At 63.2% G+C, this 112938-nt stretch carries 110 protein-coding genes and 2 pseudogenes (2 of these 112 cut by a window edge); 37 read left to right on the plus strand and 75 right to left on the minus strand.

What is annotated here, in order from left to right:
• The 5 genes from C7G61_RS16680 to secG all read right to left on the minus strand — a co-directional run.
• Window positions 1-243, minus strand: partial view of an MFS transporter gene (locus C7G61_RS16680; RefSeq protein ID WP_108516330.1) — the start only. The gene continues 933 nt to the left of window position 1, outside the view; the window shows 243 of its 1176 coding nt (coding positions 1-243); it begins with the start codon at window positions 241-243; the stop codon falls past the left edge of the window.
• A 14-nt stretch (window positions 244-257) separates the two neighbouring features.
• A complete protein-coding gene (gene kdsA, locus C7G61_RS16685; protein WP_108516062.1) occupies window positions 258-1109 on the minus strand; it encodes a 3-deoxy-8-phosphooctulonate synthase in 852 nt (283 codons plus the stop codon).
• Between the two features lie 93 nt (window positions 1110-1202).
• Window positions 1203-1529 carry an NIPSNAP family protein gene (locus tag C7G61_RS16690; RefSeq protein ID WP_057834587.1) on the minus strand — a complete coding sequence of 109 codons (327 nt, stop codon included), beginning with the start codon at window positions 1527-1529 and terminating at the stop codon, window positions 1203-1205.
• A 182-nt stretch (window positions 1530-1711) separates the two neighbouring features.
• Window positions 1712-3343 (minus strand): CTP synthase, encoded by a 1632-nt coding sequence (locus C7G61_RS16695; protein ID WP_108516064.1) that lies wholly within the window; start codon window positions 3341-3343, stop codon window positions 1712-1714.
• A gap of 166 nt (window positions 3344-3509) precedes the next feature.
• Window positions 3510-3887, minus strand: coding sequence for a preprotein translocase subunit SecG (secG, locus tag C7G61_RS16700; RefSeq protein WP_108516066.1), 378 nt, complete (start codon window positions 3885-3887; stop codon window positions 3510-3512).
• Between the two features lie 227 nt (window positions 3888-4114).
• Here secG and C7G61_RS16705 point away from each other — a divergent pair, with 227 nt between their 5' ends.
• The 3 genes from C7G61_RS16705 to C7G61_RS16715 are packed head-to-tail and all read left to right on the plus strand — an operon-like array spanning window position 4115 to window position 5596.
• Window positions 4115-4681 (plus strand): helix-turn-helix domain-containing protein, encoded by a 567-nt coding sequence (locus C7G61_RS16705; protein ID WP_108516069.1) that lies wholly within the window; start codon window positions 4115-4117, stop codon window positions 4679-4681.
• 6 nt (window positions 4682-4687) lie between these two features.
• Window positions 4688-5041 (plus strand): hypothetical protein, encoded by a 354-nt coding sequence (locus tag C7G61_RS16710; protein ID WP_108516071.1) that lies wholly within the window; start codon window positions 4688-4690, stop codon window positions 5039-5041.
• Window positions 5042-5062: 21 nt separating this feature from the next.
• Window positions 5063-5596 carry a GNAT family N-acetyltransferase gene (locus tag C7G61_RS16715; RefSeq protein ID WP_108516074.1) on the plus strand — a complete coding sequence of 178 codons (534 nt, stop codon included), beginning with the start codon at window positions 5063-5065 and terminating at the stop codon, window positions 5594-5596.
• Between the two features lies 1 nt (window position 5597).
• Here C7G61_RS16715 and tpiA read toward each other — a convergent pair whose 3' ends face one another.
• Window positions 5598-6350, minus strand: coding sequence for a triose-phosphate isomerase (tpiA, locus tag C7G61_RS16720; protein WP_108516077.1), 753 nt, complete (start codon window positions 6348-6350; stop codon window positions 5598-5600).
• 258 nt (window positions 6351-6608) lie between these two features.
• Here tpiA and C7G61_RS16725 point away from each other — a divergent pair, with 258 nt between their 5' ends.
• From C7G61_RS16725 to C7G61_RS16750, 6 genes are all read left to right on the plus strand, one after another.
• The gene (locus tag C7G61_RS16725) at window positions 6609-8510 is read left to right on the plus strand and encodes a peptidylprolyl isomerase (protein ID WP_190241847.1); all 1902 of its coding nucleotides are present in this window, start codon (window positions 6609-6611) and stop codon (window positions 8508-8510) included.
• Window positions 8511-8585: 75 nt separating this feature from the next.
• Window positions 8586-9599, plus strand: coding sequence for an anthranilate phosphoribosyltransferase (gene trpD / locus C7G61_RS16730; protein ID WP_108516080.1), 1014 nt, complete (start codon window positions 8586-8588; stop codon window positions 9597-9599).
• Window positions 9600-9616: 17 nt separating this feature from the next.
• Window positions 9617-10438, plus strand: coding sequence for an indole-3-glycerol phosphate synthase TrpC (gene trpC / locus C7G61_RS16735; protein ID WP_108516083.1), 822 nt, complete (start codon window positions 9617-9619; stop codon window positions 10436-10438).
• Between the two features lie 4 nt (window positions 10439-10442).
• Window positions 10443-10946: a cyclic pyranopterin monophosphate synthase MoaC gene (gene moaC / locus C7G61_RS16740; RefSeq protein WP_108516086.1), complete on the plus strand. Its 504-nt coding sequence runs from the start codon at window positions 10443-10445 to the stop codon at window positions 10944-10946.
• Window positions 10947-11054: 108 nt separating this feature from the next.
• On the plus strand, window positions 11055-11333 hold the full coding sequence (locus C7G61_RS16745) for a hypothetical protein (protein WP_108516088.1): 279 nt from the start codon (window positions 11055-11057) through the stop codon (window positions 11331-11333).
• A gap of 264 nt (window positions 11334-11597) precedes the next feature.
• Window positions 11598-14330: a bifunctional diguanylate cyclase/phosphodiesterase gene (locus C7G61_RS16750; protein WP_108516090.1), complete on the plus strand. Its 2733-nt coding sequence runs from the start codon at window positions 11598-11600 to the stop codon at window positions 14328-14330.
• Between the two features lie 1765 nt (window positions 14331-16095).
• Here the strand turns inward: C7G61_RS16750 and C7G61_RS46040 are convergent.
• Both C7G61_RS46040 and C7G61_RS16770 read right to left on the minus strand, forming a co-directional pair.
• The gene (locus C7G61_RS46040; protein WP_244608323.1) at window positions 16096-17289 is read right to left on the minus strand and encodes a hypothetical protein; all 1194 of its coding nucleotides are present in this window, start codon (window positions 17287-17289) and stop codon (window positions 16096-16098) included.
• Window positions 17290-17556: 267 nt separating this feature from the next.
• The gene (locus C7G61_RS16770; protein ID WP_108516096.1) at window positions 17557-18891 is read right to left on the minus strand and encodes a S41 family peptidase; all 1335 of its coding nucleotides are present in this window, start codon (window positions 18889-18891) and stop codon (window positions 17557-17559) included.
• A gap of 273 nt (window positions 18892-19164) precedes the next feature.
• Between C7G61_RS16770 and C7G61_RS16775 the strand changes: the two genes are divergently transcribed.
• Window positions 19165-19650 carry a GNAT family N-acetyltransferase gene (locus tag C7G61_RS16775; protein WP_108516098.1) on the plus strand — a complete coding sequence of 162 codons (486 nt, stop codon included), beginning with the start codon at window positions 19165-19167 and terminating at the stop codon, window positions 19648-19650.
• A 155-nt stretch (window positions 19651-19805) separates the two neighbouring features.
• On the opposite strand, the gene C7G61_RS16780 is transcribed toward C7G61_RS16775, so the two are convergent.
• A complete protein-coding gene (locus C7G61_RS16780) occupies window positions 19806-20969 on the minus strand; it encodes an NADH:flavin oxidoreductase/NADH oxidase (protein ID WP_108516100.1) in 1164 nt (387 codons plus the stop codon).
• 73 nt (window positions 20970-21042) lie between these two features.
• Window positions 21043-21360 carry a hypothetical protein gene (locus C7G61_RS16785; protein ID WP_190241848.1) on the minus strand — a complete coding sequence of 106 codons (318 nt, stop codon included), beginning with the start codon at window positions 21358-21360 and terminating at the stop codon, window positions 21043-21045.
• Window positions 21361-21479: 119 nt separating this feature from the next.
• On the opposite strand from C7G61_RS16785, the gene C7G61_RS16790 reads away from it, so the two are divergent.
• Window positions 21480-22106: an HAD family hydrolase gene (locus C7G61_RS16790; RefSeq protein WP_108516339.1), complete on the plus strand. Its 627-nt coding sequence runs from the start codon at window positions 21480-21482 to the stop codon at window positions 22104-22106.
• Between the two features lie 7 nt (window positions 22107-22113).
• Here C7G61_RS16790 and C7G61_RS16795 read toward each other — a convergent pair whose 3' ends face one another.
• From C7G61_RS16795 to C7G61_RS16805, 3 genes are read right to left on the minus strand one after another with little or no spacing between them, the layout of a single operon-like run.
• The gene (locus C7G61_RS16795; protein WP_108516103.1) at window positions 22114-22893 is read right to left on the minus strand and encodes a hypothetical protein; all 780 of its coding nucleotides are present in this window, start codon (window positions 22891-22893) and stop codon (window positions 22114-22116) included.
• A gap of 30 nt (window positions 22894-22923) precedes the next feature.
• Window positions 22924-23481, minus strand: coding sequence for a hypothetical protein (locus C7G61_RS16800; protein WP_244608324.1), 558 nt, complete (start codon window positions 23479-23481; stop codon window positions 22924-22926).
• Between the two features lie 32 nt (window positions 23482-23513).
• Window positions 23514-25382: a YadA family autotransporter adhesin gene (locus C7G61_RS16805; protein WP_145963633.1), complete on the minus strand. Its 1869-nt coding sequence runs from the start codon at window positions 25380-25382 to the stop codon at window positions 23514-23516.
• A 372-nt stretch (window positions 25383-25754) separates the two neighbouring features.
• Here C7G61_RS16805 and C7G61_RS16810 point away from each other — a divergent pair, with 372 nt between their 5' ends.
• The 4 genes from C7G61_RS16810 (at window position 25755) to C7G61_RS16825 (ending at window position 28854) form a co-directional block, all read left to right on the plus strand.
• The gene (locus C7G61_RS16810; RefSeq protein WP_108516110.1) at window positions 25755-26966 is read left to right on the plus strand and encodes a molybdopterin molybdotransferase MoeA; all 1212 of its coding nucleotides are present in this window, start codon (window positions 25755-25757) and stop codon (window positions 26964-26966) included.
• A gap of 212 nt (window positions 26967-27178) precedes the next feature.
• Window positions 27179-27880 carry a transcriptional repressor LexA gene (gene lexA, locus C7G61_RS16815; protein ID WP_108516341.1) on the plus strand — a complete coding sequence of 234 codons (702 nt, stop codon included), beginning with the start codon at window positions 27179-27181 and terminating at the stop codon, window positions 27878-27880.
• A 224-nt stretch (window positions 27881-28104) separates the two neighbouring features.
• Window positions 28105-28533: a hypothetical protein gene (locus C7G61_RS16820; protein ID WP_108516112.1), complete on the plus strand. Its 429-nt coding sequence runs from the start codon at window positions 28105-28107 to the stop codon at window positions 28531-28533.
• 141 nt (window positions 28534-28674) lie between these two features.
• Entirely contained in the window at window positions 28675-28854 is a 180-nt protein-coding gene (locus C7G61_RS16825; protein WP_244608325.1) for a hypothetical protein, read from the plus strand.
• 111 nt (window positions 28855-28965) lie between these two features.
• Here C7G61_RS16825 and C7G61_RS16830 read toward each other — a convergent pair whose 3' ends face one another.
• Entirely contained in the window at window positions 28966-31260 is a 2295-nt protein-coding gene (locus tag C7G61_RS16830) for a ComEC/Rec2 family competence protein (protein WP_108516115.1), read from the minus strand.
• Between the two features lie 408 nt (window positions 31261-31668).
• Here C7G61_RS16830 and C7G61_RS16835 point away from each other — a divergent pair, with 408 nt between their 5' ends.
• The 3 genes from C7G61_RS16835 to glnA all read left to right on the plus strand — a co-directional run bounded on the left by C7G61_RS16835 (window position 31669) and on the right by glnA (window position 33868).
• Entirely contained in the window at window positions 31669-31977 is a 309-nt protein-coding gene (locus tag C7G61_RS16835; protein WP_190241849.1) for a hypothetical protein, read from the plus strand.
• Between the two features lie 168 nt (window positions 31978-32145).
• Window positions 32146-32328 (plus strand): hypothetical protein, encoded by a 183-nt coding sequence (locus C7G61_RS16840; protein WP_190241850.1) that lies wholly within the window; start codon window positions 32146-32148, stop codon window positions 32326-32328.
• Window positions 32329-32437: 109 nt separating this feature from the next.
• Window positions 32438-33868, plus strand: a complete 1431-nt coding sequence (gene glnA / locus C7G61_RS16845; RefSeq protein WP_108516123.1) for a type I glutamate--ammonia ligase — start codon at window positions 32438-32440, stop codon at window positions 33866-33868.
• 94 nt (window positions 33869-33962) lie between these two features.
• Here glnA and C7G61_RS16850 read toward each other — a convergent pair whose 3' ends face one another.
• The 3 genes from C7G61_RS16850 to C7G61_RS16860 form a co-directional block, all read right to left on the minus strand.
• Window positions 33963-34376: a hypothetical protein gene (locus C7G61_RS16850; RefSeq protein WP_145963635.1), complete on the minus strand. Its 414-nt coding sequence runs from the start codon at window positions 34374-34376 to the stop codon at window positions 33963-33965.
• Window positions 34377-34454: 78 nt separating this feature from the next.
• Complete coding sequence (locus C7G61_RS16855) at window positions 34455-34811, minus strand: YybH family protein (RefSeq protein WP_244608329.1); 357 nt, start codon at window positions 34809-34811, stop codon at window positions 34455-34457.
• Window positions 34812-34864: 53 nt separating this feature from the next.
• Window positions 34865-36547: a glutamine--tRNA ligase/YqeY domain fusion protein gene (locus C7G61_RS16860; protein WP_108516132.1), complete on the minus strand. Its 1683-nt coding sequence runs from the start codon at window positions 36545-36547 to the stop codon at window positions 34865-34867.
• Between the two features lie 141 nt (window positions 36548-36688).
• On the opposite strand from C7G61_RS16860, the gene gltX reads away from it, so the two are divergent.
• Both gltX and gltA read left to right on the plus strand, forming a co-directional pair.
• Window positions 36689-38113, plus strand: coding sequence for a glutamate--tRNA ligase (gene gltX / locus C7G61_RS16865; RefSeq protein WP_108516134.1), 1425 nt, complete (start codon window positions 36689-36691; stop codon window positions 38111-38113).
• Window positions 38114-38351: 238 nt separating this feature from the next.
• Complete coding sequence (gene gltA / locus C7G61_RS16870) at window positions 38352-39656, plus strand: citrate synthase (protein WP_108516137.1); 1305 nt, start codon at window positions 38352-38354, stop codon at window positions 39654-39656.
• Between the two features lie 147 nt (window positions 39657-39803).
• Here gltA and lpxB read toward each other — a convergent pair whose 3' ends face one another.
• The 16 genes from lpxB to C7G61_RS16950 all read right to left on the minus strand — a co-directional run bounded on the left by lpxB (window position 39804) and on the right by C7G61_RS16950 (window position 56040).
• Window positions 39804-40967 (minus strand): lipid-A-disaccharide synthase, encoded by a 1164-nt coding sequence (lpxB, locus tag C7G61_RS16875; RefSeq protein WP_108516139.1) that lies wholly within the window; start codon window positions 40965-40967, stop codon window positions 39804-39806.
• 23 nt (window positions 40968-40990) lie between these two features.
• Window positions 40991-41848 (minus strand): LpxI family protein, encoded by an 858-nt coding sequence (locus tag C7G61_RS16880; RefSeq protein ID WP_190241851.1) that lies wholly within the window; start codon window positions 41846-41848, stop codon window positions 40991-40993.
• 19 nt (window positions 41849-41867) lie between these two features.
• Complete coding sequence (gene lpxA / locus C7G61_RS16885; RefSeq protein ID WP_108516142.1) at window positions 41868-42671, minus strand: acyl-ACP--UDP-N-acetylglucosamine O-acyltransferase; 804 nt, start codon at window positions 42669-42671, stop codon at window positions 41868-41870.
• Window positions 42672-42797: 126 nt separating this feature from the next.
• Window positions 42798-43121, minus strand: coding sequence for a hypothetical protein (locus C7G61_RS16890; RefSeq protein ID WP_244608330.1), 324 nt, complete (start codon window positions 43119-43121; stop codon window positions 42798-42800).
• 180 nt (window positions 43122-43301) lie between these two features.
• Complete coding sequence (locus tag C7G61_RS16895; RefSeq protein WP_338026087.1) at window positions 43302-43937, minus strand: histidine phosphatase family protein; 636 nt, start codon at window positions 43935-43937, stop codon at window positions 43302-43304.
• 138 nt (window positions 43938-44075) lie between these two features.
• The gene (fabZ, locus tag C7G61_RS16900; protein ID WP_190241852.1) at window positions 44076-44534 is read right to left on the minus strand and encodes a 3-hydroxyacyl-ACP dehydratase FabZ; all 459 of its coding nucleotides are present in this window, start codon (window positions 44532-44534) and stop codon (window positions 44076-44078) included.
• Entirely contained in the window at window positions 44534-45601 is a 1068-nt protein-coding gene (lpxD, locus tag C7G61_RS16905; protein ID WP_108516150.1) for a UDP-3-O-(3-hydroxymyristoyl)glucosamine N-acyltransferase, read from the minus strand. Before lpxD ends, fabZ begins: the two co-directional genes overlap by 1 nt.
• Window positions 45602-45727: 126 nt before the next feature.
• Window positions 45728-48295, minus strand: coding sequence for an outer membrane protein assembly factor BamA (bamA, locus tag C7G61_RS16910; protein WP_108516349.1), 2568 nt, complete (start codon window positions 48293-48295; stop codon window positions 45728-45730).
• Between the two features lie 173 nt (window positions 48296-48468).
• On the minus strand, window positions 48469-49644 hold the full coding sequence (gene rseP, locus C7G61_RS16915) for an RIP metalloprotease RseP (RefSeq protein ID WP_108516153.1): 1176 nt from the start codon (window positions 49642-49644) through the stop codon (window positions 48469-48471).
• A gap of 43 nt (window positions 49645-49687) precedes the next feature.
• Window positions 49688-50911 (minus strand): 1-deoxy-D-xylulose-5-phosphate reductoisomerase, encoded by a 1224-nt coding sequence (gene dxr / locus C7G61_RS16920; protein WP_108516155.1) that lies wholly within the window; start codon window positions 50909-50911, stop codon window positions 49688-49690.
• Window positions 50912-50915: 4 nt separating this feature from the next.
• Window positions 50916-51761 carry a phosphatidate cytidylyltransferase gene (locus C7G61_RS16925; RefSeq protein ID WP_108516158.1) on the minus strand — a complete coding sequence of 282 codons (846 nt, stop codon included), beginning with the start codon at window positions 51759-51761 and terminating at the stop codon, window positions 50916-50918.
• A complete protein-coding gene (locus C7G61_RS16930) occupies window positions 51758-52513 on the minus strand; it encodes an isoprenyl transferase (protein ID WP_108516161.1) in 756 nt (251 codons plus the stop codon). Before C7G61_RS16930 ends, C7G61_RS16925 begins: the two co-directional genes overlap by 4 nt.
• A 44-nt stretch (window positions 52514-52557) precedes the next feature.
• Entirely contained in the window at window positions 52558-53121 is a 564-nt protein-coding gene (gene frr / locus C7G61_RS16935; protein WP_108516164.1) for a ribosome recycling factor, read from the minus strand.
• A 71-nt stretch (window positions 53122-53192) separates the two neighbouring features.
• Window positions 53193-53909 carry a UMP kinase gene (gene pyrH / locus C7G61_RS16940; protein WP_108516167.1) on the minus strand — a complete coding sequence of 239 codons (717 nt, stop codon included), beginning with the start codon at window positions 53907-53909 and terminating at the stop codon, window positions 53193-53195.
• Window positions 53910-53980: 71 nt separating this feature from the next.
• Window positions 53981-54907, minus strand: coding sequence for a translation elongation factor Ts (gene tsf, locus C7G61_RS16945; protein WP_108516170.1), 927 nt, complete (start codon window positions 54905-54907; stop codon window positions 53981-53983).
• A gap of 134 nt (window positions 54908-55041) precedes the next feature.
• The gene (locus C7G61_RS16950) at window positions 55042-56040 is read right to left on the minus strand and encodes a 30S ribosomal protein S2 (RefSeq protein ID WP_108516172.1); all 999 of its coding nucleotides are present in this window, start codon (window positions 56038-56040) and stop codon (window positions 55042-55044) included.
• Window positions 56041-56351: 311 nt separating this feature from the next.
• Here C7G61_RS16950 and C7G61_RS16955 point away from each other — a divergent pair, with 311 nt between their 5' ends.
• Together C7G61_RS16955 and C7G61_RS16960 are read left to right on the plus strand one after the other, a co-directional pair.
• The gene (locus C7G61_RS16955) at window positions 56352-57251 is read left to right on the plus strand and encodes a LysR family transcriptional regulator (RefSeq protein ID WP_190241853.1); all 900 of its coding nucleotides are present in this window, start codon (window positions 56352-56354) and stop codon (window positions 57249-57251) included.
• 112 nt (window positions 57252-57363) lie between these two features.
• On the plus strand, window positions 57364-57699 hold the full coding sequence (locus C7G61_RS16960; RefSeq protein ID WP_108516178.1) for an antibiotic biosynthesis monooxygenase family protein: 336 nt from the start codon (window positions 57364-57366) through the stop codon (window positions 57697-57699).
• Between the two features lie 240 nt (window positions 57700-57939).
• Here C7G61_RS16960 and C7G61_RS16965 read toward each other — a convergent pair whose 3' ends face one another.
• Window positions 57940-60342, minus strand: a complete 2403-nt coding sequence (locus C7G61_RS16965; RefSeq protein WP_108516351.1) for a caspase family protein — start codon at window positions 60340-60342, stop codon at window positions 57940-57942.
• A 264-nt stretch (window positions 60343-60606) separates the two neighbouring features.
• Between C7G61_RS16965 and C7G61_RS16970 the strand changes: the two genes are divergently transcribed.
• Window positions 60607-61074: an aminoacyl-tRNA deacylase gene (locus tag C7G61_RS16970; protein ID WP_108516180.1), complete on the plus strand. Its 468-nt coding sequence runs from the start codon at window positions 60607-60609 to the stop codon at window positions 61072-61074.
• A 123-nt stretch (window positions 61075-61197) separates the two neighbouring features.
• Here C7G61_RS16970 and C7G61_RS16975 read toward each other — a convergent pair whose 3' ends face one another.
• The 5 genes from C7G61_RS16975 to C7G61_RS16995 all read right to left on the minus strand — a co-directional run bounded on the left by C7G61_RS16975 (window position 61198) and on the right by C7G61_RS16995 (window position 68032).
• Complete coding sequence (locus C7G61_RS16975) at window positions 61198-61617, minus strand: CBS domain-containing protein (RefSeq protein ID WP_108516183.1); 420 nt, start codon at window positions 61615-61617, stop codon at window positions 61198-61200.
• A 368-nt stretch (window positions 61618-61985) separates the two neighbouring features.
• On the minus strand, window positions 61986-62459 hold the full coding sequence (locus C7G61_RS16980; protein WP_244608326.1) for a DUF2846 domain-containing protein: 474 nt from the start codon (window positions 62457-62459) through the stop codon (window positions 61986-61988).
• Window positions 62460-62629: 170 nt separating this feature from the next.
• Entirely contained in the window at window positions 62630-66139 is a 3510-nt protein-coding gene (gene dnaE / locus C7G61_RS16985; protein WP_108516187.1) for a DNA polymerase III subunit alpha, read from the minus strand.
• Window positions 66140-66839: 700 nt separating this feature from the next.
• Complete coding sequence (locus C7G61_RS16990; RefSeq protein WP_108516190.1) at window positions 66840-67094, minus strand: hypothetical protein; 255 nt, start codon at window positions 67092-67094, stop codon at window positions 66840-66842.
• Window positions 67095-67285: 191 nt separating this feature from the next.
• On the minus strand, window positions 67286-68032 hold the full coding sequence (locus C7G61_RS16995; protein ID WP_108516193.1) for an outer membrane protein: 747 nt from the start codon (window positions 68030-68032) through the stop codon (window positions 67286-67288).
• A 302-nt stretch (window positions 68033-68334) separates the two neighbouring features.
• Here C7G61_RS16995 and C7G61_RS17000 point away from each other — a divergent pair, with 302 nt between their 5' ends.
• The 5 genes from C7G61_RS17000 (at window position 68335) to C7G61_RS17020 (ending at window position 69734) form a co-directional block, all read left to right on the plus strand.
• A complete protein-coding gene (locus C7G61_RS17000; RefSeq protein ID WP_108516195.1) occupies window positions 68335-68631 on the plus strand; it encodes a DUF3551 domain-containing protein in 297 nt (98 codons plus the stop codon).
• A gap of 143 nt (window positions 68632-68774) precedes the next feature.
• Window positions 68775-69035 carry a DUF3551 domain-containing protein gene (locus C7G61_RS17005; protein ID WP_108516197.1) on the plus strand — a complete coding sequence of 87 codons (261 nt, stop codon included), beginning with the start codon at window positions 68775-68777 and terminating at the stop codon, window positions 69033-69035.
• Entirely contained in the window at window positions 69035-69301 is a 267-nt protein-coding gene (locus C7G61_RS17010) for a DUF3551 domain-containing protein (protein ID WP_108516200.1), read from the plus strand. The genes C7G61_RS17005 and C7G61_RS17010 overlap by 1 nt, the downstream gene beginning before the upstream one ends.
• Before the next feature lie 53 nt (window positions 69302-69354).
• Window positions 69355-69480 carry a DUF3551 domain-containing protein gene (locus C7G61_RS47430; protein ID WP_190241854.1) on the plus strand — a complete coding sequence of 42 codons (126 nt, stop codon included), beginning with the start codon at window positions 69355-69357 and terminating at the stop codon, window positions 69478-69480.
• Window positions 69480-69734 carry a DUF3551 domain-containing protein gene (locus C7G61_RS17020; RefSeq protein ID WP_108516204.1) on the plus strand — a complete coding sequence of 85 codons (255 nt, stop codon included), beginning with the start codon at window positions 69480-69482 and terminating at the stop codon, window positions 69732-69734. The genes C7G61_RS47430 and C7G61_RS17020 overlap by 1 nt, the downstream gene beginning before the upstream one ends.
• An 82-nt stretch (window positions 69735-69816) precedes the next feature.
• Here C7G61_RS17020 and C7G61_RS17025 read toward each other — a convergent pair whose 3' ends face one another.
• The 10 genes from C7G61_RS17025 to C7G61_RS17070 form a co-directional block, all read right to left on the minus strand.
• Complete coding sequence (locus C7G61_RS17025) at window positions 69817-70515, minus strand: ABC transporter ATP-binding protein (protein ID WP_108516206.1); 699 nt, start codon at window positions 70513-70515, stop codon at window positions 69817-69819.
• Between the two features lie 7 nt (window positions 70516-70522).
• Window positions 70523-71803, minus strand: a complete 1281-nt coding sequence (locus tag C7G61_RS17030; RefSeq protein WP_108516209.1) for a lipoprotein-releasing ABC transporter permease subunit — start codon at window positions 71801-71803, stop codon at window positions 70523-70525.
• Between the two features lie 69 nt (window positions 71804-71872).
• Window positions 71873-73192: a proline--tRNA ligase gene (gene proS / locus C7G61_RS17035; protein ID WP_108516211.1), complete on the minus strand. Its 1320-nt coding sequence runs from the start codon at window positions 73190-73192 to the stop codon at window positions 71873-71875.
• A gap of 174 nt (window positions 73193-73366) precedes the next feature.
• On the minus strand, window positions 73367-74932 hold the full coding sequence (locus C7G61_RS17040; protein WP_108516213.1) for a copper resistance CopC/CopD family protein: 1566 nt from the start codon (window positions 74930-74932) through the stop codon (window positions 73367-73369).
• A 10-nt stretch (window positions 74933-74942) separates the two neighbouring features.
• Window positions 74943-75467 carry a YcnI family copper-binding membrane protein gene (locus tag C7G61_RS17045; RefSeq protein ID WP_108516215.1) on the minus strand — a complete coding sequence of 175 codons (525 nt, stop codon included), beginning with the start codon at window positions 75465-75467 and terminating at the stop codon, window positions 74943-74945.
• 10 nt (window positions 75468-75477) lie between these two features.
• The gene (locus tag C7G61_RS17050) at window positions 75478-75984 is read right to left on the minus strand and encodes a copper chaperone PCu(A)C (protein WP_108516218.1); all 507 of its coding nucleotides are present in this window, start codon (window positions 75982-75984) and stop codon (window positions 75478-75480) included.
• A gap of 109 nt (window positions 75985-76093) precedes the next feature.
• Window positions 76094-76594, minus strand: coding sequence for a TlpA family protein disulfide reductase (locus C7G61_RS17055; RefSeq protein WP_108516220.1), 501 nt, complete (start codon window positions 76592-76594; stop codon window positions 76094-76096).
• Entirely contained in the window at window positions 76591-77805 is a 1215-nt protein-coding gene (locus C7G61_RS17060) for a sialidase family protein (protein WP_108516222.1), read from the minus strand. Before C7G61_RS17060 ends, C7G61_RS17055 begins: the two co-directional genes overlap by 4 nt.
• A 29-nt stretch (window positions 77806-77834) precedes the next feature.
• Complete coding sequence (locus C7G61_RS17065) at window positions 77835-80219, minus strand: TonB-dependent receptor family protein (RefSeq protein ID WP_108516224.1); 2385 nt, start codon at window positions 80217-80219, stop codon at window positions 77835-77837.
• 93 nt (window positions 80220-80312) lie between these two features.
• On the minus strand, window positions 80313-80684 hold the full coding sequence (locus tag C7G61_RS17070; protein WP_108516226.1) for a DUF2946 domain-containing protein: 372 nt from the start codon (window positions 80682-80684) through the stop codon (window positions 80313-80315).
• Window positions 80685-81162: 478 nt separating this feature from the next.
• Between C7G61_RS17070 and C7G61_RS17075 the strand changes: the two genes are divergently transcribed.
• From C7G61_RS17075 to C7G61_RS17100, 5 genes are all read left to right on the plus strand, one after another.
• The gene (locus tag C7G61_RS17075; RefSeq protein ID WP_108516228.1) at window positions 81163-81564 is read left to right on the plus strand and encodes a globin; all 402 of its coding nucleotides are present in this window, start codon (window positions 81163-81165) and stop codon (window positions 81562-81564) included.
• A 153-nt stretch (window positions 81565-81717) separates the two neighbouring features.
• Window positions 81718-82737, plus strand: a complete 1020-nt coding sequence (locus tag C7G61_RS17080) for a sugar ABC transporter substrate-binding protein (protein ID WP_108516230.1) — start codon at window positions 81718-81720, stop codon at window positions 82735-82737.
• Window positions 82738-82743: 6 nt separating this feature from the next.
• On the plus strand, window positions 82744-84246 hold the full coding sequence (locus C7G61_RS17085) for a sugar ABC transporter ATP-binding protein (protein WP_108516232.1): 1503 nt from the start codon (window positions 82744-82746) through the stop codon (window positions 84244-84246).
• A 10-nt stretch (window positions 84247-84256) separates the two neighbouring features.
• Window positions 84257-85291, plus strand: coding sequence for an ABC transporter permease (locus C7G61_RS17090; RefSeq protein ID WP_108516234.1), 1035 nt, complete (start codon window positions 84257-84259; stop codon window positions 85289-85291).
• Between the two features lie 263 nt (window positions 85292-85554).
• A complete protein-coding gene (locus C7G61_RS17100) occupies window positions 85555-85869 on the plus strand; it encodes a barstar family protein (RefSeq protein ID WP_108516238.1) in 315 nt (104 codons plus the stop codon).
• Between the two features lie 270 nt (window positions 85870-86139).
• On the opposite strand, the gene mtnK is transcribed toward C7G61_RS17100, so the two are convergent.
• The 3 genes from mtnK to C7G61_RS17120 form a co-directional block, all read right to left on the minus strand.
• On the minus strand, window positions 86140-87462 hold the full coding sequence (gene mtnK / locus C7G61_RS17110) for an S-methyl-5-thioribose kinase (protein WP_108516242.1): 1323 nt from the start codon (window positions 87460-87462) through the stop codon (window positions 86140-86142).
• A gap of 140 nt (window positions 87463-87602) precedes the next feature.
• Window positions 87603-88211: a class I SAM-dependent methyltransferase gene (locus tag C7G61_RS17115; protein ID WP_108516244.1), complete on the minus strand. Its 609-nt coding sequence runs from the start codon at window positions 88209-88211 to the stop codon at window positions 87603-87605.
• A 32-nt stretch (window positions 88212-88243) separates the two neighbouring features.
• Window positions 88244-88591, minus strand: a complete 348-nt coding sequence (locus C7G61_RS17120; RefSeq protein ID WP_108516246.1) for a hypothetical protein — start codon at window positions 88589-88591, stop codon at window positions 88244-88246.
• A 524-nt stretch (window positions 88592-89115) separates the two neighbouring features.
• Here C7G61_RS17120 and C7G61_RS46045 point away from each other — a divergent pair.
• On the plus strand, window positions 89116-89355 hold the full coding sequence (locus tag C7G61_RS46045; protein WP_244608331.1) for a PilZ domain-containing protein: 240 nt from the start codon (window positions 89116-89118) through the stop codon (window positions 89353-89355).
• A gap of 249 nt (window positions 89356-89604) precedes the next feature.
• On the opposite strand, the gene C7G61_RS17130 is transcribed toward C7G61_RS46045, so the two are convergent.
• From C7G61_RS17130 to C7G61_RS17235, 22 genes are all read right to left on the minus strand, one after another.
• Window positions 89605-89892 (minus strand): DUF1467 family protein, encoded by a 288-nt coding sequence (locus tag C7G61_RS17130; protein ID WP_108516248.1) that lies wholly within the window; start codon window positions 89890-89892, stop codon window positions 89605-89607.
• A 4-nt stretch (window positions 89893-89896) separates the two neighbouring features.
• The gene (mce, locus tag C7G61_RS17135; RefSeq protein ID WP_108516251.1) at window positions 89897-90301 is read right to left on the minus strand and encodes a methylmalonyl-CoA epimerase; all 405 of its coding nucleotides are present in this window, start codon (window positions 90299-90301) and stop codon (window positions 89897-89899) included.
• Window positions 90302-90372: 71 nt separating this feature from the next.
• Window positions 90373-92043, minus strand: coding sequence for a ribonuclease J (locus tag C7G61_RS17140; protein WP_108516254.1), 1671 nt, complete (start codon window positions 92041-92043; stop codon window positions 90373-90375).
• A complete protein-coding gene (locus tag C7G61_RS17145) occupies window positions 92043-92855 on the minus strand; it encodes a biotin--[acetyl-CoA-carboxylase] ligase (RefSeq protein WP_108516260.1) in 813 nt (270 codons plus the stop codon). The genes C7G61_RS17140 and C7G61_RS17145 overlap by 1 nt, the downstream gene beginning before the upstream one ends.
• The gene (nuoN, locus tag C7G61_RS17150; protein ID WP_108516262.1) at window positions 92852-94294 is read right to left on the minus strand and encodes an NADH-quinone oxidoreductase subunit NuoN; all 1443 of its coding nucleotides are present in this window, start codon (window positions 94292-94294) and stop codon (window positions 92852-92854) included. Before nuoN ends, C7G61_RS17145 begins: the two co-directional genes overlap by 4 nt.
• 10 nt (window positions 94295-94304) lie before the next feature.
• The gene (locus C7G61_RS17155) at window positions 94305-95813 is read right to left on the minus strand and encodes an NADH-quinone oxidoreductase subunit M (protein WP_108516264.1); all 1509 of its coding nucleotides are present in this window, start codon (window positions 95811-95813) and stop codon (window positions 94305-94307) included.
• Window positions 95813-97885 (minus strand): NADH-quinone oxidoreductase subunit L, encoded by a 2073-nt coding sequence (gene nuoL, locus C7G61_RS17160; protein WP_108516267.1) that lies wholly within the window; start codon window positions 97883-97885, stop codon window positions 95813-95815. The genes C7G61_RS17155 and nuoL overlap by 1 nt, the downstream gene beginning before the upstream one ends.
• An 8-nt stretch (window positions 97886-97893) precedes the next feature.
• Window positions 97894-98202, minus strand: a complete 309-nt coding sequence (gene nuoK, locus C7G61_RS17165) for an NADH-quinone oxidoreductase subunit NuoK (RefSeq protein ID WP_108516269.1) — start codon at window positions 98200-98202, stop codon at window positions 97894-97896.
• Window positions 98199-98837 (minus strand): NADH-quinone oxidoreductase subunit J, encoded by a 639-nt coding sequence (locus C7G61_RS17170; protein ID WP_108516271.1) that lies wholly within the window; start codon window positions 98835-98837, stop codon window positions 98199-98201. The genes nuoK and C7G61_RS17170 overlap by 4 nt, the downstream gene beginning before the upstream one ends.
• Window positions 98838-98953: 116 nt before the next feature.
• The gene (gene nuoI / locus C7G61_RS17175) at window positions 98954-99448 is read right to left on the minus strand and encodes an NADH-quinone oxidoreductase subunit NuoI (protein WP_108516273.1); all 495 of its coding nucleotides are present in this window, start codon (window positions 99446-99448) and stop codon (window positions 98954-98956) included.
• A 7-nt stretch (window positions 99449-99455) separates the two neighbouring features.
• Complete coding sequence (gene nuoH, locus C7G61_RS17180; protein WP_108516275.1) at window positions 99456-100526, minus strand: NADH-quinone oxidoreductase subunit NuoH; 1071 nt, start codon at window positions 100524-100526, stop codon at window positions 99456-99458.
• Window positions 100527-100536: 10 nt separating this feature from the next.
• On the minus strand, window positions 100537-102615 hold the full coding sequence (nuoG, locus tag C7G61_RS17185; RefSeq protein ID WP_108516277.1) for an NADH-quinone oxidoreductase subunit NuoG: 2079 nt from the start codon (window positions 102613-102615) through the stop codon (window positions 100537-100539).
• Window positions 102616-102620: 5 nt separating this feature from the next.
• A complete protein-coding gene (locus C7G61_RS17190) occupies window positions 102621-103115 on the minus strand; it encodes a hypothetical protein (protein WP_108516279.1) in 495 nt (164 codons plus the stop codon).
• A 2-nt stretch (window positions 103116-103117) separates the two neighbouring features.
• A complete protein-coding gene (gene nuoF, locus C7G61_RS17195) occupies window positions 103118-104443 on the minus strand; it encodes an NADH-quinone oxidoreductase subunit NuoF (protein ID WP_108516281.1) in 1326 nt (441 codons plus the stop codon).
• A 19-nt stretch (window positions 104444-104462) separates the two neighbouring features.
• A complete protein-coding gene (locus C7G61_RS17200) occupies window positions 104463-104678 on the minus strand; it encodes a hypothetical protein (protein WP_108516283.1) in 216 nt (71 codons plus the stop codon).
• Window positions 104675-105286 (minus strand): NADH-quinone oxidoreductase subunit NuoE, encoded by a 612-nt coding sequence (gene nuoE, locus C7G61_RS17205; protein WP_108516285.1) that lies wholly within the window; start codon window positions 105284-105286, stop codon window positions 104675-104677. Before nuoE ends, C7G61_RS17200 begins: the two co-directional genes overlap by 4 nt.
• 11 nt (window positions 105287-105297) lie before the next feature.
• Window positions 105298-106257, minus strand: coding sequence for an FkbM family methyltransferase (locus C7G61_RS17210; RefSeq protein WP_190241855.1), 960 nt, complete (start codon window positions 106255-106257; stop codon window positions 105298-105300).
• Window positions 106257-107447, minus strand: a complete 1191-nt coding sequence (locus C7G61_RS17215; protein ID WP_108516289.1) for an NADH-quinone oxidoreductase subunit D — start codon at window positions 107445-107447, stop codon at window positions 106257-106259. The genes C7G61_RS17210 and C7G61_RS17215 overlap by 1 nt, the downstream gene beginning before the upstream one ends.
• 5 nt (window positions 107448-107452) lie before the next feature.
• A complete protein-coding gene (locus tag C7G61_RS17220) occupies window positions 107453-108064 on the minus strand; it encodes an NADH-quinone oxidoreductase subunit C (RefSeq protein ID WP_108516292.1) in 612 nt (203 codons plus the stop codon).
• Window positions 108065-108075: 11 nt separating this feature from the next.
• The gene (locus tag C7G61_RS17225) at window positions 108076-108666 is read right to left on the minus strand and encodes a NuoB/complex I 20 kDa subunit family protein (protein ID WP_420836765.1); all 591 of its coding nucleotides are present in this window, start codon (window positions 108664-108666) and stop codon (window positions 108076-108078) included.
• On the minus strand, window positions 108657-109022 hold the full coding sequence (locus C7G61_RS17230) for an NADH-quinone oxidoreductase subunit A (RefSeq protein WP_057856661.1): 366 nt from the start codon (window positions 109020-109022) through the stop codon (window positions 108657-108659). The genes C7G61_RS17225 and C7G61_RS17230 overlap by 10 nt, the downstream gene beginning before the upstream one ends.
• Before the next feature lie 197 nt (window positions 109023-109219).
• On the minus strand, window positions 109220-109729 hold the full coding sequence (locus tag C7G61_RS17235) for a MarR family winged helix-turn-helix transcriptional regulator (RefSeq protein ID WP_108516296.1): 510 nt from the start codon (window positions 109727-109729) through the stop codon (window positions 109220-109222).
• A 168-nt stretch (window positions 109730-109897) separates the two neighbouring features.
• On the opposite strand from C7G61_RS17235, the pseudogene C7G61_RS17245 reads away from it, so the two are divergent.
• The 3 genes and pseudogenes from C7G61_RS17245 to C7G61_RS17255 all read left to right on the plus strand — a co-directional run.
• Window positions 109898-110679 (plus strand): annotated as a pseudogene (locus C7G61_RS17245) (Rieske 2Fe-2S domain-containing protein); the annotation flags it as partial.
• A gap of 1 nt (window position 110680) precedes the next feature.
• A pseudogene (locus C7G61_RS47435) lies at window positions 110681-111284 on the plus strand (MFS transporter); the annotation flags it as partial.
• 219 nt (window positions 111285-111503) lie between these two features.
• The gene (locus C7G61_RS17255; RefSeq protein ID WP_108516300.1) at window positions 111504-111698 is read left to right on the plus strand and encodes a hypothetical protein; all 195 of its coding nucleotides are present in this window, start codon (window positions 111504-111506) and stop codon (window positions 111696-111698) included.
• Window positions 111699-111870: 172 nt separating this feature from the next.
• On the opposite strand, the gene C7G61_RS17260 is transcribed toward C7G61_RS17255, so the two are convergent.
• Window positions 111871-112938: the end of an acetoacetate--CoA ligase gene (locus C7G61_RS17260; RefSeq protein WP_202975779.1), read on the minus strand. Its footprint extends 2064 nt past the window's final position; the window shows 1068 of its 3132 coding nt (coding positions 2065-3132); the start codon falls outside the window, past its right edge; it ends in the stop codon at window positions 111871-111873.

Raw genomic sequence — 112938 nt, forward strand, 5'->3', positions numbered from 1 at the left:
GGCAAGCCCGAGCAGCACCAGGCAGACGATCATCAGCCGGGCCTTGCCGAACATGTCGGCCATGGCGCCGAGCACGGGCTGGATGATGGCAAAGGTGAAGGCGAAGGCGGCGGCGAAACTGGCGGCGGTAGCGATGCTGACGGAAAAATCTGCGGCCACGTGCGGCAATACCGGATCCAGCGCGCGGGCGGACAAGGCTGCGGAAAAGGTCGCGAGTGCAATGATATTGAGCGCCGGCGGCATGCCGCTGGTGGCGGTCACGGCGCAGCGTTCTTGGCCAGCGCGTCGAACGCCATCAGCCGCTTCACCAGCGCTTCGAACTCGCGCAGCGGCACCATGTTGGGCCCGTCCGACGGCGCGCGATCGGGATCGGGATGGGTCTCGATGAATACACCGGCGACGCCGACGGCCACCGCCGCGCGCGCCAGCACGGGCACGAATTCGCGCTGGCCGCCGGATGAGGTGCCCTTCCCGCCCGGCTGCTGCACCGAATGCGTGGCGTCGAAAATAACCGGCGCGCCGGTGGTTTGCGCCATGATCGGCAACGCGCGCATGTCGGAGACCAACGTATTGTAACCGAACGAGGCGCCGCGCTCGGTCACCAGCACGTTCGGGTTACCGCCGTCGGTGACCTTGCTGACGACGTTCGCCATCTCCCACGGCGCGAGGAACTGACCCTTCTTGACGTTGACGACCTTGCCGGTCGCAGCAGCCGCCAGCAGCAGATCCGTCTGCCGGCACAGGAAGGCCGGAATCTGCAACACGTCGACCGCCTGGGCGGCTTCCGCGCATTGCGCGGCTTCATGCACGTCGGTCAGCACGGGCAGCCCAAGCGAAGAGCGTATCTCGGCGAAGATCGGCAAGGCCTGTGCGAGCCCAACACCGCGCGCGGCCGAGCCAGAGGTGCGGTTGGCCTTGTCGAAGGAGGTCTTGTAGACGAGGCCTATTCCGAGGCGACCCGCGATCTCCTTCAGTGCACTCGCCACCTCCAGCGCATGCGCGCGGCTCTCGAGCTGGCATGGCCCGGCAATGATCGAAATCGGCAAGGTATTGCCGAATTTGACCGGGCCGACCGAGACGACCGGGGCTGCATCTACTTTCGCGTTCAAGGGATTTTCCTTCGTATCTGCCGCGGACCATGCCGGTCCGCGCCACCAGGATCAACCCTATTTAGCCCCCGAATGACAGGGTTGCGCCGCAGGTTACTTTACCGCGGAGAACGCCGTCGGGACCAGCAACTGGCTGACGATGTTGTCGATGATCTGGCCGTCCTCCTCGCTCTTGGCGCGGCCGGCGATCCAGTCGGGATCGGACTGGAATGCGGTCCATTTCTTCTCGCGATCGGCGAGCGAATCCCACGCGACGAAATAGGTCAGTTCCTGGTTGGAGGTGCCGATCAGCGTGGTGTAGAAGCCGGCCTGCTTGATGCCGTGCTTGTCCCACAGTTTCAGCGTCAGCGTATCGAAGCGCTTCATCAGCGCCGGCAGGCGGCCGGGCAGACAACGATAGACGCGCATTTCCATGATCATCGGTGGCACTCCCTTTATTGTTTTTGCAGTTCCGGGAGCACGTTGTCGCAACAATTGGCGCGTTCGTCAAAGATGTAGGGTGGGCAAAGGCGCACTTCGCGCCGTGCCCACCATCTAGCCGAGCTGTTGGTCTTGAATGGTGGGCACGCTTCGCTTTGCCTACCCTACGATTCCGTTGCGGCCTACACTAGCCGGCTCTGCGCCATCGCCGCCTGAATGAACGAGGCAAATAAAGGATGCGGCTCGAACGGCCGTGACTTCAGCTCGGGATGAAACTGCACGCCGATGAACCAGGGATGGTCCTCGTATTCGACGATCTCCGGCAGCACGCCATCGGGCGACAGACCAGAGAAGCGCAGGCCGTGCTGTTCAAGGCGGTCCTTGTAGGCGGTGTTGACCTCGTAGCGGTGGCGGTGGCGCTCCGAAATCTCGGTCGCGCCGCCATAGACTTGCGACACGCGGCTGCCGCGCTTCAGCGCCGCAGGATATGCGCCCAGCCGCATGGTGCCGCCGAGATCGCCGGATTTCGAGCGCTTCTCCAGCTCGTTGCCGCGCAGCCACTCTGTCATCAGGCCGACGAGCGGCTCCCTGGTCGGGCCGAACTCGGTGGAGTTGGCCTCCTCGATGCCGACGAGATTGCGGGCAGCTTCGATGACCGCCATCTGCATGCCGAAGCAGATGCCGAAATACGGCACATCGCGCTCACGCGCGAACCGTGCCGCGCGGATCTTGCCTTCGGCGCCGCGCTGGCCGAAGCCGCCCGGCACCAGGATGCCGTTGACGTGTTCGAGGAACGGCGTCGGGTCCTCGTTCTCGAACACCTCGCTCTCGATCCAGTCGAGATTGACCTTCACCTTGTTGGCGATGCCGCCATGGGAGAGCGCCTCGATCAGCGATTTATAGGCGTCCTTCATGCCGGTGTACTTGCCGACGATGGCAATGGTCACCGCACCTTCGGGGTTGCGCACGCGCTCGTTGATGACGTTCCAGCTCTGCAGCGCCGGCGGAATCTTTGGCGTGATACCGAACGCGGCCAGCACTTCGTCGTCGAGGCCAGCGGCGTGATAGGCCTCGGGGACCGCGTAGATGTTGTCGACGTCCCTCGCCTCGATCACGGCGCTTTCGCGCACGTTGCAGAATAGCCCGAGCTTGCGCCGCTCTTCCTTCGGAATTTCACGGTCGGTGCGGCACAGCAAAATATCCGGCTGGATGCCGATCGAGCGCAGTTCCTTCACCGAGTGCTGGGTCGGCTTTGTCTTCAGTTCGCCGGCGCTCGGGATGAACGGCAGCAGCGTGAGGTGAATATACACCGCGTGATCCCGCGGCAGTTCGTTCTTGAGCTGACGAATCGCTTCGAAGAACGGCAGGCCTTCGATGTCGCCGACGGTGCCGCCGATCTCGACCAGCACGAAATCATATTCGTCATTGCCCGAGAGCACGAATTCCTTGATCGCGTTGGTGACGTGCGGAACGACCTGAATGGTCGCGCCGAGATAATCGCCGCGGCGTTCCTTTGTGATGATGTCCTGATAGATGCGCCCGGTCGTGATATTGTCGGCCTTGGTAGCCGGACGCCCGGTGAAACGCTCGTAGTGGCCGAGATCGAGATCGGTCTCGGCGCCGTCGTCGGTCACGAACACTTCGCCGTGCTGATACGGCGACATCGTTCCGGGATCGAGGTTGAGATAGGGATCGAGTTTGCGGAGACGGACCTTGTACCCGCGAGCCTGCAGCAGGGCACCGAGTGCCGCCGAAGCCAGACCCTTTCCGAGCGAAGAAACCACGCCGCCGGTGATGAAAATGTACCGCGCCATGGGACTCAACCTTTAAGGCCACTGACCCGATTCGCCAAAACGAATCGCATGCACAGGCGAACATTCTGCCGGGCTGTGGGTGACGTGAATTTTAAAGCGATATCAGAGCACTAATGGGAAGTTCTGATGCAGGACAGTAGCGACCGTCCTGCATAGCCACCCTGCTTTATTGCGAACGCGGGGCCTGCGGGCCCGACTGGCCCTGCTGATCATCCACCTTCTTGAGCGTATCGAGCACGCCGCCGGAGGTCGGCGGGGCGACCGGCGTCGCGCCACCCGGCTGCGACTGCGTCGCCGGCGCGCCGAGGATCGATGCCGGCTTGCGGTCGACACCGGCGAGCCAGGCCAGCGCCATGCTGGTCACGAAGAAAATCCCCGCCAGGATCGCCGTCGTCCGCGTCAGGAGATTAGCAGTGCCGCGGCTCGACATGAAGCCGGCGCCGCCGCCCATGCCCAGGCCGCCGCCTTCGGATTTCTGCAGCAGCACGGCGCCGATCAGCACCGAAACGATCATGAGGTGAACAACGATAATGACGGTCTGCATCTTAAAAACCTTCCGTCACAAGCTGACAGCGCCGGGCTTCGGCTGCACCAAGAGCTTGCGGGTTTTCCTGAAGTTGCGCGGTGTTACACGATCGGACGGGGCATTGTCACCCCCAACCGCAACCCCGGAGATAATTGCCGCAGGGGCGATGGCAAGGCTGTCCCCAGCTCTCGGCCGACCTCGAATCCGGACTTGAGGTCGCACCCAATTTCTCTTATAGTAGACGAATGGATACTATAGTAGACGATCTCAGCGCCCGACTCGCCCATCGCCTGCGGCTCGAGCGCGACAGCCGCGGCTGGTCGCTGGCCGACCTCGCGGAGCGCTCCGGGGTGTCCAAAGCCACCATCAGCAAGATTGAGCGCGCCGAGGTCAGTCCGACCGCAGTCGTGCTGGTGCGGCTCGCCAGCGCCTTCGACCTCACCCTCGCCGGCCTGATGCTGCGCGCCGAAGGCCAGGGGGAACGTCTTTCAAGGGCCGTCGACCAGCCGGTGTGGCGCGATCCCGAAACCGGCTATCTGCGCACGCAGGTATTCAACCGGCCCGATCATCCCGTCGAGATCATCAAGGTCGAGATGCCGGCGAAGCAGCGCGTGACGCTGCCCGCATCGTCCTACGCACGCATCCGCCAGGTCCTCTGGGTGTTGTCGGGCGCGCTCGTCCTCATCGACGGTGGCGAACGCCACGAACTCCGGGCCGGCGACTGTCTCGGGTTCGGCCCCCCGGCGGAAGTGACGTTTGCCAACGAGAGCGCCGCGCCCTGCACCTATGTCGTTGCCCTTGCCCGGAGTTAGCTGGCGATGGCGGAGCTCAAGATCGAAGGTTTGACGATCGAACCGGCCAGCCCGGCAAGCTCTTCTCCCGCCCGCCACAATGGCGGTCCGCCGCTCGATCAGGAGCACATTCCGGAATGGGGCGACGGGGGAATCGGAAATTACTTCTACTGGAAGGCGGCGCATCGCGCGGCTTGGAAAAATCCCTCGCCCGGCATCGTCGCGTTTCGCATCCGGAAAGCCGAGCGATTGGGCCTCACCTACGAAGAGTACACATTGGAAATCCTCGAACGCGGCCGTCACCTGCAGGTCGAGGATGTCGAACGGATTGCAGAGATCAAGCGGGCGCGCGCTGCGCGCGGCCGCAATCATCGAAGCTGAACCTCGCGGAAATTCATCCTGATGTCGGATATTGAGATCAAAACTTTGAATCCTACGCCCGAAACTCGGGCGATGCTCAGTGAAATCCTGATCGAAACCGTGGCGAACGGCGGCTCGGTCAGCTTCATGCATCCGCTGTCGCAGGCAGCGGCCGAGGCGTTCTGGTCAAACTCGCTGAGCGCGGCGGGCCGCGGCGAGCGGATCATCCTCGGCGCTTTTGACGGCGACAGGCTGATCGGCACGGTCACGCTGTTGCTCGATCTTCCGCCGAACCAGCCGCACCGCGCCGAGATCGCAAAGATGATGACGCGCATAAGTCACCGCCACCGCGGCATCGCCACCGCGCTTTTGCGCGAGGCCGAGCGCATCGCGATCGCGCGCGGGCGCTGGCTATTGGTACTCGATACCGCCGAAGACGAGGGCGCCGCGGGACTATATGAGCGGATGGGATTCAAGCTGACCGGCGTGATTCCGGACTACGCGTTCAAACCCCATGGCGGACTTACGGGCACGCTGATCTACTGGAAGCGACTAGAGCAAGGCGTGCCCGCCTGAGTTAGCAGGCCTCAGCAATTGCCAGAAAATCCGTCGCCTTCAGGCTGGCGCCGCCGACGAGAGCGCCGTTGACATCGGCAACGGCCATCAGTTCGGCCGCGTTTGAGGGCTTGACCGATCCACCGTAGAGAATTCGGATCTTGCCGCCCTCGGCCTTAAATCGCTCGGTGAGAACACCCCGGATAAACCGATGAACTTGCTCGACATCCGCAGGCGTCGGCGTCAGCCCGGTACCGATCGCCCAGACCGGCTCATAGGCCACCACCAGATTGGCCGCCGCAGCGCCATCCGGCAACGAACCCGCGAGCTGCCCGCCGCAGACATCCAGCGTCTGGCCGGCATCCCGCTGCTTCTGGGTCTCGCCGATGCAGACGATGGCCACGAGGCCCGCCCGCCAGGCCGCTTCCGCCTTCTGCCGGACCAGCGCGTCGGTCTCGCCCTGGTCGGCGCGCCGCTCCGAATGCCCGACGATGATGGCGCCAGCGCCGGCATCCGCCAGCATTTCCGCCGAGAGATCGCCTGTATGGGCGCCCGAAGACTTCGCGTGGCAATCCTGGGCCCCGACGGCGAGCTTTGAACCGCGCGCCCTGTCGGCAAAGCCTGCGATCAGGGTGGCCGGAGGGCAAACCAGCAGGTCGACCTTGCCGGCCAGCGCGCCTGCTCCGGCAATCATTGCTTCGAATTCACCCAGGGCGGATTTCAGGCCGTTCATTTTCCAGTTGCCCGCGATCAGGGGCCGGATGGCGTCGGTCATGTCAATTATCCCGCAAATGTCAGCGTTAAAGATGCGCTAGCAGAGGCACGCCGCCAGTTCCAGATACCGGTTGGGCGATCCCCCAGGCCGTTAACCGCTTCAAATGGCCCCCACAGGCGAGGTTGCGAGGGGGGCGCGGCCACTTTATGATGCGTTTTCAACTCGGTGACGCCCTGTTGCGGAAGTCGATCCTGAACGGAATCGAATTTTCGCCGGGCACGACCCGGTTCCCCTCTCCTGCAAAAACAAGTTGGACCCATGCTTCGAGGAATTCGGAAAGCCTCATCAAACTGGCTCGGCAAGATTGTCATGGCCACCGTGATGGGCGTTTTGATTGTCAGTTTCGCAGTTTGGGGCATCGCCGACATCTTCAAGGGGTTCGGCCAGTCGTCGCTCGCCAAGGTTGGCAAGACCGAGATTTCGACCGAGCAGTTCCGCCAGATCTACACGGAAAAGCTGCAGCAGCTCGGCCGTCGTTTCGGCCGTCCGCTGACCTCGGAACAGGCCCGCGCCTTCGGGCTCGACCGGCAGGTGCTGCAACAGACCATCGCCGAAGCCGCGCTGGACGAGGAAGCCCGGCGCATGGGGCTTGCCCAGTCCCAGGATGAGACCATGCGGCTCATCTACAACGACCCCAATTTCCAAGGATTGGGCGGCAAGTTCGACGCGCAGCGCTTCCAGGCCACGATCCGGCAGTTCGGCTACACCGAGCAGCGCTATCTCGCCGAACAGCGGCGCGTCGGGCTGCGGCGCCAGATCGCCGGCACCGTCTCGGCCGGGGTGGAGCCGCCGAAGGTCCTGATCGACGCCATGACCCGTTTCCAGAACGAACAGCGCTCGATCGAGTACGTCAAACTCGACGCCGCGCAGGCCGGCACGATCGATCCCCCCTCGCCCGAGGCGCTGGCCGCCTATTTCGAGGAGCGCAAGACCCAGTTCCGCGCGCCCGAGTATCGCAAACTGTCCTTTGTCGTGATCAGCCCCGAAGAGATCGGCAAGTGGACCGAGGTTTCCGACGAGGACGCGAAGAAGGTCTTCGAACAAAATCGCGACCGGCTCGGCACGCCCGAGAAGCGCGAAGTGTCGCAGATGTTTTTCCCGAACGAAGGCGAGGCACTAGCCGCGCGCAGCCGCATCACGTCGGGAACGTCGTTCGACGACCTCGCCAAGGAGCGCAATATCAATCTGGCCGACGTCGACCTCGGCATGATTACAAAGGGCGCGATCATCGATCCGGCGATTGCGGATGCGGCGTTCTCGCTTGCCTCGGGTGAAGTCAGCCAGCCGGTGCAGGGGCGCTTTGGCGTGGCGCTGGTCAAAATCGGCAAGATCGAGCCGGGCACGATGCCGACGTTTGAAAGCGTCGCAGCTCAGATAAAGAAGGAACTCGCGACCGAACGCGCGCGCGCCAAGGTCAGCGAAATCCAGAACAAGATGGAAGACGAGCGCTCTGGCGGCGCCAATGTGGTGGAGGCTTCGCAGAAGCTCGGCCTGACCCCCGTCACGATCGAAGCCGTCGATCGCTCCGGCCGCACGCCCGACGGCCAGCCGGTGGCCAACATTCCGCGCGGCCTCGACGTGGTCTCGCAGGCCTTCAACAGCGATGTCGGCGTCGATAATGAACCGATCCAGTTTGCTGGCGGCTATGTCTGGTACGACGTGCTCGGCATCACGCCCTCGCGCGAGCGCTCGCTCGACGAGGTTCGCAGCCAGGTCGAGGCGAAATGGCGCGAAGACCAGATTTCGAACAGGCTGCGCGCGAAGGCAACCGAGATGGTCCAGAAGCTCGAGCAAGGCGGCACGCTTGCCGAGGTCGCGGCTTCGGTCGGAGCAAAGGTCGAGACTGCGACCGGTTTCCGCCGCGACGTCTCGCTTCCAGGCGTACCTTCCGCCGCCATCACGGCCGCGTTCCGCACGCCCAAGGACGGCGTCGGGCAGACGCCGGGCGCCGGTGGCAGCGAGTGGATCGTGTACCGCGTCACCGACGTGACCGTGCCGCCGGTCGACGCCGCCTCTGACGAACTGAAGAAACTGAAGGACACGCTGCAGCGCGCTCTGACCGACGAACAGGTCGCGGAATACGTGACGAAGATCGAATCCGAGATCGGCACCACCATCAACCAGGCCGCCTTCGCGCAGGTGACGGGCGCTAACAACTGAGCATGATCGGCCAAGACTAGTCCAAGGTTTGCGCCGGTCTTGCCAAGACGACCCCCAATCCTGAAAGCCCAAGCGATGGACGACCTCAAATCTATCATCGGAAAAGTCGCCACCGGCGCGACGCTGTCGCGTGAGGAGGCTGCCTCCGCCTTCGACAGCATGATGTCCGGCGAGGCCACGCCCTCGCAGATGGGAGGGCTGTTGATGGCGCTGCGGGTCCGCGGCGAAACCGTCGACGAGATCACCGGCGCGGTGGCGGCGATGCGCGGCAAGATGCTACGGGTCCAGGCGCCCGCGGACGCCGTCGATGTGGTCGGCACCGGCGGTGACGGTTCCGGCTCGGTCAACGTCTCGACCTGCGCTTCCTTCATTGTTGCGGGCGCCGGCGTACCCGTCGCCAAGCACGGCAACCGCGCGCTGTCCTCGCGCTCGGGCGCGGCCGACGTACTGGCTTCGCTCGGCGTCAAGATCGACCTGACACCCGATCAGGTCGGCCGCTGCGTGGCCGAGGCCGGCATCGGCTTCATGTTCGCACCTGCGCATCATCCGGCCATGAAGAACGTCGGCCCGACCCGGGTCGAGCTCGCCACCCGCACGATCTTCAACCTGCTCGGACCGCTCTCCAATCCGGCCGGCGTGAAGCGGCAGATGGTCGGCGTGTTCTCCAGGCACTGGGTGCAGCCGCTGGCCCAGGTGCTGAAAAATCTCGGCTCCGAATCCGTCTGGGTCGTGCACGGCTCCGACGGGCTCGATGAAATCACCCTCACCGGGCCAAGTTTCGTCGCCAGCCTCGACAACGGCAAGATCACCACGTTCGAGGTGACGCCGGAGGACGCGGGCCTCACCTGTTGCAATGTCGACGCGCTGAAGGGCGGCGACGCCGACGCCAATGCGCTAGCGCTCTCGAGCGTGCTCAACGGCAAGCCCAGCGCCTATCGCGACGTCGCGCTGCTGAACGCCGCGGCGGCGCTGATCGTGGCTGGCCGCGCCGGGAATCTGAAGGAAGGCGTCGCGATCGGCACCCAATCGCTCGACAGCGGTGCGGCAGCGGCGCGGCTGAAACACCTGATCGCGGTCTCACGCGGCTGATCCGAGGGGCGCCAGAGATGTCCGATATCCTGACCAAGATCGAGGCTTACAAGCGCGAGGAAATCGCCGCGGCCAAGCGGGCGCATCCGTTGTCCGAGGTCGACGCCCGCGCCAGGACAGCATCGCCGCCGCGCGGTTTTCTGCGCGCGATCCGAGACAAGCTGGCACGCGGCGACTATGCGCTGATCGCGGAAGTGAAGAAGGCCTCGCCCTCGAAGGGACTGATCCGCGCCGATTTCGATCCTCCGGCGCTGGCAAAGGCCTACGAGGCCGGCGGCGCAGCGTGCCTGTCGGTGCTGACGGATGCGCCCTCCTTCCAGGGCCATCTCGACTTCATGGTGGCCGCGCGCGCGGCGACCGGCCTGCCGGTACTGCGCAAGGACTTTTTGTTCGACACCTATCAGGTGGTGGAAGCCCGCGCCCATGGCGCAGACTGCATCCTGGTCATCATGGCCTCGCTCGACGATGCTACCGCCAGGGATCTGGAGGACGCGGCGATCGCGCTTGGCATGGACGTGCTGATCGAAATCCACGACCCCGCCGAACTCGATCGCGCGCTAAAGCTTCGCTCGCCGATGATCGGCGTCAACAACCGCAACTTACGGACCTTCGAGACCACGCTGGCGACCAGCGAGGCGCTGGCGCCGCTGATCCCGCGCGATCGCCTGATGGTCGGCGAAAGCGGCATCTTTGCGCCTGCGGATCTGGCGCGGCTCGAGCGCGTCGGCATGTCGGCCTTCCTGGTCGGCGAAAGCCTGATGCGGCAGGCTGACGTGACGGCGGCAACGCGCGCGCTGCTGACGCGGGTCAATACGCCGCGTGCGACCGGGACCGGCTAGCCCGATGGCGCGGAAGGCTTCCAAAGGCGGCTCCGCCCTCACCCATATCGATGCGTCGGGCGAAGCGCGGATGGTCGACGTCTCGGCCAAGGCAGCGACCGAGCGCACGGCTGTGGCCGAGGGCCGCGTCGTCATGACCAAGGCGACGCTCGATCTGATTATCTCCGGCAACGCCAAGAAGGGCGACGTGCTGGGCGCGGCCCGCATCGCCGGCATCATGGCGGCCAAGCGCACATCGGAACTGATCCCGCTGTGCCATCCGCTGGCGCTGTCGAAGGTGACGCTCGACATCACGCCCGACAAGAAACTGCCCGGCTGCATCGTCCGCGCCACCGTTAAGGTCACCGGCCCGACCGGCGTCGAGATGGAAGCGCTGACCGCGGTGTCGGTCGCCTGCCTCACGATCTACGATATGATCAAGGCGGTCGAACGCGGCGTTCGCATCGAAGGCATCCATCTCGTCGAGAAGATCGGCGGCAAGTCCGGCCATTATCGCGCGGAGCGGTGAGCCCGGCGACAGCGGCGCTGATGTCACGCTTGTGTGACCGGCGCGGCGAGGAATGCGTTCGCTGCTTGCGGGGTTGTTTCTATTGGGACCTTCACCAGGAGGAATCCGATGTCGATCTACAGGCTTGTTGGCGCGGCGGCTGCGTTCGCCCTCATCACTGCATCTTCCATAACGCTGGCCAGGGCGCAGCAGGTAATCTCCGAACCCGGCTATTGCGCGTTTTTCTATCCGAACGCCAACTGCCAGAACAAGGGTCCGGGCAACCCCTACACCGATCCGCGGCGGTTCAACCAAGGTTACCCCCAAGACTACGCCCTGCCGGACAGCGGCCAGACGGTCGGCATCGCGAGGAAACGCACGCACAGATCCACGACACGCATGCAGTGACGGCTCCGGATCTAACAAGGCCGCGACGCCCGCATACTTCCGATCGGCGGACCGCGAGCAGGCGGTTCGCCGATTTTTTCCTGGTTGCACCTTGCCGGTTCCATGCTCCCCTGTGGTTGCCGACGGAACCCGCCGCCACCGGCTAACGCTTCATTAACCAGACTTCCTAACGTCAATTCCATATCGGCGCGATATCGAAGTCATGGGCCGGGGGTGGGAGAACTCCGCTTCCGGAAGTTCATTTCTCGGCAGCGATCACGCTCAATGGTTTCGACCGGTACAACATCCTTCAGAATTGCGTCCGCCTTCCGCGGCGGCCCGATCCGCTGGTTGATCCTGGGCGGCACACTCCTGATCGCCGCCATCGCGATCGGCGCGACCGTCATGGCCGGCAATTTCCGCGAGCGCGCGCTGCGCAGCAGCGAACGCGAACTGGAAAACACCGTGCTGCTGCTGGCTGGCCATTTCGACCAGCAGCTCGAAGACTTCCAGGTCGTGCAGAAGGACCTGATCGCGTTCATGCGTTCCAGCGGGATCGCGACGCCCGAGAACTACAAGCGCCGGATGTCCGGCCATGACATCCATCTGATGCTGAAATCCAAGATCGATGCATTGTCCTATGTCGGCGGCGTCAACGTCTTCGACGCCGAAGGCAATTTGATCAACGCATCGGCAGCCTGGCCGGTGCCGCCGGTCAACTCGGCGGACCGTGCTTTCTTCAGGACCTTCAAGTCGAGCGCGCAATCGCCGGAGATGCTGGTCGAGCCGGTTTACAGCCGCGTCACCGGCGCCTGGACCACGGTGATCGCGCGCAAGGTCACCGGGCCGAAGGGCGAATTCCTCGGCCTCATCGGCCGGGGCATCGAACCCGTCAACTTCGAGAAGTTCTTCGCGACCGTCGCGCTCGGGCCCGACGCCTCCATCGCCATGTTCCACAGCGACGGCACGCTGCTCGCCCGTTATCCGCACGTGGCTGACATGATCGGCAAGAACTTCAAGACCGGCCCGGCCGCTCAGCGGCAGGTGTTCGAGCTGGCCCACAGCACTTCGCGCCTCGCCAGCCCGGTGGACGGCGAGGACCGGCTGATCTCGTCGCGCACGCTGACGAATTTCCCGATCGTGATCGTCGCTTCAACCGCGACCTCGGCCGCACTGGCCGACTGGCGCGAGCAGATCGCAATCCTGATCACGGTCACCGGACTTTCGGTGCTCGCGATCGCCGCACTACTGCTTCTCGTGGTCCGCAAGCTGTCGCATCAGCACCGCACGTCGAAGCAGCGGCTGTCGCTGGAGAAGCAGCGCCTCGACACCGCCGTCAACAACATGACGCAAGGCCTGCTGCTGTTCGATGCGAAGCAGCACCTCATCATCTGCAACAAGCGGTATCTCGAGATGTACGGCCTCTCGGCCGACGTGGTGAAACCGGGTTGCAGCTTCCGCGAGGTGATCGCCCACCGCAAGGAAACCGGCTCGTTCGTCGGCGACATCGATCAATATATCGAGGTGGTGCTGCGCGACATCTCGCACCGCAACGCCATGATCATATCGACGCCCGACGGGCGCTCGATCCAGGTCGTCAACGAGCCGGTGGCGGACGGCGGATGGCTGGCGACCCATGAAGACATCACCGAGCGCCGCCGCGCCGAGGAGCGCATCACCCACCTCGCCCATTACGACGCGCTGACCGACCTGCCGAACCGCACGCTGTTCCACGAACGGCTCAAGCGCGAACTGTCCCACGTCGCGCCGGACCGGCAACTGGCGGTGCTTTATATCGACATCGACGAATTCAAGAGCGTCAACGACTCGCTCGGCCACATGATCGGCGACGAGCTTTTGAAATCGGTCGCGTCGAGCCTCGCGGGCTGCGCGCGCAAGACCGACTTCGTGGCCCGGCTCGGCGGCGACGAGTTCGCCATCGTCCAGACCGGGATCGAGGATACCGACGACGTGATGAAGCTCGTCAGCCGCATCTTCGAGGCGATCCGCTCGCCCTATCAATGCCTCGGCCATCAGGTGACCACCGACGCCAGTATCGGCATCGCGCTGGCGCCACGCGACGGTTCCGATATCGACCGGATCCTGAAGAACGCGGACCTGGCGATGTACGCGGCCAAGGCCGCCGGCCGCCGCACCTATCGCTTCTTCGAAACGGACATGGAGGCCGAGGTCCGCGCCCGCCGCAGCCTGGAAATAGACCTGCGCCAGGCACTCGTCGACGGCGGCTTCGAGGTCTATTACCAGCCCTGCCTCGACCTGCAGACCAACGCGATCACCGGCTGCGAGGCACTGGTGCGTTGGCGCCATCCGCAGCGCGGCATGATTTCGCCCGCCGAGTTCATCCCGCTTGCCGAGGACACCGGCCTGATCAACCGGCTCGGCGAGTGGGTGCTGACCACCGCATGCAAGGAAGCCGTGAGCTGGCCCGGCAATATCAGGCTCGCGGTCAACGTCTCACCGGTGCAATTCAGGAGCGGCACGCTGGCGCTGAAGGCGATGGCGGCGCTGGCCGAATCGGGCCTTGCCGCGAGCCGGCTGGAGCTCGAGATCACCGAAGCAGTCTTGATCCGCGACGACGAGGCGGCGCTTGCCGTTCTGCACGACCTCCGCGCCATCGGGGTCCGCATTGCGCTGGACGATTTCGGCACCGGCTATTCCTCGCTGAGCTACCTGCAGCGTTTTCCGTTCGACAAGATCAAGATCGACCGCTGCTTCATCACCGGCATCGCCGAGCCGGAAGGCTCGTCCAGCATCGTGCAGGCCGTGGTGACCATCGCCGCCGACCGCCACATGACGACGACGGCCGAAGGCGTCGAGACCGAGGCGCAACGCGAATTGCTGCGCGAACTCGGCTGTTCGGAAATGCAGGGCTACCTGTTCAGCCCGCCGAAGCCGGCGGCCGACATCAGGCCGCTGCTGTTTGCGGATCGGCAGGGGCCCGAGGCAGCGCGGGTGACCCGGGCGCGCAGGCGCAAGCCGGTCGTGCGGACGGCGTAAGATTTTCCAAGCGGCGCTCCTTGGAGCCGTCAATTGCGAGCGAAGCAACACCGTCGCGGCAAAACAGATCGTCATACCGGCCAAGGCGCGTATCCAGTACGCTGCGGCCGACCGATTCCATCACTGGCGTCTCTGGAATACTGGATCGTCCGCTCCAGTGCGGCGGATTGCAACGAAATTCATTTTCCGTGCGGCCGAAATGGATAAGGTCCGTTAGCGGCGGGAATCTCTTGCGGCCTGTGCTCTCTTGTTCGCCTGTGACACCCGCCCAATTGTTGACCGCGGAAGTTTGATACTTCGCCGGCGACTCGGAATCGCCTTCATGCCTTCATGGGAAGTCGGCTCATTTGTCGGACGGGAGAACTGCTGTGCCCTACGAAGAGAAAGCGCTCGCCGAGCCGCTTCTCCCAGTTCCTTCCTCGCCTCAAATTTTTTCAGACGCGCGAGCTCCTTGTTGACCCGCTTCAGGGCAGCCACGAAGACCTGCTTGCGATGGAGAGAATGCTCGGCTGTCCCCGAAACGCTTTGGCCGCGCGGCTCGGCGGTGCCTTTGCTGATCCGACGCCGGTGGAAGGCAAGCGTGCGCTCCCTGTCCCGGAGTTTTCTGAGCGATGATCTCAGGTTTTCAAGTGTCGCGCGATCCGCGTCACCAACTTCGGGGTGATGAGAGGTCTGCATTAGCGCTTTCTCATCGTGACTTAGGATACTTAGCTCGAACTTGCAGGGTGCAGGCATTTGACACCTCATACATGCAATTCGTTGCCTTGCCGTCGCTGCGCTAACCAACTTTACCAACCATATCCACGGGTGCGTTTCCGCGGGGCTCACGATAACTTGATAAATTGCGGTAACAAGCCCACTCAATTTGCGGTGTCGCGCCTTTGTAACATCTGCGAATTAAGCGCACTGCCTCCGCAATTCCAGACCACGCATTGGCATCGAAACGTAAGTTAAATGCGCTGTCGCCGTAACGAAACTTCGGCAGCTCATTCATGATCCCAATTGTGAAATGGCACACAGACAAGAGCCGTTCGGTCTGGTTGTGTTAAGTTGGTGGTGGCCCCTCGGTGGGCTTGGCCAGAAGCGCGCCACGCGGTCTCGAAAGCGGTTGCGCCGTTAAGCACGCAACTCCGGGCCGTCCGTTTTCGCTTTGGGAGAATCGTCATGCGCGGTTTCAATCGCACGGCCACTATGGTGTGCACCTCACTCATTCTTGAGTCCACCTTGAGCGGGTGAACCAAAGGTTTCGCGTGCGCTGAATACCGCGTACAGGGATTTTTCTGGGCCCCGCCGGCGACGGACGGGGCTTTTCTATTTCTTTTTTCTGCCCACTGTTGCCCGGCGGTGCCCCTGTGAAGAAGGACGCAGGGGTCATGTGGTACTTTTGGCCCGAATTAGCATTTGATCTTGTCAAGGGGCTGGTAGCCGGAGGTGCTTCTCTGGCGCTTCAAGCGGTCGCCCCTGTGACGCTGCGCGCCTTGAAGCGGTTTCGCGCGCGTTGGTCTGCCCGGAAAGCCGCAAGAAAAGCAGACCCCAACACGTCAGTGAAAGATGAAGGTTAGGAGGACAATCGCATTAAACTTGCCCGCAGGCGCGCTGGTCGGCGGGCTTTTCTCTTCAGAACTAACCCTTATGCGCGCTGTGGCTGCCAAGGCAGTGATGCTCGTGAGGCGGTCAACGCACTGATTGTCGCCAACCACTTTCTCGAAACCGAACGAAATCGTGGTGACAGCAAGTAGCCCGCAAGAGCGAATTGCTGCGCCTGCTACAGCTTCGCCTTCGTCGAGAGCGGGACCCGAAACGTCTTGAAACCGGCGATGTCGGGAAACCACTCTGCTGCCTCGCGCGAAGCCAGCGTGAGGACCGCGGCCGGGACTTCGCCCTTGATCAGCCGTTCGATCGCTCCGGCTTTTACTTCGCTGAACTGGACTTCCGCGGCGCCGGCCGCCATGAGCGCGGCGCTGACGCGTCCGCTTGATGCGGATTGCTTCTCCTCGATCGCGATGTTCTTGTTGTTCAGGTCGGATAGCGAATTGATCTCCGGACGCGCCAAGACGAGCGCCACCAGATTGTCCGGGTTGTCTGGCGATGCGGACGCCGTCTTGCCGGCAACGCTGACTTCACCGGGTTCCGTTGCAGCATTATCCGATTTGTTGGCCGCTTCCCGTCCCGTGCCGATTGCGGTGACGAGATCGGCCATTCCCGTCGCTTCCACGACCTGCTGCTGAATGGTGCGGGCCGCCACAGCAGGAGCAGCGGCAGCCGCGCCCGGCAACGCGGCGCTCTCGGACGTGGCGGGCGCCGCGGCGATCTCGAGCGTGGCTGGCGGCGGCAGGGTGACCTCGGACTTCGCTTCAGACATCACTTCAGACTTCACCTCGGGCTTCACTTCCGACTTGATCTCGGACTTGACTTCGGACTTGGGGGCCTCTGCGGGCTGTGCCGCGGCGATGGCGGATGTCTGACCCGATTCTGATCTGTCGGAGCTTTGCAATTTGCGCTCCGGCTCCTGGCTTCCTGCGACGGTCTTTTCTACAGTCTTTTCTGGAGTCGCTGCCGCCGTGGCCGCCGGAACATTCTTCCTGGCTGATTGGTATGCGGGATTGGGAGCGGCGGCCTTTCTGGTATTCGCCGTCTTGGTGTTCAAGGCCTTGGTGTTCAAGGGCTTGGCGTTCGACGCCGCGATGCCGGCGCGCGGCGCCAGGCGGGACACCGGCGCGGCATGCCTTGCCACGCGTGGGCGGGCCGCGGGTTTTAATCGTTCTATTTCCGGTTCAACCGGCACCACGACGACGTTCGTCTCGCGCTCCTCGCGGTGTCGCGCAGACAATGCCTGATCAGACCAGGCCATATAGGACTGGCACGCCCTGTTGCACGGCAGCCCATCGATATAGACGACGCCGGGTGAATCGAGCGGATTTGCTTGCAGGGCTCCGCTGGAACAGAGGAACAGGATCAAGGCGGGCAAAGTCCATTTTCTCGACATAACTTGCTCCGTTCGAAAGCGCATGGAGTGGAACCGGCTTCGTGAAAGATCACGGCGCCCCAGCTACGATCGGATGGAAACGGAGTTTCAAAAAAGCGGTCTTGTTTTCCGGATCGCCACGCTGGCGCAGCGCAATCCGGGACCAGTTCGGCGGGTTGCGCGACCGCCCCGGATTTCGCTTCGCTCCATCCGGGCTGCAGGCTCGCTAGCGGAAGCCGCGTTCGCGGCGGGCACGAGGGCTCAGTTCGGCACCGCCCGCTTCGCCGCCGTCGGCGCATTCGCGTTCACCGTCACGCCGCGCAGCAGGTTGAAAGCGGCGTTCAGCGCCTTGTCGTCCTTGTCGTTCGGCGGAACCCAGGCTTGCGAGCCGGCCTGCTCGGCGCCGTCGGCCGCAAGATGGCCGCGCATCGAGGCTTCGCCCTTTAGCTCAGAGCGGTTCTTGAGCTCATCCGGCACCTCCTGCAGCACTTCGATGTCGGGCGCGATGCCCTGGGCCTGGATCGAGCGGCCCGAGGGGGTGAAGTAGCGCGCGGTGGTCAGCGCCAGCGCGCCGTTGCCGGCGCCGAGCGGGATGATGGTCTGCACCGAGCCCTTGCCGAAAGTGCGCGTCCCGATCAGGGTGGCGCGCTTGTGGTCGCGCAAGGCGCCGGCCACGATTTCGGAGGCGGACGCCGAGCCGCCATTGATCAGCACGACCAGCGGCTTGCCCTTGGTGATGTCGCCGCCGCGCGCGGTGAAGCGCTGGGTTTCCTCCGAGGTTCTGCCGCGCGTCGAAACCACCTCGCCCCTTGTCATGAAGGCGCTCGACACGGACACCGCCTGGTCGAGCAATCCGCCGGGATTGTTGCGGAGGTCTATGACGTAGCCCGCGAGCTTGTCGGCCGGGATCTCCTTGGCGATGCTGGCGATGGCCTTTTTCAGGCCGTCGGTGGTCTGCTCGTTGAAGCGGGTGATCCTGATGTAGCCGATATCGCCGCTGTCGGTCTTGTAGCGGACCGGCCGCACCCGGATGATCTCGCGCACGATGGCAATATCGATCGGCGCGGCGGAACCCTTGCGCGCGACCTTCAGCCGGATCTTGCTGTTGGCGGGGCCCTTCATCCGGCTCACCGCCTGTTCCAGCGTCATGCCCTGAATTTGCTCGTCATCGATCTGGGTGATCACGTCGCCCGACAGGATGCCGGCCTTCGCCGCGGGAGTCTCGTCGATCGGCGTCACCACCTTGACGAGGCCGTCTTCCATCGTGACCTCGATGCCGAGCCCGCCGAACTCGCCGTGGGTGGTCTCCTGCATGTCGCTCCAGCCCTTCTCATTCATGTAGCGCGAATGAGGATCGAGCGCGGAGATCATGCCGTTGATGGCTCCTTCCATCAGCTTGGAATCGTCGGGCTTCTCGACGTAGCTGGTCTTGATCCGCTCGAACACGTTGCCGAACAAATTGAGCTGGGTGTAGGCATCGGAACGGGCCGCGGCCTTTGCCGCCGCCACCAGACTAGCCCCCTGCGGTCCCGTCACGAGGAGAGTCAGACACGCGCCCGTCACCGTGCCGAGAAGAAAGGCAAAATTCCTGCGCATTATAGGGCGTCCCTTATTCTTTTGTGCGGACGCCCACGATTCCCGTGAATCAGCGCCCCTGTCCCGGCACCGCCAACTCACAATGGCTTTTTGGTCGGATCAAGGCACGCCCACCCGGGGCGATACGGCCTTCGAGGCCCTATCGGCTCCGAAATGATCTGAAACCCTTAAAAAAGGAACATTTTCTTATGGGAGTGGACGACAATTTGCTGAGTTTCCTGTCGAATGTAGGATGGGCCGAGCCGGGTTCCGCAGGGTTCGAAGGGGGCAACCATGGGCGACAAAGATGAAGTGCAGATCGAACCTGCGCTGACCGCGACCGACGAGGTGCGCTCACTTGTCGGTGAGTTGGAGGCCGTGCTCTCTGCGGAGTATTCGCCTGAGCAGCGGCATGGATTGACGATCGATGCGATCTTTCAACCGCACGTCCGATTCTTCCTCGCAAGATTACACGGAACGGCGGTGGGCTGCGGCGGCGTCTCCCTCTTTCCCGATTTCGCGGAGGTCAAGCGCATGTACGTGCGGCACACCGCACGGGGACAGGGAGTTGCAGACGCTATCCTGGCCCGCATCGAAGCGGAGGTCCGTCGTGCCGGGATCTCCATGTTGCGTCTGGAGACGGGAGACCGGCAGATCGCGGCGATGCGGCTCTATGTGCGAATGGGGTTCCGGGAGTGTCCGGCGTTCGGCACCTACGCAATGATGGCACCGCAATCCATTGCGAGCAGTGTGTTCTTCGAGAAGCGGATCGGCGCGTAGCCAAGTTTAATCTACCGACATCCGGGATTCTCTCACTTCCTCCAATACCCGCATATCGCGAATCCTGTCATCACACTGCGCGAGCGCAATTGCGCTCGTCGTCGGGCGCGCATTCGCGCGACCCCGTGGCCCCTGCGGGCTACGGATTCGGTCGCTTAATCTGCTTCCTGCAGCCCGTTTTGCCAGGTGGAGGGCCGGGTTCCAAAACCGCGCTTGGCGCGGGTGCCCAGCCAGTAGCCGAATTGCGGCGGAACGTTGCGGAATGGGCCCTCGACGCCGAGCTTGAGCGCGGCGTCCATCGGCCAATTGGGATTGTTGAGGATTTCCCGCCCCACCGCGATCAGATCGGCCTGGCGCTCGCGCAGGATCTGCTCGGCCTGGTCGCCATGGATGATGAGGCCGACCGCCATTGTCATGATGTCGGCATGGCGCTTCACATATTCAGACAGCGGCACTTGATAGCTGTATTTGATTTCCTTGCCCAGGATCGGCGCCATCTCGGTGATGCCGCCGGACGAGCAGTCGATGACGTCGACGCCTGTGGCTTTGAGGATCTTTGCCAGCCGCGCGCTCTGCTCCGGCCCCCATCCGGCATTGTCCTCGACCGAGAGGCGGACGAACAGCGGCTTGTGGTCCGGCCAATGCGCGCGCACCGCTTCGGTGATTTCGGTGATGAAACGCATGCGATTGGCTTCGGAGCCGCCATATTCGTCGCTGCGCTGGTTGGAACGTTCGGAGAGAAATTCGTGCACGAGGTAGCCGTGCGCGCCGTGCAGCTCGAGCACCTCAAAGCCGGCCTCATGGGCGCGCCGCGCCGCCTGTCCCCAGGCCTCAATCAGATCCTTCACCTCGCGCGTCTCCAGCGCCCTCGGTATTGGCCATTTCTCGCTATGGGCGATGGCGCTCGGCGCCACCGGCTGCCAGGCGTCCCAATCCTCGATCTCAGGCGTCCGCTGCAGCGGGCGATCGCCCTCCCAGGGCCTTGTCGCACGCGCCTTGCGGCCGGAATGGCCGAGCTGAATGCCGGCGACCGAATTCTGCTGCCTGATGAATTTGACGAGGCGGCCGAGCGGTTCGACAAAGCCGTCGTCCCAGATGCCGAGATCGCCGACCGTGCCGCAGCCGCGCCGCTCGACCTTGGTCGATTCCACGACCACGAGGCCGGCGCCGCCGGCGGCGAATTTGCCGGCGTTCATCAGGTGCCAGTCGGTCGGAAAGCCCTTCTGGGCCGAATATTGATGCATCGGCGGCACCACGATGCGGTTCTTCAGGGTAACGCCGCGGATCGTCATCGGGGAAAACAGCAGCGTTTCCGTCATCCGTCGTTTCCTCGCAGCCGGACATCATTGTCCCGGCGTCGCACCTGGAAGTGCTGGCGCCGGGAAGTGTCTTCTACTTTGCGGCGCCGTCGGCGGATTTGGCCTTCGGCTTGGCCGGCGGCGCCTTGGCAGTATCTTTGGCCGCCGCTTTCGGCGGCGCGCTGTCGCTCCGCATGGTTCCCCAGGGATCAGTGCTCTTCTGCTCCGGGATATTGCCGAGCGAGCGCTTGTAGGCCCTTTCGGCATCCCTTTCGGCCGCTTTTTCGGTTGCCGACATTTCCTTGTCGGTCTCACCGTATCTGGGAATAGGATTCTGAGCCCAGACGGGCCCGGTCAGCGCGGCGATCACACATGTAGCGCCCAAAATTCTGCCCAGGATTTTCATTGCCACCAGCACTCCCTTTTTCGCGCCAAGGCTTAGCACAGCTCCGGCGCGGGCTTAAGCGCCGGATCGGGCGGAAATCGGTCCAGCCCGTTGCCGATACCTGACCAGTTTTGTAAACGATGGCCATGAATTTGCCGCCAGCGCCCTCCTCCGTCGATGTCTTGCTGTTCGACCTCGGCCGTGTCGTGCTCGACATCAGCTTCGATCAGGTGATGGCGAAATGGGCAGGGCATGCGAGCTGCGAGCCCGCCGACCTCGCCAGGCGCTTTGTCGTCAACGACAGTTTCAAGCACCACGAGATCGGCCGGATCGACGACGCGGCGTTCTTTGCGAGCCTGCGCCAGTCGCTCGGCATCGGCCTCACCGACGCGCAGTTCCTGGAAGGCTGGAACTCGATCTTCACCGGCGAGATGCCGGGAATTGCGCCGCTGCTGGCCGGCGCAGCACAACGCCTGCCGCTGTATGCTTTTTCCAACACCAATCCGGCCCATGTCGCGCATTTCTCGCAGGCCTATGCCGACGTGCTCAGCCATTTCCGCGAGATATTCCTGTCATCGAGCATCGGTTTGCGCAAACCCGACGCGGAAGCCTATGATCATGTGGTAAAAGCGATCGGTGTGCCGGCGTCGCGGATCCTGTTCTTCGACGACTCGGCCGCCAATATCGAGGGTGCGCGGGCGCGCGGCCTTTGTGCGATCCACGTGACATCGACGGATGACGTGGCAAGGGCGCTCGCAGTGCTCGGGATCTAGCGGCCGTCTACCACCGGCCCTGAAGACGCAAGCTCTCGGCGAGGTCGCCACGAAAATGGTGCTGCCCGAGGTGCATCAGCTTGCATTGCAGATCGACCCAAATCTTGCCGCCGATGTCGCGCCAGCGGCGGCAGAACGCATAATCCTCGGACAAATAGCGGCCGGAATCCGGATCGACCATGCAGTCGAAGAACAGCCAGTGCAGATGGGCCTGCGGGTTCGGCGGGCCGTCTGGAACGTAGTTCAAACCGGGGTATTTCTCCATCATCTGCAAGAAGACATCTCGCTTGATGCACATGAAGCCGGTCGGCGCCTCCGCGACCTCGACGAAGCCGTCGGCGTCGGCATAGGTGCTGACCCGCTCGGCGCCGTGGCCGATCGGGTTGAACGGATATTCGGTATAGCGATCCTCGAATTGCTGGCGCGTCGTGCCTGCCGGCAGGCCCTGTTCAGGCCAATTGAAGTTCTTCATCGGATAGACGCCGGCGGTGACGTCGCGGTCGATCAGCAAGAGGCGGCAGACCGATTGCGGCGTGAAGGTGATGTCGGAATCGATCCAGAACAGATGGGTCAGCGTCTCGTCGGACAGGAACTTGCGCACCATGTTGTTGCGCGCGCGGGTGATCAGGCTTTCCGAATGCATGTGCAGGACGCATTGCAGCCCGAACCGGTTGCAATGATGGGTGAGGTCGAACACGCTGGTGACGTAGTGCATGCTGACGGCCGAGATGTAGCACGGCGTCGCGAACATCACCTTCATCGATTTCAGGGCTTCGTCGGGTAACATTTTCCGTCGTTTGTTGGCTTGCGGGTCGGTCTATTTCGGCGGCTGGTTGTCGGCCGGCGCGAGCTTGATCGCGGGCGCGGACTTTGCAGCCGCTGGCTTGGCTGCGTTTGCAGGCGGCTGTTTTTGCGCAACCGGCGGCGCGGGCGGTTCGGGCGCGGCCGGCCCGCTCGGTCCGATCGACACCGAGATGCCGAACAGTCGCCATTGCCCGCTCACCGGCGCGAACGCCAGTTCGAAATTGACCTGGCTCGGTACCGAGGGAAAAAAGCCCGCCATGCGCATCAACCCGTTGGCTTCGATCTGCGGCAGCAGATTGAGCTGCGGATCGATCACCGCGACACCAGACAGATCGAGATTGTCGTTGCGCTGCTTGGCGAATATCTCGGCCAGCCGCGCCGCCGTATTGGTTTGGAAGCCGGGCGCGCCGAGGTCGCGCAGCACGGTGTAATTGCCGGTCTTGTTGGCCTGGTCGAGCGCCAGCAGCGACGACCGGATCAGGATCATCACGCCGTTGCGATCGATCTGCGCGGGTTTCGGCGCTTGCTCGGGCGCCTGCTGCGCATGCCCGCCGGACGTGCTTGCCGCCATCACAGCCGCAAATATCAGAACCCGCCAGCGAACTACCACTGGAGTCCGATCGCGCTGCGCACGCCGACCACATTTCGCTCCATGCCAATGCCCGCACCGGCGTTGATGACAACCGCATAGTTCTTGTTGTCATACAGCAGCGCCGTCGCTCCCACGCCGAAGGCGTTGCTGCCCTGGAAGTTGCCGTAGCTTGCCGAAATGCCAAACCGGCGCCCGGCCTGCAGGGCCGGCGAGGCACCGACGGCGAGCGCCAGCGCGGTGCCGGTACGCGCCTCGAGCCGGTTGTCGGTGACCTGAGATTGCAGTGAGGTTACCTGCGACTGCAGCGAGGTGAGGCTTTGCGGGTTGAAGGTGGTGGTCGCCAGATTGCCGTTGGCGTCGCTGGTGACGAACGCGGTCGGACCGGATTGTGCGGCAAGGCTCGCCGCCGAGGTGATGCCGGACATTTTATAGGTGCTCGTCGCCATGCCGATTGCGACCTGGTTCGCCGCTGTTGCAGTTGCGCCGCTGCCGATCGCGGTCGAATTGGCTAACGTCGCCGCGGCGCCGGTGCCAAGGGCGGCCGAATTCGTTCCGGTCGCCACCGTGCCGTCGCCGAACGCGGCGCCGCCATTGGAAGCCAACGCCCCGGCACCGACAGCGATCGAACCGGTGGCGATCGCGCCGTTGCCGATCGCAATCGAATTAACGCCGGTGGCGGCGGCCGTGTTGCCGACGGCGACCGCGCCGGTCGCGGTCGCCCGCGCACTGGCGCCCACCGCCGTGGCACCGGTGGCGCTGGCGACGCTGGCCTGGCCGATCGCGGTGGTGGCCACGCCGGTGGCGTTGCTGCCTTCGCCGAAGGCGCTGGCGGTGGTGCCGTTGGCGATGCTGCCCCGGCCGGTCGCGGTCGCGCTGACGCCATTCGCTTTGCTGACTTGGCCGATCGCCGTCGCGTTGGTGCCGTTGGCGAAGGCACTCGTACCGGTCGCCGTCGCGTTCGCGCCAATTGCCGAGCTAAAGGCCCCCGTCGTGGTGGCGAAGGCCCCGGTCGCGGTGCTGGAGCCGCCGGTCGCGGTGGCGAAATCGCCGGTCGCGGTAGTGCCCGCGCCCGTTGCCGTCGCGAAGTTACCGCCGGCGGTGCTCAACACCCCCGTCGCGGTGGCTTGAGCGCCGTTGGCGGTGCTGGCGTAGCCGGTCGCAGTCGTTTGAGAGCCGTTGGCATAGCTGCTCACGCCAGTCGCGGAAGCTTGATCGCCGTTGGCAAAGCTGCCCATGCCGGTCGCGGTCGCGGTGACACCGTTCGCAACACTGCCAGTGCCGGTCGCGGTGGCGAGGGCGCCGTTGGCGCTGCTTTGCGTGCCTGTAGCGGTCGCGTTGGTGCCATTCGCAAGGCTGAAGTAACCGGTTGCCGTGGCGCTGCTCCCGTTGGCGATGCTATTTGTGCCTGTCGCGGTCGCATCGACGCCGTTCGCGATGCTGAGCGTGCCCGTGGCGGTCGCCTGCGCACCGTTCGCGAAGCTGACCGCGCCTGTCGCGGTCGCATCGGCGCCGTTCGCGATGCTGAGCGCGCCCGTCGCGGTCGCATCGGCGCCGTTCGCTGTGGCCACAGAGCCATACGCCGTTGCGAAGACGCCCGTCGCATTCGCTCCCGACCCCACTGCGGTGGAAAAGGCACCTGTCGCCGCGGTGACGGTACAGCCCGCGCCGGTAATGTTGCCGCCGGTACCGGAAAAGCATTGCGCGAACGCCGGCGAGACGCCGAGGGCGGTCATCATCCCGGCCGCCGCCGCGAGGCTGCGCAAGGTCCCGCCGCAGAGCATGCTGCTCGCCAGCAGGCTCGCCCGGCGATCGTATGGAAGAATTACACCGGAAGCGTGCGGGGACGCAGAACCCGTTGCCGTCGCTATCGCCCCCGTCATCGTCCGCTCCGCATTCACGCGAAACCGGCTCGTGTGAGCCAGCCTGTGGCTGGCCAAAACTTTGGGCGCCCACACTCTACCTCAGGGAACCCTACCCCAATCACAGATGCGAACAAATCGCTGGCGCGGATCGAAACGATTCCTGCCTGACCTCTGGTGAGATTGCAGAATAATGTTGCTGTTCAGCAACATATCGCGGCGAGGTCCGGATAAAGTTCAGACAGCGCACAAATTCCGAAACTGCGGTATCGGGCGCAAACCTGACGCGCGGCATTTTTGCCTCCGCTCGCGCTCTCCGGTATGAAGGCGGCGCGATCTCGTCACCAAGCCGAACAGCTAAACGGACGTGATTGCTCCCGAGGAGAAGTGCCCGTGGCCTTGATGCCTGTCGCCGATGCACTTGCTGCAATCCTTGCCGGTGCCGAACCGCTGCCCGAGGAGATGGTGGCGCTCGATGCCGCTCATCATCGTATTCTGGCGCGCGACGTCGCCGCGCGGCGGACGCAGCCGCCGCAGGCGATGTCGGCGATGGATGGCTATGCGGTGCGCGCTGAAGATGCCGGCGATCTCTCGGTGCGGCTGAAGGTGATCGGCGAGGTCGCAGCCGGCCGCCCGTTCGAGCGGAAAGTAGGTAGAGGCGAAGCGGTGCGGATCTTTACCGGCGGCGTGATCCCCGACGGCGCCGACGCCGTCATCATCCAGGAGGACACGGCCATCGACGACGATCACATCGCCATCACCGAAGCCGCCGTGAAGGGGCGGCATATTCGCGCCGCCGGCGTCGATTTTCGCGAGGGTGACGTCTTGCTCACGCGCGGGCGCCGCCTTTCCGACCGCGACCTGTCGCTCGCCGCCGGCATGAACTATCCGCAGCTTTCCGTCTGCCGCCGCCCGAAGGTCGCGGTGCTCGGCACCGGCGACGAACTGGTGATGCCGGGGTCGACCCCCGGCCCGGGCCAGATCGTCTATTCCAACGGCTACGGAATCCGGGCGCTGGCGCGAGCCGAGGGCGCCGAGGTCGTCGATCTCGGGATCGCCGCCGATACGGTCGATGCCACCGCGCAAGGCATCCGCCGTGCGCGCGAGGCAAACGCGGACATCCTGATCACCCTGGGCGGCGCCTCGGTCGGCGACCACGACCTCGTCAAGCGATCGCTGGAGGCCGAGGGGACGGCCATGACGTTCTGGCGGATCGCGATGCGGCCGGGCAAGCCGATGATGCACGGCAGGCTGGGTGCGATGCGGGTGATCGGCCTGCCCGGCAATCCCGTCTCCTCCTATGTCTGCGGCTTCCTGTTTCTGGTGCCTTTGATTCGTGCATTGTCGGGCCGCGACACCGTCCATCATCCGCGCGAAAGCGCCCTGCTGGGCCGCGATCTCGCTGCCAACGACCAGCGCGAGGACTATCTTCGGGCCCGCCTCGAAGCGCGCGAAGACGGCACGCTGATCGCGGTGCCGGTGAACCACCAGGACTCATCGCTATTAGGGAATCTCGCTGCGGCACGGGCACTTGTGATACGTCCGCCGTTCGCGCCGGCTGCAGCGAAGGGTTCGCGTTGCGAGCTGCTCCGGCTGCCGGAATAACGCCTGAACGGAGGCTTTAGGGGTGTCTTCAGCCGAAGCCGCAATGCGTTCACCTGAAATTAAGTGGTTGCGGAACACATATCGAACATATAGTGTCCGTTCATGATTTGTTTCGACTGCTAGTGTCTATGGTTGGGAGGTTTGGGGACTCCCGCGATGGACCCTGGAGATTCGGGACCGAAAGACTGCACCAAACCGGGGGAATGCTCGCGATGCTTACGCGCAAACAGTATGAACTTCTGCGTTTCATCAATGAACGGCTGAAGGAAGCCGGCGTACCGCCCTCCTTCGACGAGATGAAGGATGCGCTCGACCTGCGCTCGAAATCCGGAATTCACCGCCTCATTACGGCGCTGGAGGAGCGCGGCTTCATCCGCCGGCTGCCCAACCGCGCCCGCGCCATCGAGGTCATCAAGCTGCCGGAGCTGGCTGCCGCCGGCAACGGCCGCCGCGGCTTCACGCCGAGCGTCATCGAAGGCACGCTCGGCAAACGCTCCGTAAGCGCGCCGGCCAGCGAGGACGACGGCAACCGCCCGGTCGCCGTGCCCGTGATGGGCCGGATCGCCGCCGGTACGCCGATCGAGGCGCTGCAGACCCGCAGCCACACCATCAGCGTGCCGCCCGACATGCTCGGCTCCGGCGAGCATTACGCGCTCGAAGTGCGCGGCGATTCCATGGTGGACGCCGGCATTCTCGACGGCGACATGGCGCTGATCCAGCGCAACGAAACCGCCGACACCGGCGACATCGTGGTGGCGCTGATCGACGAGGAGGAAGCCACGCTAAAACGCTTCCGCCGCCGTGGCGCCTCGATCGCGCTGGAGCCCGCCAACGCCGCCTATGAAGTGCGCATCCTGCCGCCGAACCGGGTCCGGATTCAGGGCAAGCTGATCGGTCTGTACCGGAAGTATTGAATGGTCGGGTTGCCGACACGACTGCGACGGCCCCGGCCTTCGGCCGGGGTTTTTTGTGGGGCGTGGGGAACTAACCTGCGTTATCGCGTTTGTGATTTAAGCGCAGCGCGTCCGTCGCAGAAATGCCCAGAAACAAGAAAAGGCTCTGCGCCAAGTCTACTCTGATAGAGGCCTGTGCCTCCTTCAAGACACGGGTCAGCTATCTCAAATGAGGGAGCCATCCGATGTGTGACTATAGCCTGCATGCTGTGGCAACGCGACCGGCCCAGGTCGGCGAGACGCTGATCACCACTACATTCCGCGGTACATCGACCCGCGGCTTTGCGTCGGAACGCGAGCCCGCAGTGGCGGTCTGCATGCTTCCCGGCACCGAACTGGCGTTCACCGAGGACGTCAGATACGACAACCGATGGATCTGGACACGAACCACCGACTGGCGCGTCGGCAAGTTCAACCAGATCGAACCCGAAGTGTCCGATCGCCATCATGACGCGATCGAATTTCCTGACGGAAGCCATGTGCTGGTGACGCAGCTTTGCGAAGGCCAGCGCGCGACCGTGCTGCAATTGCCGGTGACCGAGGGCGAACGGTCGGCGAAGGCAAAGGAAGCGGTGACGGAGGCGCCTCGGGCCGGGTCCATCGTGACCGGATAAACGACGCATATGCGATCCGCCGGTTCAGGCCGGCGGATCGTGGTGATATGGTTTTGTGAGAAACTAGGCGCCGAGGGGCAGTCGGTGGTCAACAAGGTTACATGGCAAAAAGCCGGTCGCGTCACGGAGCCCGGACGGTACATGTTCCGGTACGGCTGGCTCACCATCACGGCCGAAGATCTCGCGATCTGGCGGCAATTCCCCGAGGCGTCGTTCACGCTGGTCAACCTGCCGTCGACCCCCGACGCACCGGAGGAATTCCACCTCGGCGCATTCGAAATACCGGCCACTCCCTCAAGTCCCCCGCTCGACGAGCACTGAAATTCTTCTGGAGCCCTGGGGCTCCAGATTTTTGATTTGACGCGTTTTCTTGACGCGAACCGGTCTCCCACCCCGGATCAAGTCCGGGGCAGGCTTTCGCTGGAAGACGCTCTACTCCTCCGCCTGAAGGTCGGCCTCGGCCGGCGTGGCGTCGACGGCGCGCGGCACGACGCGTGGCGCAAGCACGGTGGCGTCTGCCTCGCTCTCGTCGGCGATGGCCGGCGACCACGGGCGATCGATCCCCCTGGGTTTTGCCGCCTCGACGACAAATCCCTCACGGCCTCGCCGCAATGCCATCGCGCCCTGCCGCCGCAGCCGGTCGGCATCGATGACCGAAGCCGCGCATGAAGCGGGCGCCTGCCGCAGCGTCACAATGAGCGCCGCGCGCTCGCAATCGTCCGAAAGCGCCTCGGGCTTGTGCGCCTGCGCGACCAGGCCGCCGGCGGCGGATTGCATCACGCAGCCAAGGTCGTCGCATGAAACACCTGCGGTGAGCGTTGCATCGGCCGCTGTGCGCGCGTCCGCATCCGCCGCCAGCCACTCCTTCAGCAGGAAGGCATCCCGGGAGCCCTTCACCGCATGCATCAGATGCAGCCTTCCATCCTGGCCGCGGACGCCGACATGGCGGCCGTCGGCGGAGATCAGAATATCCGGCTGCGGCACGCTCGCCGCCCACAGCGCGCCCATCAGCACCAGCGCCGCGCCCGACCAGCGCAACGGCGTGCGCAACAGGCCGAGCAGGATGAGGCCGAGGCTCGCCGCAATCAGCGGGCCGATACCGAACGCCGGCACCCGGCCGACCGCGCCGGGCAACGCCGCGACCCATTGCGTCACCGCGATCATCCAGTCGATGCCGACGCCCATGATCGCCCAGAACAGGCGATCGAAGCCGAACGGCATCGCGACGAGGCCGAGCAGGCCCGCCGGCATCACGACCGCCGAGACGACCGGCATCGCCGCGAGGTTGGCCAGCACGCCATAGGGCGTGACCCGGTGGAAGTGAAAGGCCGCGTAGGGCATGGTCGCGAGCCCCGCCACCAATGAGGCCAGCAACAGCATCGTGAGCTCGCGGCCGCCCCACAGCGCCGCACGCGCGGTTGCGGTGTTGTCGGGCGCCGCGAACAGGCGCGGCATGCCGATCTGCACCAACGCCACCAGGCCCAGCGTGGCGGCAAAAGACATTTGAAAACTCGGATGCACCAGCGCTTCCGGTGCCACCGTCAGCACGATCAGGGCCGCGACCGCGAGCGTGCGAAACGTGATCGCCCGGCGATCGACCATGACCGCGATCAGCACCACGGCCGTCATGAAGAAGGAGCGCTGCGTCGCTACTTCCGCCCCCGACAGCAGCAGATAGAACGCGGCGGCTGCAAGCGCCGCCACCGCCGACCATTTCTTGATGGCGTAGCCGACCGTGAGCGCGGGAAACAGCGCCAGCAGCGACCGCACCGCGAAGAACACGACGCCGGCGACGACGGCCATGTGATAGCCGGAGATCGAAAGCACGTGGCCTAGCCCTGAGATGAACATCGCGTCGTTCACCGGTGGCGAGATCGCGTCGCGCCGCCCGGTCAACAGCGCGGTGGCGATCGCGCGCTTGTCGCCCTCCAGCGTCGTCCCGATCCGCGCGTCGATCGTGTCGCGCAGGCCCTGCATCAACGCCGAGTAGCGCAGGCGCAGCCCACCGCCGGTGGCGGGCGCCTCCGCGGTCTTGATCGCGCCCATCACGAAGCCGGAGGCACCGATGCCGGCGAAGAACATGTCGCGGCTGAAATCGTAGCTGCCCGGCCGCACCGGCGTGAGCGGCGGTAACAGCCGCGCCTTCAGCTCGACAAAACTGCCGACCGCGGGCGCCGTGCCCTTCTTCACCGACAGCCGCACGCGTTCGAGCCTGGTCGTCCCGCGCGCGCTTTCCATGGTGACGACGCGCAGGACAAAACGGTCGGTGCGCTCGCGAATGTCGCGGGTTTCGACAAAGCCCGTCAGCGACACCGAAAACATCGGCCGCGCCAGCACGCCATGCGCGACCCGCGCCGTCTTCCACGTCGCAATCGCAAAGCCCGCCGCGACCGCTGCGATCATGACAGCTATGGGAAAGAATTTTTGCCGCCGCAACAGAACCGCGACCGCACATAGCGCGATGGCCACGACGGCGGCGACTGAGAGCACCGGCTCATGGTCGGCGGCGAAGTAAAAGGCGATGCCGGTCCCGAACGCGACGGGCACCCAGGGCAGCAGGCGGCCGGCGCCAGCCTCGGCGCGAGCCCATACGCGCAGGATTTCGATAAGCGGCGGCCAGAAAGCGGGACGCGACGGCAGGAGGCCGCCAATAGGCGCCGCCGCGCGCGGCGGCCAGGTCCCGGCATAGCCCCGCTTCCGGCCCGAAATGTCGCCCTGCTCCGCCACCCCGGTCTACACCTTACGATCCCGTGGAGATCACAAGACTACCGGACGGTGTATTGCGGCCGCTAGCGGAACGGATGCAGAAACCTTAAGGAAATGCGCCGCGACACCCACGGGACCTCTCCCGACTGATTTCCGCCAAAAGATAGTTCAATCGCGTGGAAAACCACCGTTAGGTCAGCCCAACTGCATTTTCCGACTCGGCAAAGCGTGCTCGTTCTTTGAAATTCAGGCCGGTTGCGGAGCACGACGTGAGCCAGTTTTCTTGCATGCTTTTGCTCGTGATGGCTCTCACGCTCACGGCATGCTTCGGAATAGCAGCCTGGCGCGTCTCCGGTGATGCATCTGATGTCACCGGGAGCACTCCGCCGCCGTTGATTGACCTGCGTTAGAGGATTCCATGCGCTTTGCGTGTTCGGGCAGAAACCTGAAGAAATGCGCTGCGGCTCGCACTATAATCGCTGCATGAAGCTTGCCGCCTGCCTTTCATCCGCCCTCATGATTATCGCCTCGGCGACCGCCGCTGCCGCGGCTGAACAATGCCGTTTTGTCGAGGCGAGGTCCGAGCGCGAGGCATGCTATCAGCGCCAGGATGCTGAACGGACCGCCCGGCAGAAAACCGACGAGGCCAAGCAGGCGCAGCAAAAGCCGTATGAGCCGGTGTCGCAGGAGGATGCCCTGCTCGCCAAATCCCTGCGCAGCATTTGCCGGGGCTGCTAGGCGCCGGCGCCACCATCCAATCCCGGCAGCCCACCGCCCTGGAAAGCGCTCTTGCAATTGCGCCGCAGCAGGATGCACACTGGGTGCGCTTGACTAGGTGTCAACGTCTACGGCTCTCGGCCCGACTGGAATTCACGGTTGCGCGCGGAACGAGCGGAGGATGACGCCATGCGAGAAATCGAAATCCACGACTATGCGCGGCAATTGCTGGAAGCACATGGCGCCAAAGCCATTGCCGAAGCTGCCCAGAACGCCATCGAACTCGAAGCAAAAGGCGAACTCGAACTGGCCAGAACCTGGCGGCATATCGAAGACGCCATGAAGCTCATGCGCGGACCGCACCAGAGCTGAAGCTGCCGGCAACGCAGAACGTGAGCCAGGACCCGTCACAAGCCGCTTCGCTGCGGCTGAATGGCAGCACGACCTCCAAGATGCGGCTCTCCATAACAGGAGTGAAGCCATGTTTCCGAAGTGTGCAACAGCCGAAGATCTCGTGAAGGCGATCAGGGAAGAGGAGGTGCAGATGATCGATCTGCGCTTCACCGACTTGCCTGGGGTGTGGCAGCATTTTTCCGTCCCGCCGGGTGCAGCAAGTATCGATGCTCTCAGCGAAGGCATTGGATTCGACGGCTCATCCATCCGCGGCTTCCAGGAAATTCAGGAAAGCGACATGCTGGTCGTGCCCGACCCGACCACAGCCTTCCTCGACCCGTATTCCCCTGCATCGACCCTGGTCCTGATCTGCAACATCAGGGACCCCGTGACCGGTCAACCCTATAGCCGCGACGCCCGTTACATCGCCCAGAAGGCCGAAACTTACCTGAAGGGCAGCGGCCTCGCCGATACGAGCTACTTCGGCCCTGAGGCGGAGTTCTTCGTGTTCGACGACGTGCGCTACGGGCAGGGCATCAATTTCGCCTTCCACGAAATCGATTCCAGCGAAGGCAGTTGGAATACCGGCAAAGAGGAAGAGCCGAATCTGGGCCACAAGCCGCGCCCGAAGGAGGGATACTTTCCGGTTCCCCCGACCGACAGCATGCAGGCTCTCCGCACCGAAATGGTGCTGACGATGGAACAGCTGGGCATACAGATCGAAGCCCATCACCATGAAGTCGCGACCGGCGGCCAGAACGAGATCGACATGCGCTTCACCACGCTCACCCGTATGGCGGACAATCTGATGATCTACAAATACGTGGTGAAGAACACCGCCCGCGAGCACGGCATGACCGCAACGTTCATGCCGAAGCCGCTGTTCGAGGACAATGCCTCGGGGATGCACGTTCACCAGTCCCTGTGGAAGGGCGAGACCAATCTGTTCTACGACAAGGGCGACTATGCCGAGTTGAGCCAGCTCGGCCGCTACTACATCGGCGGCCTGTTGACCCACGCCTGGGCGTTGTGCGGGCTTTGCGCCCCCACCACGAACTCCTATCGGCGCCTGGTGCCGGGCTATGAGGCTCCAATCAATCTGGTCTATTCCCAGCGCAACCGCTCAGCCTGCTGCCGGATTCCGATGTATTCGCCGAACCCGCGGGCAAAGCGGGTTGAGTTTCGCTCACCGGATCCCTCCTGCAATCCCTATCTGGCCTTTGCCGCGATGCTGATGGCCGGCCTTGACGGCATCAACAGCCGGATCGATCCGGGCAGCCCGATCGACAAGAACCTTTATGACCTGCCGCCCGCCGAGGCGAAGGACGTGAAGTCGACACCGGGATCGCTGGATCAGGCGCTTGACGCGCTCGAGCGCGATCGCGCCTTCCTGCTCCGCGGCGATGTGTTCACCGGCGACGTGATCGAGACCTGGCTCGACTACAAGCGCAAGAAAGAGATCGATCCGATCCGGCTGCGTCCTCATCCTTACGAGTTTCATTTGTATTACGACATCTAGAGCGCGTACTCGGTGCGTTTTGATCGATGCCCGCTCTGCCCCGATAGCGATCAAATCCGCATCGCAGCGAAATGTCGCGATGGGCCAAATCCAGTCATTGTGCTCGCTGCATCAATCTAGCGTATGCGGCGGCTGGAAACGGTGCCCCATACTCCCGCTCAAAGATCGCGTCGCTTACCCTTAATCGCAAGCTCCTGAGAGCCGCGACGAATGGCGACACAATTTCCTGTCGCTTGCTTTCAAACCTGAAGACAGAGCGCTCAGGAGACAACACGCTGCGCTTGTGGTCCGGCCAGAAACTTAGGTTGAGGACGGCCTGCGACGATCCCGCAGCGGCTCGCAGGCATAGATCACACTCCGGAGCGCCGATTAACAGGCGGATTTTTTCATCGATGTAACCGTCGTGCAAAACGCGAACCGCATCACAAAGCTGTTCTAGAAACGGATAAACACTCGTCGTTATGTCCTCCTCGAATTGCTGCGAGCCGGAGGAGAATCGCAGCTTCATCCCCCTACTCTTGGGAGGCGATATCTCGATTTTAAGATCATCTCTCATGGGAAGGCCCTTTGGGACTCGCAACCGGGCCTAAGGCTCAATCACCGGGGTCCTGGAGGAGACGTGATGGCTGACGATTTTCCAGTCGTCATCTTCCCGAACGATGACCCAGCTTATCTTGACCGAGAGCGGCGGTTCGCCCTTGCTCAGGAAGAATGATGCGATGGCGGCCATGTTGATCACATCGGGGCCGACCACCGCGGTCCTTACTTCGGCAAATTGAACGGTCGGCGAGCGCCACCGTGGCAGGCCGTTGAAATAGGCCGCAACCCCTTCCCGGCCGTGATAGAGCGTCGGGTTCGAGCCGAAGAAAAACGCGTTCTTCGAGTAAAGCGATGCAAGCGCCTTCGCATCCAGCTTGCCGAACGCGGCCGCCCATCTTCCCATGATGCCGGAGACAACGTCGTCGGTCGCGCTGCGCTCGGACACCCCCATAGCCTTCACCCCTTCCCGCCGACTTCCTTCGCAAAGGTGTCGCGCAGGCCGATGGTGCGGTTGAACACCGGCTTGCCCGGCGCCGAATCCTTGTCGCGCACGAAATAGCCCTGCCGTTCGAACTGCATCACCTCGCCCGAATTATCAGCGGCCACCGAAGGTTCGATGCGCGCGTCGGGCAATACTTCCAGTGACTCCGGATTGAGGTCAGCGGCGAAATTCGCAGCATTCGGGCTCGGGTTCGCGAACAGCTGATTGTAGACGCGGATTTCAGCCGGCACCGACTGCGCGGCCGACAGCCAGTGCATGGTGGCCTTGACCTTGCGGCCGTCAGGCGCGTTGCCGCCCTTGGTGGCGGGATCGTAGGTGCAGCGGAGTTCGACGACGTCGCCTGCGTCGTTCTTGATGACGCCGGTGCATTTGACGAAATAGGCGTAGCGCAGCCGCACTTCATTTCCCGGCGACAGGCGGAAGAACTTCTTCGGCGGGTTCTCCATAAAATCGTCGCGCTCGATATAGAGCTCGCGGCCGAACGAAATCTTTCGCGTGCCGGCTGCGGGATCGTCGGGATGGTTGACGGCCTCCAGCTCCTCGACCTGGCCTTCCGGATAATTCTCGATCACGACCTTCAAGGGCCGCAGCACCGCCATCCGCCGCTGCGCAGTCTTGTTCAGGTGCTCGCGAATGCAGAATTCCAGCATGCCGACATCGACCACGCTGTTGGCTTTCGCCACCCCGATGCGCTTGACGAATTCGCGCACCGCCGCCGGCGGCACGCCGCGCCGCTTCAACCCGGCAATGGTCGGCATGCGCGGATCGTCCCATCCCAAAACGTGACCGTCCCGCACGAGCTGCGTCAGTACGCGCTTCGACAGCAGCGTATAGGTCAGGCTGAGCCGGGCGAATTCGTACTGCCGCGGTTTTGAGGGCACCGGCAGCTTGTCGAGCAGCCATTCATAGAGCGGCCGGTGGTCCTCGAATTCCAGCGTGCAGATCGAGTGCGTGATGCCTTCAATCGCGTCCGACTGGCCGTGGGCATAGTCGTAGCTCGGATAGATCGACCATTTGGTGCCGGTGCGCGGGTGCTCGGCATGCAGGATGCGATAGAGCACGGGGTCGCGCAGGTTGATGTTGCCGGCGGTCATGTCGATCCTGGCGCGCAGCACGCGAGTGCCGTTCGGGAATTCACCCGCCTTCATGCGCCTGAAGAGGTCGAGGTTTTCTTCCACCGTGCGGTCGCGGAACGGCGAGTTCTTGCCGGGTTCCGTCAGCGTGCCGCGGTTGACGCGGATTTCCTCCTGCGACTGGTCGTCGACATAGGCATGGCCGGCCTTGATCAGGCCTTCCGCCCAGTCGTACAGGCGCTCGAAATAATCGGAGGCGTAATAGAGATCGGTTCCCCAGTCATAGCCGAGCCAGTGCACGTCGGCCTGGATGGAATCGATATATTCCTGCTCTTCCTTGGTCGGGTTGGTGTCGTCGAAGCGCAGATGGCACTTTCCGGCAAACTCCTGCGCGATGCCGAAATTAAGGGCAATCGACTTGGCATGGCCAATGTGCAGGTAGCCGTTCGGCTCCGGCGGGAATCGGGTCACGATCCGGCTATGTTTTTTGGAAGAGAGATCGGCCTGCACGATGTCGCGGATGAAATCGCGCCCCGCCTCTGCCGCTACCGGTTCTGTGGTCATCCTGGGTTCCTGCTAGGGATTGGCGAACCTTCTGCCAAATTCGCCCTTGTGAGCCAAGCCTACTTTGCCAATGGCTAAGGCTTTAGTTATGCACCGTTCCTGATATACACCACCGCCAATTCACCTCAGCCCGCCCGGTAAATGACTGATCCTATCGTCACACGCTTTGCCCCCTCGCCCACCGGCTTCCTCCACATCGGGGGCGCCCGCACCGCGCTGTTCAACTGGCTCTACGCCAAGAAGACCGGCGGCAAGATGCTGCTGCGGATCGAGGATACCGACCGCGAACGATCGACCGAGCCTGCGATTGCAGCCATTCTCGACGGCTTGAAGTGGCTCGAGCTCGATTGGGACGGCGAGGTCATCTACCAGTTCAGCCGCGCCGCCCGCCATCGCGAGGTCGCCGAGCAATTGCTGGCCAGCGGCAAGGCTTACCGCTGCTACGCCACCGCGGAGGAACTGACGGCGATGCGCGAGAAGGCGCGCGCCGAGGGCCGCACCCGTCTCTATGACGGGCTGTGGCGGGACCGCGACCCCTCCGAGGCGCCTGAAGGCATGAAGCCGACCATCCGCCTCAAGGCCCCGCAGACCGGCGAGACCGTGATCGAGGACCAGGTTCAGGGCCGCGTGGTCTGGCAGAATGAGAACCTCGACGATCTCGTGCTGCTGCGTGGCGACGGCAACCCGACCTACATGCTGGCTGTCGTGGTCGACGACCACGACATGGGCGTCACCCATGTCATCCGCGGCGACGACCATCTGATCAACGCCGCGCGGCAGAAGCAGATCTACGACGCGCTCGGCTGGGACATTCCGAACATGTCCCACATCCCGCTGATCCACGGGCCGGACGGCGCGAAGCTGTCGAAACGCCATGGTGCGCTCGGCGTCGAGGCCTACCGCGCCATGGGATATCTACCGGCGGCGCTGCGCAATTACCTGGTGCGGCTCGGCTGGAGCCATGGCGACCAGGAAATCTTCTCGACGCAGGAAATGATCGACGCTTTCGACCTGCCGGCGATCGGGCGCTCCGCGGCGCGGTTCGATTTCGCGAAACTTGAGAACCTCAACGGCCACTACATCCGTCAGGCCGACGACCGCGAACTGGTGTCCCAGTTCGAGAGCGTACTGGATTACGTCCCCGAAGGCGCCGAGCTGAAGGCAAAACTCAACGACACCACCCGCGCGCAATTGTTGCGGGCGATGCCGAGCCTGAAGGAGCGCGCCAAGACGCTGATCGAGCTGATCTCGGGCGCCTACTTCATCTTCGCCGACCGTCCGCTTGAGATCGAGCCGAAGGCCGCCGCCATGCTGACGCCGGAGACCCGCATCCTGATCGGCCAGCTCCGGACCGCGCTCGAGACCGTCACCGACTGGCGCGCGGAGACCACGGAAGCCGCCATGCGGAATTTCGCAGAGCAGAACAACCTCAAGCTCGGTGCCGTCGCTCAGCCACTCCGGGTGGCGTTGACCGGACGCACGACTTCACCGGGAATTTTCGATGTTTTGGCGGTGCTGGGGCGGGAGGAATGCCTCGCCCGCCTCGCCGATCAGGCGGCCAGCTAGAGCCCCGGGCTCTAGCATTATGTTTTGACGCGTTTTCTCTACGCGAACCGGGATCCACTTCGCTCGAAAACGCTATAGAGCCCCTACCATATGGGGGTCCGCGGCCATCTTGCAGTGCACAGGGCAATAAGCTACGCCTTTGGCGCCGCTTCTAGACAATCCGGCTTCCCTTGCTGCTGCCGCGAAATGGCACAAGGGTCGGCGCGGTTTTTCGTAACGATTTCATCGGGGATTCACGATGGACGCAAAATCCAGCAACAAGACTGCAACGCTCACGGTAGGCAACAAGACCTACGATTTCCCGATCCTCAGCGGCACGGTGGGGCCTGATGTCATCGACATCGCCAAGCTCTACGCCCAGGCCGGGATGTTCACCTACGACCCCGGGTTTACCTCCACCGGAAGCTGCCAGTCGAAGATCACCTATATCGACGGCGACGCCGGTATTCTCGAATACCGCGGCTACCCGATCGAGCAGCTCGCCGAGAAGGGCGACTTCCTCGAGACCTGCTACTTGCTGCTTTACGGGGAGCTTCCGACGCCGGCCCAGAAGCAGGATTTCGACAGCCGCGTGATCCATCACACCATGGTTCACGAGCAGATGGCCCGCTTCTTCCAGGGGTTCCGCCGCGACGCCCATCCGATGGCGATCATGGTCGCCGCCGTCGGCGCGCTGGCCGCGTTCTATCACGACTCGACCGACATCAACGATCCGAAGCAGCGCATGATCGCTTCGATGCGGATGATCGCGAAGGTGCCGACGCTGGCCGCGATGGCCTTCAAATACACCATCGGCCAGCCCTTCATGTACCCGAAGAACTCGCTCTCCTTTGCCGAGAACTTCCTGCACATGTGCTTCGCGGTGCCGTGCGAGGAGTACAAGATCAATCCGGTGCTGGCTGACGCGCTCGACAAGATCTTCATTCTGCACGCCGACCACGAGCAGAATGCCTCGACCTCGACGGTGCGTATCGCAGGCTCCTCCGGCGCCAACCCGTTCGCCTGCATCGCCGCCGGCATCGCCTGCCTGTGGGGTCCGGCGCATGGCGGCGCCAATGAAGCCGCGCTCGCGATGCTCGCCGAGATCGGTTCGGTCGACAACATCCCCGAGTTCATCGCCAAGGTGAAGGACAAGAACAGCGAAGTCCGCCTGATGGGCTTCGGCCACCGCGTCTACAAGAACTACGATCCGCGCGCCAAGATCATGCAGAAGATGTGTCACGCCGTGCTGGCCGAGACCGGCCATGGCGACGATCCGATGCTGAAGGTCGCGCTGGAATTGGAAAAGATCGCGCTCTCCGACCAGTACTTCATCGACCGCAAGCTCTATCCGAACGTCGACTTCTATTCGGGCATCACGCTGAAGGCGATGGGCTTCCCGACCTCGATGTTCACCGTGCTGTTCGCGGTCGCCCGCACCGTCGGCTGGATCAGCCAGTGGAGCGAGATGATCGAGGACCCGCAGCAGAAGATCGGCCGTCCGCGCCAGCTCTACACCGGCGTCGCCCGCCGCGATTACGTCGATATGGCGAAGCGGAAGTAAGCGACGTCGTTACAAGACAATTCGGAAAGCCGGATGCGATCGTCGCGTCCGGCTTTTGTTTTGTAGGATGGGTAGAGCGCAGCGAAACCCATCGCCGTCGCAGGGTGGATCGATGGGTTTCGCTTCGCTCTACCCATCCTACGAAACCTACCCCCGCCGCGCCTGCCACATCGTCGCCAGCACGATATCGGCGGCGCGGGTGCTGGGTGGCTGGTTGCCGGTCGACATGATTCCGTCGATCTTGGCGAAGGCCTCGAGTTGCTTTCGTCGTGACTCAGAATCGCTCAACACCTCGCGCAGCGCGGCTGCGAGTTTTTCCGGGGTGCAGTCTTCCTGCAGAAATTCGGGAATGACGTTCTCGCCGATCACGAGATTGGCCAGGATCACCGAGTTCACCTTGATGGCGCGGCGCAGGATCCAGGCCTCCATTGCGCCGGTCCGGTAGGCCGTCACCATCGGCACCCCGGCCAGTGCCAGCTCCAGCGTCACCGTGCCGGATTTGGCCAGCGCCGCATGCGCGATCCGGAACTTGGCCCGCTTCTCCTGCTCCCCGATCACGACCTGGGGCTGCACCGGCCAGCCCTTCACCGCGTCCACGACCGCTTCCTGCAGATGCGGCATGGTCGGCAGCACCAGTTCGAACGTCACGCCCTGCTCCTGCAGCCGGGCGACCGCCTGACCGAACACTGCCATGTGGTGGCGGATTTCGCTGCGCCGGCTTCCCGGCAGCACCAGCAGAACCGGCGGCGATTCCGTCCGCCGCGCGGCTTCATCCACGTTCGGGCGCAGCTGAGTCAGCTGCTCGGTCAGGGGATGGCCGACATAGCTGCAGGGCGGCCCGTGCAGCCTGCGATAGGCCTCGGGTTCGAACGGCAGCAGCGCCAGCACGTGATCGACGTATTTCACCATCGCGCGCGCCCGGCCGGGCCGCCACGCCCAGACCGAGGGCGACACATAATCGACGATCGGAATCCCGGGGTCCTTGGCGCGAACGCGTTTGGCGACGCGATGGGTGAAGTCCGGACTGTCGATGATGACGAGAATATCCGGCGCCGCCTCCGTCACCGCGATGGCCGTTTCCTTGATCAGGCCCAGGATCTTCGGCAGGTCTTTGACGACGGCGGCAAGCCCGATGATCGACAGCTCTTCGATCGGAAACAGCGACTCCAGGCCTTCGCGCGCCATCGCACGGCCGCCGACGCCTTCGAACTGCACCCCGTCGCCAAGGCGCTGGCGCAGCACTTTCATCAAATTGGCGCCGAGGCGATCGCCGGACTCTTCCGTCGCGATCAGAAATATCCTCCGCTCCATCCCGGCGGTGGTGCGAGACGGCGTCACGCTGATAGGCCCTGGATGAACAGGCCGGCGCTGTCTGCGGCTTCGATCATGGCTTGCGAGTCCGCGGCAATCGTATGGCCGGCGATCACGGCGATGCCGGCGAGCCCAGCCTTGGCTGCGCCCTCGATGGTCTTGGCGCCCACGGCCGGTAGGTCGAAGCGCAAATCCTGGCCGCTCTTGGGCGCCTTCACCAGCACGCCGCGGCCGGATTTGGCGCGAATGCGCCCGGCCTCGCGCAGCCGCGCCACGCGCACCAACAGCCCGTCAGTGCCCTCGATGTCCTCGACCGCCACCACATGTCCGTCGATTACGACCACGGCCTGGCCGATGTCGAAGGGCCCGAGCGCGCCGAGCACCTCCCGCCCCTTGGCGATATCAGCGGCGGCAACGGCATCGGGCGCGGCGCGGGCGATGTTTCCCTCCGGCATCAGAATATCGGGGGCGACATCCCGGATGCCGACCATCCGAAAACCGTCCTGTTCGAGGATGCGGCCGATCCCCGACAGCAGATGGTCGTCGCCGCCACGAAACGCCGCCCAGACGCGGCCGAGCACGCGGATCGTTCCCCAGTCCAGCCTGATTTCCGACAGTGCCGGGCGCAACAGCGTGCCGATGAAGATCAGGTCGCGGCAGCCCTCGCTGCGGAACAGTTTTGTGGCGCGGCCGAGTTGCCCGACCGAGATCCAGTGATGGCGGAAGCGCTCGACGCGCGCCGGATCGCAGGCGCCGCGCAGCGCGAACAGCACGGGCGCGATCCCGCGCTGGCTAAGCGAATCAGCCACCGCGAACGGCATGGCGCCACCTCCTGCGATGACGCCGACGGGGGAAGAAATGTCAGAAGCCGCTGAAATCATGGCTGCGGCGATCCCGTCATCAATGCTTGTTGCCGTTATCGGCCGGAAGACAGAGCGCGCGATGCTTGCCTTGCGCGATGAAGGCGAGGATTTCGGCAATCGCCGGATCCTCTGCAGCCAGCGGCTGCACTGAATTCAGCCGCTCGGCAAAGATGCCGGGGCCGTGAAACAGGCTTTGATAGAACGCGCGCACTTTCGCCAGCCGCTCCTTGGTGAACTTGCGGCGCTTCATGCCGATGATGTTCAGCCCTTCGAGAGCAGCATACTGACCGTTGGCGAGACCGAATGGAATGATATCTCCGCGCACGCCGCAGACGCCGCCGACCATCACCTGCGATCCAATCCGGGTGAACTGGTGCACGGCCGACAGCCCGCCAATGAAGACGAAATCGCCGATCTCGCAGTGACCGCCGAGCGTGGCGGAGGTTGCAAAAATCACATCATTGCCGACCTGGCAGTCGTGCCCGACATGGCTGCAATTCATGAAGTAGCCGCGCTCGCCGACCCGCGTCACGCCGCCACCGGCAACCGTGCCGGCGTTCATGGTGACGGATTCGCGGATGGTGCAGCCCGCACCGATCTCGAGCCGGGTCAGTTCGCCCTTGTAGCTCAACGATTGCGGCGGGGTGCCGAGCGAGACGAACGGATAGATCGTGCAGCCGGCTCCGATCGTGGTCTGCGCGGTAACGTGAACATGCGCGATCAGATTGCAGTTGGCGCCGATAACGACGTTGCGACCGATAATGCAATAGGGGCCGATTGTCGTCCCCTCGCCGATCACAGCGCCATCCTCAACCCGCGCGGTTGGATCGATCGTACTCATTAACCTGCCCAGCCCATCGATTGGACGCGAATATCGCGCGTTTTCGGGTGGTTAGCGCGACGTACCAACGCTGTCCAGTGACGTATCGTTACGTCATGTTGCGGCACGCTGGTATCAAGAATGTCATCAGGTCATGCTGCCGGGCAGGAAGCAGCGGATCGAAATCCCGTAGGCTCCCTTGATCGGCCAGACCATGGTCCGGCCGGCGCGGTTTGGCTCGGTGATGACGGCATCGTCGGGGACGTCGATCCATTGGCCCTCGAGCCGCACGCGGTAGTGACCGTCCCTGGATTCCCAATCCACGTCGGCGACGGCAGAGCCATCAGCATCGGAGCAACATGGCCCCTTTCCGCTTCTGAGGCTGTCGAACCAGGACTTGAGCGGGGAGTTGGCATAGCGGCCATCATCACGGGCCGCTGCAACCCCGACGAGAACAGCGGTTGAGGCCATCAGCGCTACAGCAGTTCTGAGAGATTTCATGCGGCCCGTCTCGGCAACCACAATTACCCACCGACATACAAACCTGTCGGAAGGGCTGAAGTTCCCTCGCGTTCAGCAGATATTATGTGCATCGATCGGAGATCACACGGCCGCCTCCCGCGCAGGCACCTGTGCAGGCGAGACCGAAATCTAGCTACCGGCCTGCGCAATCCATTCGCCAGGCTGCACCCGCGTAACCAGGACAGCCGGCCCCGAGTTGCTGATCTTGTAGACGAGCGCCTCGCCTTCACGGATATCGGCAAATTCCTTGCCGAAGGCGTCGGCGACGTTGGTCTTGTGTGTCACCGCCAGATTATTGGCGCCGGCTTTCGGAGGCGCGTTGACGAGATCGCGCACGGCGCGTCCAGCCTTGGCGTTCTTGCCGTCGGGATTGGCCATCCCAGACGCGCTGCCGGCGCTGCTGTCCGTCAATGCTTCCACCGGAGAGACGTCCTTGCCGCCGAGCAGCTTGCCGGTTTCGACGGCTCGATTGAGCTGGCTTGTGTAGACTTCGCCGATCGGCACACCCAATTTCTTCAGCGCTGCCCCAAGCTCGCGCGCCAGCTCGCGGCCCTTTTCGCTCAGTTGCCGCTGCGCGGTCATGTCGTCGAATTTGAAGGGGTAGATGTCCTTCTGGCTATCGTCGGTGGCGCCGTGTCGAAACACGATGACGTAGCCACCACCCTTGAGGGACGATACGAGACCGCCCAGATCTGCCGCGTAACTTTGCGGCGACATCAGCAGAAAAATGACCAAACACGAAATAATAGACGCAAGCTTGCTCAAAGACGCCTCCGTTAAAAAAGAAGCGTGGGCCCAAACCAGAATTATTCGGAAAATTTCGTCAAACGACCTCGGCGGGGGTCCCACTACCAACGATTGAATAAAGATAGCAGCAAGACGTCGGTTGTGTGGCGGATGAATTCAATCCGTCAGCATTGCGCCGACGTCGGCCTCCGCGACCACGCTGCCATTGACCTTGGCGTCGCCGTGAAACCACCACATCGCCTTGCGGCGGCCGATCGAGCGCATGTGGTATTCGATGGTGTCGCCGGGCATCACCGGTTTGCGGAATTTGCATTTGTCGATGGTGAGGAAATAAACCGCGCGCGGCTTCTCGGTGCCCTCGACCGACTTGATGCCGATGACGCCGGCGGTCTGCGCCATGGCCTCGATCATCATCACGCCGGGATAGACCGGACGATCGGGAAAATGGCCGAGAAACGGTGGCTCGTTAAAGGTGACGTTCTTGATGCCGATGCCGCTGTAATCGGTCCGGATCTTGATCACCCGGTCGATCAGCAGCATCGGATAACGATGCGGAAGCGTCTTGAGGATCTCGTTGATATCCACGAGTTCAAACCTGACCGGTGCCTCCTCCATCACTCCCGTCCCTCGCCCTTCGGAGCGGCCCTGCCACCCTGCGCCAGTCGCTCCACTGCAACGATCTCCTTGAACCACTGCTTGGTCGGCTTGGCAAAGAAACCGCCCCAGCGGCCGTTGGGCGGGATGTCGTCCTTGACCCCGCTCATCGCCGTAACCTGGGCACCGTCGCCGATCTTGAGGTGATTGTTGATGCCCACCTTGGCCCCGAGCGCGACGTTGTCACCGATCGTCAGACTGCCCGCGAGCCCGATCTGGGCCGCGAGCAGGCAGTGCCTGCCGATGGTTACATTGTGGCCGATCTGGACCTGATTGTCGATTTTGGTGCCCTCGCCGATCACGGTATCCCGCAGGCTGCCGCGGTCGATGGTGGTGCCGGCGCCGACCTCGACATCGTTCTGGATCAGGACCCGGCCGGTCTGCGGCACCTTGAGGTGACCCTCGGGGCCGAAGAAGATGAAGCCATAGCCGTCCTGACCGATGCTGCAGGCGGGATGGATCAGCACGTTGTTGCCGATCAGGGCGAACTGGATCGCGGTGCGAGCGCCGACATTGCAGTCGCGGCCGATCTTGACGTCGGCGCCGATCACCGCGCCCGCGCCGATCACGGTGCCGGCGCCGATCTCTACCCTGGGGCCGATCACCGCGAGCGGATCGACGATGACGCCATCCTCCAGATGGGCGGACGGATCGATAATAGCCGATGGCGCGATGCCGTCATTGTCGAACCAGGATTGCGGGCGAAGGGCGTCCGCGTGCCATTCGCGCGCCAGCTTCACGAAGGCGCGGAACGGCTGGCCGGCCCGCAGCACCGCCACATGGGCGGGCACCTGGGCCTCGAAACGTGGGCTGACCAGGCAGGCGCCGGCCTTGGTCGCCTTGAGCTGATCGGCGTATCTGAGGTTGTCAAAGAATGCCAAGTGCATGGGGCCGGCTTCGTCGAGCGAAGCGAGGCCCCTGATCACATGACCGCCCCGTGTGGGGTCGACCAATACCGCTCCCGTCAACGCGGCCAACTCGGTCAGCGTCGAGGAAGGGGGTTGCTTGAAAAATATCGGCTGCGCCATTCCACCCGTCGCAGTCCGGCCGGCCTTCACACCAGAGTGCCGGCTCCAAAGAAACGGAGCCGGACCCTGCTCTTGTTCCCTGGCGTTCTCGTCACGCGGACTGACGTCCGTCCGTTTCAAGACACCTTAGAACGATGTGCCGCCGCCAAACTTGAATTCTTGCACGCGGTCGAACTGACCCTTGGTAAGCGGAACCGCATAGTCGAAGCGCAGCGGACCGAACGGCGAGGCCCAGATCAAGCCGACACCGACCGAGGTGCGGACCACATTGCCGTTGTCGTACTGCAATCCCAAACACGTTCCGGGATTGGCATTGGTCGTCGCCGTCGCCTGCGTCGGCGGCACGCAACCAGGCACATTGACTTCGCCCGTCGCCGCCCACGATGTCGGGCCCTTGTAGTCGAACAGGCCGCCGGCGTCGGCATAGACCGAGCCCTTGAGCCCGACTTCCTTCGGCAGGAACCAGAACGGCATCTGCAGTTCGAACGAAGCGCCCCAGTATTTGGTTCCGCCGAGCGCGTCACGCGTGCCGTAGGGGTTCAGATCGCGCGGGCCGATGCCGTTCGGCGCAAAACCGCGAACGAGGTTCGGCCCCATCTGGAAATGATCAAGCATGCGCAGCTCGCTGCCGCCAAACTGGTTCAGCATGCCACCCTGGAGATGGATCAGGCCGACGATATCAGCAACCAGCGGGGTGTAGTACTTCGCGTCGACCGCCGACTTGATGTACTTCACGTCGCCGCCGACACCGGCGAAGTCCTGCTTCCAGTCGATCAGCAAGCCGTCGGTCGGGTTCTTGTTATTGTCCAACGTGTTGTAGTTCAGCGAATAGCCGACCGACGAGGTCAGCGCCTTGCCGCTCTGCAGTTCCCTGCGAACCGGCAGCGAGGCTTCGCCGTCGCTGAAGCACCACAGGCCGATACCGGAGGTGTCAGTAGCGGACTGGCCTCCTGACGTTGCTGTGCCTCCTGCAGGAATTCCGTTCAGCTGCGCGAATGCCGGCGTCGGATTGAACGCGAGCAATCCGTTGTTCGAATTGTTGTTACAGTTCGCGAGCGCGTTCGGCAGCGAGATTTCCTGCTGATAGATCGAGTAACGCAACTGCAGCGCAAGATCTTCCCGCAGGGTGAAGCCGAGCCGAGGGCTGAAGCCCGCCGTCTTGGTGCCGTAGGAGATGTAGCTGTTGGCCAATTGCTCGCGATAAAACAAATCGAGGCCGAGGGCGACGCGGTAGTCCAGCAGGTAGGGTTCGACGAACGACAGCGAACCGCCGCGCGCATACTGACCGTAGGTCACGGCCGCCTTCGCATACAGGCCACGGCCGAGGAAGTTGCGCTCGGAGATGCTGACTTCGGCCAATGCACCGTCGGTGGTCGAATAGCCGCCCGACACCGAGAAGTCGCCGGTCGACTTCTCTTCGAGATCGACGATCAGGATCACGCGATCGGTCGAGGAGCCCGGCTCGGTCAGGATCTTCACGCTCTTGAAGAAGTCGAGGTTTTTCAGCCGGCGCTCGGCACGATCGACCAGCGCGCGGTTGTAGGCATCGCCTTCGGACAGGTCGAACTCGCGGCGAATCACGTAGTCGCGGGTGCGGGTGTTGCCGCGGACGTTGATGCGCTCGATATAGGTTCGCGGGCCCTCATCGACAGCAAACACGATCGAAACGGTGTGCGCTTCGAAATTGCGATCGCCGCGCGGGCGCACCACAGCGAAGGCATAACCGCGCCGCGAGGCCTCGATCTGCATTTCCTCGACGGATTTCTCAAGCGCCTCGGCATTGTAGACCGAGCCGACGCTGACGCGCGAGAAGCTGCGCATCGAGGCGGCATCGAGGGTCGCGATGGAGGTCTGGAAGTCGACGGAAGCAACCCGATATTGCTGCCCCTCATCGATCTTGAAGGTAACGAGGAAGCCCTTCTTGTCGGGGTCATATTCAGTCAGCGCGGCGACCACCTGGACGTCGGCGTAACCGTTCTTGAGATAGAAGCGGCGAATCAGATCGCGGTCGGCCTCGACCCGGTCGGGATCGTAGACGTCGGCGCCGCCGAGGAAGCTCAAGAGGTTGGATTCGCGCGTCTTGATGACGTCCTTCAGGCGATAGGCCGAATAGGCGACGTTGCCGACGAACTCGATCGACTTGACGCCTGTCTTGGTGCCTTCGGTGACCGTGAAGATCAGATCGACGCGGTTGTTCGGCTGCTCGATGATTTCAGGAGTGACGCGCACGTCATAGCGGCCGGAGCGCCGGTAGATTTCGGTGATGCGCTGGGCGTCCGACTGGACCATCGGGCGCGAGAACGTGCCACGCGGCTTGGACTGGATTTCAGCCGAAAGCTGCTCGTCCTTGACCTTCTTGTTCCCTTCGAAGGCGATGCGCCCGATCACGGCGTTTTCGACCACGGTCACGACCAGCCGGCCGCCCACCTGGTTGATTCGCACATCCTGGAACAGGCCGGTCTCGATCAGGGCCTTGAGGCCGTCGTCGATCTGGGCCTGCCCGAGCCGGCCGCCGGGGCCTGGCTTGAAATAGGAACGGATGGTCTCGACCTCGACACGCCGGTTCCCCTCAACGGAGATCGACGCCACCGTCTGCGCCGCAGCCGGCATAGACACCAGCGCGCCCCCCATCGGCACGGCAACCATGATCAGAGCGCCCAGCAGAGCCCCCCGCACTCGCATTCCCAACATCATGCGCAACGCGCCCTCGTCATTCATATGCCGGCCCGTACCCCTACGAACCGGCAGATTCCCTAAGTTGCATTGCTTGTAGCCAATTTCGACAGGGCGGCAAACCAGACATCGCGATGCGATTCCATTTTCATTCCAAGACGTTGCCAATGGGCAACGTCACAAAAAAGCCGCTTCTACGATCTCCCGAACAGCCCCTTCAGCCACGGCACCTGATGGAAGTCGTTATAGAAGGCAAACACCATCAACATCAGCACTAAAACCAGCCCGACTCGGAACCCGTATTCCTGGGATTTTTCCGACAAGGGCCGCCCCCGCAGCACCTCGGCCGTATAGAACATAAGGTGACCGCCATCGAGCAGGGGCACCGGGAACAGATTCAGCAGTCCGATCGAAATGGACAGCACCGCTGCCAGATGAAGCAAGGGAATCAGTCCCAGCGTGGCCACCTGACCCGAAATCTGCGCGATCCGAATCGGCCCGCCGATCTGGTCCGCGCTCGCCCGCCCGGTGAAGATGTTCCCGATATAGGAGAGCGTCTGGTCGATGACGAACCAGGTTTCCTTGATTCCCAGCCAAAGCGCGCTGGCCGGATCGACCTTCTCGGTGGTCACTTCTCCCGGCGACGTTGCGCGGGTGATGCCGAGAATCCCGAGGCGCTGCGTGTTCCCGAAGGGATCCTTCACTTCGCGCAGTTCCGGCGTGCCCTTTAATTGCAGCGTGGAATCACCGCGCTTGACGGTGAAGGTCAGGGTGTCGCCGGCGCGAACGCTGACGGAGCGCTGCATGTCGGAGAAGCTGCCGATCTTCTTGCCGTCGATCGCGGTGACGACGTCGCCGACCTGAAAGCCCGCCCGCTCGGCGGCGCTGCTGGCTTCGATCTTGTCGACGCGCGCCGTCGTGCTCGGCTTGCCGAAGAAAGTGAAGAGACAGGTGAAGATGACGATCGCCAGAATGAAATTCGCAATCGGACCGGCGGCAACGATGGCCGCGCGCGCGCCGACTTTCTTGTGATGGAAACTGCCCGCCCGCTCCTCCTCGGTCATGCCGGCGAGCGATTCGGCCGAGGCCGGCGTCGAAGCTTCCGATTCGTCGCCGAAGAACTTCACATAGCCGCCGAGCGGGATCGCGGAGATCTTCCAGCGCGTGCCATGGCGATCGTTGAAGCCGACGAGTTCCGGCCCGAAGCCGAGCGAGAACGTCAGCACCTTCACGCCCGCCCATCGGGCGACCAGGAAGTGGCCGAGTTCATGGAAGAACACGACGATGGTCAGGACGAACAGGAAGGGAATAATGTAGCCGACGAGACCATGGCCCAACGTATTGAAACTACTTAGAAAAAACTCTGACATCAGGTTCCCCTCGACAAGAGCCAAAGGCTCCGTCCCCAACCCTCTAGGATGCCTTTAAGGCAATTTGAGGCAATAGGGAGGCGGCTCTACTTCGCGCGTTATGGTCAATGGCAATCGCGTCGTCGGCCGAGCTCAAAGGCGCAAGGTTCCCGGCGCGAATCCAGTCGTTCATGGTGGCTTCGACAAGACGCGCAATCGACCCGAACTTGATCTTTCCGGCAATGAACGCCGCCACCGCCACCTCATTGGCAGCGTTGAATACCGTGGTCGCACCACGTCCAGTACGTAACGCCTCGTAGGCCAGACGCAAGCCCGGGAACCGCTCGAAATCCGGCGCTTCAAAGGTCAGCTGTCCGATTTTTGCGAGATCGAGCCTCGCCGACGGGCCGACGATTCGTTCGGGCCATCCGAGGCAGTGCGCAATCGGAATGCGCATGTCGGGCGCGCCGAGCTGTGCAACCACGGAGCGATCGGAGAATTCGACCATGCCGTGGATGATCGACTGCGGATGGACGAGAACGTCGATTTCGTCGGCGCTCAGCGCGAAGAGATAGGAGGCCTCGATGACTTCGAGGCCCTTGTTCATCATCGACGCCGAATCGATGGTGATCTTCTGGCCCATGCTCCAGTTCGGATGCTTCAGAGCCTGCTCCAGCGTCGCCTGCTCGATATCGGCCGGCGCCCAGGTGCGGAACGGCCCGCCCGAGGCGGTGATGATCACGCGCACCAGTTCCTCGCGATTGCCGGAAGAGAGAGCCTGAAACAGCGCGTTATGCTCGGAATCCGCCGGCAGGATGCAGGCGCCGGCTTTCGCCGCGCGCTGCATGAAGAAATCGCCGGCACAAACCAGGCATTCCTTGTTGGCGAGCGCCACGGCCGCGCCACGGTCGACCGCGGCCAATGCCGGCTTCAATCCGGCCGCACCGCTCACCGCCGCCATCACCCAGTCGGCGGGACGCGCCGCGGCCTCGATGATGGCGCTTTCGCCGGCGCCGCATTCGATGCCCGTGCCGGCCAACGCATCCTTCAGTTCACCAAGGCGCGCGGGGTCGGCGATCGCTGCGAATCGCGCGCCGAATTCCTTGGCGAGTTTGGCCAGCGCTTCGACATTGGAATTCGCGGTCAGGGCCTCGACGGAATAGCGGTCGCGTGCACCGCGCAGCAAATCCATGGTGCTGTCGCCGATGGAACCGGTGGCGCCCAGCACGGTGACCGTGCGTACGGCTGCCGCCACGGCCTTGTTGTTACGCAATGGAACTGCGCTCATAATTTCACCAAACCATAAGACCGCGGCCGACGCCATCGGCGCCACCCCGCAGAAGGCCGAAAAGAGCCGCCACGACGACGGCTGCGACAAATCCATCCAGGCGATCCATTAGCCCGCCGTGGCCGGGAATAATGTGACTTGAGTCCTTTACGCCAAAACGGCGCTTCACGGCGGATTCGAAGAGGTCGCCGAGCTGTGAGACGACCGAAAGAGCCACGGAAAGCAGCAATAACGGCCCTACTTTGCCCAGATCGAACGCGGCAAACCCGGCCGCCACGGCCAGGCTGGCGGCAAGCCCGCCGGCGGCGCCCGCCCAGGTCTTTTTAGGGCTGACGCGCGGCCAAAGTTTTGGGCCGCCAATGCCGCGGCCCGCGAAATAGCCGCCGCTATCGGTCACCCAAACGATCAACAGCACGAACATCAGCGCGGCGAATCCCTTGACGGGATCGAGACGCACCAGCACCGAGGCGATCTCGGCCGCCGCCGCGTACAAGAATCCCGCCGCGGCCCAGCTTCGCCGCTCCGGCGCAATCGACACCACCGCAACAAGGCCGACACCGAGCACGATCAGCGCGGCATCGAGCCGGCCAATCGCAAAGCAAAGCCCGGCGATAGCAAGCGCGGCCACACCCGGCACCGTCACGCGGGTAGCACCGGCGAGACCCACGATCGCAAACCATTCGACGAACAGACCGATGGCGGCCAGCGTCACCAGCGCGGTCCAGAGCCAGCCGCCCGCATAGGCGATCGCGACCGCAAGCGGAATCAGCACGGCGGCTACGGCGATGCGCATGACGAGGTTTCGCGAATCGGGTTGGCCCGCCGCCGGCGCGGCCTCGCGTTCGGTCACGATCCGGTTTTCACGGCCAGACCGCCGAAACGGCGTTCCCGTCTGGCGTATTCGGCAATGGCGCTTTCGAGCGCGGCCTTGTCGAAATCCGGCCAGTGGATCGGCACGAAAACGAGTTCGCTATAGGCCGCCTGCCACATCAGGAAGTTCGACAGCCGCTGCTCACCGCTGGTGCGGATGATCAGGTCGGGATCGGGAAGATCAGGCGCATCGAGATAGCGGCCGAGCGCATCGGCGTCGATCGATGCCGGATCACGCTTGCCCTCCGCCACTTCGCGCGCCAGCCGCTGCGCAGCGCCGGCGATTTCCTGGCGCGATCCGTAATTGAAGGCGACGACGAGATTGAGCTTGGTGTTGGCCCGGGTCAGTTCCTCGGCTTCATTCAAGAGCGTGCAGATATCGGGCTCCAGCCCTTCCCGCTCCCCGATCACACGCACCCGCACGCCGTCGCGATGCAGCGTCGCCAGATCGTTGCGGATGAAGCGGCGGAGCAGTCCGAACAGATCGCCGATTTCGGTCGCCGGCCGGGACCAGTTCTCGGAGCTGAACGAAAAGATCGTCAGGTAAAGCACGCCGAGTTCATGGGCGGCGCGAACGACGCGGCGCAGCGCATCGACGCCACGGCGATGGCCTTCGGCGCGCGGCAAGCCGCGCGCTGCCGCCCAGCGCCCGTTTCCGTCCATGATGATCGCCACATGCAACGGGACGGATCGATCCGGTCCTTCCGTAGCGGGGGCGGCGGCGTTCGGCATTATCAGAATTCCAGGACCAATCTCGACTCTTGTGTACGTTGCCGTCAAACGGTGAGGATTTCCTTTTCCTTCGCCGCAAGCAACTGATCGATTTCCGCAATCGTTCCGTCGGTCGCCTTTTGCACCTCGTTGGCGAGCCGCTCCTGATCGTCTTCGGAAATCTCGTGATTCTTCTCGAGCTTCTTGACGATATCCAGCCCGTCGCGACGGACATGGCGGACCGCCACCTTGGCGGCTTCCGCATATTTATGCGCGACTTTCACCAGTTCCTTGCGCCGCTCCTCGTTGAGCTCGGGAATCCGCAAGCGCAGCACCTGCCCTTCGGTCGCGGGCGACAGGCCGAGGTTGGAATCGACGATCGCCTTTTCCACCGCCTTCACCATCGACTTGTCCCATACCTGCACGGAGAGCAGGCGCGGCTCGGGCACGCTGACGGTCGCAAGCTGGTTGAGCGGCATGTGCGAGCCGTAAGCCTCGACCTGCACCGGCTCCAGCATGGATGCCGCCGCGCGGCCGGTCCGCAGTCCGCCCAGCTCGTGCTTGAGCGAGTGGGTGGCGCCTTGCATACGGCGCTTCAATTCGTTGATGTCAAAACCGGGCGTGGGCATAACGCTCTCCCCTCCATAGAAACCAGCCGCCGGCATCTCAAAAGCCTGCGGTTCGAAGCAGCACTGGCGTATCAGCCGGCGACCACCGTGCCATGGCCGGTCCCGCGCAGGATCGCGCCGATCGAACCCGGCTCGGCGATCGAGAATACGATGATAGGCAGTGACGTCTCGCGGGCAAGCGCGAATGCAGTCGCATCCATCACCTTGTAGTCGCCGGCAATCGCCTGCGAATGCGTCAGGCGATCGAACCGCTTGGCCTGCGGGTCCTTTTTGGGATCGGCGCTGTAAACGCCGTCGACATTGGTGGCCTTGAGCACGGCCTGGGCCCCGATCTCGGCCGCCCGCAACACCGCTGTGGTGTCGGTGGTGAAGAACGGATTGCCGGTTCCACCGCCGAGCAGGACGATTCGGCCCTCGGAAAGGTATTTGTGCGCTGCACTGCGGGTGAACAGCTCGGAAATCTCGGGCATCACGAACGCCGACAGGGTCCGCGCCGGCGTCCCCTTGCGCTCGATCGCGGCCTCCAGCGCCAGGCAGTTCATCACGGTGGCGAGCATGCCCATGGTGTCGCCGGTCGGGCGCGACACGCCGCGCGAGGAAACTTCGACGCCGCGAACGATATTGCCGCCGCCGATCACGACGGCCACCTCGATACCGAGCTTCTTGGCCGCGATCAGATCGTCGGCAATGCGGTCAACGGTAGGCTGGTCGATGCCGAAGGAGTGGCTGCCTGCGAGATACTCGCCCGAGAGCTTGATCACGATGCGACGATAGACCGGCTCAGCCATTGCTTATCGCTTCCTTGTCCCGCGCAGGTGACTTCCGGCGCGCTGGCGCCGGAAGGTTTTGACCGCAGCGGTTACTTCTTGCCGCTGGCCGCCGCGACCTCGGCTGCGAAATCGGATTCCTGCTTTTCGATTCCCTCACCGAGAGCATAGCGCACAAATCCGGCAATCTTCACCGGCGCACCGATTTTGCCTTCGGCTTCCTTGACCGCCTGGGCGACCGACTTGCCCTTTTCGTCATGGATGAACGCCTGCTCCAGCAGGCAGACTTCCTTGTAATAGGTCTTCAGGCCGGACTCGACGATCTTCTCGATCACGTTCTCCGGCTTGCCCTGCTGGCGATATTTGTCGGCCAGCACGTCCTTTTCGCGCGTCACGATCGCCGGATCGAGGCCGGACGGATCCAGCGCCTGCGGATTGGTCGCAGCCACATGCATGGCCAGCTGACGGCCGAGATGGGTGAGCTCATCGGTCTTGCCGGCGGATTCCAGCGCGACCAGCACGCCCATCTTGCCGGCGCCATCGATCACGGCGCCATGGACATAGCTCGACACCACGCCCTGGCTGACTTCGAGTGAAGTCGCGCGGCGCAGCGACATGTTCTCGCCGATGGTCGCAATCGCGTCCGAAATCGCGGTCTCGACGGTGACGCTGCCGACCTTGGCCGCCTTGATCGTCTCGACATCGGCGCCGTTGTGCAGCGCGACCTGCGCGATCATCTTGACGAGGCCCTGGAACTGCTCGTTGCGGGCAACGAAATCGGTTTCCGAATTGACTTCGACCACGACGCCCTTGGCGCCCGACGTGACCGCGCCGATCAGGCCTTCCGCCGCGACGCGGCCGGCCTTCTTGGCAGCCTTCGACAGACCCTTCTTGCGCAGCCAATCCTGCGCGGCCGTCATGTCGCCCGCGGTTTCGGTGAGCGCTGCCTTGCAGTCCATCATGCCTGCGCCGGTCGACTCGCGCAGTTCCTTGACCATCGCCGCAGTGATCGTTGCCATCGTCGAATATCCTTCTTGCCTGTTGGCCGCGGGCGCGGCGCACGCTTTGCGCCGTGCCGCCGTCAGCTACAGGGAATGTCGTAATCTGGGGAGCAGAACCGGTGGCCGGAAGACCCGGCCACGCGGCGTACCGATTATTCCGCTTCCGCGGTCAGCGTCTTGGCCTGGGCAACCCAGGCATCGGCGCGGCTCGGAAGACCAACCTCTTCGCCGATCTTGTGCGCGGTATCGTGGTCGAGTTCGGCGAGCTGCCAGTAGTGGAAGATGCCGAGGTCGTTGAGCTTCTTCTCGATCGCACCCGACACGCCGGTGAGCTTCTTGAGGTTGTCGGCGGTGCCGCGCGGACCGGCCAGCCCCTGGAAGCCGGTCGGCTGGGCAGCGGCCGGAATTTCCTCGCGGGCCGGCTGAGCGGAGGCGCCGATGTCGATGCCGTGGTCGCCCTGGGCGCGCGAGATGCCGTCGATGGCGGCGCGGGCCACCAGGTCGCAATACAGCGAGATGGCGCGGCCGGCGTCGTCATTGCCCGGCACCACGAAGGTGATGCCCTTGGGGTCGGAGTTGGTATCGACGATCGCGGCAACGGGAATGTTGAGCCGCTGCGCTTCCTGGATCGCGATGTCTTCCTTGTTGGTGTCGATCACGAAGATCATGTCGGGAAGACCGCCCATGTCCTTGATGCCGCCGAGCGAACGGTCGAGCTTGTCGCGCTCGCGCTGCAGCGTCAGCCGCTCCTTCTTGGTGTAGGAGGAGGCCTCGCCGGACGAGAGCACTTCATCGAGGTGACGCAGGCGCTTGATCGAGCCCGAGATCGTCTTCCAGTTGGTCAGCGTGCCGCCGAGCCAGCGCGAATTGACGAAATACTGCGCCGAGCGCTTGGCCGCTTCGGCAACACCGTCCTGCGCCTGGCGCTTGGTGCCGACGAACAGGATGCGGCCGCCCTTGGCGACGGTGTCGCTTACCGCCTTCAGCGCGGTGTGCAGCATCGGCACGGTCTGGGCGAGATCGATGATGTGGATGTTGTTGCGGGCGCCGAAAATGAACTCCGCCATTTTCGGATTCCAGCGGTGCGATTGGTGGCCAAAGTGCACGCCAGCTTCAAGCAGCTGACGCATAGAAAAATCGGGTAGCGACATAGTGATGATTCTCCGGTTGGTTCCTCCGGAAACGTGTGAGCAAACGAGCCTTATGGCCCGGCTGCCACCGGACGGCCTTTTGAGCCATGTTTCCGTGTGAGATGGCGCGGTGTATAGCCGGATTCCAGCCAGAAGCAAGGAAATAAGGCCGGTTTCCAGGCCCCGCGCCTGCCAATTGGACCGGTGGCCTCAGGTGCCGGCGGGGGCGCTCGAAAATGCCCGGAACGGCCCCTATCCCGGCTTAACAGGCCCAAAAGCGGACCTAAGACCGGGCTTTCTGCATAATGGTATCCAGATTATACCCCAAACGCATGAACCTACAGGACATTGAAGCCTTTGTGGCGGTCGCCGAAGCGGGCTCCGTCAACCGCGCTGCCGCTCGGCTCAATCTGACCCAGCCGGCGACAACCCGGCGCATCCAGAATTTCGAGGCCGCCATCGGCGGCGCCCCCCTGTTCAACCGGGCCGTGAAGCCTGCAGCATTGACCTCGCTGGGCAGCCACGTGCTGGAGCGCTGCAGGCGGGTGCTCACAGCGGTGTCGGAACTGGAAGCCTGCACCGCGAAGGCCGCGGATCCCGCGGGCCATTTGAAAGCAGGCGTCGCGCACGGGCTGGGCGATATTGTCATGACCACGCCGCTCGATGCGGTTCGGCGCACGTTCCCGCGGATCCGGTTACAGATCAGTTCGCACTGGAGCACATTTCTCATCGAGGATGTCCGCAGCGGCGGACTCGATTGCGCGATTGGTCTGCTGACCGAAGCGCATACGGTCCCAGCGGGCGTGAGCGCCATTGCGCTGGGCCCCGAACAAGTCGTCATCGTTGCGCCGGCCAGGCCGCCGGCAAAGCCCGGTGGCCATCCCTGGCGGCTGCGCGATCTCGCCGACAAGGAGTGGTTTCTGAATCCGCCGGGGTGCGGCTGCCGTGCCGCTCTGGTGAAAGCATTCGACAGGCTGCAGCTTCCCCTTCACATCGCGGCTGAGGTCTTTGGCGAGGACCTTCAACTGTCGCTGCTTACCCAAAGCGGCGGCTTGGGTTTGGTGCCGCGGCGCCTGTTCGAGCACAGCCCGCATCGTCAAGCGTTGCAGATCCTGGACGTACCGGACTTCATTCTACCGGCGACCGTCACTTTGATCCGCAGCGCCTCGCCGGGTCGCTTCGATCCCGCGCTCGAATTGCTCGAGGGCGAGCTCCGGGCCAAACTCGACTAGTTATCTGCTCGCATAATCATAATACAGATTATGCATTTGATTTATTTTGCAGGCGATCGCAGGTTCACCAGACAGATCGATTTTGGGTCCGGTCAGAACAGGAAGCTCGCCGATGATCGTTACGGTGTTTCGAACCCGGATGAACCCCGGAGTTCAGGATGAATATGGTCCGATGGCGAAGCAGATGAGCAAACTGGCTCAAACGGTCCCGGGTTACATTTCGCACAAGGGCTTCGTCGCCGAAGACGGAGAACGCGTGACCATCGTTGAATTCGAGTCCGAGGAGGCTTTGCGCGCCTGGCAAGTCCATCCCGAACACGGCAAGGCCAAGCGGCGCGGCATCGAGAGTTTTTTTAGCGACTACAAGTTTCAGATCTGCAGCGTGATCCGCGGTCGGTCATGGACGACGAAGCGCGAGGCGAAGGCCGAGGGAGGAATCTCTGCGTGATCGTACCGCCCACGCTGCTGAGATAGAGGGGATGACGATTCGAAGAAAAGTCATCGCACTCTAGCTAGGCCCGCCTGCATTACGCGCCATCGACGAAAAGACGCGACAAGGCCCTACAGGCTCTGGGCGTCAGCCACGCTGGACATCGGGCCCGCAACCTGCGGCGCGGCCTTGAAGCGGAAACGGCGGAAAGCTTCATGTCCAACCCGGCCAGACCCGGCGATCTGGCCCCGTTAACAATCAGCATCGGGCACCCGGCGGGCACCCCCTAGCCGCCGCCGGAGGCGCCGGACGCGCCGCTGGTGGCGGAGCAGCCATCCGGGGCGGCGGCGGGGGTGGTGCGGCCATCCTTGGTGGAGGCGACGGCGCGGCCATCCGCGGGGGTGGCGCGGGCGGTGCGGCCATCCGCGGAGGTGGCGGGGGTGGTGCGGCCATCCTTGGCGGCGGCGGCGCGGCCATACGTGGAGGTGGCGGAGACGGCGCGGCCATCCTCGGTGCAGGCGGCGGCGCGGCCATCCGCGGCGGCGGAGGGGCCGGAGCGATGCGGGCCGCCGGTGGTGGCGGCGGCCTTGCCGCCTGTACAGCCGACGGCGGCGGGGCCCGCCGCAATTCCGGCTGCAGTTGAGGTCTCGGAGCGACGGTAGCGCTCGGCTTCGGCGGCGCCGCGGCGCTGGGTGGCGGCGCGGCCACCCTTGGCTGCTGGCCAGCCGGAGCCGTCGCCCCGATGGCGGGCCTGGAGCCGGTAGCCGCGCTGGGTGCAGCCGGTGCGGCCGATCCCGGACGGGGCGCGCCCGGCGCAAGCCGTGCGTTCGGATTCACGGCCCCCGGTGATACCGCAGCACTTGGAGGCGCGGGCGGCGCGCCCCTGGCGCCTGGAACCGGCAGGGCGTTGATCCTCGGCGAGGGCTGTGTCGAAGGCGACGTGCCTGGCGGCGCGTTCACCGGCTGCGTCGCGTTCGGCCTCCCGGTCGGTCCCGCGGGAGCGCCGGGCAAACCAGTTCTCACGGCAGGATTGATCGTAGCGCTCGGCGGTACCGGCGCTCTGCCCTGCTGAATCAGCGTCGCCCTCTGCGCGACGGCAGGCGGCAATGTCGGCGTGGCGCCACCACGCTGCGCCGGCGCAACTGTCGCCTCCGGGGCGCCGGGGCGTCCAACAGGTCTGGCGCCAGGCCCGGCCGCCGGCAAAGGCGTTTGCGGCCTGTTGATCACGTTGTTGATGACGGCCCTGTTGTGAATGTTCGCAAAGATGATGTTGTTCGGCGGCGGCGCCACATAGCGCGGCGGCCTCACATAGACCGGTATCGGCACAAAGATCGGCTGCGGCAGGATGAACAGCCCGATCGGTGGCGGCGGCGGCTCCAGTATCACGAAATCATCCGGCGGCGGCGGCAGGTAGTAGACCGGCGGCGGAGGCGGCGGGACAAAATCGAACTCGGGATCGCCGAAGGCCAGCACCGGCCGATCGATATAGATGAACTCTTCCGGTGGCGGCGGCGGCACGTCGTAGTCGATGACATCAAATGTCGGCGGCGGCTCGATCGGCGCGGTGAGAATGGCAAGGCGGCGGCGCGCGTCGGCGGCGTGAGGCCCGCGTGGATAGCGTTGCAGATACGACCAATAGGCGTTCGGCGTGTCGGTGCGGTAGGTGCGGCGCCACGTGATCGCTTCGCGCCGCGCCGCCGCGATCGCCCTCACCCGCTTCGCCATCGGATCGTCGGGATAGGCGGCGAGAAAATCCTCATAGGCCGGCAGCGTGTCGCGCTCCAGCACCGCGGCGTAGGCGTCCTGCACGCCGAGATCGCGGATCGGCTTGCTGCGGACGGCGGCGACCTGGTCCGGCGGCGTAGCTGCGGCTGCGGGCGCATCCGGTGCGCGCTCGAAGAACGTGAAGGCCGCGTCGACCTTCTGGCTGTCCCAGGGCACCTGCGCGCCCTTGCTCGCCTCGTTGACGCGAAGCCGCACGCGGTTGAAAACCTCCGGCAGCGGCAATCCGCCGGTCCGGATCATCTCGGCCAGCGACTGGGCGTAGATGCCGTACGGTCCCTGCTCGGCCGGCGCGACCGTTCCGGGCGCCGCGTTGAATGCGATCAGCATGTGCGGGTCCGCCTCGACCAAAGCGAGACCGCTTGCGATTTGTCCGTTGACGAAAGGCTGTTGCCGTGCCGCGTCCAGCACAACGATGCCGGCCTTCAGCGGCAGCGAGGCGAGCTGGCGGATGTAGTCCCCGGTCCGCAGCGCCTCGATCGGCACGTCGGTATCGCGGTTGATCGCGGAATCGACCGGCACGAAATAGTTCTCGCCCGCCAGTTGCAGCCCGTAGCCGGCCAGGTACACCATCGCGACCGTGTCCGGCCCCGAGGTTTCGGCTTTCTGGATGAAGTCGCGGAAACTCTTGCGCAGCGTGTCGCCATCGAGATCGCGGGCGCCGATCACGTCAAAGCCGGCCGCCTGCAAGGTCTGCGCGATCAGGCCGGCATCGTTGGCCGCGGTCGCCAACGGCGATTTCGCATAGGCGGCGTTGCCGACCACCAGCGCAATGCGCTTTTCCGGCTGCTGCGCTGCGGCGATGTTCAAATGTCCCGCCAGTCCGGACATTGCAACGAGACACACCGAAAGGATCGACAAACTTCTTGCTAACCGCATGGTTTCCACCCTGTCGCCGCCCAAGCGCCGCATGGAACGCGCGTTAAGCTGAACATGTCTTGAACAAATGCGCTCTCAGCAAGGCATGACGCGGTCAAATCACGCCTTGTGTCCCCGCCCCGCCCGGTTCCTGCACCGAAATTCGCATTGTCGCGGCCGCCCGGCGGGCGTATCCTCTTGCCTAAATCGTGTTCGCCCGCATCGTGAGGCGGCTGCGCGAGTTCCTCCCGATGTGCGGTTTGCCCATGCAATGGAGGAACTGCCATGACCGTTGCCCCGACCCTGCAGAAATATCTGGATCAGAGCGTCACCTACGACCTGATCCCCCACGCCCCTACCATGTCATCGACGCGCACAGCCGAGGCCTGCCATGTGCCGGGCGAGGCGCTGGCCAAGGCCGTCGTGCTGCGCCGTGACGGCGGCTACATGATGGCCGTCCTTCCGGCCTCCCATCATTTGCACCTGTCGGCCCTGAAAAGTCAGCTCGGCCACAAGGTCGACCTGGCGAGCGAAGACGAAATCGAACGGCTGTTCGAGGACTGCGAACGCGGGGCCATACCGCCGCTCGGCGAGTGCTACGGGCTGGACGTCATCGTCGACGACAGCATCGATGCGCGACGGCATATCTACATGGAAAGTGGCGATCACGCCACGCTGATCCGCATGGAGGGCGAGCAATTCGCGCGACTGACGGCGAAGGCCTGGCGCGGCCACTTCAGCACGCACGATTAAAAACGCTCGTTCGGCCGACTGCGCCGGCGCGGTCGAGCGGCTTCAAGTAGAATGCTCCGCACCCGTTCGCGGTCGAACAGGCGCGAGCCGTTTGGGACGATTCGATCGCAAGAGGCCGGCGCTTCAGTGATGGGCCGCGACGCTCTTCACCCATCCGGTCAGCAGATCACTGGGCGCAAACTGGCTGACGTCGCCCAGGCTGATCATGCCGACCATCCGCTTGCTCTTGTTGATCACCGGCAACCTGCGGACCTTCAGCGTCTCCATATGATGCACCGCTTTCGCAAGATCATCGTCCTCGCGGCAGCAGTGGATGCCGTCGGTCATCACGTCGCGCGCCTTGGCGCGGCTGGCATCAAAACCGTTGCCGGCAAGCCCTTTGCAGACGATGTCGCGATCGGTCACCATTCCGACCAGCTTGTCGTCCTCGCCGATCGGAATGCAGCCGATATCGTGCGCACGCATCAGTTTGGCGATTTCGGTGATGGGCGTGTCGGGGCTGACCCAGTCGACGCCCTTGTGCATCGCGTCTTTGACTTTCATGGCGGATCTCCGTTGCTGCGATTTCAGGTGGAATTCACGTGATGCAGAACAGTTCCCCCTAGATTCGATTATACGCCGGATCGGGCAGGACGGCATCGCAAAAGCAATGAAAACTTCTTGAATTTGCGAGCTGCGTCATTGTGCGGCGGGATGGGCAACCGCGCACAATGCGCTTTCGGCTATTGGCGCTGGCCTGCAGAAATCATGTTCCTGATGCTGACATAACTTGGCAGTATCACCGCTAAGCACGACCTTCGTCGCGACCGATCCCGATGGCCATCGGCTGCGCGTGTTCGTACCGGCGGCGGCATGAGCAGCAGGTAGCTAGCTGTTCGCACACTGAGCCGCTGCAGGCCCTGAGCTGAGGCCTAATCTGCCAATTGCAGCTCGGCGAGCGTCGTTCTCGCCATCGGCTCGTCCAGCGGAATGAGGTCGGCCGGCCCTGTATTGTCGCTGCCGGACGTTACGACAGAGGCAACCACGGCGCCGGCCAATCCGGCAACCATGGTCGTACCGGTTACCGCGTCATGCCTCGCGCTCGACTTGAGCAGAAAGAAATAGGTGCGTCCGGGTGCCGTGGTGAAATCGCGCCTGGTCTCGCCGGGAAACAGCACTTCGGTCGCGGTGACCTGATGCGGGCCTGCCGGGACATCGGCATAGGCGTAGGTTCCTACGAGCACCTTGCCGATCGGACTGCCGTCCAGCTTCACGTCGCAGGCGCAAAGGGACATGGACAGGCCGTCGCGCTTTTGCTGAAGCACCACCACCCGGGACAGCCCTGGTTTCGGCGGACCGATCTTCTGCGATATCGCCGCATAGTCTGTTCCGACTTTGGCGGTCATACACCCCGACAACAACAACGCACCCGACAGCAACGCAATTCCACGCCCCAACATAACGCCCCCAAAACTAATCCCCTGCAAGGGCATAGCCGGGAACGCGGTGAGGCTGCAACACAACTTACGCGATTGTCCGCGGGATCGGTTAGTTGCACCGCCGGAAACGCTACGGCCTACAGCGTCTGCACGTCCACCACGCCCGCAACCGCCTTGATTGCGCCCGCGATCTGCGGCGAGACCTTGAAGCGCCCCGGCAGCTTCACTTCCACCTCGGTCTGCAGGTCGAGCATGATGACGAGCGAGACGTCGCCATCGGCGCCGCCGGATGGCGCGGGCGCAGGCTTTGCCGGCAGGCCCTTTGCCGGACCGCCCGGCGTGGCGGCTTCCGGCATGTTGAGCCGGCGCGCGATGGAATCCAGCGGCTTGGGGTCGCGAACGAAAATCCGCAGGCCTTTTTGGGTTTTCGCCGCGGCGTCATCCAGCGGCTCGGCATGCAGCACCCGGGCGCGCACGTCCTCGCCTTGCAGTTCGGCGCCGAGCTGCAGCAACACAGCAGCCCCCGGCTCCAGCACGTCGCGGTATTGCGCGAGGCCTTCCGAAAACAACACCGCCTCGAAATGGCCGGTCGGGTCTGACAGCCCCATGATGCCCATCTTGTTGCCGGTCTTGGTGCGCCGTTCCATCCGCGACACAACAGTGGCCGCGACCTTGCCCGCGGTCGCGCCGGTTTTGACGGCGCGCGAGAATTCCGCCCAGGACTGCACCCGCAGCCGCTTCAACACGGTCGCATAGTCGTCGAGCGGATGGCCGGACAGGAAAAAGCCGACGGCGTCGTATTCACGGCGGAGTTTTTCGGCCGGCAGCCAGGGCTCGATCTGCGGCAGCATGATGGTCGGCGCGTCGGCCGCATTGCCGAACATGTCGTTTTGACCGATCGTTGCCGCCTCATGGCTGCGCTGGCAGGCGGCGAGAATGGCATCGGCGCCGGCAAAGACGCGCGCGCGGTTGGATTCGAGCGTGTCGAATGCGCCGGCCGCGGCCAGGCTTTCGATGATGCGCTTGTTGACCGCGCGCGGATTGACCCTTGCTGCGAAGTCCGCAAGCGAGGTGAAGGCGCCCTTCTTGCGCTCCTCAACGATCTGCTCGACCGCCTGCGGGCCGACGCCCTTCAGCGCCGCCAGCGCATAATAGATCGTGTTCTCGCCGACCTCGAAGGTGGCGCCCGAACGGTTGATGTTCGGCGCCTCGACCTTGATGCCGAGCCGCTGCGCCTCGGCGCGAAATTCCGACAGCTTGTCGGTGTTGTTGAGTTCGAGCGTCATCGACGCCGCCAGAAACTCCACCGGGTAATGCGCCTTCATGTAGGCGGTGTGATAGGACACCAGCGCATAAGCCGCGGCGTGGCTCTTGTTGAAGCCGTAGTCGGCGAATTTTGCGAGCAGCTCGAAGATCGTGTCGGCCTGCCCCTTCGGCACACCGTTCTTGACCGCACCGGCGACGAAGATCGCGCGCTGCTTCTCCATCTCGGCACGGATCTTCTTGCCCATCGCGCGGCGCAGCAGGTCGGCGTCGCCGAGCGAATAGCCGGCCATCACCTGCGCGATCTGCATCACCTGTTCCTGATAGATGATGACGCCGAACGTCTCCTTCAGGATCGGCTCCAGGATCGGATGCAGATATTCCGGCTCCTCGTCGCCGTGCTTGCGCGCGCAATAGGTCGGGATGTTGGCCATCGGGCCCGGGCGATACAGCGCCACCAGCGCGATGATGTCCTCGAAGCGGTCGGGGCGCATGTCGATCAGCGCGCGACGCATGCCCTGGCTTTCCACCTGGAACACGCCGACCACGTCGCCCCGCGCCAGCATCTGGTAACTCGGCGCGTCGTCGATCGGCAGCGTCGGCAGATCGACCTGGATGTCGCGCTGCCTGAGCAGCTTTACCGCGACGTCGAGCACGGTCAGCGTCTTCAGGCCGAGGAAGTCGAACTTGACGAGCCCCGCCGGCTCGACCCATTTCATGTTGAACTGGGTCACCGGCATGTCGGATTTGGGATCGCGGTAGAGCGGCACCAGTTCGCTCAAGGGCCGGTCGCCGATCACGATGCCGGCGGCGTGGGTCGAGGCGTGGCGCGTCAGCCCTTCGAGGCGCTGGGCGATGTCGAAGGCGCGCGCGACCACCGGGTCCTCATCGCGGAACGCCTGCAGCTTCGGTTCGCTCTCGATCGCCTGCGCCAGCGTCACCGGCGCGGCCGGATTTTGCGGCACCAGTTTTGTCAGTTTATCGACCTGGCCATACGGCATCTGCAGCACGCGGCCGACGTCGCGCAGCACGCCGCGCGCCTGCAGCGTTCCGAAGGTGATGATCTGCGCCACCTGATCGCGGCCGTAGCGCTCTTGCACGTAGTCGATCACCTCGCCGCGGCGGTCCTGGCAGAAGTCGATGTCGAAGTCCGGCATCGACACGCGCTCGGGATTGAGGAAGCGCTCGAACAGCAGGCCAAACCGAATCGGATCGAGATCGGTGATGGTCAGCGAATAGGCGACCAGCGAACCGGCGCCGGAGCCGCGGCCGGGACCGACCGGAATGTCGTGGGCCTTGGCCCATTTGATGAAGTCCGAGACGATCAGGAAGTAGCCCGCATAGTTCATGCGGTTGATCACATCGATCTCGAAGGCGAGACGCTTTTGGTATTCCTCTTCCGTGGTGCCGGGCGACAGGCCGTGAACCTGCAGGCGCCTTGCGAGCCCCTCCTCGGCCTGGCGCTTCAGCTCCGCAGCCTCCTCGCTTTCCGCATCGGAGCCCGAGCCGGCGCCGACCGTGAAGCGCGGCAGGATCGGCTTTCGCGTCTTCGGGCGAAACGAGCAGCGCTCCGCGATCTCGACCGTGGAGGCCAGCGCTTCCGGAATGTCGGCGAACAGCACCGCCATCTCGGCGCGGGTCTTGAAGCGGTGATCGGGCGTGAGCTGCTCGCGGTCGGTTTCGGCGATCAGCTTGCCGCCGGCGATGCACAACAGCGCGTCGTGGGCTTCGTAATCGTCATTCGATGCGAAATATGGCTCGTTGGTCGCGACCAGCGGCAATCCCTTGGCATAGGCGAGATCGATCAGGCCGGCCTCGGCGCGGCGCTCCTTGTCGATGCCGTGGCGCTGCAATTCGACATAGAGGCGATCGCCGAACAGATTCGCCAGCCGGTCGCAACGCCCTGTCGCGAGCGCCAAGTGATCGGCATGCAGCGCCAGCGAGATCGGGCCGTCGGGGCCGCCGGTCAGCGCGATCAAATCCTCGGCATCGTCTTCCAGCCATTCGAGCTTGATATGCGGGGATTGATGCACCGGCGTTTCCAGAAACGCCCGCGAGTTCAGCCGCATCAGGCTGCGGTAGCCGCGCTCCCGCGCCGCCAGCAATACGATTCGCGACGGTGCTGAAGCCAGCGCATTGCGCGCATTCGGGTCCTGGTCGCCGAAATCGACGGCGAGTTCGCAGCCGACGATCGGCTGGATGCCGTAGCCCGCCATCTTGTCGGAGAATTCCAGCGCCCCGAACATGTTGTCGGTGTCAGTCAGCGCCAGCGCGGGCTGGCGGTCGGCCTTCGCCAGTTCGCCGAGCTTGGCGATCTTGATCGAGCCCTTCAGCAGCGAATACGCCGAATGAACGTGGAGATGAACGAATCCGGCACTGGACATGTCGCTTAACGGGCTCTTGCATCATGGTGGGGAGCGATCATCGGCCGCTGATGCGCGCCGACTCGCCACCGCGATGGTGATGCCTTGGCCTTGCCGAGTCCACGCGGAACGCAGCTTCCGCGCCCGCCATCCGGCTTTTCCCCAACCCGTCCGCAAGACGGCCTGGGTCGACCTGGATCAGGTTTCCGATTCGCATCAAAGCTGCGGAATCACCTGCGCCCAGACCGCGATCATCGCGACAAACAGCGTAATCGACGCCAGCGCCGCCGCTTCTTCCACAAACATCCGCAACATCGTCCGACTCCCTACGATATGAGAACATATGAGGAACATTGTTCCTTTTTTGTTCCGGGAGTCAAGGGCCGGTCGCGGGTCGGTTTGGAGAATGGCCCCTGTGGTTAATTCCTGACCTGTCTTTAGGGCGGCTTGTCCTGCCGACTTTCTGTCTGTGGACGTTCAATAAGTTCGTATGAGGGAACGTGGTCGGACTCCAACCACGATTCGAGCGCAGCGCCGCAGACTACGCAGATCGCGTCACCCGTGTGCGGTACCAAGAACTTCTCTTCAGTGCGTCTGTACTCGGCGCCGCAATTGCATTGAACAATTGTCGCCATCCCCGAAATATGCGCCCGGAGCCGCCAGTTTTCCAGCCCGGAACTCTGCCATAATCAAACTGACCTGGTTAATTCCAGACCCGAGGTCATTCGAAGCTCCTCATTAGCTTCTCAATGTAATCGTTCACGACCTCAGCGAAATCACGCTGATCGCCAGAGGTTGCCGCGTCGCGATGGGTCTGCACCACCCGCTGAACCTCCTGAAGGGCGCCGGTCCGATCGGAAGGCTCTGTGGCGGCCATATATTCGTCAATCGACCTTTCGGCCATCGGGACGCCATTGGTGTCAGCAATTCCAATCAATCTTCGCAGGTCGCCGGAGCATTTTTCAAAATCTGCCATCTCCCAAATATGCGCGCCGTCCCGCGCGTTTTCCAGCCCAGAACTCCGCCACAGTCAGACTGCCCACTACCCAAAGGTTTCGATTGAAGGAGTTATGCCGGCAAATCCCGGTGGTTGATCGGCCTCTCCGCTCAAGAAAAAAGCCCCGGGACAACGCCCCGGGGCTTCCTTGTTTCGCTAGTCCTGCGAAATCAGTACTTCCCGATGACCGGGCCGCCGAAGCGATAGTTGATGCGGGCGGTGACGAGGTCAGCGTCCTGCTTGATGTCGTCATTGCGGGTGTTAACGCCGAGAGAGTTGAAGGCGTAGTTCTGGGTGCCCATGAACAGATGGTTATACTCGACGCCGAACGACCAGTTCGGAGCGAAGGCGTATTCCACGCCGGCGCCAACCGTGCCACCCCAGCGGGTCTCTTCGGCGCGATCGATCACGGTGCCCAGGAACAGGCCTTCGTAGCGGTTGTCGGTCACCGCAGCACCGCCCTTGACGTAGAACAGGACGTTGTTGGCGGCATAGCCGACCTGGCCGGTGAACAGGCCGAACGCGTCGATCTTGGAGCGGTTGACGAGAGGCGCCCCAAGGAGGCTCACGTTCGAACCGTTGAAGTCGGCCCAGTTGCCCTGCGCTTCGAGGCCGAACACCCAGTTGCCGGCCTGCCAGCGATAACCGACCTGACCACCGATGGTGCCGCCGTCCGCGTCGTGGCAACCTTCGGAAGCCGGAGTGAACGGAACGCCGCCGACCGCGGTGTTGGTCCAGCAGTTTTGGCTCGTGCCATAGCCGCCGTTCACGCCGATGTAGAATCCGCTCCAGTCATACACAGCAGCGACCATCGGAGGCGCCTTGGTGTAAGGACGTGCAGCGAGATCCGCAGCGAGTGCCGGCGCAGCCGCGCCGAGCGCGATCAGACTGGCCGTAACAAGCAAAACCTTCTTCATACTTTTTATTCCCGTTCCGTTTTGACAGCCCCCAAGGCCGAGGCATGCTCTTAGCATTGTTCGTTCGAATTGCTGTAACCTCACTGCAACAGCCCACACCAAATGGCCTCAGTGCGAACGTAAGTTAATGTTGTCTTGCAGGCGTTTCTCGAAACTTTGCACCGGAACCCGCCGCAAAAAATTCACATTCGCCTTGCGGCGGTATTGCAATGTAGAGTGGCTTGACGGAATTGCGCCGGTGCGGCTTGTGTCGATGCAGATGGAACCAGCAACGCGCGGAAGTACGATCAAGGAGATTCGAAATGCGTAAAACTGTACTAGCCGTGCTGGCCGCGAGTGGACTGGCCGCACTCGGCGCCACGCCTGCCGAAGCGGTCGGCACCCGATATCCGTTCTGCATCCAGGGCGACGAGCACCCCGGCCTCAGCAACTGCACTTTCACGAGTTACGAGCAGTGCCAGGCGACCGCTTCGGGACGGTTTCTCTACTGCATCGCCAATCCCTATTATATCGGCGAGAGCGAACCGCCGCCGCGCGCCGCGTATCGCCCGCTGCCCGGCCGCGCGCTGCCGCCCGCCCCCGGCACCGGCAGATACTGAGCGCCCGTCGAGGGCGCATCGCACCGCGCATCGCCAAGGGACATTCAACGCGCGAACGTGATTTGACGCGGGCGCGGGTGGATCGTCTGCTCAGCAACTGAAGATTTCCGGTGAAGATTCTTGGGGCTACCGGCGGAGGATGCATGCGAAGGGCATGGCTGGCGCTAATGGCGGCCTTTGCTGTGTCGGCAACAGTCGCGATGCCGGCTGTGGCGCGCGAGTTTCCCTACTGCATCAAGGGCTGCGATTTCGGCGCCGGCGCCGGCGATTGCAGTTTTTCGACGCTGGCGCAGTGTCAGGCAACCGCCTCCGGGCGAGATGCGAGTTGCGCTGCGAACCCCTATTTCAACGCCAAGGCGGACATGCAGACCGATCGCAGCCGCCAACACGGAAGGAGATTCTGATGCGCATTCTGGCTTTGGCAATTCTGGCGATCGGAGCGGCCTCGGCCGCAGTACCGGCGCAGGCACAGACTTACGATCCCAACTACCCGGTTTGCCTGCATGTTTATGGCAGGCTCAGCTATTACGACTGTACCTATTACACCCTGCCTCAATGCAACGCGTCGGCCTCGGGCCGCGCGGCGCAATGCGTGATCAATCCGTATTTCGCACATGCATCTCAAGATCCCTCGGCACGCCGCTACAAGCGCTACCGCAACGGCTACTGAGCGTTATCTGTTTGATTTGAGCACAACAGCTGCGATTTCGGCGATTGCAGTTTTTGGCGCGCACGCAGTGTCAGGCAACCGCCTCCGGGCGAGGTGCGTATTGCGCTGCGAATCGCTATTTCAGGGCCAAGGCGGAAATGCAGACCGATCGCAGCCGCCAATTCCGTAGGAGATACTGATGCGCATCCTGGCTTTGGCAATTCTCGCAATCGGAACGATTTCGGCCGCAGCTCCGGCGCGCGCCCAGACATACGGCGGAGGATATCCGGTCTGCCTGCATGTCTACGGCCCGGTCACCTATTATGAGTGCAGCTATACGTCGATTCCTCAATGCAACGCGTCGGCCTCGGGCCGCGCGGCGCAATGCGTCGTCAATCCATATTTTGCAAATGCGTATCAGGATCGGCCGGTGCGCAGGCGCGGCGCTTACTGAACGACGTCCCTAATTGCGCATGATCTCTTCGGAAAACCGGATCCACTTTGCGCTAACGCGCCCTTCGGGTCCGGATCATGCGCTACTCCAGTTCGACGACCTGGCCGTCAACCAGCGACACCCGCCGGTCCATCCGGCCGGCCAGTTCCATGTTGTGGGTGGCGATCAGCATCGCGACCTGCGTCGCCTTCACCAACTGCATCAGCGCACTGAACACGTGATCGGCGGTGTGCGGATCGAGGTTTCCGGTCGGCTCGTCCGCCAGCAGCGCCCGCGGTGCATTGGCGACCGCGCGCGCGATGGCAACCCGCTGCTGTTCGCCGCCGGACAGCTCGGCCGGCCGGTGCGTGATGCGGTCGCCGAGGCCGAGATAGGACAGGATCTCCTCCGAGCGCTTGATCGTCTCGGCGCGTTTGAGGCCGCGGATCATCTGCGGCAGCATCACGTTTTCGAGCGCGGTGAATTCCGGCAGCAGCCGGTGCTGCTGATAAACAAAGCCGATGTCGGAGCGCCGGATCTGGGTGCGGTCGATGTCCGATAATTGCGAGGTCGGCGTGCCCGCGACATAGACCTCGCCGTCATCGGGGCTTTCGAGCAGGCCCGCGATATGCAGCAGCGTCGATTTACCCGAACCCGACGGCGCCACCAGCGCCACCGACTGTCCCGCCCACAGCGCGAGCTTGGCGCCGTTGAGAATGGTCAATGTCGCCTCGCCCTGCCTGTACTCGCGTTTTATCTCGTGGAGATAGATAACCGGTACATCTTCTGCCTCCTCGGCCATCTCGTCCTCACTCGTACCGGAGCGCGTCGACGGGATCGAGGCGCGCGGCGCGCCAGGACGGATAGAGCGTCGCCAGGAACGACAGCGTCAGCGCCATGATCACGACCGCGGTGGTCTCGCCGAAATCGACTTCCGCCGGCAGCCGGGAGAGGAAGTAGAGTTCCGGCGAGAACAATTCTGTGTTGGTCATCCAGGACAGGAATTGCCGGATCGATTCGATGTTCAGGCAGATCAGCATGCCGACAAAGAAGCCGGTCAGCGTGCCGACCACGCCGATCGCAGCGCCCGTGATCAGGAATATCCGCATGATCGAGCCCTGCGAGGCGCCCATGGTGCGCAGGATGGCGATGTCCTGCCCCTTGTCCTTGACCAGCATGATCAGGCCGGAAACGATGTTGAGCGCGGCAACCAGCACGATCATGGTCAGGATCAAAAACATCACATTGCGCTCGACCTGCAGCGCATTGAAGAAGGTCGAGTTGCGCTGCCGCCAGTCGACCAGGAACACCGGCCGCCCCGAGGCCTCCGTCACGCTCTTGCGGAACGCGTCGATTCGATCGGGGTTGCTGGTGAATACCTCGATCGCGGTCACGTCGTCCTTGCGGTTGAAATAGGCCTGCGACTCCGGCAGCGGCATGAACACGAAGCTGGCGTCATATTCCGACATACCGATCTCGAACACGGCCGCCACCTTGTAAGGTTTGATGCGCGGCGTGGTTCCCATCGGGGTCACCGCGCCCTTGGGCGCGACCAGCGTGATGGTGTCGCCGGCATGTAGCGACAATTGATCGGCGAGCCGGCGCCCGATGATAACGCCCTGCCCCTCGTCAAATCCCTCCATCGTGCCCTGCTTGATGTTCTTGGCGATCGAGGTGAGGTTGTTCAGGTCCGCAGACCGCATGCCTCGCACCAGCACGCCGGCGGCGTTGAAGGCCGAGGACGCCAGCGCCTGACCGTCCACGACCGGCGCGGCAAGGCGGATGCCCTCGAGCTGGCTGATGCGCTCGGCGACGTCCTTCCAGTCGGTCAGCGGCGATTCCAGCGGTTGCACCAGCAAATGCCCGTTCAGCCCGAGGATCTTGTCCAGCAGTTCCTTGCGGAAGCCGTTCATCACAGCCATCACGATGATCAGCGTGGCGACGCCGAGCATGATGCCTAGGAAGGAAAATCCGGCGATGACCGAAATGAAGCCTTCCTTGCGACGCGCACGCAGATAACGCCCGGACAACAGCCATTCGAAGGGCGCAAAAGGCGGGGTGCGGGCTGTCTCGTTCATGGTCTCATCCATTACTCGATAATCCCATGATTCGGGCCAAATGTGGCCTTAATGGCCAACATTACAAGCGCGGTGGATATCTTATCCCGCTATCTTTGCCACCACTTCGGCCGGGCTGAGATTCTCGCGCGAACCGTCGCTGCGACGTTTGATCTCGAGCTTGCCCTCGGCAAGGCCCTTCGGCCCGACCAGAATCTGCCAGGGGATACCGATCAGGTCGGCGGCCGCGAACTTCGCTCCCGCGCGCTGGTCGGTGTCGTCATAGAGCACATCGACGCCCTTGACCTGAAGTTCCCGATAAAGCTTCTCGCACGCGCCATCGACGGCAGCATCCCCTTGCTTCAGGTTCAGGATCACAGCCGTGAACGGCGCCACCGCCTCCGGCCATTTGATGCCGGCATCGTCGTGGCAGGCCTCGATGATGGCGCCGACCAGGCGCGAGACACCGACACCGTAGGAGCCGCCATGGATCGGCACGTCGACGCCATCGGCGCCGGCAACCAGCGCCTTCATCGCGTCGGAATATTTGGTGCCGAAATAGAAGATCTGGCCGACCTCGATGCCACGCGTATTGACGCGCTTGTCGGCCGGCACTTCGCGTTCGTACCGATCGGCATCGTGGACGTCCTCGGTCGCGGCATAAACCGATGTCCATTGCTTGATGATGTCAGTGAGATCACCGTCATAGTCGACGTCATCGGGCGGGATCGGCAGATTGAGCACGTCGCTGTTGCAGAACACGCCGGACTCGCCGGTTTCCGCCAGCACGATGAATTCATGGCTGAGGTCGCCGCCGATCGGGCCGGTCTCGGCACGCATCGGGATCGCCTTCAATCCCATCCGCGCGAAGGTCCGCAGGTAAGCCACGAACATCCGGTTATAGGAACGGCGCGCCGCCGCCTCGTCGATGTCGAAGGAGTAAGCGTCCTTCATCAGGAATTCGCGGCCGCGCATCACGCCGAAACGCGGGCGCTGCTCGTCACGGAACTTCCACTGGATGTGATAGAGATTGAGCGGCAGGCTCTTGTAGGATTTGACGTAAGCGCGAAAGATCTCTGTGATCATTTCCTCATTGGTCGGCCCGTACAGCAATTCGCGCTTGTGGCGATCGGTGATGCGCAGCATCTCCGGACCATAGGCATCGTAACGGCCGCTCTCGCGCCAGAGGTCGGCAAGCTGCAGCGTCGGCATCAACAGTTCCAGCGCACCGGCGCGGTCCTGTTCCTCACGAACGATCTGCTCGATCTTCTTCAGGACCCGGAATCCCAGCGGCAGCCAGGCGTAGATGCCGGCCGCTTCCTGCCGCATCATGCCCGCGCGCAGCATCAGCCGATGCGAGACGATCTCCGCCTCTTTCGGATTCTCTTTCAGGATGGGTAGAAAAAACCGCGACAACCGCATGGGACAACTCAAGGAATCAGTGGGATACCGGAAGAGGTGCAGTGAAACCGGATCGGGTGCGAAAATACAAGGCCGGGGCCGGTGAAAAGCAGCCGGAAAGGCGGATTTTCGGGCCGTTTTTAGGCCTCCTGGTCCTCATTCCTTCACAACGGCGTCATACCCCGCGAACCGGTGTCAACGCACCTGCAATTCATCTTGCAGCGTGATCTTCTGGAAGTCGGTGACCAGCGCATCGATCTGCATCCGCCAGCGGCCGGGCAGCGGCAGCGCCACGCCGCGCACATGCCAGTAGCCGTCCGGCCCGAGCGTCGCGCGACGCTCCATCGGCTCGATGCCGCGCTCCGGCAAGCTCAGGATCAGCACAGCCTCCTTGGCCGGCAGCAGGGCGGCATCTCCCGTCATCAACTGCAGCACGAAGTCGTTGGAGCCGACCTTGCCCGGCGAAACCAGCACCTGAAACATCGCTGCGTCCGTATGGATATGGACCGAGAGCGGCGCCGCCACGGGAACCACCGAGGCGCGCGGCGGCGGCGTGAAGCGCCAGCCGGCGACCACGGCCAGGATGCCAACGACGAGAAGGCATTCCAGCACGATCGACCCCAGCAGCGGCCGGGTGTTCTCATGGTTCGCAATGACCGCAGGCGTGCAGAGAAACCGGTTCAGCGCCGCAAGGCCAAGCAACAGGATCACCAGCGACAGCTTGATCGAGAGAAGGACGCCGTATTGGGTTTCGATCAGCGCACGCAGGCTTCCAAGCTGAATGACGGACAGCACCAATCCGCTCAGCACCAGCAGCGCAACCAGCGGCATCGCCAGGCCTGAAAACTGCTTGAGCACACGCGGCAGGTTGTCATTGCGCCGATGCGCCATGGCCGCCAGCGGCGCCAACGCGCCGATCCAGTAGGCTACGGCTATGCCATGCAGGAACAGCGACGGCCGCGTCAGCCATTGCGGCGAGGCGGTCGCGGCATGACCACTGGTTGCCAGCGAAAGCCCGACGCCCACTATCGCGAGCGTGGTCAACACCCCGGCGATCAGAATGCTGGGGCTTTTCCACGCATACCAGGCGATGGCCATCACCACGATCGCAATCAACAGTGACGGCCCAAGGGAGGTAGCGAGCGCGCTCGTCCACGGCGCCGACGTCACGATGCCTCCAAGGGGAAGGTTGAGGAGATCAAGACCTTGCAGGCCGAGCGAGGTCACGGCACTGACGAGACCGATAGCAAGCGCGCCGCGGCTGACGGTCGACCCGCTCGGGCCCTGCCCGATCCAGGTTGCGAAGAAGGCGCCGCCGACACCGACAAACAGTCCGAGATAAACGCCGATCCGCGCCAACCAGATCAGTACCGCCAGCGGACTTTTCATCGCCGGCGGCGCGGCTCCGGTCACGGCGCCGATTGAAAACACCATCGATCCCGCCACGGGATGACCGTCCTGCGAGACCACCCGATAGCTGACAATCTGGGTGCCCTGCGGCAGGTCGTCAGGCAAAACGATCAGCACGGATTGGCCGGCCGCGCGCGTGGCGACGTCGCGCGCCTTGCCGCCGGCATCGATGACGCCGATCACGGCAGGCGTAACGCCTTCGTTGAAGTGCAACTGCACCATCTTCGGCGGCTGCGTGAGCACGCTGCCGTCGGCCGGCTCCGAAGAAAGTAGCGTCGCATGGGCCCACGCGGCGCTCGCAATGCACAGAGCCGACAGCAGCGCAGCAAGGCTGGCGAGCACGCGCGCCATCGGGACGGCTTTACGGTTTTGCGATCAGCTTGAGACCCGGCGCTGGCGTCTTGCTGCCAGGCCCATGGCCGCTCAGGCCTTCCGAGGGAATATCGATCCAGCGGCTGACCCCCTGCTCGCATTCCTGCACCACGGGAAAATACAGCGTGGTGTCCGGCTTCAGCCCGGGGGTGAGAAAGCTGGAGAAGACGAATTCATCATAGTTGTCGTCGACGACCTTGCCGCCGCTCCACATCACTTCCTTGACGCCTTCAGAAACCTTGCTGCCGTGATGCTCATACTCGGAGGCGTATTTGCCCTTGACCGTCTCGACGGTCCACCCGGGCTTGGGCATCGGCTTGATGCCGATCACGCCTTCCGGAATCTGCACCCGCAGTTTGACCGTCGGCGATCCCGCGCAGCCGTGCGGCACGGCAAACACCGCCTTGTAGTATGAGCCCACCGGCGCCTGCCGCTTCTCGAGAGTGACGTGGGCGCTCGCCGGCGAGACAGCGAGCGCAGCAAGGGTGATGACGACAGGAGCAATTTTCGACATAGGCTGTCCCTTACTTCTTCATGCCGGAATGATCGTGCCCCGACTGGCCGCCCGCTGGTGCCTGCGCGCCGACGCCCTGCACGTCGAGCGACAAGGTGACCTTCCCGGCTTTCTCGAACTCCAGCGTCAGCGGCACCTTCTCTCCCTGCTTGAGCGGCGTCTTCAGATCCATCAGCATTAAGTGATAACCGCCCGGCGCGAGCTTGACGGTCTTGCCCGACTCGATCGGCAACCCCTTGTCGAGCGCCCGCATCGTCATGACGCCGTTGTTCATTGCCATCTCGTGAATCTCGACCTTGCCGGCGAATTCGCCGGAGCCGCTGATCAGGCGATCTGGCACAGAGCCCTTGTTCTCGATCGTAAGATAGCCGCCCGCAATCTTGGCGCCTCCGGGCGTGGCGCGGCTCCAGGCCTGTGTGATGACCAGATCGCCGGCCTTGACCTCCTGGGCGTGCGCGGGCGCGCCCAGGAGGGCAAACAGGGCGGCGAAGGCGAAGAATGGCAGAACAGGTTTCATCGTATGTCTTTCGATTTATGAAGTATGGCCGGCACAGCGGGCGACCAAGCCCGCTGTTGCCTTAACTTGAGAACGCAACGTTAATATTCACAATAGCGGGAGTGCGCCTTTATTTGCTCGCGACTTTTTGCTGAACCAGCCATTTTTCAAGGTCCGATATTTCGGCCGAACCTTCGATCGTGGTGACGGTTCCGTCACGCGCGATCAGCAGCGTGCGCGGGATCTCGCCTTGCCAAGACGGATCGATCTCGAACCGGAGGCGTTCCACAAAGCCGTCGCTGAAAATCCAGTTCTCCGCCGATCCCAACCCGGCTTTCTCCAGCATCGCGCGCGCGGCGCCCGGTAGATTCGGAACGAGATCGGCGCTGATCATCACCACGTCGATCTCGGAATGGTCCTTCATGAATTGTCCGAGCAGCGGCAACTCGACCTTGCACGGACCGCAGGTGACGCCCCAGAAATGCACCAGCGTCGGACGCCCCTTGTGCGAACGCAGCATTTCCTGCCAGCTTCCGCGCACGAACGGCTTGAGTTCGGACGGCGTCTCGGTTGCCGGCGCGGCGGCCAGAGAAGCAACGAGGAATATTGCAGCGAGCAGACAGCGTTTCATGATCCATCTCCGATCGGCAGCAGGCGATATCCATCGGCCTTGGTCATCCAGGACAGGTAGGTCTTCTGCCCGTCGCTGACCAGCAGCGGGTGGTCGGAGGTATCAGTCGTCGTGGCGATCGTGACCGGCGTCGACCAGCTCTTGCCCTCATCATGCGAGGTCATCGCATGGACCGAGGTCTTCTCGCCGTCGAACTCCTTCCAGACCATGGCGGCGCCATGCGGGCCGGTCAGCACGTAAGGCCGCGTCGGATTGCGGTCGGCGCGGCCGAGTGGAATCGGATCGGAGAACGTGCGGCCCTCGTCCTGTGAGCGCGCATAAAACAGCCCCTTGCGGGCCTTGCCGCTGGTGTACCAGCTCACGTGATAGGTGCCCGCGGCCGAGATCGAAAGACTGGGGCCATGATGCGGGCATGCGGAAATCTGCCAGTCGTCGTTGCTGACGCGGCGAACCTCGCCCGGCGTCGCCGGATCGGTGAACGTCATGACGGCGTGATCTCGCACGCCGCCTTCGAAGATGTTCCTGAACACGACGACGGGACGGCCGGGGCCTGCGAACGCCAGGCCGAGCCGGCAGCATTCGCAGGTGTTGTCGGCGGCCAGCCGCGCTTCGGCATAGGCCGCGCCGCCATCCTTCGATGACGCGAAGAACAGCCCTGCCCCTTCGTATTTTTTGCCCTCCTGCTGCGCGGGCACCCGGTTGCGCTTGTCGATCCAGGCCGCGAACACCGATCCGTCAGCATCGAGGCCGAGCGCCGCGAAACGCTGGCTCTCGTTACTCGCCGTGATCGGCTGCAACTCGGCGAAGCTTTGTCCACCGTCGATCGACCTTGTGGCGAGCACCTGGCCGTTGAACGCCTTGTCCCTGAAGATCGAAAACGCCAGTGCGATGCCGCCGTTCTTCTCGACGACGATCTGGGGACGCGCATCCGGTCCCCAATCGAGCTTGAGCTTTTCCCTGGTCACCTGAACCGGCGTCGAAAAGCTGCGCCCGTTGTCCTTCGAACTCGCCACCGAGATCCTGCCTCCGGCCATCCAGGCGAGCCAGAGCGTTCCATCTGACGCGAAGGCCGGCGTCACCTTCGACGCGCAGCGCAACTCAACCTCCTCGCACGCCGCTTCCGAGGCATGCTGGTGATGGCTCATCTGCGCTTGCGCGGCGGTCTGCCAAAGCGAAATGACGAGGGTCGCGAGCAAGCTCATTCGCAGCATGGCCTTACTCCTCCTGCTGGGTTGTCCGATCATTTGAACGCCAACTTCATTCCCGCGATGAACGCGCGTGGCGAGCCGGCGTAGATGGAGCCGGTGGTGTTCGCCAGCACGCTCGCAGGGTTTTGAACACCGGCGGCCGTCACCGAATTTCCGATGTTGTTGGCGGAAGCCACATAGGTGCGGTCAAACACGTTCCTTACTTCGACATACATGCTCAACGACTTGAAATAGTCGGACTTGAGGTCCGTGTTGTAGTGCACATTGAGATTGACCAGTTCGTAGCCGGGCGCCTTCAAGAGATTGGCGTTGTCCATGTAGAAAGAGTCTTTCCACTGGACCTCGACGAACGCACCGAGACCTGCAAGCGGCCCCCACATTTGATCGTAGCCGAGCCGTGCCGTCAGTTCGTGCGGCGAGATACCGGGAATCTTGTTGCCGGCGCGGTTGAAGCTGAACGTCGCACCATTGACGATATTCTCGGTGTATTCCGTATAGACCTCGTCGAGATAGGTGTAGGCCGCTGTAAACCGCCAGCCGGGATAGAACTTCCAGTCGACGGCAAGCTCTACACCGCGATGTTCCGATCTCGGGGCGTTGAACGTGTAGCTTGCATTTTGTGCGCCGACCTGGGTGGCCTGCGAAACCAGCTCGTTCTTGAAGAATTCGTAGAAACCGGTCGCGCTGAATTTGAGCGTGTTGTTCGGCGTCCAGTCGAACCCGATGTCGTAACCAAGGTTCTGCTGCGTCTTCAGCTGCGTATTGTTGCCGTTCTGACCGTTCGAAAGGACGAAGAGGTTGCCGACCTGCGGCGTGCCGTATCCGGTGGCCACGCGTGCACGGAACAGCCACTCGGGATTCAGCTTGTAGAGTAGCGCCAGCTCGGGGGCAGTGTTCTGGAATTGCCGGTCGGCGACTATCGGAACCCCCGGCGTCGCCGTCGGGACATTGATCGTGCCGTAGGTATAAGAGGTGTTGATCCCCTTCAGATGAGTTGTTTCCCACCCGATGCCGGCGATCGCCGTCAGGTTCGGCGTCAGCTTGAGCTCTTCGCGCGCGCGAACGCCATAGTTCGACGTATCGCTCCAGGTATTGCCCGCCAGAAGACCGAGCTTCGCGTTGCCGCCCGGCATGACGTTGCGTGAATCGCTTGACGCTGTCAGCGTGTTGTAGAAAGCGCCGAAATACGTCGTCGATTCCAGCCCAAATATCTCGCCGCGCTTGGTCACGTCGCTCATGTAGTTATAGGACGGGAAATCGCCGATGGAACTGGTGGCTCCCGTCGGCTGGCTGATATTGCGGTCGTCGAACACGAACTGGTTGCGCCAGGTGGTCGTATTGTCGAAGTCATGCTCCCAGCGACCGCCGACGATCGTGCGCCGATCTTCGCGGCCAAGGCCTGCCTGCACCGCGGTGACCGAACTCTTCGGACCATTGAAGCCGTTGTTGAACAGCGACACTGATCCGCAACCTGCCACCCCAGCCATTTCGCAGCCCTGCTGAAACGGGTTTTGATGGTACTGATTGAGCGACAGCCGGATCGGAAGACGCGTGTCGAGATTGTTGTTGATGAATTTGACGGTGAAGCGGTCGTCGGGGGTGGCTTGAAACGTGCCGAGAAAATTGACCGTCTGGGTATTGAACCAGCTATTCTGGATGAAGCCGTCACCCCGCGCATCGCTCGCAAACAGCGAGCCCTCGAAATTGCCGACCTTCTTGCCGTAGGCCAGATAGTTGTTGAGGTAGCCAAAGCTGCCGCCATCGACGCCATATTCGGCGCCGTCGATGGTGCCGCCCGGGCGGGTGCGGAAGTTCAGCGCGCCGCCGGTGGCATAGTTGCCATAGAGCGCCGACGACGGCCCCCGGATGACATCGATCGCGCCATAGGCACGCGGATCGATCAGGTCGCTGCGGGAAAGTCCGTCGGGCTGCGTGACCGGAAAGCCGTCCTCGAAGATCACGAGATTGCGGATGCCAAAACCGTTGCGCGCGTTGGAGCCGCGGATCGAGATGCCGATATCGCGCGGCCCATTGCCCTGCTTTATCGATATGCCCGGGCTCTCGCGCAGCACATCGGCCACGGAGAACGCCGGCCGGTTCTCGAACTGGCTGCGGTCGATGGTCGTCTCGGTTTGGCCGTTGGGCGCCTGGTAAAGCAGCGCCCGCGCCACGCTCGGGGTAATGCCCGCGGTTAGCGACGCGGCAGGCGTTGGGTTGGCCGAAGGCGGCCGCGCCTGCGTCCGGGCGGACGAGCGAACGGCCGGCTTTCGGGCCGCCGGTCTGGCGGCTGTTGCGCGCGGCGCCTCGACGGTCACCGCCGGCAGCGCCGTCTGGGCCTCTGCGGTCGACGGCACGAGGGCGAGCGCGCTACCGAGCACAGCCAGGCTCGCGCCACCCAAGGCATGATAACGATACATAAGATAATCCTGACGCCAGCTCTCTGGCCGGCTTGAATGACTGCACCAACCGGCACGGCTGTCGCCGCACCGATCATTGGGTGTTCCAGGTCGTCAGGAAATGGCGGGAGGCGCGCGCGCCTGCGCGTGTGAACCGGCGCGAGCGTTTGTCAGCCGGAAGGCAAAATCGAACCAGGCCACCCGCTCGGCAACCCGATCGACATCGATCGCCGCAGTCTGCGGCACGTCGACCGGCGCGCCGGTCTGCAGCACGCTGCAAACCGAACAGCATCCGTCATGAGCGCGGTGGCCGGTCTGATCGGTCTGCCCCGCGCCGGGCGCACCATTGCCGTGGCAGATGACGGCGCCGGCGAGCGGATCGGAGGCCGCGATGCTCGCCGCCCAGCATGCGCCGATCGGTGCAAAAATCTGCACCACCAGGGCAATCAGGACAATTGGCAGAAAATTCTTCAGCCGCCGGCGCATCGCAATCCCATCCGCTCCAGACCTTAATCATCAGGAGAGTCCGAAGTCGAGATCAGGTTCCCGGAACTATGTTGCGGCTTCAAGGAGTAAACTTGTCGAAAAGCGATGCATTTTGCGCCGCGGGCAAGGCGCCCTACCCCGATACCAAGCCTCGGGCGAATTGCAGTTAAATCCACAACCATCAGTAGCAATTTCCCAATCATTTCGCAGAGTGCTGGAATTTTGAACAAAGGTTGCCGAAAATGGTGACAAGACGAAAAAGATGGTCTACCAATTAAGGCTCAGGCTGGCCGAGAGGCTCAAGCTTGGTGGTCCAAGTCTCGGGAGGAGCCCTGACGCGCACAAGCAGCGTCGCCTCGACAATCAAGAGCAAATCTAAATTTTCGGGGAAATTAAGGGTCGACACAATTTTTGAGCAGGGCTTGGCGCCCTGCTCTTTTTTTTGAGATGAGCTTTTTTCGAACCATCGCAAACGACAATGATGGCATCGTCAAATCCGATCGAGCGAAGTTTTGAGCTGGCCGCCGAGCGTTGCGAGGATCTGACGCCTTTGGTCTATCGCCGTCTGTTCAACGCGCATCCCGAAGCACGAACGATGTTCCGCACCGAGGGCAGCGAACTCGTCAAGGGTTCGATGCTGGCGCTCACCATCGACGCGATCCTGGACTTTGCCGGCGAACGCACCGGCCATTTCCGTCTGATCATCTCTGAGGTTTCCTCACACGACGCCTACGGCACACGGCGCGAATTGTTCGTCGCGTTCTTCGGCATCATCGCGCAGACGCTGCGCGAAATCCTCGGCGCGGACTGGTCGGGCGAAATCGATGCGGCGTGGCGAACATTGCTCGGCGACATCGACAGTCTCGTTGCAGCGCAGTGAAGCGACGAGCACTAGAGTTTCCTGGAGCTCATTGATACGGACCGTCAAGTCCGCCGGTGGCGCAAAGGCGCCGAGTGTGAAAGACTGCCTCGATCCGCGGTGCGTGCAATCGACGCCGTCGGTAAAAAAACAACGACAACGAGGGAGCGAGCGATGTCAGGGACTGAGAAATCCTCAACGACAAGGCGTAATCTTCTTCAAGCGGCGGCGACCGGCGGCGCGGCAACCGCCCTGCTCGGCGGGTTGGGCATCAACCCGGCGCTGGCGGCAGCGGCGCGTTCGGAGAAACCGCTGAAGGCGGCGTTCTCGAATGCAGGCCTGCAGGCCACCTGGTGCGCCCAGGGCAAGCAGGCGGCGGAATGGTGGGGCAAGCTGTTCAACGTCGAGGTCACCTGGTTCGACGGCCAGCTCGACGCGGTCAAGCAGCGCGCCGCGATCGACAACATGGCCTCGCAGAAATGGGATTTCGTCGCCATTCAGGCGTTCGGCATCGGCACGCTGACCCAGCCCGTGCAGAAAATGATCGACGCCGGCACGCCCGTGATCGACATGGACACGCTGATCGCCCCGCTCGACCAGATCAAGGTTCATTCGTTCCTGGCGCCCGACAATGAATTCATGGGCGCTTCGGTAACGCAGGCGCTCTGCAATGCCATGGGCGGCAAGGGCAAGATCATCATGACGCAGGGCGCGCTCGGCCATACCGGCGCGCAAGGCCGCGCCAAAGGCTTCGAGTCGGTGGTGAAGCAATTCCCCAATATCGAGGTGCTCGACACCCAGCCCGCCGATTGGGACGTCTCGAAGACAGCTCGGCTATGGGAGACCTATCTGACGAAGCACCCGCAAATCGATGCGGCCTTCTTCCACAATGACGACATGGCGCTGGCCGCCTACAACATCATGAAGGCGCGCAACCGCACCAACATCCTGATCGGCGGCGTCGACGCCATGCCGCCGGCGATCCAGGCGGTGAGCGAAGGCCGCATGTTCGCGACCGTCCGCAACCCCTCCTGCCGCATCCATGGCGGCGCCATCATCGCCGGCGTCGCTGCTGTGACGGCGGGCGAGAAGAGCGGACAGGGTATCCCGAAGCATGTGATCACGGATGGCCCGGTGGTGACGAAAGCCAACGCGGCCGGCATGCAATGGATGGAGGACCACTTCCTGATCTGAGCCAGCATGTCCAGGGGACAGCAGCCCATCCTCGAACTGCACGACATCACGAAGGCCTTCGGCGGTGTCGAGGCGCTTCGTGGCGTCGACTTCGCGCTCACCGCCGGCGAGATCCATGGTCTCGTCGGCGAGAACGGCGCTGGCAAAAGCACGCTGATGAAGATCATCGCCGGCGTGCATGCGGATTTTTCCGGCCGGCTCGTGCTGGACGGAAAGGAGACCCGCTTTCGATCGGTGCGCGACGCGCACGCGGCGGGAATCGCGATGGTTCATCAGGAGCTCAGCGTGGCGCCGGACCTGACGGTGGCCGAGAACGTGTTTCTCGGCAGCCAGCCGACCAACCGCTTAGGGCTCGTGCAATGGCGGCGAATGGCGCGCGAGGCCGGCGAGCAATTGAAGCGGTTCGGCATCGACGTCGATCCGATGTCGCGGCTCGGCGACCTGCCGATCGGCCTGCAGCAACTGATCGAGATCGCCCGTGTGCTGTCCTCGGGCGCCCGGATCATCATCCTCGACGAGCCGACCTCGGCGCTGTCGCCGCCCGAAGTGGAGCGCCTGTTCGCGACGCTGAAACGACTGCGGGACGAAGGCACCAGCATCGTCTTCATCTCGCATTTCATCGAGGACATCCTGCGCGTCTCCGACACCGTGACGGTGTTCCGCAACGGCAGGAAGGTCGCGGAGACCGCCGCGTCCGAGACGAGCAAGCCGGCGCTAATCGAGGCGATGATCGGCAAGGGCCGCGAGGCGCTGGAAGAGACCTATATCCACGACATCATGCTGCCGCCGCCGACCGATCAGCCGGTGGTGCTGAACGCAAACGGGCTGTCGCTGGCCGGGCGCTTGCGCGAGGTTTCGTTCGAAGCCCGCGCCGGCGAGGTGCTCGGCATCTACGGCTTCATGGGATGCGGGCAGCTCGAACTGGCGCGGATCCTGTTCGGCAAAATAAAGCCCGACCTCGGCACGCTCGCAGTCGCAGGCAAGCAAAAGGCCTTCCGCAGCACGGCCGATGCCCGGCGTTCCGGGATCGCCTTCGTTCCCGAGAGCCGGCGCGACATGCTGTTCCTGCAGGAGCCGGTCTACAAGAACGTCTCGATCAGCATCCTCGATCGCATCTCCTCGCTGCTGCTTAAGCCGTCGCGCGAGCGCTCGATCGCGACGCGGCAGGTCGAGCAGTTGCGGATCCGCCCGGCGGCCGTCGATCTCGATCTCGGCATGCTGTCCGGCGGCAACCAGCAGAAGGTGGCGCTGGCAAAATGGCTGAGCTACCCGCCGCGGCTATTGGTGCTGTGCGAGCCGACCCGCGGCATGGATGTCGGCGCCAAGAACGACGTCATCCACATCGTCAGGGATTTGCGCGCAAAAGGGCTCGCCATCATCGTGCTGTCCACCGAGCCCGAGACGGTGCTGTCGCTCGCCGACCGCGTCATCGTGCTCAAGCGCGGCGCTGTGGTGCGGGAGTTTGCCAACGAACAGATCAGCAAGGACCGCCTCCTGGAAGCGGCGTGAGGAGACCGACATGACTTCAGGTGAAAGCGTGACAGTCGCCGCGGATCGGAAACGGCATCGCGGGCTCGCCGCGATGCTGCGCTCCCAGATGCGCAATATCGCGCCGTTCCTGACGCTGATCTGCCTGTTCAGCTTCTTCGCGGTAGCAAGCCCCTCCTTTGCGACGCTCGACAATTTCGGCAACATCCTCACCCAGATTTCGGTCACCGGCATCATCGCCGTCGGCCTCACCTTCGTGATCCTGTGCGCCGAGATCGATCTTTCGATCGCCGCCATCGCCAACGTCACCGGCATTGCGGTCGCCTATTTCACGCTACAGGAATCCTACGTCAACATCGCCAACGTCCCGATGCCCGGGTGGGCCGCGATCCTGCTGGCGCTGGCGCTTTGCGCCCTGCTCGGCCTCGTCAACGCGTTCGGGCTGACGGTGATCGGCATCCCATCCTTCATCATGACGCTGGCGATGATGCAGATCGCGGCCGGTATCTCGGCGCTATTGGTGCGCGGGCAGATCGCCTACAAGGTGCCCCCGCTGGTGACGACCCTGGGGTCGACATCGATCGGCGGCATTCCCTGGATCGTTATCGTGGCCGCCCTGATGCTGCTCGGCGGCCATCTGGTGCTGACCTACACCCGCTTCGGCCGCTACGTTTACATGGTTGGCGGAAACCGCGAGGCAGCAGAATATTCCGGCCTCAACGTCAAGCTCATCCTCGGTAGCGTGATGGTGATCTCAGCCGTCTGCGCCGGCATCGGCGGCATGCTCGGGGTGGCGCATTTCGGCAGCGCGCAGCAGAACGAGTTCGACTCTTATCTCCTGGATTCGATCGCTGCGGTGGTGGTCGGCGGCACCAGCCTCTTTGGCGGCCGCGGCGGCATCGGCAACACCATCGTCGGCCTGTTCGTGCTCGGCGTCCTCAACAACGGCCTCGACCACGTCAACATCGATAGCTTTTTGAAGATCTTGATCCGCGGTCTGATCTTGCTGGCGGCGCTCATCATCAACGTCTATGCGCAGCGATTGCGGGAACGGGCGGTGGAATAAGGCGCAACTCTGCTATGTAGGACGCTCACCGGACTGCACGGGATTCATCCGTTTCGGTCAGACCATCCCTACCGTGAGCAAAGGCCTTCTTGAGAGCAGCCTGTATTTGAACATTTATGTAGTCCGCTCCATACTCCTCCGGAAGTCGCAGACCCATGCTGACGATCCTGGTGGCCTCAAAATCAATCCAATCCGCAAATGTCATTTGTGTCCCCACGGGTTATCGCCTCATGTGACGGGCCTGCTAGGCGGTGCCTCGATATATGACCCTGCACACGATTGAACTCGATGCCAGTAGTTGGAAAACTGCTCAAGATTTTCGACTAGCGCTTAAGGCTGCGATAGGAGCGCCGGAATGGCATGGCGAAATCGTGGGGGCATTCCTAGACTCCATTTTTGGAGGTGGGATGAACACCCTCGAACCTCCCTATGTGATCAAAGTCGTGAACACGGCGGACCTCGTACCTGAGTTGAAGGAGATGCTCCGCGACTTCTCATCTGCGATTGCAGAGACACGAGCTCGTAGGCTTGCGCGCATTGGTGAGGATGTTGCGGTTCGGCTCGAAATCGAAAATTAGAGCATGATGAAATTGGGTTTGATTGCGACCACGAAGAAGGTGCGCTCCCTCTCCCGCTTGCTGGGGTGGGGGTGCCTCCGCGGGCGACACTGCCCGAGTGGAGAGAGCCCCCACCCGGCGCTTCGCGCCGACCTCCCCCGCAAGCGGGAGAGGTGAAGCGCGTCTGCGGCCAAATCGATCCAACCAAAAATCATCATGCTCTAGTCTCCGCCCTTTGGTACGCTGTGGGTTAGAAGCGGACTCGATCGCTTTTCGAGCGTTCGATTTCGCTCAGATAAGAGGCCCACTCGAATTCAAAAGGTCCCAGTCGCGCACCTCGCGCGCCGCCTTCGTCACGGCGCCGATCGTGGGGAACGACGCCGTCTCCACCATCATCGCGCGCGCCAGCCGCAGGCTCCGCGCCTCGCAAATGGCCCGCTGCCTCGGATCCTCGATCAGCTCGAAATCGGCATTGTGCGCCAGCCCGAGAATGCGGCGGATGATCTTCGCTGCCGCAAATCCGACCGTGTCTCCGAACAGCCGCGCCATATAGGCCTGCCGCTCGGCCTCCAGGCGCGCCGCTCCGGCCGCGCTAGGAAACAGCGTCCGCGGGTAGGCGTCACCGTGAGCTTCCGTGCGCCAGAGCTCAAGGAACTCGTGGGCGAACTCCGTCCAGACGTTTTCGATCGTTTCCAGCACCCAGGCCTCGAACAGCCGCCGTTCGCCCGGCGAGCGTTCGTGACCGGCGGAGGCCAGATAGCTCATCAGGAGATTGCCGATAACCGCGCCGAGATCGAACCCCATCGGTCCGTAGAACGCGAACTCGGGATCGATCACGACAGCCGCGCCGTCCGTCACCATGATCGAGCCAGTGTGGAGGTCGCCGTGGATCAGCGCTTCCGGTGCGTTCAGGAACTTGAGCTTGAGGCGGGAAATCGCGGCGTGCAGGTCGAGGTCCTCCCGGAAGACAGCCGCGGTCGCATCGAGCCACGGCTGTGTCCAGCGGTTCTGCTCGGCCTCGCGGTACGGATCGGTGAAGATCAGATCTTCTGATATCTTGCAAAGCGCATGGTTGCCCGCGAACGCCGCAATCCCCTCCTTCTTCTGGGCAGCGGGAATCGCGAGGTCGGAAGAGAAAAACAGCGTGCGCGCCAGAAAGGTCGCGATGTCCCCGACAAAGCTTGGATAGAGCGTGCCGGCGATCAGCCCCTTGCGCATGATGATATGAGGCTCGATCAACTCCATGACGACGAGCGCGAGCCCCTCGTTGTGGTGCAGCACGGCCGGGACCAGGCCGGGCGCCAGCCGCGCCTGATGCGTCAGCGCCAGATATTCGTAGTGCGAGCGCGATAGCGGCAGCGGCCAGCTTTCGCCGACGAGGCGCACATAGGGCAGCGCCTGCTTGACGGCGATGCCGCCGTTTTCCCCCTTGACGATGAATACGAGGTTGAGGTTGCCGTCGCCGACCTCGCTGATCGACCAGGCAGCGGGTGCGCCGCCGAGTCGCGCCCCGACCGCCGGGAGCCCTGCAAGATAGTCTCGCAGATCGGCCTCATGAAGAATTCGGTAATCGTCCTGCCGGGGATCAGCCAATGATCGCTGCTCTGAACTCATCGCTGTCGCCCCCCGTGCCGGTACGGGAGGTCTCTCTCCCGTTCAGGAAATTCGATCCGATATCGGCCTTTTTCTTGACCGGATCATAATCGCAAAAGGCCGTCGGCGACCAGCGTTCACACCGCATTTGCCCAACCGCCTCAAATGAGCTGCGCGAGCCAGATGGTGTGGCCGCCGCAGTCGGGGTCCTCAACGACATGCGACACCACGCGAAATCCGTTCCGATCAAGCAATGAACGATATTCGGCCGGGTCGAGGCTGGCATGATACAGCGGCTCGCCCCCAAAACTCCCGGTCGCCTCGCCATGCGCGGGACCGCTCGTGAACATCAACGCCGCGCTTGGCGCTGCGTGCTCGCGAAATACTGGAAACATGTTGCGCTGATCGTCATGACAGAGATGAAAGAAACTGTCCCACGCCAGGATGCCGGAGAGCTTCCGCTGCAAAGCAAGCCCACGCATATCGGCGACGATCCATTCCTGCCCTGGAAAATGCCGCTGGCAGACATCGATCATAGCCGAAGATGAATCCACGCCAACGACGGGATAACCAAGCTCGATCATATACGCGGCCATTGGCGCTGCGGATCCGCACCCGATATCGAAGATCGGCGCAGCGGGCGGCAGCAGCGCCCGGAACCGGTCGAGCCAGGGTTTTTCAATCAACCTGGTGCGTGCGCGACTCTCGATCCAGTCCGACGCCTTGCGCTGATACAGATCGATGATGCGGGCGGCTTCTTCCGACGCCATTGGCGAACTCACGCATTCCGTATCGACCGAACCTATTCCCGCTCCAGAAAATTCGAACCGATATTGGCCTTCTTCTTGAACGGGTCATAGTCGCAATAGACGCTGTCGGCGACCAGCGTGTAGCTCGGGATAATCGTGTCCTTGTCGAGCTTGACCGAGCTCACGCCGATGACGGCGGTCTGCTTGCCGTCGGTCCATTTGAACGGGGTGGTGCTTTGCGCCCGCTCGCAGGCCGCCACCGCGTCGGCGAAGACCGAGCCTTCAACGAAGGCCTTTACGGTTCTAAGCTGCCCGAGGGTTTTCCAGTTCATGTAGAACGAGCCGGCAAGGCCAGCGGCGAGCAGAACCACAAGCAATAATAAAATACGCTGAAAATTCATTCATTTTCCCCAGCCGGAATAGCCCGGCGCAAAATTAGTCGATCCCGCCGGATTTGTCAGAATCCAAATACTACCCAAGGAACCCTCCGGCGGGCTATTGCCGCGATAGCTTAGATGTGACTAACGGTATCGCTCTGCCTTTAAAATCGGATCAGGGACATCCGATGACAACTGACGATCCAGACGCGATTGCATTGCGGCCCACCGTCATTGGCGGCGCCCGCCAGGACGACGACTATGAGGTGATCTGGCGCGGCTTCCAGGTCGGACGGTTAATGAAGCAGGCGGATAGCCCGCACTGGTGGTGGGCTTGCACCGTCTATGGGCTACCCCCGAGCCCTAATGACCGAGGGCCCGCCATCAATTACAAGGACTGTCAGGTCCGCTTCCGGCTCGCCTGGGCGAGAATCAGGCCAACGCTGACCAACGAGACCATCCAGGCCGCAACGCAGCACGCCCAGGGGCTGCTTGAGCAACAGACGGCGAAGGGAGCAGAGCCCAAGGCACCTGAACCGCTTCAGGTTCTGGAGCACCATCGCGCAGCGCCCCGGCACCGGGTATTGAAGGCAGGCTCCATCGAGTTCAACGGCGGCGTCATCGATTGCACCATCCGGAATGTATCGGACACCGGCGCTGCACTCGAAGTCGCCAGTCCGGTCGGCGTCCCCGACAGCTTCTGGTTGGTGATCTCGGGCGATCATACGCGCCGCTACTGCCGGGTGGCCTGGCGAACGGACAAGCGGATAGGCGTCGCGTTCGACTAGAGCATTATCGGTTCTGATTGAATCAGAACCGAAGCTCTAGATTCTTGTTTTGACGCGTTTTCTTCACGCGAACCGGTACCCACTTCGCTCGAAAACGCTATAGAGCGGGAATGCGATTAAGTTGGGCCGTGACGACGGTCCATCTGGTGCCCCGGACGCGAGCGGCGTGAGTACTGGGAACCGGGGGACCCATTCTACTTTGCATGGGGTTGTTTTCGAGATTTTGTGTCCGGGCCCTGCGGCGCCGGATCAAAACGGCAGCCCCATCAGCTTCGACAGCCGTTCGATGTTCAGGTAGCCCTGATGATACGCCCACATCCCGATGCCGAAAACCACGCCCGAGATCAGCGTGGTCCAGAGCAGCTTGTAGCCCATCCGCGCCATGACCGGCGCGCCGGGATCGGTGCCAGGAGTAACTTGGCCGGCGCCCTCACCGTCCTCATGCTGGCTGCGGACGCCGAACGGCAACGTCACGAACAGCACGACCCACCAGAGCACGAAGTAGATCGCAAGCGCTGTGGAGACACTATAAGCCATGGGTTCAGGCCTGCTCGATTTCGACCAGCGCGCCGGAAAAATCCTTCGGATGGAAAAACAGCACCGGCTTGCCGTGGGCACCGATCTTCGGCACGCCGTCGCCGAGGACGCGCGCGCCCTCGCTGATCAGTCTGTCGCGCGCGGCGATGATGTCGGGCACGTCATAGCAGATGTGATGGATGCCCCCGTCGGCGTTGCGCTCGACGAATTTGGCGATCGGCGAGGCCTCGCCGAGCGGCTGGATGAACTCGATCTTGGTGTTGGGCAGCGTCACGAACACGGTGATGACGCCATGCTCCGGCAGTGGCACCGCGCCGGAGATTTCCGCGCCGAACGCGCCGCCATAGATTTTCGCAGCCTTTTCAGCATCCTTGACCGCGATCGCGACATGATTGAGCCGGCCCAGCATGACACTCACTCCTGCTTCCTGCGTCTTCCCGACGAGAGCCCGCCAGCTCGCCTGACGACGTCCTTTTTACCTCAAACCGTCAGCACGTGAACGAGGCAAATCGGCTTCTTGCCCCACTGCTCGTTGATGACGGCCCGCACCGCACGACGCACCGATTCCGCCGTCGCGTCCGCATCGCGCCGACGCACCCGCGGCAGGTTTTCGACCGTCGAAACCACCGTATCGAACACGATCTCATCGATCACCTCGCCGGCCGCATTCTTCTCGGGGATGCCGACGAGATCGACCTCGGGATCGTCGGCCAGTTCGCCCTTGTCGGTCATGGCGATCGCCACGAAGGCGCAGCCGGCAAATCCCATCCGGCGCCGCTCGACCACGGCGCGGGACTTGGAATCCTCCAGTATGTTGCCGTCCTTGTAGAGCCGCCCCGACGGCAACTCGTCGATGATGCCGGGATCACCGGGCCCGAGCTTGACCAGATCGCCATTGCGGCAGGTCAAGACCTTTGGCACGCCGGCGGTGCGCGCCAGCTTGGCATGCTCGGAGAGATGCAGCGCCTCGCCATGGACGGGGATCAGGATCTGCGGGCGCACCCATGAGATCATGTCGCGCAGCTCGTCGCGGCGCGGATGGCCGGAGACGTGGACGAGATCGTTGCGGTCGGTGATGACCTCGATACCCTGGACTATCAGCCCGTTGATGATGCCGCCGACTGCCTTCTCGTTGCCAGGAATGGTGCGCGAGGAAAAGATAACGGTATCGCCCTTGTTCAGCGTCACCTGCGGATGGTCGTTGTTGGAGATACGGGCGAGCGCTGCGCGCGGCTCGCCCTGGCTGCCGGTGCACAGCGCCAGCACCTTGTCCGGCGGGAAATGCCCATAATAATCGGCGCCACGAAAATTCTGCACGCCGTCGAGATAGCCGGTCTCGCGGGCGACCTGCACCACGCGCTCCATGGCGCGGCCGACCACCACCACTTCGCGATCGGCGGCCTTGGCGGCATCCGCCACCGCTTTCACGCGCGCGACGTTGGAGGCAAAGGTGGTGACGGCGACCCGGCCCTTGGCGCCCTTCACCAGCTTGGCGATGGTGGCGGCAACCTCGGTTTCCGAGGGCGAGCGTCCTTCCCGCACCGCGTTGGTGGAATCCCCGACCAGCGCCAGCACGCCGGCATCGCCGAGTTCGCGCAGGCGCCGCTCGTCGGTCGGCAGGCCGATAATGGGCGTCGGGTCGATCTTCCAGTCGCCGGTGTGAAGCACGGTGCCGGCGGAGGTATGGATCGCCAGCGCATGCGATTCCGGAATCGAGTGCGCGACCGGGATGAATTCGACGGTGAACGGCCCGAGATTGACGCGGCCGCCCGACGGCACCACGGTCACCGGGATCTTCGGCGGATTGCGCTCGGCGGCGCATTTGGCCTCGAACAAGGCGGCGCTGAATTTGGTGGCATAGACCGGGCATTGCAGCTTCGGCCAGAGGTCCATAATCGCGCCGAAATGGTCCTCATGGGCATGCGTCAGCACCAGGCCCATCAGGTTCTTGCGCTCCTTCTCCAGGAAGCGGATGTCGGGCATGATCAGGTCGATGCCCGGCAGATGCTCCTCGTCGCCGAAGGAAACGCCGAGATCGACGGCGAGCCAGGAGCGCTGGTTGCGGTTGCCGAGCCCGTAGATCGACAGGTTCATGCCGATCTCGCCGACGCCGCCGAGCGGCGCAAAGGTCAGTTCATCCGGCCGCGCCATCAGGCCGCTCCCACTGACGCCGCAGCGCCGAAATAGACCTCGCCCGCAGTGACGGCCGCGCGCTTGCCCTCCGCTGTGCGGACGATCAGGCAGCCGCTCTCGTCGATGGTATCGAACGTGCCCTCGACGGTCGCGGCTCCAGTCTGGATTGCAACCCGCTCGCCAAGGCCGAACGCGCGCTCCAGCCACAGTTTTCGGATATCGGCAAAGCCGCGGCCATTGTCCCAGATGCCATGGAATTCGACCCAGGCATCCGAGAGCGCCGTAAACAGTTCCTCCGCGCCGATTTGAACGCCGAGCGCAGCCAGCGAGGTCGCCGGCGTCGGCGTGCCCTCGGGCGCCGCAATGACGTTGGTGCCGATGCCGACCACCACGGCCAGGCGATTGCCGGCCACGGCCTCAGCCTCCAGCAGGATGCCGGCGAGCTTCTGCCCATCCGCCATGACGTCGTTGGGCCATTTCAGGGCGTATTTCAGCGGTTCCGCGCCGGCACGGCGCAAATTGGCTTCGATGCTGAGTTTTTGCAGCGCGCTTTCAAGCGAAAGCCCGGCGGCAAAGCCCAGCGTCGCCGCAACCGCCGGCGACACGTCCATGACTTCGAGAATGCTGCTGGCAAGGTTGCCACGCGGCGCGATCCAGGCGCGCTGCCGGCGGCCCCGGCCCGCCGTCTGCTCCGTCGTCACGAACCACACAGGTCCCCGCTCGCCATCGCGGGCGCGGGACATGGCTTCGGCGTTGGTCGACCCGATCTGGTCGAAGGCGGCGAGGCCGTAGCCCGCCGATCTGGCTTTGGAACCGAGCGTAAAGGTCATCCTGGGAACAGCGACTTCGCCGCCGTCGTGGCGACGCTGACCAGCGGCCCCGGATAGACGAAGAAGAAGATGTTGAAGATGCCCGCGACCGCCAGCACCGTCCGCAGTTCGATCCGCATCGGCTCGATATGGCCGGCCGGCTCGTCGAAATACATCACCTTGATGATGGTGAGATAGTAGAACGCGCCCACCACGCTGGTCAGCACGCCGATCACGGCGAGCGTGAACAGGCCCGCCTTGATCGCGGCCACGAACACGTACCATTTGGCGAAGAACCCCGCGAGCGGCGGAATGCCCGCCAGCGAGAACAGCAGCATGGCGAAGAAGAAGGCCAGCAGCGGATTGGTGCGCGACAGGCCTGCGAAATCGCTGATCTGCTCCATCGGCTGGCCGTCGCGCTTCATGGAAAGGATGACCGCGAAGGTGCCGAGCGTCATCGCGACATAGATCGCGATATAGACCAGCACGCCCTGCGCGCCCTCCACTGTGCCCGACGCGAGCCCGACCAGCGCAAAGCCCATATGGCCGATCGAGGAATAGGCCATCAGGCGCTTGATGTTCCTCTGCCCGATGGCGGCGAACGAACCCAGCGCCATCGAGGCGATCGCAACGAACACGAGAATCTGCTGCCACTGCGGCACGATGCCGGGGAACGCGGTCAACGTCACGCGGGTGAACACCGCAAGGGCTGCGACCTTCGGCGCCGAGGCAAAGAAGGCCGTGACCGGCGTCGGCGCGCCCTCATAGACGTCGGGCGTCCACATATGGAACGGCACGGCGGATACCTTGAAGCAGAGCCCGGCCAGCAGGAACACCAGGCCGAACACGATGCCGACGCTGCCGGTTTTCACCGCGGCGGCGATGCCGGCAAAATCGACCGTCCCGGTGAAGCCGTAGATCAGCGAGGCGCCGTACAGCAGCATGCCGGAGGACAGCGCGCCGAGCACAAAGTACTTCAGGCCGGCCTCGGTGGACTTGGCGTTGTCGCGGTTAGAGGCAGCGACCACGTAGAGCGCGAGGCTCATCAGTTCGAGCCCGAGATAGAGCATGATCAGGTCGGCAGCCGAAATCAGCACCATCATGCCGAGCGTGGAGAGCAGCACCAGGATCGAATATTCGAAAATCCGCCGCGACGGGTCGGACAAAAACTCCGTCGACAGGATCAGCGTCACAGCCGAACCGATGATCGCAAGAACCTTCAGGAAGCGGGCAAAATCGTCGACGATGAAGCTGCCGCCGAAGGTCGTGAGCTTGCCGGCCGGCAGCATCAGCTCGAGCGCGCCGGTCACGACCAGCAGCACCACCGCAAGCGTGGTAACCAGCCTGGTTGTCCCCTCGCCGCGATAGGCGCCCAGCATCAACAGCGCCATGGCGCCGACGGCCAGCACCAGCTCCGGCAGCACCGGCAGCAACTGATAACCTGCACTCTGGAAGCTCATGATAGGGGCCTTACTGGATTAACGCGGCTGCCTTCACGGCAGTCACGGCGGCATTGTAATTGTTGACGAGTTGCTGGACCGAAGCCGCCGACATGTCGAGCACCGGCTTCGGATAAACGCCAAACAGGATGGTCAGTGCGACCAGCGGGAACAGCGTCAGGCTCTCGCGCAGCGTCAGGTCCTTGATGCTCGCCAGCGACGGCTTTGTCAGCGCGCCGAACACCACCTTGCGATAGAGCCACAGCGCATAGCAGGCCGACAGGATCACGCCGAGCGTGGCAAAGGTAGCCGTCGGGATCGAGACCTTGAAGGTGCCGAGCAGCGTCATGAATTCGCCGACGAAGCCGCTAGTGCCGGGCAGCCCGACATTGGCCATGGTGAACACCATGAACACCAAGGCGTAGAGCGGCATCCGGTTCACCAGGCCGCCATAGGCCGCGATCTCGCGGGTATGCATGCGGTCGTAGACGATGCCGACGCAGAGGAACAGCGCGCCGGAGACGATGCCGTGCGAGACCATCTGGAACACGCCGCCGGCCACGCCCTGCGTGGTGCCGGCGAAGATGCCCATGGTGACGAAGCCCATATGGGCCACTGACGAATAGGCGATCAGCTTCTTGATGTCTTCCTGCATCAAGGCCACCAGCGAGGTGTAGATGATGGCGATCACCGACAGCGTGAAGATGATCCAGGCGAAATCATGCGACGCCAGCGGGAACATCGGCAGCGAGAAGCGCAGGAAGCCGTAGCCGCCCATCTTCAACAGGATCGCGGCCAGGATCACCGAGCCCGCGGTCGGCGCTTCGACGTGGGCATCGGGAAGCCAGGTGTGCACCGGCCACATCGGCATCTTCACCGCAAAGGAGGCAAAGAACGCCAGCCACGCCCAGGTCTGCAGGGAACGCGGCACCGCGGTGTGCATCAGCGTCGGGATGTCGGTCGTGCCGGCATTCCAGTACAGCGCCATGATCGCGAGCAGCATCAAGACCGAGCCGAGCAGCGTGTAGAGGAAGAACTTGAACGATGCGTAGACCCGGCGCGGGCCGCCCCAGACGCCGATGATCAGGAACATCGGGATCAGGCCGCCTTCGAAGAACAGGTAGAACAGCACGAGGTCGAGCGCGGAGAAGGTGCCGACCATCAGCGTTTCCAGCAGCAGAAACGCCATCATGTATTCGCGCACGCGCATTGTGATCGATTTCCAGCTCGCGATAATGCAGAACGGCATCAAGGCGGTGGTCAGGATCACGAACGGCAGCGAAATGCCGTCGACGCCCATGTGATAGGTGATGCCGCTGGCGAGCCAGTTCGCCTTTTCGACGAACTGGAAGTCCGGGTTGGCGGCATCGAAGCGCCAGACCAGGATCAGCGACACCGCAAAGGTGACCAGCGTGGTCCAAAGCGCGATCCAGCGCGCATTGCGCCGCGCTGCCTCGTCGTCGCCACGGGTGAGATAGATCGCCAGCGCGCCGATGACCGGTAGGAAGGTGACGACGGAAAGAATCGGCCAGGTTGTCATCACTGGGCCCCCAAGCCGAACATGAACCAGGTGATCAGCCCTGCGACCCCGATCAGCATCGCAAAGGCATAGTGATAGAGGTAGCCGGTCTGGATCTTCACCACGTTGCGGGTGACATCGAGCACGCGCGCCGAAACGCCATCCGGGCCGAAGCCGTCGATGACCATGCCGTCGCCCTTTTTCCAGAGAAAGTAACCGATCCGCTTGGCCGGGCGGACGAAGATGAACTCATAGAGCTCGTCGAAGTACCATTTATTGAGCAGGAACTGGTAGAGCATCTGGTGCTGGCCGGCGAGTTCGACCGGCAGATACGGCCGGCGGATGTAGAACAGCCACGACACCAGGAAGCCCAGCACCATCATAACCGTCGGCAGGAACGCAATCGCCTGCGGAATGTGATGCATTTCATCAATGATGTGCGGGTGCATCTTGAGCGACTGGCCGAAGAACTCTGCCACGCCATGGCCCGCGAACACCTCCTTGAACGGGAAGCCGGCCAGGATGGAGCCAGCGGCGAGAATGCCGATCGGCACCAGCATCCACATCGGCGCCTCGTGAGCGGCCTCATAGTGATGCCGGTCGTGCGGCTCGCCGTGGAAGGTCTTGAAGATCAGGCGCCATGAATAGAACGAGGTCAGGCCCGCCGCGATCACCGTCATCGCGAAACCGTAGAACGCGAAGGGGTTATGCGCGACATAGGCGGACTCGATGATCGCGTCCTTGGAGAAATAACCGGCCGTCAGCGGAAAGCCGGTCAGCGCCAGCGTGCCGATCACCATCACGCTGTAGGTGTAGGGGATCTTGTCCTTCAGCCCACCCATGTTGCGGATGTCCTGCTCGTGATGCATCGCGTAGATCACCGAGCCTGAGCCCAAGAACAGCAGCGCCTTGAAGAAGGCGTGCGTGAACAGATGGAACATGCCGACCGAATAGGCCCCGGCTCCCATCGCCACGAACATGTAGCCGAGCTGCGAACAGGTCGAGTAGGCGACGATGCGCTTGATGTCGTTCTGCACGAGGCCGACGGTCGCCGCAAAGAACGCAGTGGTCGCACCGAAGAACATGACGACGGCCTGCGCGTTGGGCGCGAGTTCGAACAGCGGCGACAGCCGCGCCACCATGAACACGCCGGCCGTCACCATGGTCGCGGCGTGGATCAGCGCGGAGACCGGCGTCGGACCTTCCATCGCGTCCGGCAACCAGGTGTGCAGCAGGAACTGGGCCGATTTGCCCATCGCGCCCATGAACAGCAACAGGCAGGTCAGCGTCAGCGCATCGGCATGCCAGCCGAAGAAATCGATGGTCTTGCCCGACAGCCCGGGCGCGCCCGCGAAAATCGTCTCGAAGTCGGTCGATTTCAGCAGCATGAAGATGGCGAAGATGCCGAGCGCGAAGCCGAAGTCGCCGACGCGGTTGACCACGAAGGCCTTGATCGCCGCCGCATTGGCCGATGGCTTCTGGTACCAGAAGCCGATCAGGAGGTAGCTCATGAGGCCGACGCCCTCCCAGCCGAAGAACAGCTGGACCAGATTGTCAGCGGTCACCAGCATCAGCATCGCGAAGGTGAACAGCGACAGATAGGCAAAGAACCGCGGCCGGTACGGATCCTCGTCCATGTAGCCGATGGAATAGAGATGCACGAGGGAAGAGATGGTGTTGACCACCACCAGCATCACCGCGGTCAGCGTATCGACGCGCAGCGCCCACGAAACCTGCAGGTCGCCGGAATTGATCCACGGGAACAGCGCGATCCGGGCATCATGGTGCATGAAGCCGACGTCGACCAGCACCACCCAGGATAAAGCAGCTGAAACGAACAGAAGCCCCGTCGTAATCAGCTCGGCCGCGCGCGACCCCTGCGCCGCCGGCTCCGAGACGTGGTGATCGTCATGGCCGTGATCATCATGGGCATGCTCGTCATGGACATCGGCGGCATGCGCGTGAGCGCCATGCCCATGGTCGTGATGTTTGACCTCATCGCCGCTCGGATTGCGCGCATGCGCGCCGTAGATCGCGATCAGGCCGGCCAGAATGGCGCCCAGCAGCGGCAGAAAGACAATTGCCTGAACCATAGCTGCCCTTAGCCCTTCATCAGATTGACGTCTTCAACCGCGATCGAACCGCGGTTGCGGAAATAGACCACGAGTACAGCCAGACCGATCGCAGCTTCAGCCGCCGCGACCGTCAGCACCAGCAGTGCGAACACCTGGCCGACGATGTCGCCGAGGAACGTCGAGAACGCCACCAGGTTGATGTTGACCGCGAGCAGGATCAGCTCGATCGACATCAGGATGACGATGATGTTCTTGCGGTTTAAGAAGATGCCGAGAATCCCGATCGTGAACAGGATGGCGCCGACCGCGAGATAGTGTCCCAGACCGATCGTCATTTCACCCACTCCGCCGCATCCGCATCCTGCAGCCCCTGCCCGGACGCCACCTGGCGCACGGCCATCGCAAGCTCCGGCGTCCGCGCGTTCTGCACGTTGATGTCCTGCCGCTTGACCTTCGCCTTGTGGCGCAGCGTCAGCACGATGGCGCCGATCATGGCGACCAGCAGCACCATGCCAGCGATCTGGAAGTAGTGGATGTACTTCGTATAGAGCACCAGCCCGAGCGCCTCGGTGTTGCTGACATTGGTCGGGATCGCCGCCGTGATCTGCTTGACGGTGCCGGGACTGATGACCCAGCCGCCGGCAACCAGCAGCAGTTCGGCCAGGAAGATGCCGCCGATCACGAGGCCGATCGGCAGATATTCCAGAAAGCCTTCGCGCAACTCGGTGAAATCAACGTCGAGCATCATGATCACGAACAGGAACAGGACGGCGACCGCGCCGACATAGACCACGATCAGCATCATCCCGAGGAATTCGGCGCCCAACAGGATGAACAGGCCGGAAGCGTTGACGAACGCCAGGATCAGGAACAGCACGGAGTGCACGGGATTGCGCGACACAATCACCATGACCGCCGACGCCACGCAGACGCCGGCAAAGAGATAGAAGAACAGCGCGGTTAGGATCATCGGACCACTCCCGTCATTCCGGGATGGTCCGAAGGACCAGACCCGGAATCTCGAGATTCCGGGTTCACGCTGCGCGTGCCCCGGAATGACTTGGAAATCTGGATCATGCCCTCACCTCACCGGTACGGCGCGTCGAGTTCGATTGCTTTCGCAATCTCGCGCTCCCAGCGGTCGCCATTGGCGAGCAGTTTCGCCTTGTCATAATAGAGTTCCTCGCGGGTCTCGGTCGCGAATTCGAAATTCGGTCCCTCGACGATGGCATCGACCGGGCAGGCTTCCTGACACAGGCCGCAATAGATGCATTTCACCATGTCGATGTCGTAGCGCACCGTGCGGCGGGTGCCATCGTTGCGGCGCGGGCCGGCCTCGATCGTGATCGCCTGCGCCGGGCAGATCGCCTCGCACAGCTTGCAGGCGATGCAGCGCTCCTCGCCATTCGGATAGCGGCGCAGCGCATGCTCGCCGCGGAAGCGCGGGGAGATCGGGTTCTTCTCGAACGGATAATTGATGGTCGGCTTCGGCTTGAAGAAATAGCGCATGGCGAGAAAGAACGCCGATACGAATTCGCTCAGGAGAAGCGCGCGCGCAGTTGCGTTGATGTTGACACTCATGACGGCCTCACTTCGGCGCAATGCCGGCGAACTGCAGCACACCGGCCACAATCACCACCATCGCCAGCGACAGCGGCAAAAATACCTTCCAGCCGAGTCGCATCAGTTGATCGTAGCGGTAGCGCGGCACGATCGCCTTCGCCATCGCGAACAGGAAGAACATGAAGAACACCTTCAGCGCGAACCAGATCACGCCGGGGATCCAGTTGAACGGCGGCAGGTCCACCGGTGGCAGCCAGCCGCCGAGGAACATAATCGTCGCCAGCGCGCACATCGTGGTGATCGCGACATATTCGCCGAGCATGAACAGCAGATACGGCGTCGAGCCGTATTCGGTCATGAAGCCCGCGACCAGTTCGGACTCCGCTTCCACCAGATCGAATGGCGGGCGGTTGGTCTCGGCCAGCGCCGAGACATAGAACACCACGAACATCGGGAACAGCGGCCACACATACCAGTTCAGGATGGTGAGCTGCGGCAGGCCGATCAGACTGGCGAAGCCGCGGGTGTTCTGCGCTTCCACCAAGGCCGAGAGATTGAGCGAGCCGGCGCACAGCAAGACGGTGATGATGACGAAGCCGATCGAGACTTCGTAGGACACCATCTGCGCGGCGGAGCGAAGCGCGGCCAGGAACGGGTATTTCGAATTCGACGACCAGCCGGCCATGATGACGCCGTAGATCGATAGCGACGAGATCGCGAAGATGTAGAGCACGCCGACATTGATGTCGGAGATGACCCAGCCGAGATCCATCGGGATGACGGCCCAGGCGGCCAGCGCCAGCACGCAGGACACCAGCGGCGCCAGCAGGAACACGCCCTTGTTGGAGCCGGAGGGAATGACCGGTTCCTTCAGCACGAATTTGAGCAGATCCGCGAAGGATTGCAGCAAGCCCCAGGGGCCGACGACGTTGGGGCCGCGGCGGATCTGCACCGCTGCCCAGATCTTGCGGTCGGCGAGCAGGATGTAGGCGATCGCGATCAGGAGCACGACGAGCAGCAGGACGCTCTGCGCGACCATGACGATCAGCGGCCAGAGAAAACCGGTCCAGAACGAGCTTGCGAAGAAATCAGCCATCAGGTCACGCTCACTCCGCTGCCGTCAGCATTTTCCCGGACGCCAGCCGGGAACATTCCGCCATCACCGCCGAGGCCCGCGCGATCGGGTTGGTCAGATAGAAATCCTCGACCGAACTCTTGAACGGGGTCTTGTCGACCTTGCCGCCCTTCTTGCCCGCCAACGCCTTGACGTCTTCAGCCTTGCCGGGCTCGATCTGGTCGATCCGCATCAGATGCGGGGCGACCTTGAACAGCGCCTGCCGCAACGCCTGAAGGGAGTCATAGGGCAGCTTCTTGCCGAGCACATCCGACAGCGCGCGGACGATCGCCCAGTCCTCGCGCGCCTCGCCCGGCGGGAACGCCGCGCGGCTGGCGATCTGCGCCCTGCCCTCGGTGTTGACGTAGAGGCCGGATTTTTCGGTATAGGCCGCGCCGGGCAGGATGACGTCGGCGCGATGCGCGCCGCGGTCGCCATGGGTGCCGATATAGACCACGAAGGTGCCATCAGGCACTTTTACCTCATCCGCGCCGAGCAGGAACAGCACGTCGAGCGTACCGAAGGTCGTCATCTGTGCGAGGTTGAGGCCGCCTTTGCCCGCCGCAAAGCCGATATCGAGCGCGCCCGCGCGAGAAGCCGTATCCTGCAGCACGGCAAAGCCGTTCCAGCCGTCCTTGAGCGCGCCTGTGCCTGCCGCGACCTTGGCCGCCAGCGCCAGCGCCGCCGCGCCATCATGCCGCGAAAGCGAGCCGGCGCCGACCAGCACGATCGGATGCTTGGCGCCCTTTAGCACCTCGGCAAAGGAATGCTTGCCGGTAGCGAGTTCACCGAGCGTATCCGTGCCCGCGCCGAGATAGTCGTAATCGTAAGTGAGATCGGCCTTGGCGCCGATCAGGCCGACCTTGAGCTGGCCGGTGCGCCAGCGCTTGCGGATACGCGCGTTGAGGACGGCGGCTTCCTTGCGCGGGTTGGCACCGATGATCAGCAGCGCATCGGCCTGCTCGATCCCGGCAATGGTCGGATTGAAGATCCAGGTCGCCCGTCCCGCCTTGGCGTCAAAGGCGTCGCCGCCCTGCACCGCCAGATTGCTGGAACCGTATTGGCCCAAGAGATCCCTAAACGCGAACATCTCCTCGACCGCGGCGAGATCACCGGCGATGGCCCCGATCCGCTTGCCGTCGCTCATCCTGACCTTGGCTGCGATCGCCGCAAAAGCTTCCTGCCATGATGCGGCGCGGAGCTTGCCGTTGTCGCGGACATAGGGCCGGTCGAGCCGCTGCGTACGCAGGCCGTCGACGACGTGGCGGGTCTTGTCCGAAATCCATTCCTCGTTCACGGCCTCGTTGATGCGCGGCAGGATCCGCATCACCTCGCGGCCGCGGGTATCGACGCGGATCGCCGAGCCAACGCCATCCATGACGTCCACCGACTGGGTCTTGCCGAGCTCCCACGGGCGCGCAGCGAATGCATACGGCTTCGAGGTCAGCGCGCCCACGGGGCAGATATCGACGAGGTTGCCCTGCAATTCCGAGGTCAGCGCCTGCTCCAGATAGGTCGTGATCTCCATGTCTTCGCCGCGGCCGGTCGCGCCCATCTCGGGGGCGCCGGCGACTTCGGCGGAGAACCGGACGCAGCGCGTGCACTGGATGCAGCGGTTCATCGAGGTCTTGACCAGCGCGCCGAGATATTTGTCCTCGACAGCGCGCTTGTTCTCGGCAAAGCGCGAGGTGTCGACGCCGTAGCCCATCGCCTGGTCCTGCAGATCGCACTCGCCGCCCTGGTCGCAGATCGGGCAATCCAGCGGGTGGTTGATCAGCAGGAATTCCATCACGCCTTCGCGCGCCTTCTTGACCATCGGCGAACGCGTCGAGATTTCCGGCGGCTCGCCCTTGGGGCCGGGCCGGCAGTCGCGCACGCCCCAGGCACAGCTTGCGACCGGCTTCGGGCCGCCCTTGATCTCGACCAGGCACATCCGGCAATTGCCGGCAATCGACAGCCGCTCGTGGTAGCAGAAGCGCGGAATTTCGGCGCCGGCGGCCTCGCAGGCCTGCAGCAGCGTGTACTCCGCGGGTACATCGATCTCTTTGCCGTCGATGATCAGTTTGGTCATTGCGCTCAAGTCTTTCCCAGCTTGCAGTCTGGCGGTGTAACGCTGGCGGTCTTCAGGGACGTCTTGATCCATTGCTGGGTTTCGACGCCGTAGGTGGCGAGAAAGGCCGGCTGCGCTGCGTTCTTCTCGCACAGGAACGGCAGATGCGGCTTCAGGTCGTAATCGCAGGAGGCCTGCCATTCGCGCTTGTCGGCGAAGGCTGAGATTGTCTCTTCGCAGGCGTAGAGGAAATACGAGACGAAGCTCTCATACTGCACCCGCTCCTCGCGGCTGCCGGCCTTGATCGTGTCGTAGTCCGGCTGCGAGAATTTCGGATTCTGGAACGCCAGTTCGGTATAGCCGAGAAACGCCTGCCGCGCGCTGGCGCCGCGGTTGTTGGTGCGGATCTCGTTTATCTGGAACAGGATCGCAACAAAGCCGAGCAGCGCCACGGCCGCTTGCGCCATCTGCGCCAGCGTCCCGTATCTCTGCCACCAGAAGCTCGGTTGCGACATCGTCATCCCTACTCCGCCGCGACCATGTTCACGGGATCGCGCACGCCGATATCGTCGATGTCGGCCTTGTGCGAATACTGGTCGATGCGCGCCTCGATCTCGTGGCGGAAATGCGCGATCAGGCCCTGGATCGGCCAGGCCGCAGCGTCGCCGAGCGCGCAAATGGTGTGGCCCTCGACCTGCTTCGTCACCTCGAGCAGCATGTCAATCTCGCGCTTGTGGGCGCGGCCATCGGCCATGCGCGTCAGCACGCGCCACATCCAGCCCGTGCCCTCGCGGCACGGCGTGCACTGACCGCAGCTCTCATGCTTGTAGAAATAGGAAATGCGCGCGATCGCCCGGATCAGGTCGGTCGACTTGTCCATCACGATCACGGCGGCAGTGCCGAGGCCGGAGCGCAATTTGCTGAGGCTATCGAAATCCATCGGCGTGTCGATGATCTGCTCGGCCGGCACCATGCGCACCGACGAGCCGCCGGGGATCACGGCTTTCAGATTGTCCCAGCCGCCGCGAATGCCGCCGCAATGGCGCTCGATCAGTTCGCGGAACGGAATCCCCATCGCCTCTTCGACGTTGCAGGGCCGCTCGACATGACCGGAGATACAAAACAGCTTGGTGCCGACATTGTTCGGCCGGCCAATCGCGGCAAACCACGCCGCGCCGCGCCGCAGAATGTCCGGCGCAACTGCAATGGATTCGACATTGTTGACGGTGGTCGGGCAGCCGTAGAGGCCGACATTGGCCGGGAATGGCGGCTTCAGCCGCGGCTGGCCCTTCTTGCCTTCGAGGCTCTCCAGCAGCGCGGTCTCTTCGCCGCAGATATAGGCGCCGGCGCCGTGGGCGACATAGACGTCGAACGGCCAGCCGTTGATATTGTCCTTGCCGACCAGTTTTGCCTCATAGGCCTGGTCGATCGCGGCCTGCAGATGCTCGCGCTCGCGGATGAACTCGCCCCGCACATAGATGTAGCAGGCATGCGCGTTCATCGCGAAGCTGGCGAGCAGACAGCCTTCGACCAGCAGATGCGGATCATGCCGCATGATCTCGCGGTCCTTGCAGGTGCCGGGCTCGGACTCGTCGGCATTGACGACCAGATAGCTCGGCCGCCCGTCGGTGGATTCCTTCGGCATGAACGACCATTTCAGGCCGGTCGGGAATCCGGCGCCGCCACGCCCGCGCAGGCCGGAGGCCTTCATCTCGTTGATGATCCAGTCGCGCCCCTTGTCGATGATCGCCTTGGTGCCGTCCCACGCGCCACGGCGGCGCGCGCCCTCAAGCCCCCAGTCGTGGAGGCCGTAGAGGTTCTTGAAGATGCGATCCTTGTCGTCGAGCATGACTTGAAGCTTCCTCAGATCAACGATTGGACTGCGCGTAAGCGAGACCCGCGGCGCATCCGCCGAAGGTCAACGCCCACAACAGGCTGGATTCGAGCGTCGCGCTCAGCGCGTAACGCTGCAGCAGAAAAATGAAAACGGCCGCCGCGATGGCGTGCATGCCGATATAGCGCCAGTTCTTCATCGCGCTGACCCTTCCCTGCCCGATCACGGGCAATGTGCCGTCACGCTTCATGTGGTTTCCTTCAGCGTCGTCGGCCCGCCCACCGGCGCCGAGAACTGACGGTCGATCTGCGGTCCCGGCTTCGGCGGATTGCCTGACGCGAAGCCGTCGAGCACCTTGCCGAAGTTTTCCTTGGTCAGGTCCTCGTAGGTGTCCTTCCAGATCAGCACCATCGGCGCATTCACGCAGGCGCCCAGGCACTCGACCTCTTCCCAACTAAAATTGCCGTCCTTCGACAGATGGAACGGATCGTGATGGATGCGGCTCTGGCACACCTTGATGATGTCCTCGGCGCCGCGCAGGCGGCACGGCGTGGTGCCGCAGACCTGCACATGGGCTTTCTTGCCGACCGGCTGCAGTTGAAACATCGTGTAGAAGGTCGCCACTTCCAGCACGCGGATGTAGGGCATTTCGAGGAGGTCGGCGACGGCGCGGATCGCAGCCTCCGACACCCATCCCTCATGCTGTTCCTGGACGCGCCACAGGATCGCAATCACTGCGGACGCCTGGCGACCCGGCGGATACTTTTCAATCTGCGCCTTGGCCCAGGCGAGGTTCTCTTCCGAGAACGTGAAGCTCGCGGGCTGCAATTCCTTCGGTGCGAGGCGGCGGACGGACATCGTTCAGTCTCTCATTGCACGCGGCGCCCGGCTTTCGCATTGAGCGCATCGATCCGGGCGAGCCAGAATGCGCTTGCGGTGCCGAACACGTTGTAGCCGACATGGGTTGAAACCTTGATCCGGTTCAGAATCGAAAGGTCGGTCACGGTTTCAAGGCGATTGCTGCGCGGGTCATAGACGATCAGCTTCAGCGGAGTCTGTTCGAGGATGTAGCGCGACACGGTGTGTTGGGGATCGTTGCCGTGTTCCTCACAGAGCAGCACGCTGTCACCCTGCATCAGCCGCACGCCGCCCTTCATGGCCTCGATCTCGACGCCCTCGACGTCAAGCTTGATCAGATATTTGCCGCCGGGGGCGACCTTGCCGTCGTCGAGCAGGTTATCCAGCGCGATGACCGGCACCTCCTCGCCATCAGACTGGTCGCCGGCAATGCTGAAGGCCTCATGCTTGGTGCCGGACAACCGCGCGGTGCCGCGTGTCGCGCCGATCGCGCATTTCATGGCTTCGAAGCGATTGCCGTTGATTTTGGCGTTGTTGGCAAGCTTCGGAAAATTCTGCCCTGATGGTTCGATCGCGATCGCCTTGTGCGAACCAAACGGCTTGCTCGATACCAGGACCGACCAATAGCCGTAATTGGCGCCGCAATCGAGCAGCGTGTAGTCGACGTCGGCGGAATCCTTGAACAGCAATTCAAGTTCGTTCTCGTAGTGGTAGGTGCGGTTGAGCAGCTTGCTCCAGTAGCCGTCGCCATAGGGAAATTCGAAGACGGCGTCGGGATTGAGTTTGATCTGGATGCCGCGCTCGGGCAGCGTCGTGCGCAACAGGTTGGCGCACATATTGTAGCCGCGGTGCGAAAAATTCGACGCCACCTTCGATCCCAGCACCAGCGCAACCGCGGCCAAACGCTCCCACGCGTTTACGCCTACGAGCACGCCCGAAGCCCGGTCAAACTGGATGGGCGCCTGCGCCATCACCGATCGACCTCTCCGAACACGATATCGAGCGAGCCGAGAATGGCGGAGACGTCGGCGAGCAGATGGCCTTTGCAGATGAAATCCATCGCTTGCAGATGGGCAAAGCCCGGCGCGCGGATCTTGCACTTGTACGGCTTGTTGGTGCCGTCGGAGACCAGATAGACGCCGAACTCGCCCTTCGGCGCCTCGACCGCGGCGTAGACCTCGCCGGCCGGCACGTGCACGCCCTCGGTATAGAGCTTGAAGTGATGGATCAGCGCTTCCATCGAGCGCTTCATCTCGCCGCGGCGCGGCGGCGCGATCTTGTTGTCCTCGACGACGACCGGACCCTGGCCATCAGGCGCGCGCAGTTTTGCGATGCACTGCTTCATGATGCGCACGGACTGGCGCATCTCTTCCATGCGGATACAGTAGCGGTCGTAGCAGTCGCCATTCTTGCCGATCGGAATATCGAAATCCATTTCGGCGTAGCACTCATAGGGCTGCGCCTTGCGCAAGTCCCAGGCTGCGCCCGAGCCGCGCACCATCACGCCGGAAAAACCCCACTCCCAGGCCTGCTGCAGCGTCACCACGCCGATATCGACGTTACGCTGCTTGAAGATGCGGTTGCCGGTGAGAAGCGTTTCGAGGTCGGCGACGACCTGCAGGAACGGATCACACCAGGTCTCGATGTCGTCGATCAGTTTTGGCGGCAGGTCCTGATGAACGCCGCCGACGCGGAAATAGGTCGCATGCATGCGCGCGCCGGAGGCGCGCTCATAGAACACCATGAGCTTTTCGCGCTCTTCAAAGCCCCACAGCGGCGGGGTCAGCGCACCGACGTCCATCGCCTGGGTGGTGACATTGAGCAGATGCGAAAGGATGCGGCCGATCTCGCAATAGAGCACGCGGATCAACTGGCCGCGGCGCGGCACGGTGATGCCGAGCAGCTTTTCCGCCGCCAGGCAGAATGCATGCTCCTGGTTCATCGGCGCGACGTAATCGAGCCGGTCGAAATATCCAATCGCCTGCAGATAGGTCTTGTGCTCGATCAGCTTTTCCGTGCCACGGTGAAGCAGGCCGATATGCGGATCGACGCGCTCGACGACTTCGCCGTCCAATTCAAGGACGAGACGCAGCACCCCGTGCGCCGCCGGATGCTGCGGTCCGAAGTTGATTGTGAAGTTTCGGAGATTTTGCTCATTCATGATCGTCAGGCCTTCGGCTCAGCCTTCTCATCGCCCGGCAGCGGATAGTCCGCGCCTTCCCACGGCGAGAGGAAATCGAATTTGCGGAATTCCTGGTTGAGGCGGACCGGCTCGTAGACCACCCGCTTCTCCTGGTCGTCGTAGCGGACCTCCACGAAGCCCGTGAGCGGAAAATCCTTGCGCAGCGGATGGCCGTCAAAACCGTAATCCGTCAGCAGCCGCCGCATGTCGGGGTGGCCGGTGAAGATCACGCCGTAGAGATCGTAGGTCTCGCGCTCGAACCAGTCGGCGCCGGGAAACACGTCGATGATCGAGGGCACCTGCGTGGTCTCGTCGGCCTCGGCGCGGATGCGGATGCGCTCGTTCAGCGTCGGCGACAACAGATGATAGACCACGTCGAAGCGCTTCTCGCGGCCGGGATAGTCGACCGCCGTCACGTCAGTGATGTTGATGAAGCGCAGCGCGGGATCGTCGCGCAGGTACTTCATCACCTCGACAATCTTGCCCGCATCTACCGTGACGGTGAGTTGGTTGAACGCGACCGCATGGGCGCTGGCCGCGCCGCCAAGCGCGCTAACAATCGTCTGCCCAAGAGCGTCGAGCTTGCCGTCGTCCATTACCTAAAACCTTAGCGTTCGATGGTCCCGATGCGCCGGATCTTCTTCTGCAGCAGCAATATGCCGTAGAGCAGCGCCTCCGCCGTCGGCGGGCATCCGGGCACGTAGATGTCGATCGGCACGATGCGGTCGCAGCCGCGCACGACCGAATAGGAATAGTGATAGTAACCGCCGCCATTGGCGCACGAGCCCATCGATATCACGTAGCGCGGCTCAGGCATCTGGTCGTAGACCTTGCGCAGCGCCGGCGCCATCTTGTTGGTCAGCGTGCCCGCCACGATCATGACGTCGGACTGCCGCGGCGAGGCGCGCGGCGCAAAACCGAAGCGCTCGACGTCGTAGCGCGGCATCGACACCTGCATCATCTCGACCGCGCAGCAGGCAAGACCGAACGTCATCCACATCAGGGATCCCGTCCGCGCCCAGGTGATCAGATCGTCGGCGGCGGCGACGAAGAAGCTCTTGTCCGAAAGCTCGTGGTTGACCTCGAGGAAGAACGGATCATTGGCGCCGACCGGCCGGCCGGTAGCGGGATCGAGAATGCCCTTCGGCGCCTGCGCGATCGCGGGCGAAGAGCCTGTTGCTGTCGGGCTCAGTCCCATTCCAGCGCGCCTTTCTTCCACTCATAAGCAAAGCCGACCGTGAGGACGGCGAGGAACACCATCATCGACCAGAAGCCGGTAGCGCCGAGCTTGCCGAAGGCGACCGCCCACGGGAACAGGAACGCCACTTCGAGGTCGAAGATGATGAAGAGGATCGCGACCAGATAGAAGCGGACGTCGAACTTCATACGGGCGTCGTCGAATGCGTTGAATCCGCATTCATAGGCGGAGAGCTTTTCCGGATCCGGCTGCTGGAACGCGACCAGGAACGGAGCGATCAGGAGCGCCAGACCGATCAGGCTCGCCACCCCGATAAACACGACAAGTGGAAGGTAATTCTGCAGGATGCCGGTCATCGGCGGTGCCTTTTCCTGCGGATTTGGCCGCAGATTCGTTGATTGGAATTATTCTTGGCTTAGCGCAGCGCAACAGAGGGCGCAAGACAAGCCGGCTTGAGGGTAATGCCTGCGTTTGACGCATCCGCAGAACCCGAAAAAGTGTTGCGTTCCGGCCTCGCCCGACCAACGCGCGCCGGGCCGCAAGGTGCCGAATTTCAGTTCAAATCCTTTTCATCCGCGAGCATCTGGGCGGCCGTGTCCGTCAGGCGGTCGATCTGCCCCAGCAGTACCTCGAGCTCGTCCTTGCCCAGCTGTTCCAGGAGCCGCCGGTTGCGCTCCTGCGCGCCAGCCACAATGGTGTCATGCGCCGCCAGGCCCGCCTTGGTCAGGCAAACCAGCGTCTCGCGGTTGTCCCGCGGATTGACCTCCTTGGCGACTAGCTTCCGCGTGACCAGTTCCGCCAGTGCGCGGCTGATCTGCCCCTTGTCCATGCCGACCGCTTCCGCGAGCCTGATGACGCTCATCGGCGGCCGCCGCCCCAGCGAGGCCACCAGGCCGAACTCCACCGAGGACAGCCCCGCCAGCCGCTTGTAGCGCAGGATCGCGCCGCGCTTGAGCAGATTGGCCAGCACCATCAGCCGCGACGACATCATCGCGGTGATCGGCGCCAGCTCCTCAGCCGCAGCGGGCGGCGGCGCAGCCTGCTTTCCCGGTTTCTGGTTCATAGCAAACCTCTGCCAACAAAGTAGGCCGGTGCCAAGCTCGCCAGCGATGGCGATTGAACAAGGCAATCGACCGATACGACATGACGATCGTTGATATTGTCATCGATTTGCATTTCACAAAACTTCCATACGACCGCGGCGCCAAAAGCCGCGGCGGCAGGAAACGGCATGAACATTACGCAGCGGGATCGCGATCTCGGGATCGGCTATGCCATGAAGCCGTCCACCACGCGGACCGAACTGACCTCGGTCGGCTGCGGCACGCCGATGGGCGAACTGCTGCGGCGCTACTGGCACCCCGCCGGACTTGTTGCCGACGCCACCGATATCCCCAGAAAACTACGCGTGCTCGGCGAGAACCTGGTGCTGTTTCGCGACAGGCACGGTCGCGCCGGCCTCTTGCACGCCCGCTGCTGCCATCGCGGCACCACGCTCTATTACGGCAAGGTCGAGGAAGACGGCATCCGCTGCTGCTACCACGGCTGGAAGTTCGACACCGAGGGCCGTTGCCTCGAACAGCCCTGCGAGCCCGAGGGCGGCCTGTTCAAGGACAAGGTGCGGCAGCCCTGGTATCCCCTGCAGGAACGCTACGGCCTGATCTTCGCCTACCTCGGGCCCGCCGAGAAGCAGCCGGCCCTGCCGCGCTACGATGCCTGGAAAACATGGACGATGGCGAGTTCGTCGAGGCCGATGATTCTTCCATCGGTGGCGGCGGCCCCGCCGTCATCGCCTGCAACTGGCTGCAGCATTTCGAAAACGTGGTCGCCCCCTACCACGTCCCGGTGCTGCACGGCTCTTTCTCGCGGCCGCAATTCACCAACATGATGGCCTCGATGCCGGAGGTGAAGTTCGAGATGTCGCCGTGCGGCGTCCTCGTGCGCTCGATCCGACGTCAGGACGACGGCAAGGTGTTTTATCGGGTGACGGAAGCCGCCCTCCCCACGCTGCGTGCTCCGCGACACCACGATGGGCCTGCTGGCAAGCTTCGGTTTCGTGCTGTTCTATTCGCTGCTCGGCATCCCGATCGCGCGCCTCGCCGATCGCTTCAACCGCCGCAACATCGTGGCCGTTGCGCTGACGTTCTGGAGCGCGATGACGGTTTTCTGCGGCCTGGCGCACAGCGTGACGACGCTGGCGCTCGCGCGCATCGGCGTCGGCATCGGCGAATCCGGCGGCACGCCCGCCTCGCAGTCGATCATTGCCGATCTCTTCAGCAAGAACGAACGCCCCGCGCGCGCTCGGCGTCTACGCCATCGGCACTTATCTCGGCGTATTCCTCGGCTATTTCATCGGCGGCTATATCAACCAGTACCACGGCTGGCGGACGGCGTTCTATGTCGCCGGCCTGCCCGGCATCGCAATCGCCGCGGTGCTGTGGCTGACGATCTCCGAGCCGAAGCGCGTGGCGATGGCGGAGACGTTCACGCCGGAGCCGATCAGGCCGACGCTCGGCTTCCTCGCCTCGCAGCGAACGTTTGTCATTTTGCTCGCCGGCTTTTGTCTCACCACCTACACCAACTACGCGACCTCGGCCTGGATTCCGCCGTTCCTGGCGCTTCCTTCTTTGTTTTTATTATTGTTTTGATCCCGGCCCGCGGCCCGCATCGCTATAGGTTAGGATCTGTATGTGATCTACATCACGGATGGTTTGGCAGAAAACAGGCGAAATACCGGCCGAATGAAACCATTTTGCCTAAACCGCGAAACGATCCTGAAACACATGGGGCGTACCCCTCTCACAGCAGGGACGCGGAAGGCGTCCGGGAGGCATCACATGAACCACTCAATTCACTCAGCGGATCGCAGTACCCACCTGAAGATCGTGGTTGTCGCGCTCGTGGCGGGTATCGCGGTGGCAGCCTTCGGCATTTCCGCCCGGACCGGTGCGGATTACAGCCAGACCGCGCAGGTCGTGAAGGCCGGCAAGGCGGTGGTCGTCACCAGTTCGAACACCTCGACGGTGCGTTAACGGTATCGATTTTATTGGAATAAAAACGGCCGCCTTCGGGCGGCCTTTTTGTTTGCGGCTGGTCGTGAAGAAATCGGTATCAAGCCATTGAAAAATGGCGCAGCGCCCTTACTCGGCGAACATTTGAAATCTCCTCGGACACACTGCGTGCAAGAAAGGGCTGACGACCCTGTCAGATGGGCAGCAGCACGATTTCCGAATACAGCCTGTCGAGGTCGCCGGCCGCGAGTTGCGGGGAACGGTAACAGGCGCGCACCGGGAGTATCACACCTCGTGGCCGGACCGGAAAGAGCCGCGCCTCCCCGACGAGCGCCGCTGTCCGCTGTCGCCGCAGGATCGCTAGCTTGACGCGCTCGAGATGCCGCCACAGCAGCTCCGGTGCACTACAATGCAGGATGTCCGAATAGGGGATTCCCAGCGGCAGAACTCGCGCCAGTCCTCCCAGTCGGCTCGCCGCAACACGGTGAATGCGGCGCTTCACCACGAGATAGGCATAGTCGGCCCCGTCGCTGACGGTGAGCTGCAGGGTGTCATACGTCGCGTGATCGTCGAAGATCTGTCGTTGTTCGCCGGTCAACCTCTCGCGGATCACAGCCGGATCGAAGCTGATGACCGGCCGGTTCGGCCCGAACAGCGTCTCGGCCTGTAGCAATGGCGGCATGGCGATCCTGTGCGACTCCAGCAGCTTGAAACGCTGCGCCATGAGGGCAGCCCAAGATGTCGGCTGCGGGGTGAAGCTCGTATAGGTGAGGTCCTCGTCCTCCAGCAGCGAGGCAAGCAGGGCCATGCCCCAGCCGCGGTACTGCGCGTGTACGACCCAGGAGGACAGATTGCAGACGAGCACGGCCTCCCCGTTCACCTGCCGCCGGGCGGTAACAGCCCCGATGAACCCAGCGATTGCGTCGCCGTCAAGGAGTATGAAGCCGCGCCCGTGATCGGACCACTCATGGTCGAACAGCCGACGCCATGTCGCGGCATTGATGCCCGACTCGCGGAAGGATTCCTCAAGGAAGCGGCAGATCGGCTCCCGGTCGTCCGGACCCACGGCACGGAGACGCGGGCCGGACTGACTAAACTGCTGCGCCGTCACTGCCTCCTCGCCGACGGAGAGGACCGTGATCAGGCCTTCGATCGAGTGCGCCGCCAGGAAGGCCGAGAGGGGCACGGGATGCCCGGCATAGCTCTCGATCTCAAGCAGCAGGCTCACCACTGTGAGCGAGTCCGCACCGAAGCCAAGAAG

It is taken from the genome of Bradyrhizobium algeriense (assembly GCF_003062295.1).
Lineage (GTDB): Bacteria > Pseudomonadota > Alphaproteobacteria > Rhizobiales > Xanthobacteraceae > Bradyrhizobium > Bradyrhizobium algeriense.

Excerpts from the sequence above, each read along its gene's own strand:
- C7G61_RS16690 (WP_057834587.1), bottom strand. The coding sequence starts at position 1,529 with ATGATCATGGAAATGCGCGTCTATCGTTGTCTGCCCGGCCGCCTGCCG.
- C7G61_RS16695 (WP_108516064.1), bottom strand. The coding sequence starts at position 3,343 with ATGGCGCGGTACATTTTCATCACCGGCGGCGTGGTTTCTTCGCTCGGA.
- secG (WP_108516066.1), bottom strand. The coding sequence starts at position 3,887 with ATGCAGACCGTCATTATCGTTGTTCACCTCATGATCGTTTCGGTGCTG.
- C7G61_RS16705 (WP_108516069.1), top strand. The coding sequence starts at position 4,115 with ATGGATACTATAGTAGACGATCTCAGCGCCCGACTCGCCCATCGCCTG.
- C7G61_RS16710 (WP_108516071.1), top strand. The coding sequence starts at position 4,688 with ATGGCGGAGCTCAAGATCGAAGGTTTGACGATCGAACCGGCCAGCCCG.
- C7G61_RS16715 (WP_108516074.1), top strand. The coding sequence starts at position 5,063 with ATGTCGGATATTGAGATCAAAACTTTGAATCCTACGCCCGAAACTCGG.
- tpiA (WP_108516077.1), bottom strand. The coding sequence starts at position 6,350 with ATGACCGACGCCATCCGGCCCCTGATCGCGGGCAACTGGAAAATGAAC.
- C7G61_RS16725 (WP_190241847.1), top strand. The coding sequence starts at position 6,609 with ATGCTTCGAGGAATTCGGAAAGCCTCATCAAACTGGCTCGGCAAGATT.
- trpD (WP_108516080.1), top strand. The coding sequence starts at position 8,586 with ATGGACGACCTCAAATCTATCATCGGAAAAGTCGCCACCGGCGCGACG.
- trpC (WP_108516083.1), top strand. The coding sequence starts at position 9,617 with ATGTCCGATATCCTGACCAAGATCGAGGCTTACAAGCGCGAGGAAATC.
- moaC (WP_108516086.1), top strand. The coding sequence starts at position 10,443 with ATGGCGCGGAAGGCTTCCAAAGGCGGCTCCGCCCTCACCCATATCGAT.
- C7G61_RS16745 (WP_108516088.1), top strand. The coding sequence starts at position 11,055 with ATGTCGATCTACAGGCTTGTTGGCGCGGCGGCTGCGTTCGCCCTCATC.
- C7G61_RS16750 (WP_108516090.1), top strand. The coding sequence starts at position 11,598 with ATGGTTTCGACCGGTACAACATCCTTCAGAATTGCGTCCGCCTTCCGC.
- C7G61_RS16770 (WP_108516096.1), bottom strand. The coding sequence starts at position 18,891 with ATGCGCAGGAATTTTGCCTTTCTTCTCGGCACGGTGACGGGCGCGTGT.
- C7G61_RS16775 (WP_108516098.1), top strand. The coding sequence starts at position 19,165 with ATGGGCGACAAAGATGAAGTGCAGATCGAACCTGCGCTGACCGCGACC.
- C7G61_RS16780 (WP_108516100.1), bottom strand. The coding sequence starts at position 20,969 with ATGACGGAAACGCTGCTGTTTTCCCCGATGACGATCCGCGGCGTTACC.
- C7G61_RS16790 (WP_108516339.1), top strand. The coding sequence starts at position 21,480 with ATGAATTTGCCGCCAGCGCCCTCCTCCGTCGATGTCTTGCTGTTCGAC.
- C7G61_RS16795 (WP_108516103.1), bottom strand. The coding sequence starts at position 22,893 with ATGTTACCCGACGAAGCCCTGAAATCGATGAAGGTGATGTTCGCGACG.
- C7G61_RS16800 (WP_244608324.1), bottom strand. The coding sequence starts at position 23,481 with ATGGCGGCAAGCACGTCCGGCGGGCATGCGCAGCAGGCGCCCGAGCAA.
- C7G61_RS16805 (WP_145963633.1), bottom strand. The coding sequence starts at position 25,382 with ATGACGGGGGCGATAGCGACGGCAACGGGTTCTGCGTCCCCGCACGCT.
- lexA (WP_108516341.1), top strand. The coding sequence starts at position 27,179 with ATGCTTACGCGCAAACAGTATGAACTTCTGCGTTTCATCAATGAACGG.
- C7G61_RS16820 (WP_108516112.1), top strand. The coding sequence starts at position 28,105 with ATGTGTGACTATAGCCTGCATGCTGTGGCAACGCGACCGGCCCAGGTC.
- C7G61_RS16825 (WP_244608325.1), top strand. The coding sequence starts at position 28,675 with ATGTTCCGGTACGGCTGGCTCACCATCACGGCCGAAGATCTCGCGATC.
- C7G61_RS16840 (WP_190241850.1), top strand. The coding sequence starts at position 32,146 with ATGCGAGAAATCGAAATCCACGACTATGCGCGGCAATTGCTGGAAGCA.
- glnA (WP_108516123.1), top strand. The coding sequence starts at position 32,438 with ATGTTTCCGAAGTGTGCAACAGCCGAAGATCTCGTGAAGGCGATCAGG.
- C7G61_RS16850 (WP_145963635.1), bottom strand. The coding sequence starts at position 34,376 with ATGAAGCTGCGATTCTCCTCCGGCTCGCAGCAATTCGAGGAGGACATA.
- C7G61_RS16855 (WP_244608329.1), bottom strand. The coding sequence starts at position 34,811 with ATGGGAAGATGGGCGGCCGCGTTCGGCAAGCTGGATGCGAAGGCGCTT.
- C7G61_RS16860 (WP_108516132.1), bottom strand. The coding sequence starts at position 36,547 with ATGACCACAGAACCGGTAGCGGCAGAGGCGGGGCGCGATTTCATCCGC.
- gltX (WP_108516134.1), top strand. The coding sequence starts at position 36,689 with ATGACTGATCCTATCGTCACACGCTTTGCCCCCTCGCCCACCGGCTTC.
- gltA (WP_108516137.1), top strand. The coding sequence starts at position 38,352 with ATGGACGCAAAATCCAGCAACAAGACTGCAACGCTCACGGTAGGCAAC.
- lpxB (WP_108516139.1), bottom strand. The coding sequence starts at position 40,967 with ATGGAGCGGAGGATATTTCTGATCGCGACGGAAGAGTCCGGCGATCGC.
- C7G61_RS16880 (WP_190241851.1), bottom strand. The coding sequence starts at position 41,848 with ATGATTTCAGCGGCTTCTGACATTTCTTCCCCCGTCGGCGTCATCGCA.
- lpxA (WP_108516142.1), bottom strand. The coding sequence starts at position 42,671 with ATGAGTACGATCGATCCAACCGCGCGGGTTGAGGATGGCGCTGTGATC.
- C7G61_RS16890 (WP_244608330.1), bottom strand. The coding sequence starts at position 43,121 with ATGGCCTCAACCGCTGTTCTCGTCGGGGTTGCAGCGGCCCGTGATGAT.
- fabZ (WP_190241852.1), bottom strand. The coding sequence starts at position 44,534 with ATGGAGGAGGCACCGGTCAGGTTTGAACTCGTGGATATCAACGAGATC.
- lpxD (WP_108516150.1), bottom strand. The coding sequence starts at position 45,601 with ATGGCGCAGCCGATATTTTTCAAGCAACCCCCTTCCTCGACGCTGACC.
- bamA (WP_108516349.1), bottom strand. The coding sequence starts at position 48,295 with ATGATGTTGGGAATGCGAGTGCGGGGGGCTCTGCTGGGCGCTCTGATC.
- rseP (WP_108516153.1), bottom strand. The coding sequence starts at position 49,644 with ATGTCAGAGTTTTTTCTAAGTAGTTTCAATACGTTGGGCCATGGTCTC.
- dxr (WP_108516155.1), bottom strand. The coding sequence starts at position 50,911 with ATGAGCGCAGTTCCATTGCGTAACAACAAGGCCGTGGCGGCAGCCGTA.
- C7G61_RS16930 (WP_108516161.1), bottom strand. The coding sequence starts at position 52,513 with ATGCCGAACGCCGCCGCCCCCGCTACGGAAGGACCGGATCGATCCGTC.
- frr (WP_108516164.1), bottom strand. The coding sequence starts at position 53,121 with ATGCCCACGCCCGGTTTTGACATCAACGAATTGAAGCGCCGTATGCAA.
- pyrH (WP_108516167.1), bottom strand. The coding sequence starts at position 53,909 with ATGGCTGAGCCGGTCTATCGTCGCATCGTGATCAAGCTCTCGGGCGAG.
- tsf (WP_108516170.1), bottom strand. The coding sequence starts at position 54,907 with ATGGCAACGATCACTGCGGCGATGGTCAAGGAACTGCGCGAGTCGACC.
- C7G61_RS16950 (WP_108516172.1), bottom strand. The coding sequence starts at position 56,040 with ATGTCGCTACCCGATTTTTCTATGCGTCAGCTGCTTGAAGCTGGCGTG.
- C7G61_RS16955 (WP_190241853.1), top strand. The coding sequence starts at position 56,352 with ATGAACCTACAGGACATTGAAGCCTTTGTGGCGGTCGCCGAAGCGGGC.
- C7G61_RS16960 (WP_108516178.1), top strand. The coding sequence starts at position 57,364 with ATGATCGTTACGGTGTTTCGAACCCGGATGAACCCCGGAGTTCAGGAT.
- C7G61_RS16965 (WP_108516351.1), bottom strand. The coding sequence starts at position 60,342 with ATGCGGTTAGCAAGAAGTTTGTCGATCCTTTCGGTGTGTCTCGTTGCA.
- C7G61_RS16970 (WP_108516180.1), top strand. The coding sequence starts at position 60,607 with ATGACCGTTGCCCCGACCCTGCAGAAATATCTGGATCAGAGCGTCACC.
- C7G61_RS16975 (WP_108516183.1), bottom strand. The coding sequence starts at position 61,617 with ATGAAAGTCAAAGACGCGATGCACAAGGGCGTCGACTGGGTCAGCCCC.
- C7G61_RS16980 (WP_244608326.1), bottom strand. The coding sequence starts at position 62,459 with ATGACCGCCAAAGTCGGAACAGACTATGCGGCGATATCGCAGAAGATC.
- dnaE (WP_108516187.1), bottom strand. The coding sequence starts at position 66,139 with ATGTCCAGTGCCGGATTCGTTCATCTCCACGTTCATTCGGCGTATTCG.
- C7G61_RS16990 (WP_108516190.1), bottom strand. The coding sequence starts at position 67,094 with ATGGCAGATTTTGAAAAATGCTCCGGCGACCTGCGAAGATTGATTGGA.
- C7G61_RS16995 (WP_108516193.1), bottom strand. The coding sequence starts at position 68,032 with ATGAAGAAGGTTTTGCTTGTTACGGCCAGTCTGATCGCGCTCGGCGCG.
- C7G61_RS17000 (WP_108516195.1), top strand. The coding sequence starts at position 68,335 with ATGCGTAAAACTGTACTAGCCGTGCTGGCCGCGAGTGGACTGGCCGCA.
- C7G61_RS17005 (WP_108516197.1), top strand. The coding sequence starts at position 68,775 with ATGCGAAGGGCATGGCTGGCGCTAATGGCGGCCTTTGCTGTGTCGGCA.
- C7G61_RS17010 (WP_108516200.1), top strand. The coding sequence starts at position 69,035 with ATGCGCATTCTGGCTTTGGCAATTCTGGCGATCGGAGCGGCCTCGGCC.
- C7G61_RS17020 (WP_108516204.1), top strand. The coding sequence starts at position 69,480 with ATGCGCATCCTGGCTTTGGCAATTCTCGCAATCGGAACGATTTCGGCC.
- C7G61_RS17025 (WP_108516206.1), bottom strand. The coding sequence starts at position 70,515 with ATGGCCGAGGAGGCAGAAGATGTACCGGTTATCTATCTCCACGAGATA.
- C7G61_RS17030 (WP_108516209.1), bottom strand. The coding sequence starts at position 71,803 with ATGGATGAGACCATGAACGAGACAGCCCGCACCCCGCCTTTTGCGCCC.
- proS (WP_108516211.1), bottom strand. The coding sequence starts at position 73,192 with ATGCGGTTGTCGCGGTTTTTTCTACCCATCCTGAAAGAGAATCCGAAA.
- C7G61_RS17040 (WP_108516213.1), bottom strand. The coding sequence starts at position 74,932 with ATGGCGCGCGTGCTCGCCAGCCTTGCTGCGCTGCTGTCGGCTCTGTGC.
- C7G61_RS17045 (WP_108516215.1), bottom strand. The coding sequence starts at position 75,467 with ATGTCGAAAATTGCTCCTGTCGTCATCACCCTTGCTGCGCTCGCTGTC.
- C7G61_RS17050 (WP_108516218.1), bottom strand. The coding sequence starts at position 75,984 with ATGAAACCTGTTCTGCCATTCTTCGCCTTCGCCGCCCTGTTTGCCCTC.
- C7G61_RS17055 (WP_108516220.1), bottom strand. The coding sequence starts at position 76,594 with ATGAAACGCTGTCTGCTCGCTGCAATATTCCTCGTTGCTTCTCTGGCC.
- C7G61_RS17060 (WP_108516222.1), bottom strand. The coding sequence starts at position 77,805 with ATGCTGCGAATGAGCTTGCTCGCGACCCTCGTCATTTCGCTTTGGCAG.
- C7G61_RS17065 (WP_108516224.1), bottom strand. The coding sequence starts at position 80,219 with ATGTATCGTTATCATGCCTTGGGTGGCGCGAGCCTGGCTGTGCTCGGT.
- C7G61_RS17070 (WP_108516226.1), bottom strand. The coding sequence starts at position 80,684 with ATGCGCCGGCGGCTGAAGAATTTTCTGCCAATTGTCCTGATTGCCCTG.
- C7G61_RS17075 (WP_108516228.1), top strand. The coding sequence starts at position 81,163 with ATGATGGCATCGTCAAATCCGATCGAGCGAAGTTTTGAGCTGGCCGCC.
- C7G61_RS17080 (WP_108516230.1), top strand. The coding sequence starts at position 81,718 with ATGTCAGGGACTGAGAAATCCTCAACGACAAGGCGTAATCTTCTTCAA.
- C7G61_RS17085 (WP_108516232.1), top strand. The coding sequence starts at position 82,744 with ATGTCCAGGGGACAGCAGCCCATCCTCGAACTGCACGACATCACGAAG.
- C7G61_RS17090 (WP_108516234.1), top strand. The coding sequence starts at position 84,257 with ATGACTTCAGGTGAAAGCGTGACAGTCGCCGCGGATCGGAAACGGCAT.
- C7G61_RS17100 (WP_108516238.1), top strand. The coding sequence starts at position 85,555 with ATGACCCTGCACACGATTGAACTCGATGCCAGTAGTTGGAAAACTGCT.
- mtnK (WP_108516242.1), bottom strand. The coding sequence starts at position 87,462 with ATGAGTTCAGAGCAGCGATCATTGGCTGATCCCCGGCAGGACGATTAC.
- C7G61_RS17115 (WP_108516244.1), bottom strand. The coding sequence starts at position 88,211 with ATGGCGTCGGAAGAAGCCGCCCGCATCATCGATCTGTATCAGCGCAAG.
- C7G61_RS17120 (WP_108516246.1), bottom strand. The coding sequence starts at position 88,591 with ATGAATTTTCAGCGTATTTTATTATTGCTTGTGGTTCTGCTCGCCGCT.
- C7G61_RS17130 (WP_108516248.1), bottom strand. The coding sequence starts at position 89,892 with ATGGCTTATAGTGTCTCCACAGCGCTTGCGATCTACTTCGTGCTCTGG.
- mce (WP_108516251.1), bottom strand. The coding sequence starts at position 90,301 with ATGCTGGGCCGGCTCAATCATGTCGCGATCGCGGTCAAGGATGCTGAA.
- C7G61_RS17140 (WP_108516254.1), bottom strand. The coding sequence starts at position 92,043 with ATGGCGCGGCCGGATGAACTGACCTTTGCGCCGCTCGGCGGCGTCGGC.
- C7G61_RS17145 (WP_108516260.1), bottom strand. The coding sequence starts at position 92,855 with ATGACCTTTACGCTCGGTTCCAAAGCCAGATCGGCGGGCTACGGCCTC.
- nuoN (WP_108516262.1), bottom strand. The coding sequence starts at position 94,294 with ATGAGCTTCCAGAGTGCAGGTTATCAGTTGCTGCCGGTGCTGCCGGAG.
- C7G61_RS17155 (WP_108516264.1), bottom strand. The coding sequence starts at position 95,813 with ATGACAACCTGGCCGATTCTTTCCGTCGTCACCTTCCTACCGGTCATC.
- nuoL (WP_108516267.1), bottom strand. The coding sequence starts at position 97,885 with ATGGTTCAGGCAATTGTCTTTCTGCCGCTGCTGGGCGCCATTCTGGCC.
- nuoK (WP_108516269.1), bottom strand. The coding sequence starts at position 98,202 with ATGACGATCGGTCTGGGACACTATCTCGCGGTCGGCGCCATCCTGTTC.
- C7G61_RS17170 (WP_108516271.1), bottom strand. The coding sequence starts at position 98,837 with ATGATCCTAACCGCGCTGTTCTTCTATCTCTTTGCCGGCGTCTGCGTG.
- nuoI (WP_108516273.1), bottom strand. The coding sequence starts at position 99,448 with ATGAGTGTCAACATCAACGCAACTGCGCGCGCGCTTCTCCTGAGCGAA.
- nuoH (WP_108516275.1), bottom strand. The coding sequence starts at position 100,526 with ATGGCTGATTTCTTCGCAAGCTCGTTCTGGACCGGTTTTCTCTGGCCG.
- nuoG (WP_108516277.1), bottom strand. The coding sequence starts at position 102,615 with ATGACCAAACTGATCATCGACGGCAAAGAGATCGATGTACCCGCGGAG.
- C7G61_RS17190 (WP_108516279.1), bottom strand. The coding sequence starts at position 103,115 with ATGACGATGTCGCAACCGAGCTTCTGGTGGCAGAGATACGGGACGCTG.
- nuoF (WP_108516281.1), bottom strand. The coding sequence starts at position 104,443 with ATGCTCGACGACAAGGATCGCATCTTCAAGAACCTCTACGGCCTCCAC.
- C7G61_RS17200 (WP_108516283.1), bottom strand. The coding sequence starts at position 104,678 with ATGAAGCGTGACGGCACATTGCCCGTGATCGGGCAGGGAAGGGTCAGC.
- nuoE (WP_108516285.1), bottom strand. The coding sequence starts at position 105,286 with ATGTCCGTCCGCCGCCTCGCACCGAAGGAATTGCAGCCCGCGAGCTTC.
- C7G61_RS17210 (WP_190241855.1), bottom strand. The coding sequence starts at position 106,257 with ATGGCGCAGGCGCCCATCCAGTTTGACCGGGCTTCGGGCGTGCTCGTA.
- C7G61_RS17215 (WP_108516289.1), bottom strand. The coding sequence starts at position 107,447 with ATGAATGAGCAAAATCTCCGAAACTTCACAATCAACTTCGGACCGCAG.
- C7G61_RS17220 (WP_108516292.1), bottom strand. The coding sequence starts at position 108,064 with ATGGACGACGGCAAGCTCGACGCTCTTGGGCAGACGATTGTTAGCGCG.
- C7G61_RS17225 (WP_420836765.1), bottom strand. The coding sequence starts at position 108,666 with ATGGGACTGAGCCCGACAGCAACAGGCTCTTCGCCCGCGATCGCGCAG.
- C7G61_RS17230 (WP_057856661.1), bottom strand. The coding sequence starts at position 109,022 with ATGACCGGCATCCTGCAGAATTACCTTCCACTTGTCGTGTTTATCGGG.
- C7G61_RS17235 (WP_108516296.1), bottom strand. The coding sequence starts at position 109,729 with ATGAACCAGAAACCGGGAAAGCAGGCTGCGCCGCCGCCCGCTGCGGCT.
- C7G61_RS17255 (WP_108516300.1), top strand. The coding sequence starts at position 111,504 with ATGAACCACTCAATTCACTCAGCGGATCGCAGTACCCACCTGAAGATC.